General features: G+C 67.7%; 121 protein-coding genes, 3 tRNA genes, 1 other RNA gene and 1 pseudogene (2 of these 126 only partly in view). 76 read left to right on the forward strand and 50 right to left on the reverse strand.

The window, feature by feature from the left end:
• Positions 1-1,187 carry the 5' portion of an acyl-CoA carboxylase subunit beta gene (locus tag LT974_RS03365; RefSeq protein WP_232589256.1) on the reverse strand. The gene continues 589 nt to the left of window position 1, outside the view, so only the first 1,187 of its 1,776 coding nucleotides appear in the window; its start codon is at positions 1,185-1,187; its stop codon lies off the left edge, out of view.
• Positions 1,188-1,588: 401 nt separating this feature from the next.
• Here LT974_RS03365 and LT974_RS03370 point away from each other — a divergent pair, with 401 nt between their 5' ends.
• A complete protein-coding gene (locus LT974_RS03370) occupies positions 1,589-2,740 on the forward strand; it encodes a calcium-binding protein (RefSeq protein ID WP_232589257.1) in 1,152 nt (383 codons plus the stop codon).
• Entirely contained in the window at positions 2,737-5,196 is a 2,460-nt protein-coding gene (locus tag LT974_RS03375) for a right-handed parallel beta-helix repeat-containing protein (protein ID WP_232589258.1), read from the forward strand. The genes LT974_RS03370 and LT974_RS03375 overlap by 4 nt, the downstream gene beginning before the upstream one ends.
• On the opposite strand, the gene LT974_RS03380 is transcribed toward LT974_RS03375, so the two are convergent.
• Positions 5,197-5,988: a TrmB family transcriptional regulator gene (locus tag LT974_RS03380; protein ID WP_232589259.1), complete on the reverse strand. Its 792-nt coding sequence runs from the start codon at positions 5,986-5,988 to the stop codon at positions 5,197-5,199. It abuts the gene before it with no gap.
• Between the two features lie 370 nt (positions 5,989-6,358).
• On the opposite strand from LT974_RS03380, the gene LT974_RS03385 reads away from it, so the two are divergent.
• Entirely contained in the window at positions 6,359-7,171 is an 813-nt protein-coding gene (locus LT974_RS03385; RefSeq protein ID WP_232589260.1) for a TrmB family transcriptional regulator, read from the forward strand.
• A gap of 26 nt (positions 7,172-7,197) precedes the next feature.
• Here the strand turns inward: LT974_RS03385 and LT974_RS03390 are convergent, their stop codons facing one another.
• Positions 7,198-7,512: a hypothetical protein gene (locus tag LT974_RS03390; protein ID WP_232589261.1), complete on the reverse strand. Its 315-nt coding sequence runs from the start codon at positions 7,510-7,512 to the stop codon at positions 7,198-7,200.
• A gap of 339 nt (positions 7,513-7,851) precedes the next feature.
• Here LT974_RS03390 and LT974_RS03395 point away from each other — a divergent pair, with 339 nt between their 5' ends.
• On the forward strand, positions 7,852-8,286 hold the full coding sequence (locus tag LT974_RS03395; RefSeq protein ID WP_232589262.1) for a type IV pilin: 435 nt from the start codon (positions 7,852-7,854) through the stop codon (positions 8,284-8,286).
• 430 nt (positions 8,287-8,716) lie between these two features.
• Here the strand turns inward: LT974_RS03395 and LT974_RS03400 are convergent, their stop codons facing one another.
• The 3 genes from LT974_RS03400 to LT974_RS03410 form a co-directional block, all read right to left on the reverse strand.
• Complete coding sequence (locus tag LT974_RS03400; RefSeq protein WP_232589264.1) at positions 8,717-9,229, reverse strand: hypothetical protein; 513 nt, start codon at positions 9,227-9,229, stop codon at positions 8,717-8,719.
• Positions 9,230-9,532: a hypothetical protein gene (locus LT974_RS03405; RefSeq protein WP_232590299.1), complete on the reverse strand. Its 303-nt coding sequence runs from the start codon at positions 9,530-9,532 to the stop codon at positions 9,230-9,232.
• Positions 9,533-9,873: 341 nt separating this feature from the next.
• Positions 9,874-9,948 (reverse strand) — tRNA-Arg (locus tag LT974_RS03410).
• A 107-nt stretch (positions 9,949-10,055) separates the two neighbouring features.
• Between LT974_RS03410 and LT974_RS03415 the strand changes: the two genes are divergently transcribed.
• From LT974_RS03415 to LT974_RS03425, 3 genes are all read left to right on the forward strand, one after another.
• Entirely contained in the window at positions 10,056-10,895 is an 840-nt protein-coding gene (locus tag LT974_RS03415; RefSeq protein ID WP_232589265.1) for a geranylgeranylglycerol-phosphate geranylgeranyltransferase, read from the forward strand.
• Positions 10,896-11,015: 120 nt separating this feature from the next.
• Positions 11,016-11,663 (forward strand): RAD55 family ATPase, encoded by a 648-nt coding sequence (locus tag LT974_RS03420; RefSeq protein WP_232589266.1) that lies wholly within the window; start codon positions 11,016-11,018, stop codon positions 11,661-11,663.
• 31 nt (positions 11,664-11,694) lie between these two features.
• Positions 11,695-12,105: a CoA-binding protein gene (locus LT974_RS03425; protein ID WP_232589268.1), complete on the forward strand. Its 411-nt coding sequence runs from the start codon at positions 11,695-11,697 to the stop codon at positions 12,103-12,105.
• Positions 12,106-12,114: 9 nt separating this feature from the next.
• Here LT974_RS03425 and LT974_RS03430 read toward each other — a convergent pair whose 3' ends face one another.
• The 3 genes from LT974_RS03430 to LT974_RS03440 form a co-directional block, all read right to left on the reverse strand.
• Positions 12,115-12,768 (reverse strand): AIM24 family protein, encoded by a 654-nt coding sequence (locus tag LT974_RS03430; RefSeq protein WP_232589269.1) that lies wholly within the window; start codon positions 12,766-12,768, stop codon positions 12,115-12,117.
• Positions 12,769-12,863: 95 nt separating this feature from the next.
• Positions 12,864-13,844 (reverse strand): PLP-dependent cysteine synthase family protein, encoded by a 981-nt coding sequence (locus tag LT974_RS03435; RefSeq protein WP_232589270.1) that lies wholly within the window; start codon positions 13,842-13,844, stop codon positions 12,864-12,866.
• A gap of 27 nt (positions 13,845-13,871) precedes the next feature.
• On the reverse strand, positions 13,872-14,177 hold the full coding sequence (locus tag LT974_RS03440) for a DUF5798 family protein (RefSeq protein ID WP_232589271.1): 306 nt from the start codon (positions 14,175-14,177) through the stop codon (positions 13,872-13,874).
• 227 nt (positions 14,178-14,404) lie between these two features.
• On the opposite strand from LT974_RS03440, the gene ffs reads away from it, so the two are divergent.
• Positions 14,405-14,717, forward strand: an RNA gene (gene ffs / locus LT974_RS03445) — signal recognition particle sRNA.
• 226 nt (positions 14,718-14,943) lie between these two features.
• On the opposite strand, the gene LT974_RS03450 is transcribed toward ffs, so the two are convergent.
• The 3 genes from LT974_RS03450 to LT974_RS03460 are packed head-to-tail and all read right to left on the reverse strand — an operon-like array spanning position 14,944 to position 16,388.
• Complete coding sequence (locus LT974_RS03450; protein WP_232589272.1) at positions 14,944-15,813, reverse strand: mechanosensitive ion channel family protein; 870 nt, start codon at positions 15,811-15,813, stop codon at positions 14,944-14,946.
• Positions 15,813-16,055: a YhbY family RNA-binding protein gene (locus LT974_RS03455; RefSeq protein WP_230889946.1), complete on the reverse strand. Its 243-nt coding sequence runs from the start codon at positions 16,053-16,055 to the stop codon at positions 15,813-15,815. The genes LT974_RS03450 and LT974_RS03455 overlap by 1 nt, the downstream gene beginning before the upstream one ends.
• A gap of 57 nt (positions 16,056-16,112) precedes the next feature.
• Positions 16,113-16,388, reverse strand: a complete 276-nt coding sequence (locus LT974_RS03460; RefSeq protein ID WP_232589273.1) for a ribonuclease P protein component 4 — start codon at positions 16,386-16,388, stop codon at positions 16,113-16,115.
• A 73-nt stretch (positions 16,389-16,461) separates the two neighbouring features.
• Between LT974_RS03460 and LT974_RS03465 the strand changes: the two genes are divergently transcribed.
• Both LT974_RS03465 and LT974_RS03470 read left to right on the forward strand, forming a co-directional pair.
• Positions 16,462-17,550 carry a glycosyltransferase family 4 protein gene (locus LT974_RS03465; RefSeq protein WP_232589274.1) on the forward strand — a complete coding sequence of 363 codons (1,089 nt, stop codon included), beginning with the start codon at positions 16,462-16,464 and terminating at the stop codon, positions 17,548-17,550.
• 1 nt (position 17,551) lies between these two features.
• The gene (locus tag LT974_RS03470) at positions 17,552-18,664 is read left to right on the forward strand and encodes a glycosyltransferase (protein ID WP_232589275.1); all 1,113 of its coding nucleotides are present in this window, start codon (positions 17,552-17,554) and stop codon (positions 18,662-18,664) included.
• On the opposite strand, the gene LT974_RS03475 is transcribed toward LT974_RS03470, so the two are convergent.
• Both LT974_RS03475 and LT974_RS03480 read right to left on the reverse strand, forming a co-directional pair.
• On the reverse strand, positions 18,661-19,062 hold the full coding sequence (locus tag LT974_RS03475) for a hypothetical protein (RefSeq protein ID WP_232589277.1): 402 nt from the start codon (positions 19,060-19,062) through the stop codon (positions 18,661-18,663). The two genes, LT974_RS03470 and LT974_RS03475, sit on opposite strands and share 4 nt — an antisense overlap.
• Before the next feature lie 60 nt (positions 19,063-19,122).
• On the reverse strand, positions 19,123-19,878 hold the full coding sequence (locus LT974_RS03480; RefSeq protein WP_232590213.1) for a DUF2797 domain-containing protein: 756 nt from the start codon (positions 19,876-19,878) through the stop codon (positions 19,123-19,125).
• Between the two features lie 120 nt (positions 19,879-19,998).
• On the opposite strand from LT974_RS03480, the gene LT974_RS03485 reads away from it, so the two are divergent.
• The 10 genes from LT974_RS03485 (at position 19,999) to LT974_RS03530 (ending at position 29,304) form a co-directional block, all read left to right on the forward strand.
• Positions 19,999-20,613, forward strand: a complete 615-nt coding sequence (locus LT974_RS03485) for a VOC family protein (protein WP_232589278.1) — start codon at positions 19,999-20,001, stop codon at positions 20,611-20,613.
• 27 nt (positions 20,614-20,640) lie between these two features.
• A complete protein-coding gene (locus LT974_RS03490) occupies positions 20,641-21,594 on the forward strand; it encodes a VOC family protein (protein WP_232589279.1) in 954 nt (317 codons plus the stop codon).
• Positions 21,587-22,240, forward strand: a complete 654-nt coding sequence (locus tag LT974_RS03495) for an alpha/beta hydrolase (protein ID WP_232589280.1) — start codon at positions 21,587-21,589, stop codon at positions 22,238-22,240. The genes LT974_RS03490 and LT974_RS03495 overlap by 8 nt, the downstream gene beginning before the upstream one ends.
• A gap of 200 nt (positions 22,241-22,440) precedes the next feature.
• Positions 22,441-22,848 carry a DoxX family protein gene (locus tag LT974_RS03500; RefSeq protein ID WP_232589281.1) on the forward strand — a complete coding sequence of 136 codons (408 nt, stop codon included), beginning with the start codon at positions 22,441-22,443 and terminating at the stop codon, positions 22,846-22,848.
• A 395-nt stretch (positions 22,849-23,243) separates the two neighbouring features.
• Positions 23,244-24,629, forward strand: coding sequence for an ammonium transporter (locus LT974_RS03505; protein WP_232589282.1), 1,386 nt, complete (start codon positions 23,244-23,246; stop codon positions 24,627-24,629).
• On the forward strand, positions 24,622-24,975 hold the full coding sequence (locus tag LT974_RS03510; RefSeq protein ID WP_269073539.1) for a P-II family nitrogen regulator: 354 nt from the start codon (positions 24,622-24,624) through the stop codon (positions 24,973-24,975). Before LT974_RS03505 ends, LT974_RS03510 begins: the two co-directional genes overlap by 8 nt.
• A gap of 127 nt (positions 24,976-25,102) precedes the next feature.
• Positions 25,103-26,359 (forward strand): branched-chain amino acid ABC transporter permease, encoded by a 1,257-nt coding sequence (locus LT974_RS03515; protein WP_232589283.1) that lies wholly within the window; start codon positions 25,103-25,105, stop codon positions 26,357-26,359.
• Positions 26,356-27,675, forward strand: a complete 1,320-nt coding sequence (locus LT974_RS03520; RefSeq protein ID WP_232589284.1) for a branched-chain amino acid ABC transporter permease — start codon at positions 26,356-26,358, stop codon at positions 27,673-27,675. Before LT974_RS03515 ends, LT974_RS03520 begins: the two co-directional genes overlap by 4 nt.
• Positions 27,668-28,558: an ABC transporter ATP-binding protein gene (locus LT974_RS03525; RefSeq protein WP_232589285.1), complete on the forward strand. Its 891-nt coding sequence runs from the start codon at positions 27,668-27,670 to the stop codon at positions 28,556-28,558. The genes LT974_RS03520 and LT974_RS03525 overlap by 8 nt, the downstream gene beginning before the upstream one ends.
• The gene (locus LT974_RS03530; RefSeq protein WP_232589286.1) at positions 28,555-29,304 is read left to right on the forward strand and encodes an ABC transporter ATP-binding protein; all 750 of its coding nucleotides are present in this window, start codon (positions 28,555-28,557) and stop codon (positions 29,302-29,304) included. The genes LT974_RS03525 and LT974_RS03530 overlap by 4 nt, the downstream gene beginning before the upstream one ends.
• Here the strand turns inward: LT974_RS03530 and LT974_RS03535 are convergent.
• From LT974_RS03535 to LT974_RS03555, 5 genes are all read right to left on the reverse strand, one after another.
• Positions 29,301-30,314, reverse strand: coding sequence for a GldG family protein (locus LT974_RS03535; protein ID WP_232589287.1), 1,014 nt, complete (start codon positions 30,312-30,314; stop codon positions 29,301-29,303). The two genes, LT974_RS03530 and LT974_RS03535, sit on opposite strands and share 4 nt — an antisense overlap.
• Positions 30,301-31,215, reverse strand: a complete 915-nt coding sequence (locus LT974_RS03540; protein WP_232589288.1) for a S49 family peptidase — start codon at positions 31,213-31,215, stop codon at positions 30,301-30,303. The genes LT974_RS03535 and LT974_RS03540 overlap by 14 nt, the downstream gene beginning before the upstream one ends.
• On the reverse strand, positions 31,212-31,856 hold the full coding sequence (locus tag LT974_RS03545) for a hypothetical protein (protein ID WP_232589289.1): 645 nt from the start codon (positions 31,854-31,856) through the stop codon (positions 31,212-31,214). Before LT974_RS03545 ends, LT974_RS03540 begins: the two co-directional genes overlap by 4 nt.
• A gap of 132 nt (positions 31,857-31,988) precedes the next feature.
• A complete protein-coding gene (locus LT974_RS03550; protein WP_232589290.1) occupies positions 31,989-33,284 on the reverse strand; it encodes an ABC transporter substrate-binding protein in 1,296 nt (431 codons plus the stop codon).
• Positions 33,285-33,421: 137 nt separating this feature from the next.
• Positions 33,422-34,279, reverse strand: coding sequence for a hypothetical protein (locus LT974_RS03555; RefSeq protein ID WP_232589291.1), 858 nt, complete (start codon positions 34,277-34,279; stop codon positions 33,422-33,424).
• Between the two features lie 142 nt (positions 34,280-34,421).
• Between LT974_RS03555 and LT974_RS03560 the strand changes: the two genes are divergently transcribed.
• The 5 genes from LT974_RS03560 (at position 34,422) to LT974_RS03580 (ending at position 39,338) form a co-directional block, all read left to right on the forward strand.
• Positions 34,422-35,372, forward strand: a complete 951-nt coding sequence (locus LT974_RS03560; protein WP_232589292.1) for a CopD family protein — start codon at positions 34,422-34,424, stop codon at positions 35,370-35,372.
• Positions 35,372-35,653: a sulfurtransferase TusA family protein gene (locus LT974_RS03565; protein WP_232589293.1), complete on the forward strand. Its 282-nt coding sequence runs from the start codon at positions 35,372-35,374 to the stop codon at positions 35,651-35,653. The genes LT974_RS03560 and LT974_RS03565 overlap by 1 nt, the downstream gene beginning before the upstream one ends.
• Positions 35,646-36,341, forward strand: a complete 696-nt coding sequence (locus tag LT974_RS03570) for an FmdE family protein (protein ID WP_232589294.1) — start codon at positions 35,646-35,648, stop codon at positions 36,339-36,341. The genes LT974_RS03565 and LT974_RS03570 overlap by 8 nt, the downstream gene beginning before the upstream one ends.
• Positions 36,342-36,415: 74 nt before the next feature.
• Positions 36,416-37,456 (forward strand): ATP-binding protein, encoded by a 1,041-nt coding sequence (locus LT974_RS03575; protein WP_232589295.1) that lies wholly within the window; start codon positions 36,416-36,418, stop codon positions 37,454-37,456.
• Between the two features lie 64 nt (positions 37,457-37,520).
• The gene (locus LT974_RS03580) at positions 37,521-39,338 is read left to right on the forward strand and encodes a sensor histidine kinase (protein ID WP_232589296.1); all 1,818 of its coding nucleotides are present in this window, start codon (positions 37,521-37,523) and stop codon (positions 39,336-39,338) included.
• A gap of 3 nt (positions 39,339-39,341) precedes the next feature.
• Here LT974_RS03580 and LT974_RS03585 read toward each other — a convergent pair whose 3' ends face one another.
• Genes LT974_RS03585 through mvaD form a run of 3 tightly spaced genes read right to left on the reverse strand, consistent with a single transcriptional unit; the run spans position 39,342 to position 42,224 of the window.
• On the reverse strand, positions 39,342-39,992 hold the full coding sequence (locus LT974_RS03585; protein ID WP_232589297.1) for a response regulator: 651 nt from the start codon (positions 39,990-39,992) through the stop codon (positions 39,342-39,344).
• Positions 39,993-40,052: 60 nt separating this feature from the next.
• Positions 40,053-41,195 (reverse strand): NAD(P)/FAD-dependent oxidoreductase, encoded by a 1,143-nt coding sequence (locus LT974_RS03590; protein ID WP_232589298.1) that lies wholly within the window; start codon positions 41,193-41,195, stop codon positions 40,053-40,055.
• Between the two features lie 48 nt (positions 41,196-41,243).
• On the reverse strand, positions 41,244-42,224 hold the full coding sequence (gene mvaD / locus LT974_RS03595; protein WP_232589299.1) for a phosphomevalonate decarboxylase MvaD: 981 nt from the start codon (positions 42,222-42,224) through the stop codon (positions 41,244-41,246).
• Between the two features lie 247 nt (positions 42,225-42,471).
• On the opposite strand from mvaD, the gene nth reads away from it, so the two are divergent.
• The 4 genes from nth to LT974_RS03615 all read left to right on the forward strand — a co-directional run bounded on the left by nth (position 42,472) and on the right by LT974_RS03615 (position 44,823).
• On the forward strand, positions 42,472-43,155 hold the full coding sequence (gene nth / locus LT974_RS03600; RefSeq protein WP_232589300.1) for an endonuclease III: 684 nt from the start codon (positions 42,472-42,474) through the stop codon (positions 43,153-43,155).
• A gap of 99 nt (positions 43,156-43,254) precedes the next feature.
• Complete coding sequence (locus LT974_RS03605; RefSeq protein ID WP_232589301.1) at positions 43,255-43,941, forward strand: ArsR/SmtB family transcription factor; 687 nt, start codon at positions 43,255-43,257, stop codon at positions 43,939-43,941.
• 232 nt (positions 43,942-44,173) lie between these two features.
• Positions 44,174-44,476, forward strand: coding sequence for a DUF433 domain-containing protein (locus LT974_RS03610; RefSeq protein ID WP_232589302.1), 303 nt, complete (start codon positions 44,174-44,176; stop codon positions 44,474-44,476).
• A 2-nt stretch (positions 44,477-44,478) separates the two neighbouring features.
• Positions 44,479-44,823, forward strand: coding sequence for a DUF5615 family PIN-like protein (locus tag LT974_RS03615; RefSeq protein WP_232589303.1), 345 nt, complete (start codon positions 44,479-44,481; stop codon positions 44,821-44,823).
• A 282-nt stretch (positions 44,824-45,105) separates the two neighbouring features.
• Here LT974_RS03615 and LT974_RS03620 read toward each other — a convergent pair whose 3' ends face one another.
• Complete coding sequence (locus tag LT974_RS03620) at positions 45,106-45,591, reverse strand: DUF7321 family protein (protein ID WP_232589304.1); 486 nt, start codon at positions 45,589-45,591, stop codon at positions 45,106-45,108.
• 111 nt (positions 45,592-45,702) lie between these two features.
• On the opposite strand from LT974_RS03620, the gene LT974_RS03625 reads away from it, so the two are divergent.
• The 9 genes from LT974_RS03625 to LT974_RS03665 all read left to right on the forward strand — a co-directional run bounded on the left by LT974_RS03625 (position 45,703) and on the right by LT974_RS03665 (position 51,271).
• Positions 45,703-46,140: a hypothetical protein gene (locus tag LT974_RS03625; RefSeq protein ID WP_232589305.1), complete on the forward strand. Its 438-nt coding sequence runs from the start codon at positions 45,703-45,705 to the stop codon at positions 46,138-46,140.
• Positions 46,141-46,180: 40 nt separating this feature from the next.
• A complete protein-coding gene (locus LT974_RS03630; RefSeq protein ID WP_232589306.1) occupies positions 46,181-47,035 on the forward strand; it encodes a DUF7319 domain-containing protein in 855 nt (284 codons plus the stop codon).
• A gap of 85 nt (positions 47,036-47,120) precedes the next feature.
• Positions 47,121-47,795: a plastocyanin/azurin family copper-binding protein gene (locus LT974_RS03635; protein WP_232589307.1), complete on the forward strand. Its 675-nt coding sequence runs from the start codon at positions 47,121-47,123 to the stop codon at positions 47,793-47,795.
• A complete protein-coding gene (locus tag LT974_RS03640; RefSeq protein WP_232589308.1) occupies positions 47,796-48,182 on the forward strand; it encodes a DUF7318 family protein in 387 nt (128 codons plus the stop codon).
• Positions 48,179-49,018 carry a QcrA and Rieske domain-containing protein gene (locus LT974_RS03645; RefSeq protein ID WP_408611704.1) on the forward strand — a complete coding sequence of 280 codons (840 nt, stop codon included), beginning with the start codon at positions 48,179-48,181 and terminating at the stop codon, positions 49,016-49,018. The genes LT974_RS03640 and LT974_RS03645 overlap by 4 nt, the downstream gene beginning before the upstream one ends.
• On the forward strand, positions 49,019-49,831 hold the full coding sequence (locus LT974_RS03650) for a cytochrome b (RefSeq protein WP_232589310.1): 813 nt from the start codon (positions 49,019-49,021) through the stop codon (positions 49,829-49,831). It abuts the gene before it with no gap.
• Between the two features lie 4 nt (positions 49,832-49,835).
• Positions 49,836-50,600: a cytochrome b family protein gene (locus LT974_RS03655; RefSeq protein WP_232589312.1), complete on the forward strand. Its 765-nt coding sequence runs from the start codon at positions 49,836-49,838 to the stop codon at positions 50,598-50,600.
• 124 nt (positions 50,601-50,724) lie between these two features.
• Positions 50,725-51,018, forward strand: a complete 294-nt coding sequence (locus LT974_RS03660) for a DUF7315 family membrane protein (protein WP_157501088.1) — start codon at positions 50,725-50,727, stop codon at positions 51,016-51,018.
• A complete protein-coding gene (locus tag LT974_RS03665) occupies positions 51,011-51,271 on the forward strand; it encodes a DUF7314 family protein (protein WP_230891272.1) in 261 nt (86 codons plus the stop codon). The genes LT974_RS03660 and LT974_RS03665 overlap by 8 nt, the downstream gene beginning before the upstream one ends.
• 241 nt (positions 51,272-51,512) lie before the next feature.
• On the opposite strand, the gene LT974_RS03670 is transcribed toward LT974_RS03665, so the two are convergent.
• The 4 genes from LT974_RS03670 to LT974_RS03685 form a co-directional block, all read right to left on the reverse strand.
• Positions 51,513-51,953, reverse strand: a complete 441-nt coding sequence (locus LT974_RS03670) for a DUF7313 family protein (RefSeq protein ID WP_230889617.1) — start codon at positions 51,951-51,953, stop codon at positions 51,513-51,515.
• Between the two features lie 45 nt (positions 51,954-51,998).
• Positions 51,999-52,727 (reverse strand): NAD(+)/NADH kinase, encoded by a 729-nt coding sequence (locus tag LT974_RS03675; RefSeq protein ID WP_232589313.1) that lies wholly within the window; start codon positions 52,725-52,727, stop codon positions 51,999-52,001.
• Between the two features lie 81 nt (positions 52,728-52,808).
• Positions 52,809-54,110, reverse strand: a complete 1,302-nt coding sequence (locus LT974_RS03680) for a M28 family peptidase (protein WP_232589314.1) — start codon at positions 54,108-54,110, stop codon at positions 52,809-52,811.
• A gap of 83 nt (positions 54,111-54,193) precedes the next feature.
• On the reverse strand, positions 54,194-54,451 hold the full coding sequence (locus LT974_RS03685; protein ID WP_232589315.1) for an MTH865 family protein: 258 nt from the start codon (positions 54,449-54,451) through the stop codon (positions 54,194-54,196).
• Between the two features lie 172 nt (positions 54,452-54,623).
• On the opposite strand from LT974_RS03685, the gene LT974_RS03690 reads away from it, so the two are divergent.
• Entirely contained in the window at positions 54,624-55,235 is a 612-nt protein-coding gene (locus LT974_RS03690; RefSeq protein WP_232589316.1) for a GNAT family N-acetyltransferase, read from the forward strand.
• Between the two features lie 88 nt (positions 55,236-55,323).
• Complete coding sequence (locus LT974_RS03695) at positions 55,324-55,872, forward strand: plastocyanin/azurin family copper-binding protein (RefSeq protein WP_232589318.1); 549 nt, start codon at positions 55,324-55,326, stop codon at positions 55,870-55,872.
• Between the two features lie 4 nt (positions 55,873-55,876).
• Here LT974_RS03695 and LT974_RS03700 read toward each other — a convergent pair whose 3' ends face one another.
• Together LT974_RS03700 and LT974_RS03705 are read right to left on the reverse strand one after the other, a co-directional pair.
• Complete coding sequence (locus LT974_RS03700; RefSeq protein ID WP_232590215.1) at positions 55,877-56,956, reverse strand: Gfo/Idh/MocA family protein; 1,080 nt, start codon at positions 56,954-56,956, stop codon at positions 55,877-55,879.
• Between the two features lie 122 nt (positions 56,957-57,078).
• Positions 57,079-57,570 (reverse strand): type II toxin-antitoxin system RatA family toxin, encoded by a 492-nt coding sequence (locus LT974_RS03705; protein WP_232589319.1) that lies wholly within the window; start codon positions 57,568-57,570, stop codon positions 57,079-57,081.
• A gap of 88 nt (positions 57,571-57,658) precedes the next feature.
• On the opposite strand from LT974_RS03705, the gene LT974_RS03710 reads away from it, so the two are divergent.
• The 14 genes from LT974_RS03710 (at position 57,659) to LT974_RS03775 (ending at position 69,161) form a co-directional block, all read left to right on the forward strand.
• Positions 57,659-58,378: an NAD(P)/FAD-dependent oxidoreductase gene (locus LT974_RS03710; RefSeq protein ID WP_232589320.1), complete on the forward strand. Its 720-nt coding sequence runs from the start codon at positions 57,659-57,661 to the stop codon at positions 58,376-58,378.
• Between the two features lie 38 nt (positions 58,379-58,416).
• Positions 58,417-59,568, forward strand: a complete 1,152-nt coding sequence (gene coaBC / locus LT974_RS03715; protein ID WP_232589321.1) for a bifunctional phosphopantothenoylcysteine decarboxylase/phosphopantothenate--cysteine ligase CoaBC — start codon at positions 58,417-58,419, stop codon at positions 59,566-59,568.
• A gap of 143 nt (positions 59,569-59,711) precedes the next feature.
• On the forward strand, positions 59,712-60,755 hold the full coding sequence (locus tag LT974_RS03720) for a monovalent cation/H+ antiporter subunit E (protein WP_232589322.1): 1,044 nt from the start codon (positions 59,712-59,714) through the stop codon (positions 60,753-60,755).
• Positions 60,752-61,027 carry a cation:proton antiporter gene (locus LT974_RS03725; RefSeq protein WP_232589323.1) on the forward strand — a complete coding sequence of 92 codons (276 nt, stop codon included), beginning with the start codon at positions 60,752-60,754 and terminating at the stop codon, positions 61,025-61,027. Before LT974_RS03720 ends, LT974_RS03725 begins: the two co-directional genes overlap by 4 nt.
• The gene (gene mnhG / locus LT974_RS03730; protein ID WP_230891284.1) at positions 61,024-61,341 is read left to right on the forward strand and encodes a monovalent cation/H(+) antiporter subunit G; all 318 of its coding nucleotides are present in this window, start codon (positions 61,024-61,026) and stop codon (positions 61,339-61,341) included. Before LT974_RS03725 ends, mnhG begins: the two co-directional genes overlap by 4 nt.
• The gene (locus LT974_RS03735; RefSeq protein WP_232589325.1) at positions 61,338-61,868 is read left to right on the forward strand and encodes a DUF4040 domain-containing protein; all 531 of its coding nucleotides are present in this window, start codon (positions 61,338-61,340) and stop codon (positions 61,866-61,868) included. The genes mnhG and LT974_RS03735 overlap by 4 nt, the downstream gene beginning before the upstream one ends.
• A complete protein-coding gene (locus LT974_RS03740; protein ID WP_232589326.1) occupies positions 61,865-62,353 on the forward strand; it encodes an MnhB domain-containing protein in 489 nt (162 codons plus the stop codon). Before LT974_RS03735 ends, LT974_RS03740 begins: the two co-directional genes overlap by 4 nt.
• Positions 62,350-62,706 carry a cation:proton antiporter subunit C gene (locus tag LT974_RS03745; RefSeq protein WP_232589327.1) on the forward strand — a complete coding sequence of 119 codons (357 nt, stop codon included), beginning with the start codon at positions 62,350-62,352 and terminating at the stop codon, positions 62,704-62,706. Before LT974_RS03740 ends, LT974_RS03745 begins: the two co-directional genes overlap by 4 nt.
• On the forward strand, positions 62,699-64,198 hold the full coding sequence (locus LT974_RS03750; protein ID WP_232589328.1) for a monovalent cation/H+ antiporter subunit D family protein: 1,500 nt from the start codon (positions 62,699-62,701) through the stop codon (positions 64,196-64,198). The genes LT974_RS03745 and LT974_RS03750 overlap by 8 nt, the downstream gene beginning before the upstream one ends.
• Positions 64,195-65,811 (forward strand): proton-conducting transporter transmembrane domain-containing protein, encoded by a 1,617-nt coding sequence (locus LT974_RS03755; RefSeq protein ID WP_232589329.1) that lies wholly within the window; start codon positions 64,195-64,197, stop codon positions 65,809-65,811. Before LT974_RS03750 ends, LT974_RS03755 begins: the two co-directional genes overlap by 4 nt.
• The gene (locus LT974_RS03760) at positions 65,811-67,583 is read left to right on the forward strand and encodes a Na(+)/H(+) antiporter subunit D (protein ID WP_232589330.1); all 1,773 of its coding nucleotides are present in this window, start codon (positions 65,811-65,813) and stop codon (positions 67,581-67,583) included. The genes LT974_RS03755 and LT974_RS03760 overlap by 1 nt, the downstream gene beginning before the upstream one ends.
• A gap of 69 nt (positions 67,584-67,652) precedes the next feature.
• Entirely contained in the window at positions 67,653-68,219 is a 567-nt protein-coding gene (hpt, locus tag LT974_RS03765) for a hypoxanthine/guanine phosphoribosyltransferase (RefSeq protein ID WP_230890286.1), read from the forward strand.
• Positions 68,220-68,284: 65 nt separating this feature from the next.
• The gene (locus LT974_RS03770) at positions 68,285-69,016 is read left to right on the forward strand and encodes a type 1 glutamine amidotransferase domain-containing protein (protein WP_232589331.1); all 732 of its coding nucleotides are present in this window, start codon (positions 68,285-68,287) and stop codon (positions 69,014-69,016) included.
• A gap of 70 nt (positions 69,017-69,086) precedes the next feature.
• A tRNA-Met gene (locus LT974_RS03775) sits at positions 69,087-69,161 on the forward strand.
• A gap of 294 nt (positions 69,162-69,455) precedes the next feature.
• On the opposite strand, the gene LT974_RS03780 is transcribed toward LT974_RS03775, so the two are convergent.
• Positions 69,456-70,994, reverse strand: a complete 1,539-nt coding sequence (locus LT974_RS03780; RefSeq protein ID WP_232589332.1) for a lipopolysaccharide biosynthesis protein — start codon at positions 70,992-70,994, stop codon at positions 69,456-69,458.
• A gap of 112 nt (positions 70,995-71,106) precedes the next feature.
• On the opposite strand from LT974_RS03780, the gene LT974_RS03785 reads away from it, so the two are divergent.
• On the forward strand, positions 71,107-73,488 hold the full coding sequence (locus tag LT974_RS03785; protein WP_232589333.1) for a DUF2298 domain-containing protein: 2,382 nt from the start codon (positions 71,107-71,109) through the stop codon (positions 73,486-73,488).
• A 16-nt stretch (positions 73,489-73,504) separates the two neighbouring features.
• Here LT974_RS03785 and LT974_RS03790 read toward each other — a convergent pair whose 3' ends face one another.
• On the reverse strand, positions 73,505-73,771 hold the full coding sequence (locus LT974_RS03790) for an HAH_0734 family protein (protein WP_230890290.1): 267 nt from the start codon (positions 73,769-73,771) through the stop codon (positions 73,505-73,507).
• Positions 73,772-73,818: 47 nt separating this feature from the next.
• Positions 73,819-75,114: a hypothetical protein gene (locus LT974_RS03795; RefSeq protein WP_232589334.1), complete on the reverse strand. Its 1,296-nt coding sequence runs from the start codon at positions 75,112-75,114 to the stop codon at positions 73,819-73,821.
• A 121-nt stretch (positions 75,115-75,235) separates the two neighbouring features.
• Here LT974_RS03795 and LT974_RS03800 point away from each other — a divergent pair, with 121 nt between their 5' ends.
• From LT974_RS03800 to LT974_RS03825, 6 genes are all read left to right on the forward strand, one after another.
• Positions 75,236-75,517, forward strand: a complete 282-nt coding sequence (locus LT974_RS03800) for a 50S ribosomal protein L44e (protein ID WP_058981839.1) — start codon at positions 75,236-75,238, stop codon at positions 75,515-75,517.
• A 2-nt stretch (positions 75,518-75,519) separates the two neighbouring features.
• A complete protein-coding gene (locus tag LT974_RS03805) occupies positions 75,520-75,693 on the forward strand; it encodes a 30S ribosomal protein S27e (RefSeq protein WP_232589335.1) in 174 nt (57 codons plus the stop codon).
• Positions 75,690-76,490 (forward strand): translation initiation factor IF-2 subunit alpha, encoded by an 801-nt coding sequence (locus LT974_RS03810; protein WP_232589336.1) that lies wholly within the window; start codon positions 75,690-75,692, stop codon positions 76,488-76,490. The genes LT974_RS03805 and LT974_RS03810 overlap by 4 nt, the downstream gene beginning before the upstream one ends.
• Positions 76,487-76,669, forward strand: coding sequence for an RNA-protein complex protein Nop10 (locus LT974_RS03815; protein ID WP_232589337.1), 183 nt, complete (start codon positions 76,487-76,489; stop codon positions 76,667-76,669). Before LT974_RS03810 ends, LT974_RS03815 begins: the two co-directional genes overlap by 4 nt.
• Before the next feature lie 3 nt (positions 76,670-76,672).
• Positions 76,673-77,428: a proteasome assembly chaperone family protein gene (locus LT974_RS03820; RefSeq protein WP_232589338.1), complete on the forward strand. Its 756-nt coding sequence runs from the start codon at positions 76,673-76,675 to the stop codon at positions 77,426-77,428.
• 70 nt (positions 77,429-77,498) lie between these two features.
• Positions 77,499-78,194 carry a metallophosphoesterase gene (locus LT974_RS03825; protein ID WP_232589339.1) on the forward strand — a complete coding sequence of 232 codons (696 nt, stop codon included), beginning with the start codon at positions 77,499-77,501 and terminating at the stop codon, positions 78,192-78,194.
• Here LT974_RS03825 and LT974_RS03830 read toward each other — a convergent pair.
• Positions 78,186-79,505 (reverse strand): NAD(P)/FAD-dependent oxidoreductase, encoded by a 1,320-nt coding sequence (locus tag LT974_RS03830; protein ID WP_332840556.1) that lies wholly within the window; start codon positions 79,503-79,505, stop codon positions 78,186-78,188. The genes LT974_RS03825 and LT974_RS03830 overlap by 9 nt on opposite strands.
• 72 nt (positions 79,506-79,577) lie before the next feature.
• On the opposite strand from LT974_RS03830, the gene LT974_RS03835 reads away from it, so the two are divergent.
• The 8 genes from LT974_RS03835 (at position 79,578) to LT974_RS03870 (ending at position 87,797) form a co-directional block, all read left to right on the forward strand.
• Positions 79,578-80,771, forward strand: a complete 1,194-nt coding sequence (locus LT974_RS03835) for a threonine synthase (RefSeq protein WP_232589343.1) — start codon at positions 79,578-79,580, stop codon at positions 80,769-80,771.
• A gap of 149 nt (positions 80,772-80,920) precedes the next feature.
• On the forward strand, positions 80,921-81,871 hold the full coding sequence (locus LT974_RS03840) for a TAXI family TRAP transporter solute-binding subunit (protein ID WP_232589344.1): 951 nt from the start codon (positions 80,921-80,923) through the stop codon (positions 81,869-81,871).
• Between the two features lie 87 nt (positions 81,872-81,958).
• Positions 81,959-82,453 (forward strand): DUF1850 domain-containing protein, encoded by a 495-nt coding sequence (locus LT974_RS03845; RefSeq protein WP_232589345.1) that lies wholly within the window; start codon positions 81,959-81,961, stop codon positions 82,451-82,453.
• Entirely contained in the window at positions 82,446-85,175 is a 2,730-nt protein-coding gene (locus tag LT974_RS03850; protein WP_232589346.1) for a TRAP transporter permease, read from the forward strand. Before LT974_RS03845 ends, LT974_RS03850 begins: the two co-directional genes overlap by 8 nt.
• Before the next feature lie 313 nt (positions 85,176-85,488).
• Entirely contained in the window at positions 85,489-85,677 is a 189-nt protein-coding gene (locus LT974_RS03855; protein ID WP_232589347.1) for a hypothetical protein, read from the forward strand.
• Between the two features lie 68 nt (positions 85,678-85,745).
• Positions 85,746-86,420 (forward strand): metal-dependent transcriptional regulator, encoded by a 675-nt coding sequence (locus LT974_RS03860; protein WP_232589348.1) that lies wholly within the window; start codon positions 85,746-85,748, stop codon positions 86,418-86,420.
• A complete protein-coding gene (locus LT974_RS03865) occupies positions 86,417-87,127 on the forward strand; it encodes a TMEM165/GDT1 family protein (RefSeq protein WP_232589349.1) in 711 nt (236 codons plus the stop codon). The genes LT974_RS03860 and LT974_RS03865 overlap by 4 nt, the downstream gene beginning before the upstream one ends.
• A 37-nt stretch (positions 87,128-87,164) precedes the next feature.
• Positions 87,165-87,797 (forward strand): LysE family translocator, encoded by a 633-nt coding sequence (locus LT974_RS03870; protein ID WP_232589350.1) that lies wholly within the window; start codon positions 87,165-87,167, stop codon positions 87,795-87,797.
• A 6-nt stretch (positions 87,798-87,803) separates the two neighbouring features.
• Here the strand turns inward: LT974_RS03870 and LT974_RS03875 are convergent, their stop codons facing one another.
• Positions 87,804-88,478 (reverse strand): HD domain-containing protein, encoded by a 675-nt coding sequence (locus tag LT974_RS03875; RefSeq protein ID WP_232589351.1) that lies wholly within the window; start codon positions 88,476-88,478, stop codon positions 87,804-87,806.
• A 102-nt stretch (positions 88,479-88,580) separates the two neighbouring features.
• A complete protein-coding gene (locus LT974_RS03880) occupies positions 88,581-88,889 on the reverse strand; it encodes a hypothetical protein (protein WP_232589353.1) in 309 nt (102 codons plus the stop codon).
• A gap of 122 nt (positions 88,890-89,011) precedes the next feature.
• Between LT974_RS03880 and LT974_RS18010 the strand changes: the two genes are divergently transcribed.
• Positions 89,012-89,167, forward strand: a complete 156-nt coding sequence (locus LT974_RS18010) for a DUF7563 family protein (RefSeq protein ID WP_169793386.1) — start codon at positions 89,012-89,014, stop codon at positions 89,165-89,167.
• Positions 89,168-89,337: 170 nt separating this feature from the next.
• Here the strand turns inward: LT974_RS18010 and LT974_RS03885 are convergent, their stop codons facing one another.
• From LT974_RS03885 to LT974_RS03920, 8 genes are all read right to left on the reverse strand, one after another.
• Positions 89,338-89,829 carry a response regulator gene (locus LT974_RS03885; RefSeq protein WP_332840546.1) on the reverse strand — a complete coding sequence of 164 codons (492 nt, stop codon included), beginning with the start codon at positions 89,827-89,829 and terminating at the stop codon, positions 89,338-89,340.
• 176 nt (positions 89,830-90,005) lie between these two features.
• Positions 90,006-90,078: transfer RNA gene (locus LT974_RS03890), tRNA-Gln, on the reverse strand.
• A gap of 48 nt (positions 90,079-90,126) precedes the next feature.
• On the reverse strand, positions 90,127-90,774 hold the full coding sequence (locus LT974_RS03895; protein WP_232589354.1) for an HNH endonuclease: 648 nt from the start codon (positions 90,772-90,774) through the stop codon (positions 90,127-90,129).
• 51 nt (positions 90,775-90,825) lie between these two features.
• A complete protein-coding gene (locus LT974_RS03900; RefSeq protein ID WP_232589355.1) occupies positions 90,826-91,260 on the reverse strand; it encodes a metal-dependent transcriptional regulator in 435 nt (144 codons plus the stop codon).
• 37 nt (positions 91,261-91,297) lie between these two features.
• Positions 91,298-91,792 carry a ferritin-like domain-containing protein gene (locus LT974_RS03905; RefSeq protein ID WP_232589356.1) on the reverse strand — a complete coding sequence of 165 codons (495 nt, stop codon included), beginning with the start codon at positions 91,790-91,792 and terminating at the stop codon, positions 91,298-91,300.
• 116 nt (positions 91,793-91,908) lie between these two features.
• Positions 91,909-93,165 carry a Fe-S cluster assembly protein SufD gene (gene sufD, locus LT974_RS03910; protein WP_232589357.1) on the reverse strand — a complete coding sequence of 419 codons (1,257 nt, stop codon included), beginning with the start codon at positions 93,163-93,165 and terminating at the stop codon, positions 91,909-91,911.
• Between the two features lies 1 nt (position 93,166).
• Positions 93,167-94,597, reverse strand: coding sequence for a Fe-S cluster assembly protein SufB (gene sufB / locus LT974_RS03915; RefSeq protein ID WP_230891315.1), 1,431 nt, complete (start codon positions 94,595-94,597; stop codon positions 93,167-93,169).
• A 9-nt stretch (positions 94,598-94,606) separates the two neighbouring features.
• On the reverse strand, positions 94,607-95,515 hold the full coding sequence (locus tag LT974_RS03920) for an ABC transporter ATP-binding protein (protein ID WP_232589359.1): 909 nt from the start codon (positions 95,513-95,515) through the stop codon (positions 94,607-94,609).
• A gap of 115 nt (positions 95,516-95,630) precedes the next feature.
• On the opposite strand from LT974_RS03920, the pseudogene LT974_RS03925 reads away from it, so the two are divergent.
• Positions 95,631-95,877 (forward strand): annotated as a pseudogene (locus LT974_RS03925) (SDR family oxidoreductase); the annotation flags it as partial.
• 6 nt (positions 95,878-95,883) lie between these two features.
• Here the strand turns inward: LT974_RS03925 and LT974_RS03930 are convergent.
• A complete protein-coding gene (locus tag LT974_RS03930; protein WP_232589360.1) occupies positions 95,884-99,927 on the reverse strand; it encodes a DNA polymerase domain-containing protein in 4,044 nt (1,347 codons plus the stop codon).
• A gap of 104 nt (positions 99,928-100,031) precedes the next feature.
• Between LT974_RS03930 and LT974_RS03935 the strand changes: the two genes are divergently transcribed.
• From LT974_RS03935 to LT974_RS03945, 3 genes are read left to right on the forward strand one after another with little or no spacing between them, the layout of a single operon-like run.
• On the forward strand, positions 100,032-100,226 hold the full coding sequence (locus LT974_RS03935; protein ID WP_232589361.1) for a DUF7331 family protein: 195 nt from the start codon (positions 100,032-100,034) through the stop codon (positions 100,224-100,226).
• Positions 100,227-100,265: 39 nt separating this feature from the next.
• Positions 100,266-100,604, forward strand: a complete 339-nt coding sequence (locus LT974_RS03940; protein WP_232589362.1) for a DUF7322 domain-containing protein — start codon at positions 100,266-100,268, stop codon at positions 100,602-100,604.
• A 42-nt stretch (positions 100,605-100,646) separates the two neighbouring features.
• Positions 100,647-101,072: a DUF7346 family protein gene (locus tag LT974_RS03945; RefSeq protein ID WP_232589363.1), complete on the forward strand. Its 426-nt coding sequence runs from the start codon at positions 100,647-100,649 to the stop codon at positions 101,070-101,072.
• Here the strand turns inward: LT974_RS03945 and rad50 are convergent.
• From rad50 to LT974_RS03960, 3 genes are all read right to left on the reverse strand, one after another.
• Positions 101,069-103,732, reverse strand: a complete 2,664-nt coding sequence (gene rad50, locus LT974_RS03950; protein ID WP_232589364.1) for a DNA double-strand break repair ATPase Rad50 — start codon at positions 103,730-103,732, stop codon at positions 101,069-101,071. The two genes, LT974_RS03945 and rad50, sit on opposite strands and share 4 nt — an antisense overlap.
• On the reverse strand, positions 103,729-104,889 hold the full coding sequence (gene mre11, locus LT974_RS03955; RefSeq protein WP_232589365.1) for a DNA double-strand break repair protein Mre11: 1,161 nt from the start codon (positions 104,887-104,889) through the stop codon (positions 103,729-103,731). Before mre11 ends, rad50 begins: the two co-directional genes overlap by 4 nt.
• Positions 104,890-105,265: 376 nt before the next feature.
• Complete coding sequence (locus tag LT974_RS03960) at positions 105,266-105,508, reverse strand: MarR family transcriptional regulator (protein WP_232589366.1); 243 nt, start codon at positions 105,506-105,508, stop codon at positions 105,266-105,268.
• 123 nt (positions 105,509-105,631) lie between these two features.
• Here LT974_RS03960 and pan1 point away from each other — a divergent pair, with 123 nt between their 5' ends.
• Positions 105,632-106,846, forward strand: a complete 1,215-nt coding sequence (gene pan1 / locus LT974_RS03965; protein ID WP_232589367.1) for a proteasome-activating nucleotidase Pan1 — start codon at positions 105,632-105,634, stop codon at positions 106,844-106,846.
• A 91-nt stretch (positions 106,847-106,937) separates the two neighbouring features.
• Here the strand turns inward: pan1 and LT974_RS03970 are convergent, their stop codons facing one another.
• Complete coding sequence (locus LT974_RS03970; RefSeq protein WP_232589368.1) at positions 106,938-107,075, reverse strand: hypothetical protein; 138 nt, start codon at positions 107,073-107,075, stop codon at positions 106,938-106,940.
• Positions 107,076-107,113: 38 nt separating this feature from the next.
• Positions 107,114-107,308, reverse strand: a complete 195-nt coding sequence (locus LT974_RS03975) for a DUF5800 family protein (RefSeq protein WP_232589369.1) — start codon at positions 107,306-107,308, stop codon at positions 107,114-107,116.
• 96 nt (positions 107,309-107,404) lie between these two features.
• Between LT974_RS03975 and LT974_RS03980 the strand changes: the two genes are divergently transcribed.
• Positions 107,405-108,250, forward strand: coding sequence for a polymer-forming cytoskeletal protein (locus tag LT974_RS03980; RefSeq protein WP_232589370.1), 846 nt, complete (start codon positions 107,405-107,407; stop codon positions 108,248-108,250).
• Positions 108,251-108,606: 356 nt separating this feature from the next.
• Here the strand turns inward: LT974_RS03980 and LT974_RS03985 are convergent, their stop codons facing one another.
• Positions 108,607-109,071, reverse strand: partial view of a CNNM domain-containing protein gene (locus tag LT974_RS03985; protein ID WP_232589371.1) — the end only. It continues 594 nt past the right edge of the window; the window shows 465 of its 1,059 coding nt (coding positions 595-1,059); its start codon lies off the right edge, out of view — the gene reads right to left on this strand; the stop codon is at positions 108,607-108,609.

Raw genomic sequence — 109,071 nt, forward strand, 5'->3', positions numbered from 1 at the left:
CCGACCGTGCGGCCGTCGATGCGCGCGTACCCCGTGAGAATCTCCTTGCCGTATTCGGGCTTGAGTTCGAAGAAGGAGTCGGCGTCCACCACGCGCTCGACGAGGTCGTGCATGTCGTACGCACGGTTCGGCGACTCGGGGATCAGGTCGTCGATGCCCGCGGTGGGTTTTGCGGGCGGCTTCGCGGGCTGGCTCGGCGGCTGCTCGTCGCTGTTGTCCGGGAGGTACTGAATCAGGTCCGAGACGAGTTCGCGGGCGTGTTCCTCGTCGCGGGCGACGAGGTCCGCGCTGCCGGACTGGCGGGCGTGCACCTCGGGGCCACCCAACTCCTGCATCTCGATTTCCTCGCCGGTCACCATCTTCACCATCCGGGGGCTGGCGATGGCCATCGCGGACATCCCTTCGACCATCACGGTGAAATCCGCGAACACGGGCGTGTACGCGGCTCCGGCGATGCACGGCCCGTACAGCACACAGACTTGGGGGACGCGACCGGAGAGCCGGGAGTGATTGAAGTAGTACTTCCCGATGCCCTCGCGGTTTGCGAAGAACCCGGACTGCTGGTCGATGCGGCCGCCCGAGGAGTCCATCAGGTACAGCACCGGCTGACCGGTCTTGAGCGCGCGCTGCTGCATCCGGAGGAACTTCTCGACGCCGCGCTCGGCCATCGATCCCGCCTTCACGGTGAAGTCGTTGGCCATGAAGTGGACGTCCCGGCCCTCGAAGTCCGCGGCCCCGGTGATGAGGCCGTCCGCGGGGAGGCGGGTGTCGGGGTCGGCCTCGTCGACGTCCGGGCTGTTCGGGTGCCAGGAGTCGAAGTTGGCGAACTTCCCGTCCTCGAAGAGGAGGTCGCCCGCGCCGTCCCCGTCCTCGTCGCCGAACCAGAGGTCGAGGCGGTCGCGCACGAACAGTTTGTCCTGCTCGCTCAGGCGCGCCTTGTACTTCTCGGGGCCGCCTTCGAGGATGTCCGCGATTTCCTCGCGGAGCCGTTCCTCCCGCTCGGTCGGCCCGAGTTTACGCTCCTCGGGTTTGTCGCTCGCGGCGGGCTCGGGTGCGGCGTGGGTGGCTGCGGGTTCGTCGGCCTCGCCGAGGTACACTTCGACCTCGTCGGCGACGTGTTCGGCGAGCGCGGCGGCGACCGCCTGCGCTTCCTCCTCGGTCGCGCCGGCACCGATTCGTACCTTCATGGTCTTTCGTGAGGCGTAGGGCGGCAAACCGTTTTCTCTTCGCCGGCCACAAAGATTACGTCCTCTCACAGAAAACAAATCGTCTATGGGTCCCGTCGAACTGCTACTGGCGCTGCTGTTCGCCGTGGTGTTCGCCGCGTTCGCGTACCTGCTCCCGCAGGTGTACGAGACACTCCACTCGTGACGGCGGCGCTCGCGCCGCGGTCGACGCCCGCCGCGTCGCGAGGCCACCCTGCACACCTATTGTCCCGGCCGCCGCGCTCGTACGCATGGGGGACGACGCGATGCGACGGTTCCCCGTCCCGGATGCCGACGAGTAACCCGGGACGGCGGCCAGACTGCTCACCTAGTCGGGTGCACTCACCACTATCTTCAAGTGCGTTACACCAAGACAGAGGGACGTGTCTCGGTGCTCAGTTCCGCGTGCCGCCGTGGTCGCCGTGGTCGCCGTGGTCGTCGCTCTCGTGGCGGCGAGCCCGGCGACGGCGCTCGCGGCCGGCACCGTCGACGCCACCACGGTCGACTCCGGCGTCCTCTCGGTCGACGTGACCGGCGCGGGCGCTGCGACCGAGCGTGGTGGCGTCTACTACGTGTGGGCCGACGAACCCGCGACCGTGCGGGTGACCGTCGGTGATTACCTCGACGACTCCGACACCTACTACGCCGACTACGACGTCCGACTGACCGAAACCCGGCAAGCCAGCTACAGCGAGCCGTTCGACACCTCGCTGGACGTGACGACGGTGACGCTCGGCGAACTGGCGACGACCGACGCCGACCTCACGCTCGAACCCCGCGAGCAGGAGCTCGAACCCGGCCGGCACACGCTGTACGCGACGATGTACAGTTCGCAGAGCGGCGACACCTCGCGCCGCGACGACCAGGCAATCACGGTCCACGTCGTCAACAAGGGCGGCGACCTCGACGCCGACGGGCTCTCGAATGCCAACGAGCTCTCCCTGGACACCGACTTCCGGGACGCCGACACGGACGGCGACGAACTCGAAGACGGCTACGAGGTTCACCAGTTCGACTCCAACCCGACCGCCCGCGACACCGACGGTGACGGCACCCGCGACGACGAGGAGGTCCGCGCGGGCACGGACTACGGGAACGCGGACACGGACGCCGACAGCCTCGACGACCGCTCCGAACTCGCGGGGAACACGTCCGCCATCGAGGCCGACGCGGACCTCGACGGGCTCCCGGACGCGCTCGAAGTCGACCTCGGCACCGACTCCGAGGACCGTGACACGGACGGCGACGGACTCACCGACCTGACCGAGTACCGCGACACGGGCACGGACTCGCTGGACGCGGACACGGACGGCGACGGCGTCGAAGACGCCATCGAACTGCGCCGGTACGGCTCCAATCCGACCGCGACCGACTCGGACGGCGACGGGATTCCGGACGGCGAGGAAGTGGTACGCAGCACGGACCCCACGACCCCGAACGACGACGCGGAGAACTCAGCGGTCGCGGGCAGTACTGGCGCGTTCGACTGGTCGATGCACTACCCGCTGGGACGGCTCCTGCACGCACTCACATGACGTCGCGAAAACTCCTCCTCGGCGCGCTCGTGGTGCTCGGGGTGGTCGCCACCGGCGTCGCCGCGAGCGCTGCCGCGCCAGCGACGGCCGCGGAGACGACGCCGACGTACGTCGAGCGTAACGTGACCGAGAACACGACGTGGATGGCCGAGGACGGCCCGTACTACGTCGGCGGCGATTTGACGGTCGCCGGGGACGCGACGCTCACTATCGAGCCCGGCACGCGGGTCAACGTCGGCGAGGAGGTCACGATCACCGTCGAGGGCAGTCTGGTCGCGGCCGGGACCGCGGCCGACCCGATTCAGTTCACGACCGCGGACGCGTCCTCGGACGCGGGCACGTGGCAGACCATCGAGTACGCCGGCGACCGCGACTCGACGCTCCGGTTGGCGCACGCCGTCGTCGAACACGGTACGACCGCGATTACGGCGACTTCCAGCGAGGGGTCGATTCGGCTCGCCAACTCGACGGTCCGCGAGCACGTCCGCAACGGGCTGGCCGTCACGACGCGCGACGGGTCGCCGTCGATTCGAATTGCGGACTCGCGGTTCACGGATGTGGGGCGCGCGGGCGTCGCGTTCGAGGTCTCCGAGACGGATCCGTACGTGGACGCGGTCCGGAACGTGCAAATCTCCGGTAGTACCTTCGCGAACACCGGCGCGAACGGCGTTCGTGTGCGCGCTCGACGGATTTCAGACGTCAGGCTGACCGACGTCACCGTCGCCGGCGTCTCGGACGCTGGCGTGGCGTTCGAGACTGAGTCGATGGACGCGCGCCCGCAGTCCACCAACGAGCACCGCGTCGCGGACGTGACGCTCCGACGCGTCGGAGTTGAGCGCGTGGGCGGGGACGGCGTCGCGTTCCGCGGCGGCGCGCTCGACGACGTCGACGTACTGAACAGCGAGGTCCGGGGCGCGTCCGGGAGCGGCTTCCACGTGGAGGGTGCGACCGACGCCGACCGCGTGCGCTTCGCGCGCAACACGGTCGTCGACTCCCGGAACGGCCTCCGGGTCGCGCTGCGGCGGACGACTGGCGGCATCCAGCACGTCACGCTCGCCGTCGAGAACAACGAGCTCGCACGTAACGACCGGTACGGCGTCGACGCCACCGCGGAGTACGTCTTCGTGGACGACTTCGACGTGCGGAACAACACGCTCGCCGAGAACGGCGACGGCGGCGCGACGTTCGCCACCCAGCAGGTCGACAACACGGTGTTCGCGGACAACGTCGTGCGCGCGAACGGCGGCCCGGGAATTGCTGTCTCCGCGGTCCGCGTGCGCGGCGTGACTGCCCTCCGGAACCGCCTCGTCGGGAACGCCGACGACGGATTCTCCGTTCGGGCGAGCGACCTGCTCGGCGGGATAAACGTGGGATTCAACGACGCGCTCGACAACGACGAGTTCGGCGTCGATATTGCGGGCCAGCGCGCGGGCACGACCACCGAAATCCACAACAACACCATCGTAGCGAACGGGAACGGCGTGCGCGTCGCCGGACCGACGCCGGCACGGTTGGCGAACAACTCTGTGGTGTTGAACACGGCGGACCGGGAGCGCGCCGACGGCGGCCGCGACGCCGCTGCTGCGACTGGCGTGGTCGTCGAGAACGCCCCGAACGTCGAACTCGTGCACAACGACGTCTACGGCCACATCATCGGCCTGCGTAGCTCTCTCGACGGGGAGACCGTCGTCGCCGAGCACAACTACTGGGGTGCCGAGTCGGGTCCGTACCACGAGACGCTCAACCCCGGCGGCGCGGGCGACGCGGTCGTCACCGACGGCGGGAAGGCCGACCCGGTACCGTTCGCGAGCGAGCCGTTCGGCCCGCGCTACGAGCGCCCGACCGCGGTGCTCGCAGCCAACGAGACGACCGTCGAGCCCGGCGAGTCGGTCGAATTCTCGGGGCACCAGTCCACCGACGACGGTGCTATCGCGCGCTACGACTTCACCGTCGACGGCGAGCGGCGCTCCGGCGCGGCAGCGACGCACGTCACCACGTTCGACGAACCCGGGACGTACGAGGTCTCGCTCGCCGTCGAGGACGAACTGGGCGTGCGCAGCCTCAACGACGCGACTGTGAACGTCACCGTCGAGCCCGCCGCACAGACGACACAGCGGACGACGGCAGGGCCGACCGCGACAGTGACCACCGCACCTCGCTCCAGTGACGGCAGTAACGGCTCGCTGCTGGCGAGCCTGTTCTCGCTGTGGGGCGGGCTGGGGGCGCTGTTCTACGTGCTCGCGCTGATGCTCGGTGCCTACGGGACGTGGCTCTCCATCGATGGCCGCGACCCGCCGGTCGCCGGGACGACGATTCACGCGCTCGCCGCGGTCGGCGTGCTCACGTGGGCCGTCGCCGGCTTCCTCGGGGACGGCGCGCTGCTCACGTTCGCCGTCGGCGGCGCTGTCGCGTGGGGTGGATTGATTGCAGTCGTGCTCGCGCTCGCGACGAGATAGCTAGTCGGCGTCGTCGAGACGCCACGTGAAAATCGCCCGCAGCACGACGACGAGGCTGTTCGACTCTCCACTCCCCCAGATAGCCGTCTCCGACTCGGGCGTCGACGGTTGGCCGTTCTCCCCGCCGACGAGCACGCTCACGAGCGTCGTCCCGCCGTCCACCATCATGAGCCGGCCGGCCGGCGTGTCCGACCACATCCACAGCGACTCGAACAGCTCGGCGCTGGGCACCTCCTCCTGGATGCGCTCCTGGACGTCCGGCGACACGCCCGCGAGCTCGATGTCGACGCCGCGGTCCGCGGCCGCTTCGAGGGCGTCGACGACGTCCTCGGTGAGCAGCTCCTCGACGGTCATGTAGACGATGCGGTCCTCGGCGTTCTCGCAGAACTCCAGCACGCGGTCGGTCACGGTCTTCCGGCCGGAAACCGTCCAGACGCCGCGCTGTTCGTCCCGGCGCTCGATCGGCTCGATTTCGTCCAGCGCTTCCGTGAGGACGGCTGCGCGGTGCTGCCACTCGCGTTCGACCTTCCGCCCGGTCGTCTCCGCGGAGATGGCCCAGAACTCCTTGGGTGTGGACTGCTGGACGTCGACGAGGCCGTAGTCGCGGAGTTCGTCGACGGCGTCGTAGACTCGCGTCCGAGGCACGTCCGCGACCCGACTGACGTCCTTGGCGGTGCCGGTGTCGAGGCCGACGAGCGCGACGAACGTCCGCGCCGCATACGTGCTCAGGCCGAACTGTTCGAGCTGTTCGATGGCGACGGCGCGCGCGTCGTCGGATGAATTAGCAGTCATAACTGGTCTGCCCGCTCCGAGAACCCCGCCACGCGGTGTGGCGAGCCGGCACGCGGAGTTGTGGTTGGGATACAAAGGGGTCGCGTGCCACCCGTGAAGTTTCTCAGCCGACCGTATAATGATTTTATGATTAATCGGGTAAACCGAGATAACGAGCGAAGCGAGTCCGATATTACAGCTCGCAATATCTATTCTGTTGTCACTGTAGGAATCACAAATAATTCTCTGAAAACCGTCGGAAAGGCAGTTTGCAGCACTTCCGAACGAATCACTGCCAACGCTACTGATGACTACAGTAACAACGCATATCCGTCCTGCAGTGCTACTCTCCCACCAACCCCGGACTCGCCCGGGCTGCGCGTTGGGACACATGACCAGGAACGAGACCGCCGAGGAGGCCATCGACGTCCTCCAAGAACTCGGCTTGAAAGAGTACGAAGCCAAGTGCTTCGTCGGCCTGACACGGGTTCCGACGGGCACAGCGAAAAAGCTCAGCGAAATCACCGACGTGCCGCGAACACGGATTTACGACGCGATTCGCGTCCTCGAAGCACAGGGACTCGTCGAAATTCAGCACTCCAGTCCCCAGCAGTTCCGCGCCGTCCCGCTGGCGGAAGCCACCGAGACGCTGCGCGACCGGTACGAATCCCGCGTCGAACAGCTCCACGACGCGCTCGAAGCCGTCGAGAGCGTCGAGAGCGACGCGAAGTCCTCAGTCCAGGAGGTGTGGACGCTGACCGGACAGACCGCGATTGCGAACCGCGCGAACCAACTCGTCGAGGACGCCGACGACGACGTCGTGTTCGTCGTCGGCGACGACGCGCTGTTGACCGACGAACTCGTCGAACACCTCAACGGCCTCCCCGACGGCGTCGACCTGGCCATCGGCACCGTCTCGGCGTCCGCACAGACCGAGATTCAGGACGCGGTGCCGGGAGCCACGACGTTCATCTCCGGGCTGGAGTGGCTCCGGAGCGAGACTGACGCCGACCACGACGTCGCCATCGGTCGGCTCATGCTCGTCGACCAATCGTCGTTCCTCGTGAGTTCCATCATGCCCGACACGCACACCGAGCAAGCCATCTTCGGCACCGGCGTCGGGAACGGGCTCGTCGTCGTCGCGCGCCGACTCATGGCGCAGGGGCTCGTGCCGGGCCGCGACCCCGGACAGGCCGACGAGTAGCGCCCGATTCGGTCGTGTAACCCGAGTCAGAGGTCCGTCTGGATGTCGACGATGGTTTTCGCGGTCTCGAAGATGTCGTCGGCAGCCAGGAACGCCTCCACGGAGTCGAAGTCCGCGGGCTCGGTCGGAATCTGGAGTTCGAACTCGTCGTCGTCGAGCCCGCCCGTAATCCGCGCGAGCGACTGCGTCCCGCCCGCCTGTACGTGAATCACCGCCTTCACGGTGTCGTCCTCGACCTGCACGTGTTGAATCTCCAGCGGGCCATCCTGCCCGCCGTCCGCGTAGTGTAACACCGCGGGCACCGCGTCCATCTGCACCAGTTTCGTGCCGAGTGTCGCCATGCTGGAATACGCGCCGCACGGCCGGAAAAACGGCGCGACTCGCGCACCTGAATGGATTCTCGCTATCGGGAATTCGACGCCGTGCCGAGATTGGCCACAAAACTTTCACTGTGGGTGGGAGGAGTACGTTCACCCCGGTAGAATTCCGAGGTCAGTCAGCATCTCGACGTTGATTTCTTCGTGGGGCCGTGGCATCGCCACGGTCTGCCCCCTCTCACTCGTCAGACGAGCGTCTTTCACGTGTTAGATTGGCTATGACCTGCCACAGGGGTTTTATTACAAGCGATGGCAATTTGAGTGTAAGCGCTGACCATCGGTGTCATGCGTGTGACGAGAACCATGAAAATCAGCTTCGAAATCCCTGACCGCGACGAACGTGGGGTCTCGCCGGTCATCGGCGTCATCCTGATGGTAGCGATTACAGTCATCCTGGCCGCCGTCATCGCCAGCTTCGTACTCGGCTTCGGCGACCAGGTCAGCCAGAACGTGCAGGCCGGGGCAGACATTAGCGAAAATGACGACGGCACGGCTACAGTGACGTGGATTAGTGAGGGTAACGCAGACCACCTGAACGTGTCGGTTCCCAGTGGTTCCGAAGTTAATATCAGTGATAGCCTAACCGCTAATATTGATAATGTGGGGGGTACAGCTACAGTCCAACCAAATGAAACTTCCACTGACACTACCGTGACGGTAACTGTAACGGCCGTAGGTAGCGGTGATTCAAGAACGGTAGTCGCTCAAGAAGAAGTTAGCATCGAAGGCAGCGCCTAACCTTTCATCCATCTTTTTCGTTTTAGACTGGGTGGCAGCTACGCTTTATCCGACACGTAGTATAGCAGATTCAGACTCCTTCTCTCGGGAGATTTCTTAACCTGCAACATCCCGTTGAACTTCTCTAAGCTCGTTAGACTTCTGTACTGCGGATGATTTCGCACATGCAGACGAAGTACCCATCAGGTGAAGAAATAAGGAAGAGAAACAGGCTGACGTAGATTCCGTATCTTACCTCCACGAAGAATTAAACAGCTACTCGGTAGAAAGAGACGTTTCGACTTCGTACCGAAGTTGGAGTGTGTGGTACTGACACTCTCGTTTTAGCTCGGCAACGACGTTTCTAGATGCTCACGACGAACCGTTTAGGATGATCCGGAGCGTATTGACGGCCACCAGCGAGTGACGAACAGCCGCAATCAGTTCGCTTCTAGCCGTTCGTGAGGAGCGAGCGTGTGCGTTGGACGTAGCTGTTGTCGTCCCAACTGCGGGCCGTACTGATGTCGGCGAGGAGTGCAAGCGCATCCTCCGAAGACAGTTGCTTCGTTCGAACGAATACCGAGAGGAGCGTCTGCGTCGTGACGAGTCGCGTATCGGCCAGCGACGCGTGAATGAGCCCGAGTCGATTGAATTCGTCACACAGCAGGAAGGCTGCTTCGGTGTCGTTCGCGAGCGTCACGGCGGCGTTCTCGCCGTCGTCGAGTGGAAATTCCGAGTCTAGTTCGACTGTCTGGGTCATCGCGTCGTCGATTCGGTCCAGAACTTCAGTCGCGGCGCGACCGTGTTCGTCGTCGTAGGACGCGATTTCGCGGAGCTCGTCCACAACGACAGTCGGAATGCGGACGTCGTAGGCGGAGAAACATAGTGAGAGCGGGCTGAAGTCGCCATCAGCTGGGATACCAAGGCTGACGAGTGCGGAGGTGTCTGCGACGAGCGTCGTCATTTATTGCTCGGCGATGTCGTCGGCGAAGTCTTCGTTCAGTTGCTGCTTGAGGACACGGAGGTTCGCAGCTTCTTCGGCGCCGACGAGGGATTTGAGTTGGTCGTAGGAGATTTCGTCGTCGTAGTAGGCGGCGGCGATTTCCTGGGTGAGGGCGTCGTCGTGGGTGGCGTCTTGGAGGTACTCGCGGAGGGCAGTGACGAGGATGTCGGTTCGGTCCTCGCCGAGAACGGTTGCGAGTGCGTCTGTGCGGTCGATGAGGCGGTCCGGAGCGCGGAATTGCACTCGCTTCTTGTCGGCGCTTATGATGTGTACGTTGTGAGCCTGTCCACTTAGCCGTTGCCGTGTGTACAGTGTGAGCCAATTCGGTGGGCCTGCTCGAACGAGTTCGACGGAGGTCCTCACGACGGAAGATGGGACCAGCGTGAGAGGCAGGCAGTTACTCGGTAGCGAATGACGTGAGACTTCGGAGGATTCGGTAGAAACCGGTCGTGCGAAATCATCGGGGCCGGCCTTGTGAGAACCCCCGAAATGGTGCTATAGGATTTGAACCGGAAGCAGACGTGCTCGCTTCGCTGCGCGCGATTGCCAGGGTTCAAACCCTTCGGCCCAGATTTAGCTCCTCACGTGCGTTCGTCACAAAATCATGGGCGCTGCAGGATTTGAACCCGCGGCGTCTTGGTCCGAAGCCAAGTGCTCTGTCCAAGCTGAGCTAAGCGCCCGGCACGCGAACGTAGACGGAGGTCGGCTTTAAACCCGGTGATTCGGTACGGGCGGAGGTTCGGTCGTATCGCCTCCTTTATTCGGGGTGGTCCGCGTAGGCGTGGGCATGAGCGTGGCGGCGACAGTTCGAGGGCTGGTGGAGCTCACGCGGCCGGTAAACACGGTCGCGGCGGGTGCGTTGACGTTCATCGGGGCGTTCGTCGCCGGTGGGGCGTTCGCGGAGCCGGCGGCGACGGCGGCCGCGGTGGGGGCGACGTGGTTCGCGACGGCGGCGGGGATGGCGATAAACGACTACTTCGACCGGGAGATCGACCGCATCAACGATCCGGAGCGGCCGATTCCGCGGGGCGCGGTGTCGGCGCGCGGTGCGCTCGCGTTCAGTCTCGTGCTGTTCGCGGGTGCGATGGTGCTCGCGCTGCAGTTGCCGCCGCTGGCGCTGGGCATCGCGGCGGTGAACCTCCTCGGACTGGTGACGTACACGGAGTACTTCAAGGGGCTGCCGGGCGCGGGGAACGCGCTCGTGGCGTACCTCGTCGGGAGCACGTTCTTGTTCGGCGCGGCAGCCGTGGGCGACCCGCTGGCGGGCGGCGTGCTCGCGGTGCTGGCGGCGCTGTCGACGTTCACGCGCGAGGTCATCAAGGACGTCGAGGACGTGGCCGGTGACCGCGAGGAAGGGCTGCGGACGCTCCCCATCGTCGTGGGCGAGCGGCGCGCGCTCGTGCTCGGCACCGTCCTCTTGGTCGTCGCCGTGCTTGCGAGTCCGGTGCCGTACCTGGTCGGGACGTTTGGCGTCTGGTATCTCGTCGTCGTGGCACCCGCGGACGCGGTGATGTTGGCGGCGGCGTACCGGAGTTTCGACGACCCGGAGGCGGGCCAGCAACTACTGAAGGCCGGGACGTTCGTCGCCGCTGTAGCGTTCATCGCCGGTCGGCTGGCCGCCCCGTAAGGTGGCCAATCAAAAGGAATATAAGCGAATCAGCATATCTTTCGGGCAGATGAGAACGGGGGAGCACGACTCGTCGACACGCCACCCCCCGGTCGCAGTCGGGACGCGAGGGGTAGCATAATGTACGAGCTTGGCGCGGCCTTCTCGGACGTGAACGTCGACCCGGGGACCAACATCCTCGTCGAGGGACCGCCGATGAGCGGCAAGCGAGACTTCGGATTCGACATCCTCGCGACCGGCGCTCGGGAAGGCGAGGGTGCCATCGTCGTGTCGACGAAGGACAGCGCCGAGCGCATCATCGAGGACTTCGCCGAGCACGTCGGCGAGGCCGAGCCGCTGCTGGGCGTCGTCGACTGCGTCACCAAACAGCAGGGGATGGGGACGGCGACGGAGTCCGAGCTCGTGCGCTACGCGTCCTCGCCGGTGGACCTCACCGGCATCGGTATCGAGCTCTCCGAGCTGCTGCGCGCGCTCTACCAGCAGCGCGGCGTCACCCGCAACCGCATCCTCCTGCACTCGCTGTCGACGCTGTTGATGTACTCGGACCTCCAGACGGTGTTCCGCTTCCTCCACGTGTTCACGGGGCGCGTGCAGAGCGCGGACGCCCTCGGCGTGTTCGTCGTCGACTCCAGCGCCCACGACGAGCAGACGGTGAGCACGCTCAAGCAGCTGTTCGACGGCATCGTCACGATTCGCGAGCGCGAGGACGGCGGCTTCGAGGCGCGCCTCGTCGGCATCGACGACGGCACCGACTGGCGCGACCTGTAGCTTTTTCGCCGCGGCCGCCCAACGAGAGCGTATGCCCGTCGAATCAGACGCCGAACTCGGGGAGATTCTGGAGTACGACCACGTCGCCGTCGTCGGTTGTTCCTCGACGGCCGGGAAGGCCGCCCACGACGTCCCGCAGTACTTGCTCGACCACGGCTACGACGTGATTCCCGTGAACCCGTACGCCGACGAACTCTTCGAGCGGGAAGCCTACGACTCGCTGTCCGACGTCGACGAACAGGTCGACATCGTTGACGTGTTCCGGCCCAGCGAGGAGGTCGCGGGCATCGTCGACGAGGCCATCGCGCGCGACGACGTGCAGGTCGTCTGGACGCAACTCGGCATCCGCGACGACGACGCCGCCCAGCGCGCCGAAGACGCGGGGCTGCGCGTCGTCCAGGACAAGTGCATGAAAGTCGAGTACGGCCGCTTGAAGGCCTGAAACCCTACTCTACATCTGCCCGCCTTCTTCGTGGGGTTGGAGGACGACGAACCCCTCGTCGGCGGTGAACTCCATCTGGACGGACTCGCCGGAAGTCTGCCCGATTTCGAGCGCCTTGTTCACGGAGAACGACGGCGAGAGTCCGTCGCTCCACGCGACTGTCGCGTCGGGGTCGGTCTTCACGGGTGGCGTCACGACCAGCGGGTCGCCGTGCGTCGTGACGGCGACTTCGCCGGGTCCGGTCAGGTAGACGTTCGTCAGCCCGCTCGCGGCAGCTCCCGAGAGGCTGCCGACGGTGTTGATTTCGTAGTCGACGCTCGACTCGAACGCGAGCACGTCGTTGCCGTTGACGGAGAGCGACTCGCCGGCGTCGAGGTCGAGAGTCTGGACTTTCTTGCTGCGGTCGGCGACGTAGAGGTAGCCGGAGCCTTCCGCGGCCATGACTGGCGTCCCTTCGCTGGTCACGGCTTCCTTGACGAAGCCGGTGAGGCCGCCCTCGGCGGTCGACTTCCCGGTGAACGTCAGTTCGCCGGTGTAACCGACCATCGAGCCGGCACGAATCATCACGGTCCCGTCGACCGGGATGCCGAGGAGGCGGTTGTTCTCCTTGCGAAACCCGTCGGCGTCAGCTTCGGCGGCTTGTGGGATATTCGAGAGGTCCATGGGGACGTCGGCCCGGTTCTCGACAGTCCGAGTTATAGGCTTCGTCGAGTGACGCGTTGTGCGAACGCTCCCGCACCGACAGTGGTCGGGTGGCGTCAGCCCTCCCACTCCTCGTAGCTGCCGTAGACGCCCTTCGAGAGGTAGCGTTCGCTGGAGTCCGGGAAGACGGTGACCACGCAGTCGTGTGGCAAGTCGAGGTCGCCGGCCGCCGCGCGCTCGGCGACGCCCAGCGCTGCGAGACCGTTCGCGGCGGAGCTGGACGCCACGAGATGGCCCTCCTCGCGGGCGAGCCGCTGCATCTCCGCGTGCGTGTCTTCGTCGGGAATCTGGACGACGTCGTCGACGAACTCGGGGTCGAACAGCTCGTTCGTAGAGGGGTCGTGGGTGCCGATACCCTCGGTCTTGTACTCGCTCTTCTCGACGTCGGTTCCCCGTGTGGTCGCGTACAGCGACCCCTTCGGTTCGACGGCCGTGACGTGGAGGTCGGGCACTCGCTCGCGGAGGAACCGTCCCGTGCCCATGAGCGTGCCCGCGGTGCCACAGCCCGCGACGAGCGCGCCGACCTCGCCGTCGAGCGCCTCGCCGATTTCGGGGCCCGTGGTCTCGTAGTGGGCTTGCGGGTTCAACGGGTTCGAGAACTGCTGGGGGACGACGGCGTCGTCCAGTTCCTCGGCGAGCTCGTGGGCACGCTCGATGGCGCCGCCCATCCCGTCCTCGGTGGGCGTGTTGATGACGTCGGCACCGAGCGCGCGCATCAACTGCTGTTTCTCGACGCTGAAGCGCTCGGGAACGACGAAGACGGCGTCGACGTCGAGCTGGCCGGCGGCGACCGCGAACCCGATGCCGGTGTTGCCGGCGGTCGGCTCGACGACGGTGCCGCCCTCGGGGAGCTCGCCCGAGTCGAGCATCGCTTCGAGCATGTACTTCCCGATGCGGTCTTTCACGCTCGCGCCGGGGTTGAACGACTCCAGTTTCGCGTACACCGGGACGTCGTCGGGCGACGCGTGAACGCGCACGAGCGGCGTCTCCCCGATAGTCTCTAGCACCGAGTCCAGCGGCCTCCGGTGGGTGGTCATCTGCGCGGTAATTCTTGCCTGGGTTCTTTAGTCGTTGCCATCCACACGCTCGCTGCCGGCGTCGCCGACACCAGCCTCCGCGGCGGCCTCGGACTCAGTACCGGCGTCGCCGACGACGCTCTCGACATCGACGCCCTCCTTCTCGGCGAGCGCTTCGACGAGCGCGCGCTGCTCGGCGAGCTCGGCTTCGAGGTCGGCGACGCGGCCGTGGGTGTCCTCGACGGTCTCGGTCAGGTCGTTGACCTGCTCGCGGAGCTGCTCGAAGCGCTCGTAGAGCTTGTCCGCCATCTCCGTCACTTTCTGGAGCTTCTTCGCGGTCGAACCGAATCCCATGGCCGGCAGTAGACGTTCGCCCGGGATGACCGTTTCCCTCGCGCTGGCGTCACTCGGGCCACGCCGCGGCAAGGTCCGCGAGGAAGTCGGCGTACGCCTCGTGGCGGTCGAATCGGCCGATCGCGATTCGCGGTCTTCCATTCGTCCGAAGCTGGTCGAGCGCTGCACGGCACCGAGCAATAGACGAATCGTCCCGAAAGGCCCTTAAGAGGGAGTCGACTACGAAGAAGTGGACTAGGCCGGGCGGTTTGGCCCCGCCCGCTACCCGCGAGACAGTCATCAGCGGGGGCCGAAATCCGGGGGAGTCCGGTCGACCCGTCCGGGCCCCGGAAGCCAACGTGGAAGCCTCGTCCTTCGGGGACGGCGGTCCGCGGCGCGCACCTGCAAGGGTGTCGCCGTCGCGGTTCGTCGGTGCCACTCCGTCAGGCACGGAAGTGAGCAGCGGAGCACCGAACGCTCGTCGCTCGGAGGGTCGCGGGGTGGAGAAGGCGACCGGGACTACCCGGGCAGGAACGCCGGGCCACCTCGGCCCGTCCATCATTCATACGTACCTTTTCCAGCCACGAGCCGCCGGCTCACGGCTGCAAAATCTACGCTAAAACACCGCTCAGCGACGGCTCCGTGCGTCATTTCGACAGTTCGTCGGCCAGCGCGCTACGCGCGCTTGAACTTCGTCTCGACGTCGAACCGCCCTCACGAGGCTGCTCGTGGATGGCGCGAACACGCAGAAACGGAAGGCTAGCTCGCGACGCCGGCGCGAGCCGCGCTATTCGAGATGTTCGGTCGCCGGCGACCCCGAAATCTCGACCTCGCCATCGAGCGTGCGAATCGGGTACGGGATGTCGATGCCCGCCTCGTCGAAGCGTTCCTTGACCGACTGGACGTACTCGCTGCGGGTCTTCACGAAGTCCGAGCGCGAGGGGTTGGTAATCCAGAACCGCGACTTGAGCCCGACGTAGGAGTCGCCGAGTTCGGTCAGCCGCACCGTCACGCCGGGGTCGTCGAGGATGCCGTCGTGGGCCTCGGCTTCCTCGACGATGATTTCGGTGGCCTCGTCGATGTCGTCGTCGTAGCCGATGCCGAACAGGAACTGCTGGCGGAGCTTGTCCTTCGCCACCGGGTTCTTGATGACGTCGTCCGTGAGATTCGAGTTCGGCACCGTGAGCAGTTCGTTGTCGAACGTGCGCACGCGGGTGACGCGGAGGCTGATGTCCTCGACGACGCCGGCGTTGCCGTCCCACTCGATCCAGTCGTCGACGCGGAACGGCTCGTCCGTGTAGATGAACACGCCCGCGACGAAGTTCTTGATGACGTCCTGCATCGCGAACCCGACGGCGAGCGTCGCCGCGGCGGCGATGGTCGCGAGGCTCGTCAGGAAGTTTCCGTAGCCCGCGAACCCGAACGCCACCGAGATGGCGACGAAGACGACGGCGAAGTTCACGAGCTTCTGGAGGGGTTTGCGGGCGTGTGCGTCGAGGTCGCGGCGGCGGAGCACGCGGTCGAACAGCGGGCGCACGACCACCTTCCCGACGAGGTAGATGGTGACGAACGCCGCGACGAAGTAGAGGAACTGCGTGACTGCACCCGCGTACTGCGGCACGAGTTCCCGGATGAACGGCAGCGGCTCCACTGGCATTACTGGTACACCGCCGTGTTCCCGCGCGTCTCCACGACGTCCGCGCCGGCGAGGTCCGCGAGCTGGTCGGCGAGCTCCTCGGTGGAGCCCTCGCCGCGCGCCGAACGCAGGAACTTCACTTTCACGACGTCCCGGTCGTCGAGTTGGTCCGAGAGTTCGTCCGCGACCGCGTCCACGCCCGCCTTCCCCACCCAGACCGTGACGTCGGCCTCGTGGGCTTGCTTCGCTAGGTCCTCGCTCATGTTCTATCGACAATTCAGGCCGCGAGGCTTTGAAGGTTGTTGCATCGGCCGCGCCGGCTACTCGTAGGGGTACCGCGCTTGGTGGCCGCAGTCGCAGGTGACGACGACGTGGCCGTCCTGCGTGCGGACGCGGGCGTTCCGGCCTGGAATCAGGTAGGCGTCGCAGGCGTCGCAGGTGAACCGCCGGAATTCTCGGGGGAGCGTGAGCCGGTTGCGTTCCGCGAGCCGGCGCGCGAGCCGGACGTACTCGCGGGCGCGGTCGTCGTCGCCCTCGCGGGCGGCCTCCCGCGCGAGGGCGTGCAGTCGCTCGATTCGCTCCGCCGCGATGGACATATCTACGGGCAGGCGTGGGTGACCGAAGACAGTTCCGGTAGGATTATCGGCTACGGCCGGCTTGCGTCGGACGATGCGGGCGCTGAACTACCTCGAATTCGAGGACCGGCTCCGGGGGGGCATCGTGACGGCGACGCGCCAGCAGCGCGAGGCCCTCGCGACGACGGACGTCGAGGTGGTGGAGACGCCGTGGCGTGCCGGTAACCCGGTGCAGTCGCTGGGCACACTGTTCGCTGGCGAGGGCTACTTCCAGGAGTACGACCTCGCGCACTGCAACCTCGTCGGGCCGGGCAGCGTCGCGGTCGCGCAGCACGCCAGGCAAAACGACATTCCGCTCGTGCTGCACGCGCACGTCACGAAGGAGGACTTCGCGGAGTCCTTCAGGGGGTCGTCGACGGTCGCCCCCGCGCTGGAGCCCTACCTGCGGTGGTTCTACTCGCAGGCAGACCTCGTGCTCTGCCCCAGCGAGTACACGAAAGGCGTCCTCGAATCCTACCCCGTGGACGCGCCAATCGTGCAGATTTCGAACGGCGTGGACGTCGAGAGCCTCGAAGGCTACGACGAGTTCCGTGAGGACACCCGAGAGCGCTTCGACCTCGACGGCATGGTCGTGTACGCCGTCGGCGAGGTGTTCGAGCGCAAGGGCCTCACGATGTTCTGCGAACTCGCGAAGGCTACGGAGTACGACTTCGCGTGGTTCGGCCCCTACGACGAGGGACCACAGGCCGGGAAAGCCACGCGAAAGTGGGTGAACAATCCGCCCGAGAACGTGACGTTCACGGGCTACATGGAGGACAAGCGCGCGGCGTTCGGCGCGGGCGACGTCTACCTCTTCCCCGCGAAAGTCGAGAACCAGGGCATCGCCGTCCTGGAGGCGATGGCCTGCGGGAAGCCGGTCGTCCTCCGGGACATCGACGTGTTCCGGGAGTTCTTCACGGACGGCGAGGACTGCCTGATGTGCTCGACGTTCGAGGAGTTCCGAGACGCCCTCCAGCGGCTCGCCGACGACCCCGAGCTCCGGGAGCGCCTCGGCGAGAACGCCCGGGAGACCGCCGAATCGCACAGCCTCGCTCGGGTCGGCGACGAACTCGAAGCCGCCTACCAGGGCCTCGTCGACGGCGTACCACCGGAAGAGGTCGCTGCCGGCGATGCGGAGGGGTAGCGTGAGCGAGGACCTGCCGACCGTCGCGGCGTTCACGGATTCGTACCTGCCGACGGTCAACGGCGTGACTTACACGGTTTCGACGTGGCACGACCGCTGGCAGTCCCGGGGCGGCGAGATGCCGGTCGTCTACCCGCGCGCGGACTACGACGCTGGCCCCGCCGAGCACAGCGTCCCGAGCCTCCCGTTCCCGTTCTACGAGGGCTACCGGATGGCGCTCCCGCGCACGCCGAGCGCCGTCGTGGACCTCGACGTCGACGTCGTGCACGCGCACACGCCGTTCGGCCTCGGGCTCGCCGGCCTGCGGTTCGCGCGCAAGCACGACCTCCCGTTTGTTGCGTCCTACCACACGCCGACCGCTGAGTACGCCAACTACGTCGTCCCCGACGTGGCGACCGGCGTCGTCCGGCGCGCGAGCGAGGGCTGGGAGCGGTGGTTCCTCGACCACGCCGACCTCGTGTTGACGCCGAGTGAGCGCACCCGCGACCACGTCTGGGACCTCGGCGTCGACGCGCCAGTCGAACCGCTCCCGAACGGCGTCGACATTCAGACGTTCCAGCCGGTCGACACCGACGACTTCCTCGCGCGCCACGACCTCCCCGAGGACGAGGCGCTGGTCGGCTACACCGGCCGCCACGGCTACGAGAAGCGGCTCTCGGACCTGCTCGCGGCCGCCGAAGGGCTGGACGCGACGGTCGTCTTCGGCGGCGACGGCCCCGCCCGCGACGACCTCGAAGCCGAAGCCCGGGAGCGCGACGCCGACGTGCGCTTCCTGGGGTTCCTCGACCGCGAGGAACTGCCGGCGTTCTACTCCGCGCTGGACGCGTTCGCGTTCCCGAGTCCCGTCGAGACGGAGGGACTCGTCGCGCTGGAAGCCAACGCCTGCGGGACGCCCGTCGCGGGGGTGAACGCCGGCGCGCTCGCCGAGACCGTCGACGACGGCGAAACCGGCTATCACTACGAGCCCGGCGACATCGACGGCTTCCGCGAGGCCATCGAGCGCACGCTCGACGAACGCGAACGCCTCACACAGAACTGTCTCGCGCGCCGCGAGGCGATTAGCGTCGAACGCGCAATCGACGACTTAGAAGAGCTGTACGGCGAACTGCGCTAGTCTTCGAGCGCGTTCGCGATGCGGTCGAGCTTGTTGTTCGTGCGCTCGAGCTCCTTGCGGAGCTGCTCGAGCTCGCGCTCCACCTTCTCGCTGGTGCCGCCCTCGGACTCCTCGCCGCGGCCGCCACCCATGCCGGGCGGGCCGCCACCGCCGCCGCCACCCATCATGCCGCCCATCATCTGCGCGAACGGGTTGCCGCCGCCACCGCCGCCACCCATGCCGGGCGGGCCGCCACCGCCGCCCATGGCTTCCTGCATGCGCTCGCGGGGGCCGCCTTCGCCGTCCTCGCCCTCGTCCCGTTCCTGCGCGCGTTCCTCTCGGATTTCCTCGACGCGCTCTCGGAAGGACTTCTCCTCCTCGTCTCCCTCGTTCTCGGCGTCGGGTTCGTCGTCTGCCATACCATCTGGTTCACTACCCGCACGGAAAAAAGTCGCTTTCCACGGTCGCGTTCGCCGCTTCTAGAACGCGCCGAGACTCGACTGGCGGTCCCGCTCGCTCGCACCCCCGGTGATATCGTAGCCCACGAGGTCGCGCATGTCCACGGCGTACGTCGTCCCGCCGCGCTCCAGCGCGAGCACGCGCCCCTTCGTGCCGAGCACGGTCCCCGTGGCCATCGTCTCCGCGACCGGGCGCGCGTCGAAGGCCAGCCCGTAGTCGAAGTCGAAGCGCTCGATGGGGTCGTACGCCGCGACGAGGGACTCCCACGCGGCGTCGTCCACGCGCTCGGCGAACCCCCGGATTTTGGTGGGGACGCGCACGCGGTCGGGAATTTCCTCGGCGATGCCGTACTCGATTTGCCGCGCACGCTTGCCGTCCTCGACGGTCCGAATGTGGGCCGCGCGGTCCGCACCCTGCTCGCGCAGCCGCGTGTCGAGGCGCCACGAGCGCGTCACGCCTACCTTGAACGTGTCCGGCGCGAACGCCGCGAGGTAGATTGCGTGCTCCTCGTGGCACGACTCGAGGGGCATCGCGCAGTTCCCGACGCAGCGCGCGCACGGCCACATCGACGTGTGGTCGTCGCAGTACGGTGCGTCCTCGTTCCCGCAGGCCTCGTGGACGTCCTCCTCGGTCGCGCCCGCGCAGTGGCGCTCGTCGAGCGCGTACGCCAGTGACTCGCCCGCCAGCAGCGGCACGCGCTCGACGCGCCCCTCGCTGGCGACGCGGAGTGCGGCCGGCCCCTCGCCGGGCGTCGTCTCGTACCCCACAATCTGCACGCTCGCGGGTACGCCGCTCCCGAATAAATCGGTGACGTTCCCCGGCCCGATGACGTGCGTGTCACCCGGTGGCGTCGACACCCGCGAGCGCTTATCCGACCGGGCGGCCTACGGGAGGGTATGGCAGACGAATCCATTCCCGTCTCCGCGGAAGCGCCCGACAGCCCGTTCCGGACCACGGGCACCGACCACATCACCATCTGGGGGAGCAACCCCGACGACACCATCGCGTTCTACCGCGACCTGCTCGGGATGCCGCTCGTGCTCCGCCAGCCGAACCTCGACGACCCCTCGCAGACGCACCTGTTCTTCGACACCGGCGACGGCCGCATCCTCACCGTCTTCGTCAGCGACGACCGCGCCTCGAACCGCGGCCGCATCCCCACGCAGACAGGCAGCGTCCACCACCTCTCCTTTTCAATTGCGGCGGAGGACTTCGAGGACGTCATGGAAGCCCTCGACGACGCCGGCCACGGCTACAACGTCTTCGACCGCGGCATCTTCTTCTCGCTGTACACGCAGGACAACAACGGCCTCATCGTCGAACTCTCCGCGGACAAGTACGACATCCCGGACGACCGCCGCGGCGAAGTGCTGGCGACCGCCCAGCGCCTCCGCGAGGAGGACGGCGCGGACTTCGCCGAGGACCGCCACATGAAGCAGGCCCTCGAAGAGCTCGGCCTCGACGCCGAACCCGCGGACCTGCCCGACGCCTCCACCGGCGTCGGCTACTGAACGTCTCACGTCTCGGTTCTCCCAATCGTGCTCACTGACACGCCCGGCATCCACCACGTCACCGGCCTCGTCGAGTCCGCCCAGCGCAACGTCGACTTCTACGTCGGCACGCTCGGCCTGCGGCTCGTCAAGCGCACGGTCAACCAGAACGACATGCTGCGCTACCACCTCTTCTACGGGAACGAGTCCGGCGACCCCGGAACCGTGTTGACGTGCTTCCCGTACCCCAACGAGGTGCCGGGTCGCGTCGGCAAGCCCCAGATTTCGGCGGTGGCGTTCGTCGTCCCAGAGGGTTCGCTGCCCTACTGGTGCGGCCGCCTCGCCGACCACGATGTGGACGCAATCGGGACCGACAGCCGGTTCGGTGACCGCGTGCTCCGCTTCACCGACCCGGACGGCACGAACGTCGAACTCGTCGAGGGAGAGGCACCCGTCGAGCCGTGGACCGGCGGCCCCGTCCCCGAGGAATACGCGATTCGGTGCGTGCACAGCGTCACCGCGCTCCCGACGAACCCCTACACGACCGGCGCGCTGCTGGAGACGCTGGGCTTCGAACTCGCGGGCGAGGAGCGCACGCGCGACGAGACGCGCATTCGATACGAGGCCGACGGCGAGTACGCGACCGTAATCGACCTGCTCGACCGCTCGACGAGCGAGTTCGGGCGCGAGGGCACGGGCTCGATTCAGCACGTCGCCGTGCGCGCCGAGAGCGTCGAGGAACTGTACGAGTGGCACGACTTCCTCCGCGAGCGCGACTACGACATCTCGCGCGTGCACGACCGGTACTTCTTCCACTCGCTGTACGTCCGCGAACCCGGCGGCATCCTGTTCGAACTCGCCACGGAGAAGCCCGGACTCGCGTTCGACGAGGACATCGACGAACTCGGAGAGTCGCTCGCGTTGCCCGACCAGTTCGTCGAGGACCGCGACCTCATCGAGCGCCAGCTCCCGCCGCTCTCGGTCCCGTATCTGGATGACTGACGGCGACCCGCACGCCGACCAGCCGGTCGTCACCGCGGGCGCACCTGCGTCCGTGGCGGACGCCGTGGTCGTCCTGCTGCACGGGCGCGGCGCGACCGCGCAGGGCGTCGTGAACCTCGCGGAGCCGCTGTACCGCCACGGCGTGACGTTCGTCGCGCCCGACGCCGCGCGCAGCCGGTGGTATCCGTACTCGTCGTTCGCGCCAGTCGAGCGAAACGAGCCGCACGTCTCCTCGGCGCTCGCGGCCGTCGACCGCGTGCTCGCCGACGTGCGCGATTGGGGCGTATCCGTCGAGGACGTGGTCCTGTTCGGGTTCTCGCAGGGCGCATTCCTCGCCAGCGAGTACGCCGCGCGCAACCCCCGCAGGTACGGCGGCGTCGCTGCGTTGAGCGGCGGTCTGCTCGGCGAGGAAGTCGACTCGGCCGCCTACGACGGCTCGCTCGGCGGCGCGCCGGTCTTCCTCGGTGTCGGCGACAGCGACCCGAACGTGCCCGTCGAGCGCGTCCACGAGACCGCGGCCATGTTCCGCGCGTTGGCCGGCGACGTCACCGAGCGCGTCTACGAGGGCGTCGGCCACGAGGTCACCGACGACGAGTTCGCGGTTGTCGGGCCGTGGATCGACGGTATCGTCGGCGACGAGGCCTGAGACGCCACTCTGAGCGCATCGTTACAGGCGGCCGACTAGTCGGCGACACGCGTGTCACCCGGTGGCCCGCGTATCGCCAAACGTACAAGTAGGTTCCGCGACGAACCAAGTAACGTTGTGAAAGCTACTATCCAGACGTCAGCCGACGCGGCTGCATCGCTCGACGACCACGCCGACTTCGACGCGGAGGTGTCGGCCTGATGGCGGCCGCCGACGTCCTCCTGCTGGTCGCGCGCGTGCTGTACGGCGGCGTCCTCGCGTTCATGGGCCTCAACCACTTCATGCAACTCGAAGGGATGACTGGCTACGCCCAGCACAAGGGCCTCCCGGCGCCGAAGTTCTCGGTGCTCGCGTCCGGTGCGGTGCTCGTACTCGGCGGCCTCTCGGTCGCCGCGGGCGTCCTGCCGGTCGTCGGTGCCGTCGCACTCGCCGGGTTCCTCCTGGTCTCCGCGCTCACCATGCACGACTTCTGGGCGGTCCCCGAAGACCAACAGCAGGACGAGATGACCGGCTTCCTGAAGAACGTCGCCCTCGCGGGCGGCGCGCTCGCCATCGCCGCGTACGCCACGACCGGGTGGGCGTACAGCGTCGGCATCACTCTCTTGTAACTCGGCACCCCCGAGTCGCCACGCGCGTTTCGCAGTCCGGGTTCGTCGTCCAGCCTCGTTCTCACTAGCTCGACGGATGGAATTATGTTCGCTTCGCGAGTATACGCCGCGCATACGAAAGTAACAACTCCTCATGTGATGAACGTCCAGTAATAAACTGTATTTATTGAGGAATCGGTTGGATTGTCCTTATATATTCAGTATAATTCTATCGTCATGCCATTCGATTAGGCGTTTATACGTTAACGTTTAGTGTAGGAGCGTGGTGTCCAGCGATGTGACGTATTTAATGCCCGAACGTGTAGCAATCTCGGAGATTAATAGTCGTATTATGCAAGAATTACACAGTTCACTGAACGCAGTTCCGGCTGCGGCAGGTGTGGAGGGGCGCGACGATGCTTGAGGGGGCACTCCTCGCGCAGGCGGACGCCGGCACCATCGTCGACGGCGTCAACACCGTCTGGACGCTCGTGGTCTGCTTCCTCATCTTCTTCATGCAGCCTGGCTTCGCGCTGCTGGAGGCGGGGCAGGTACGCGCGAAGAACGTCGCCAACGTCCTCATGAAGAACCTCATGGACTGGGGGATGGGCGTACTCGTGTTCTTCGTGCTCGGGCTCGGTGTCTTCGGGCTCGCGGGGGCTCTCACGACGCCCGGGGCGGAAGTGAGCGTCTCCGCGGCGTTCGCGTACGTCAACGACCCGAGCGCGTGGATCGGCTCGTACCTGTTCAGCGCCGTGTTCGCGATGACCGCGGCGACCATCGTCAGCGGGGCGGTCGCCGAGCGCATCAAATTCAAGGCGTACGTCTTCTACTCCATCGGCCTCACGGCGTTCATCTACCCGGTCGTCGCCGGGTTCGCGTGGGGCGGCAACGGCCTGCTGTCGAGCGCGGGCTACGTCGGTCAGGCCATCGGTGCCGGCTTCCTCGACTTCGCGGGCGCGACCGTCGTCCACATGCTCGGCGGCATCGCCGGCCTCGTCGGCGCGTACATGGTCGGCCCGCGCCGCGGTCGCTACGACTCCGACGGCAACAGTCAGCCGATTCCCGGTCACTCCATCACGCTGGCCGTGCTCGGGACGTTCATCCTCGCGTTCGGCTGGTACGGTTTCAACGTCGGCACGCAAGCGGCAGTGCTCAGCGTCACGGACGGCGCGCTCTCGTTCAACGGTGACGCGCTCGGTCGCGTCGCGCTGAACACCACCCTCGGCATGGGCGGCGGCGCAGTCGCCGCCGCGCTCGTGACCGGCTGGTCGGACGGCAAGCCCGACCCGCTGTTCACCGCGAGCGGCCTGCTCGCCGGCCTCGTCGCAGTCACGGGCGCCGTCCCCCACGTCACGTGGGTCGGCGGCCTCGTCCTCGGTATCATCGGCGGCGCACAGGCGCCCATCGTCTACCGCTGGGTCACGGATACGCTCAAAATCGACGACGTCGCGGCCGTCTTCCCCGTCCACGGGAGCGCGGGCGCAATCGGGACGCTGCTGATTCCGGTGTTCGCGGTCGACGGCTTCTCCGCCTCGCAGTTCCTGATGCAGGCGGTCGGCATCGGCGTCATCGTCGTCTGGACCGTCGTCACGACCGCAATCGTGTTCAAAATCGCGGACGTCGCCGTCGGGCTCCGCCCCGACGAGGACGACGAAGACATCGGGCTCGACCGCAGCGAGCACGGGTACACGGCGTACCCCGAGTTCGTCGACACCGCCGGCGACGGCGGCGTCACGGTCACCAGCGGGGACAGTGGAGCTATGGCAACCGACGGCAGTGGGGTGAACGAAGATGACTGAAAGCGACATCGAACTCGTCATGGCGGTTATCCGGCCGGACAAGCTCTCGGAAGCGAAGCAGGCGCTGGCGGAAGTCGGCGCGCCCAGTCTGACGGTCACGGACGTCAGCGGGCGCGGCAGCCAGCCCGCGATGACCGAGCAGTGGCGCGGCGAGGAGTACACGGTCGACCTCCACCAGAAGGTGAAAATCGAAATCGTCGTCGCGGACATCGACGCCGAGGACGTTGCCGAAGCGCTCAGCGAGGCCGCCCACACGGGCGAACCGGGCGACGGCAAAATCTTCATCCTCCCGGTCTCGGAGGCCTACCAGATTCGGACCGACGAGACGGGCGTCGACGCGGTCTGAGGTAACGCGGCTCGGTTCGATTTTTCGCGGACGACTCGCCAACAGGGACCACGTTAGGCAAATACTGCCACATCGAACGAGCGTTATTTATCGCTCCGTGTCCGAGCGTACCACGAGAGAACTACACATGGAAGCGAACGCAACAGTAGAACGCGGACTCCGGGCCGCGCGGCGCAGTCCCGGCGCGGCCGTCGTCTGGGCGGTCGCGGCCGTCCTCCTCCTGGACCTGCTCGCGAAACTCGTGGGCGTCTCGCTGGGTCCCTTCGAGACTCCGTGGTTCGCGCTCTGGTTCGGCGGGGACGTCCCCCTCAGTGAAGCCGCGGGGCTGGCGTGGGACGGCGTCGTCATCGGCGCTGTCATCGGTCTCGCGAGCATCGGCCTGTCGCTGACGTACAGCATCCTCAACTTCGCCAACTTCGCGCACGGCGACTACCTCACCGCGGGCGCGTTCTCCGGGTGGGCGGTCACGTACGTCATCGCCGGCATCGGCGGCCTGCTCGCGCTCACCGAGACCGCCATCAACGCCGTCACGGGTCTCGGCCAGCCACGCCTCGAAGACGCGGACCTCGTCTCGCTCGTCCTGCTCCAAACGCCGCCGCTGGACGCCGGCGCGAACATCTGGCTGTCGCCGCTGGCCATCGTCGTCGGGCTCGTCGTCGCGGTCGCGATGACCGTCGCGGTCGCGCTCGTGCTCGACCGCTTCGTCTACCGGCCGATGCGCGACGCCGACGGCATCTCCCTGCTCATCGCGTCCATCGGTGTGGCGTTCATGCTCCGGTACCTGGTCGCGTTCGTGTTCGGGAACAACCGCCGCATCGTCACGTCGACCGACCAGCTCCCGTCGATGAACGTCGCGGAGGCGGTGACGGACGCGCTGCCGTTCCTCGGCCCGGCCCGCAGCGCCATCATCGTCGACCTCCACGAGGTCACGCTCGTGGTCGTCGCGGCCGTGCTCATGGTCGGCCTCCACGTCCTCCTCCAGCAGACGAAACTCGGAAAGGCGATGCGCGCGATGGCCGACAACCGCGCGCTCGCACAGATCACCGGCATCCCGACCGAGCGCGTCATCAAGTCGACGTGGCTCATCGGCGCCGGGTTGACGGGTGCTGCCGGCTATCTGCTCGTGCTCTCGCAGGGCGGGCTGGGCTTCCAGACCGGCTGGCTGCTGTTGTTGCTCATCTTCGCGGCGGTCATCATGGGCGGCATCGGCTCCATCTACGGCGCCATCGCGGGCGGGCTCGTCATCGGGCTCGCGAGCCGGATGTCGCTCATCTGGCTGCAGGGCGACCTCTCGTCGTTCGCCCGGCCGACCGCGTTCGCGCTCATGATTCTCATTCTCCTCTTCCGCCCGTCGGGCATCTTCGGGGGGGTGAAGACCGCATGAGCGAGTCCACCACGCGGAACGTCTTCGACCCGCTGCGCAAACTGTTCGCGTACGACGCCGCGAAAGTCACCGTGATGTTCCTCGGCATCTGGGCGCTGTTCTACGCGTTCGGCACCCAGCTCGGCTACGGGAACAACGGCCTGCTCGCGCTCGTGCGCCGCGTGACGTTCCTGTCGGCGGTGTACGGCATCGTCGTGCTCGCGCTGAACATCCAGTGGGGGTACGCGGGCCTGTTCAACATCGGTGTGGCGGGCTTCATGGCGGTCGGCGCGTACACCGTCGCGATGCTGTCCAGTTCGCCCGCGGGCAGTCCAGCCGGCCTCGGGCTCCCGCTGCCAATCGGTATCATCGGCGGCATGCTCGCGGCGACCATCGTCGGCCTCGTCGCGGCGCTGCCCGCGCTCCGCTTGAAAGCCGACTACCTCGCCATCGTCACGGTCGCGCTCTCCGAAATCATCCGCATCGTCTACAACACGCCCGCGTTTGCCGACATCACGGGCGGCGCCAGCGGGTTCGACAACCTCCCGACGAGCCCCGTCAACACGCTGCTGTTGAGCGACCCGTCGAGCACTATCTCGGAGCCAACCGCGGTCGGACAGGTGGTGTTCTCGTTCGCCGAGCAGTTCGGTATCCAGCGGTTCACCGCTATCAACACCGTCTACACGGTCGGCGTGCTGGTGGCGCTGCTGGTCGTCTACCTCGTCTTAGAGCGCACGGGGAAGTCCCCGTACGGCCGCGTGCTGAAGGCCATCCGCGAGGACGAGACCGCCGCCCAGTCGCTGGGCAAGGACACCCAGAACTTCAAGGTGCGCGCGTTCGCGCTGGGCTGCGGGCTGATGGGCCTGGCGGGCATCCTCTGGTTCGCGATGGGGCCGCGGGCGTCGATTACGCCGGTGACGTTCCGGCCGAACATCACGTTCTACATCTTCATCGCGCTCATCATCGGCGGCGCTGGGTCGAACATGGGGAGCGTGCTCGGCGGCGCGCTGTTCGCCAGCCTGCTGTTCGAGGCACCGCCGGTCGTCCGGAACATCGTCACGAACGCCTTCGAGGTCTCCGCGGACCCCGCGAACTTCATCGAGGCGCTCGTCCCCCTCGCCAGCGGCGAACTCATGCCGCTGGCCGGGTTCCTGTTGAACAACATCGACACGCTCCGGTTCATGGGCATGGGGCTGTTGCTCGTGGTGCTCGTCCAGCGCCGGCCGGACGGCCTGCTCGGCGCGCGCAAGGAGACCGCCGCCGGCGTCTCGCTGGCCGCGGACACGCGCCCGGGCCGCAGTCCTGCTGCCGAGAACGGGGGTGACGACGATGAGTAACGCCGGCGACGACATCGCCGACGCGGAGGTGCCCGAGGACGTCGACGTCCCCGAGGACCTCGAACCGGAAGCCGCCGACTCCGACGTCGAGGAGGGCGCAAAGGAAGTGCCCCGCGGCCTCCCGCTCAGAGTCGAGGGGTTGCGCAAGGAGTTCGGCGGCATCACGGCCGTCGACGGGGCCTCCTTCGAAGTCGAGGAAGGGTCGCTGACGGGGCTCATCGGCCCGAACGGGGCCGGGAAGTCCACGACGTTCAACTGCATCACGGGTGTCCACGAGCCGACCGCCGGCGACGTCTACTTCCGCGGCGAGGAAATTACCGGCCTCCAGCCCCACGACATCGCCCAGCGCGGGCTCGTGCGGACGTTCCAGATTGCCCGCCAGCTCGACGAGATGACCGTCCTGGAGAACGTGATGCTCGCGCCGGGCGAGCAGCAGGGCGAATCCATCACGCGCTCGGTCGTCCCCGGGCTGCGCGGCCAGGTCGTCGACCAGGAGCGCGACCGCCGCGAGGAAGCCTGGGAGACGCTGGAGTTCTTCGAACTCGACCACCTCGCGACCGAGTACGCCGGCAACCTCTCGGGCGGCCAGCGCAAACTGCTCGAACTGGCGCGCGCGCTGATGACCGACCCCGACGTGATGTTGCTGGACGAGCCGTTCGCGGGCGTCAACCCCACGCTGGAGGAGAAGCTCCTCGACCGCATCCACGACCTCCGCGAGCAGGGGCTGACGTTCCTGCTCGTCGAACACGACATGGACCTCATCATGGAGAACTGCGAGCACGTCATCGTCATGCACCAGGGGCGCGTCCTCGACGAGGGGCCGCCCGAACAGATACAGAACAACGAGGAAGTCATCGAGGCCTACCTCGGGGGGAACGTATGAGCGAGCACGCATCCCGCGAGGCCGCGCTCCCCGACGGCGAGGAGGGCATCCTCGCGGTCCGCGACCTCGACGCGGGTTACGGCGACCTCCAGGTGCTGTCCGGCGTGGACCTCGACGTCCGCGACGGCGAGTACGTCACCATCGTCGGCCCGAACGGGGCCGGCAAGTCCACCGTGATGAAGTCCATCTTCGGGCTGACGACGTACATGGGCGGCGCGATTACGTTCCAGGAGACGCCCATCCACGAACTCCCGCCCGAGGAGATCATCCACGAGGGCATCGGCTACGTCCCCCAGAACGAGAACGTCTTCGCGGGGCTGTCGGTCCGCGAAAACCTCGAAATGGGCGCGTACATCCTCGACGACGTGCCCGAGGACCAGATACAGTCGGTGTACGACCGCTTCCCGATTCTCGAAGAGCGGGCCACCCAGAAGGCGGGGTCGCTGTCGGGCGGCCAACAGCAGATGCTCGCGATGGGGCGCGCGCTCATGCTCGACCCCGACCTCCTGATGCTCGACGAGCCCTCGGCGGGCCTCGCGCCCGACCTCGTCGACGAGATGTTCGACCGCATCGACCGCATCAACGATGACGGCACCTCGGTGCTGATGGTCGAGCAGAACGCCAAGGAGGCGCTGCGCCGTTGCGACCGCGGCTACGTGCTCGTCAACGGCGAGAACAGCTACATGGACGACGGCAACGCGCTCCTCGCGGACGAGGAGGTCCGCCAGGAGTTCCTCGGCGGCTAGGCCGTCACGACCGGCGACCCGGTTCCGTTCTGCCCGCCAGCCGAACCCGACGGGCTGGCCGGCGCGCCTGCTTCTTTGTCGCCACCGACGAGGAACGCCGCGACGTTGCTCAACAGCACGTCGTTGTCGCCCTCGGTCGCGGTACTCGACGTCAGGAAGTCGATGTCCCCGACGGCGAGCACGTTCCCGTTGCGCGCGGCGACGCTGTACGACGCTTCCTCGCGCGTCGACGACAGCGACACGTCGCTGGCAGTGAGCACCGACGAGGCGTCCCCGCCAGTCGTCACGGGCGTCGCGTCGGTGAGGATTGCGTTCCCCACGCCGTCGGCGACGCCGCCGTCACCGGCCGCGTAGACGGACTGGAAGTTGTTCGCGTTCTCGGCCATGTCGTAGAGGTAGCCGTTCCCGAACGACACGCCGAACGCCGCCGCGAGGTTCGCCGGCTGGCCGGCAGCCGACACCGACCCGCTAGACGTCAGGCCGGGAATCGAGACGGTCGACGTCGTGCTCGTGGTCGTCGGCGGCTCCGCAGCGAGCAGCACGCGGCCGCCCGCGTCGGCGAACGCTTCCACGCCCGCCACCTCGTTCGACGAGTACGTCGTCGCGGGGCTGGCGACGACGAGCGCGTCCGCGCCGCGCAGCGTCTCGTTGAACGCCGCGCCCGGCTGGCTGTTGAAGCCGCTCGACGACCCGCCGCCGTACACCCGGACTTCGTGGTCCGCGGCGACGAGCGCGTCGACGAGCGGCTGGAGGGCGTCCTCGCTGACGTCGTTGCCGTGGCTCACGTCCACCACGATGGTCTTCGACTCGTCGCCCGCGGGCGCGGTGACGCTCCCGCCGTCCTCGACTGGCTCGGCGACGAGTTCGTTCGTATCGTAGGCCGGCGCGGCGGGCGCGTCGGACTGCGCGGGCGACCCCAACACCAGGCCGCCAGCGAACGCCGCCGCGACGACGACCACAGCGACGACGGCGACGACGCCGACAGCGCGCGTGAGCTCACGCGCTCGCATTTGCGGTCACCTCCGTCTGCGTATTCGCCTCGATTGTCCCGTGCAGCATCAGGTACTGGACGGTGTCCACGCCGCGGTACTCGAACACCTGCTCGGTGGTCGCGCCCGCGGGGGCGTCGTCGGTCGAGAGCCCGAGTTGGGCGAGCACCGACGGCTGGGGCGCTTCCATGCGCACCACGTCGTAGTCATCGAGGCCGGCGTTGTCGGCGGCGGCCCCGATGGCCGTGTCGACGCCGCCGATTTCGTCGGCGAGGCCGTTCTCCACGCCGCTGGCGCCCGCGTACACCTTCGCGTGCGAGACCTCCTCGCGCGTCAACTCGATGCGGTCGCCGCGCTCGGCGAAGACGGAGCCGACGAACGCGCGGCGCAGCGTCTCGACGCGCTCGCGCACTTCGTCGGGTGTCGAGCCGGCGCCCTTGTCCGGGCCAGTCACGACTTCGCCGGCGGGCACGCCGCCCGAAGGCAGGGTGGCGCGCACGCCGACGCTCCCGACGACGGAGGCGGGCGTGACGTAGATGTCGTCTGCGGGCGCGGCGGCGTAGTACGACCCGGAGGCCGCGGTGCCGGTGACGCTCGCGACGACGGGCATCTCGCCCGCGGTGCGCTTCACCGCGAGGTAGAGCTGTTCGCTCGCGGACGCGGTCCCGCCGGGGCTGTCCACGTCGAGGACGACGGCCTCGATGGAGTCGTTCTGCCGGGCTTCCCGGAGGTCGTCGACGACCGCGCTCGCGGAGTCGCCCGTGATGGTGCCGTGGAGTTCCACGACGGCGACCGTGCCGTCGGGCTCGGTGGCGTACCCCCACGCTTGCGGCGCGAACGCGACACCGACGACCACGCCGACGACGACGAGCACGATGGTCACCCCACGTACGCTGCCGCGGGCGGAGCGGTCGGCCGTCACGCCGCCACCTCCGCGTTCGCGGACTCGTTCCGGACGAGCGTCACGTCGTCGTACGTGACCGTCACCGACGCGGACTGGCCGTCGTCGGTCGTCCACGACGTGACGACCTGCAGGGGAATCTCGCGGTCGAGGTCGACCCAGACGGTCCGCGAGACGTTCGTCCCGTCGCCGGTCGCGTTCTCCTGTGGATCCAGTTCGACGACTGCGGTTCGGTGGCCATCGTAGGTGGTCACGCGCTCGACGCTGACGTCGCTCGTGCGCACGAGCGACTCCGCGAGCGCCCCGTAGCCGGCGGGCGTCGCGGGGGTGTCGGTGGCCACTCCAGTGCCCAAGACCGGGCCGCTGTCGGTCGTTCCTGCCATCGTCTCACCGGCGCGTGGGCCGGCGCTGTACGTTACCTCTCGTCGGTCGCCGCGGACGGTGACGTTCGCGCGGGCCGCCGTGGTCGAGTCGCCGACTTCGACCGTGCGGGTGACCGTCGCGTCGTAGCCGTTCAGGGCGGCGTACCGCTGTTCGACTGCGTCTCCGACTGCGTTCGCGTCGACGGAGCCGTCGGCCGACAGCCCGCCGATGCAGCCCGCAGTCAGGGAGACGACGACGAGGGCGGTCGCTGCCGCCACTCGCATTCGTGTAGCTTGCATGACTCTCCGCGCGGCAGTTTCACAGGCACCGACAAAACACGCTGGTGGCGTTCGCAAGCCCAGAGAATCCGTCTCGGCGCGCGGGACGCGTCGCTGTCGGGCGTGGCGTCGAAAAAACGGGTGGTCGTGGCGTTACGCGGAGAACTGAATCTCGTCGAGCGTCTCGATGCCGCCGCCCTCCTGGAAGCCGAAGTACTCGTAGGTCGCGGCCTTCAGGTCACCGTTCTCGTCGAAGTCGACGGCGCTGGACGCGCCCGAGTACTGGATTTCGGTGCCCTCGGCGGCCATTTCGAGGCCCTCCGCGAGCGTGCTCGGCGTGACCTCCTCGCCGCCGGGGTTGGCGACGTTCTGCATCTCCTGGGCGATGGCGGCCCCGGAGTTCTCGCCGGCGGCCGCGTTCGCGAGCAGGCAGACCGCGGTGGCGTCGAACGCCTGCGACGTGAAAACGCCGGGCTCCTCGCCGTACTCGGCCTGGTACTGCTCGTCGAAGTAGTCGCGGCCCGGACCCGCCGCCAGCGGCGCGGTGCCGGTGACGTTGTTCAGCGGGTTGCCGACGTCCGCGGGGAGGCTCGCCGACCGCATCCCGTCCGTGACGAGAATCGGGACGTCCGTGTCGAAGTCCGAGTAGAAGTCACGGAACAGCTGGATGCCGCTCTCGGGGTAGCCGATGACGACGACGACGTCCGGGTTGTCGTTGAGCGCCTGCGAAATACGGGAGGTGTACGACGACTGCCCCTTCTGGAAGGAGACCTCCTGGGCGACCTGCCCGTCCTGGTCCTGGAACGCCGAGTTGAAACTCTCGGCGAGCAGCTGGCCGTAGGAGTTGTTCACGTACATCGTCGCCGCGGTCGACGCCTGGTGTTGTTCGACGGCGACCTGCGCGAGCACCTGGCCCTGCAGGGCGTCCGTCGGCGGCGTGCGGAAGATGAGGCCGTTGTCTTCGAGGTCGGTGATGGCCGGGGACGTGCTCGCGGGGGAGCAGCCGACCATCCCCGAGGGGATGAAGACGTTCTCCGCGACGGCGATGGTGACCTCCGAGGACGCCGCGCCCGTGACCGCGGGGTAGCCGCCGTTGCGCAGCGTCTGCGCCGCGGACTGGCCGGCGTTGGGGTCGGTCTGGGTGTCCTGCACGGAGAAGTCCAGCTCGAAGTCCGTCTCGCCTTCGAGCAGCGTCTGCGGGAGGACAGCGGCGTCCCGGATGGGCACGCCGAGGTCGGCGAGATCGCCGGTCGTCGGCTGGAGGACGCCCTGCATGAGCGTCCGGCTGGCGCTGTCGCCGCCGCTGGTGGTGGTCGTGTCGCCACCGCTCCCGCCGGTCGTCGTCTCGTCACTGCCGCCGCCGTCGCCGCCGGTACAGCCGGCGAGCCCGGCGATACCTGCGGCGCCGAGACCGCGAATGACGTCGCGCCTATTGACTCTTGATGGCATACCACGCATTAACAGAGAGCTGGTATAAATGCATTCCGGATATGTCACCTTTCACCACGCCTTCGGCGGAATTACTCGGGTTCGGGCCGTGATTCCCGAGGTGACCTATCTCGGGCCGGCCGGCTGAGTAGCCGGGGTCACTCGCCCGGCCAGACCGCGAGTAGGCCGTCCGGAAACTGCGCGAGCGTCGGCGCCGTGCCGTCTCCGAACGCGATGTGAACGAACGCCTGCCAGAGCACGCCCTCGGCGTACGGCCGCGAATCGAGGTCGACGCCGAGTGCAGCGGCGACTGCGTCCTCGCCGACGTTCGGCCCCGGTTCCACGTCTAGCGTGCGCGGCGCGACGTCGAGGTCGAGCCCGAACGACGGGAACAGCCGGTAGGACGCGTCGACGGCGGGATGGTAGAACGTCCGCTCACCGGGGTATCGGACGGTCAGCACGGGCGTCACGGTCGCGCACTCGCCGTCGGGGAGTTCGACGCGCTGTTCGTCCAGTGCGTACTCGCGGCGCTCACCGGATTCGACGCGGAACGTCCCCCCGCTCGCTGCGACGACCGCTTCCGCCGCGCTCACGCGCTCGACGGTCACCTCGGGAGCGTCGCCCGCTGCGAGTTCGGCTTCCGTCGAGTCGCCGCCGGCCGTCCCCTCCACGACGACCGTCCGCCCGTCGTCGGCCGTCAGCGCCGGTGCGACCCGCTCGCCCTCGCTCGCCGGCTGGACACGGTACGGCGTTGCGCAGACGTTGTCCCACGCGCTCGCTGGGGGTGCGGCGGCGTCGAGGGCCGAACGCCAGTAGAAAACGCGGGCCTCCTCGCCGCAGGTGTAGGGGACGGCGTCGGGGAAGAACGCGCCGCCGAACCGCGTGGCCTCCAGCCCCCGGTATTCGAGGACGGCTTCGAGGTAGCGGCCCTCCCGTTGGACCGGCGCGCAGCGCTCGCTCGCGCCCGCGAAAGTCCACTCGACGCCAGCCTCGGAGTCGCACGTCGAAGAGTCCATCACCTCGACGTAGGCCGCCGGCGCGCAAAGGCCTGCGTCCGGAGATGTTCGGCTCGCCACGGCGCGGTGTGGAACCGAACATGTCCGCACACAGCCCTTAGTTTAGGTGTGCCTAATCACGGGACGAGGTGTTCCAGTCGCGATGGCAGACGTGACCCACGAGCCGGCCGGCACAGTCGCCGACGAACTCTTCGACAAGTACCTCCTCCCGAAGGCCGCGCTCGCGGTCATCCTCGCGGCGTCGCTGGTCGGCACCGCGCTGACTCTCGACCTCACCGGGCAGTGGTCGCCGGTGCTGGCGCTCGCCAAGTGGGGCTACTTCGACGCGCTCGGCGTGCTCCTCGGCGGCCTGCTCTGGAAACACGGCTTCGTCCGCCCGGGCGACGTCGACGCCGCTGCCGACTACTGCGCGGAGATGTACCGGCGCTTCGACCGCATCGCGGTCGGCGCGCTCGCCGTGCTCGCCGTGACTGGCGTCGCGCTGCTCACCGTCGTCTACGCCGACACGCCGCTCGCGCTCCGCGTGGCGCTCGCCGTCGCGCTCGGTGCCACCGTCTCCACGGGGGCCATCGACACCTTCGACGACGCCCCCGTGCCCGAACGCTTCCGGACGCTCGCCGGCGTTCTCGCGCTCGTGGGCGCCGTCCTCACTGTCGCGCTGTCTGCCGTCGCCGACGTCGCACTCGCGGGTGGCGGGGCCGTCCCCGCAGCCTCGCGTGCGGTCCACCTGCTCGCGTTCGCGGCGTGGGTCGGCGGTGCCGTCTGGAACATCTTCGTCGCCGTGCCGACCGGCCAACTCCGCCCGACGCCGCCCGTCGTCCAGGCGGCCGGCGAACAGCTCGAACGGTTCCGGTGGACGGTGCGGTTCGTCATCCCGACGCTCGTCGCGACCGGCGTCTACCAGGCCGTCGACGCACTTGGGACCAGCGCCGGCACGTACGTCGGCACGACCGTCGGCCTCGCGGTGCTCGCGAAACTCGGGTTCGTCGCCGTCCTGTTCGCCATCTTCCTCGCGTGCCCGATGTGGCGCGCGTGCTCGCCCATCGACGGCGTCTGCGACCTCGCGGAGATGGGCGAGGAGGTGGGCGACTGATGCCCGACCTCGACGTCCCCGACATCGAGCCCGACGTCGACCCCGACCGCACCGTCGACAACCGCGGTCGCGGCTGCGCCAACGGCATCGTGCGCGTACAGCGCGCGCTCGAAGACCTCCCCGAGGGAGCGGTACTAGAAATCCACAGCACCGACCGCCGCGCGAAGACCGAGTACCCGAAACTCGCCGCCGAGACCCCGCACGAACTGCTCGCCGTCGTCGAGCGCCGGCGGCGCGTCCTCCGCAAACAGTACACCACCTACCTCGAAATCCATGAGTGACCTCCTCGACCCAGCGACCGATCCGACACCGAGACGCGGCACCGAGCGAACGAACTGGCAACACCTCGCGGACGCCGACCCTATCGCGGTCCGGGACCCGCTCGCGGAACTGCTCGGCGTCGTCCCCGAGGGCGACCCGCTGGTCGTCGGCTTCCCCGAAGTCGTGCTCGCCGCGGGCCACGCTTGCCCCGCCGTCGCGGGCGCGTATCGCGCGACGCAGCTCGCGCTCGACGACCTCTACCCCGACGACCTCCCCGTCCGCAGCGACGTCGCCGTCGAAGTCGGGGGCGACCCCGACGACCACGGCCTCGGCCCGATGGCGAACGTCGTCAGCCACGTCACCGGCGCGGACCGCGAGACCGGATTCACGGGCTTCGGGGGCTACGGCGGCCGCGAGAACCTGCTATCGTTCACGGACCTCGACGGCCCCGGCCGCACGTTCGTATTCCACCGCCTCGACACCGACGACAGCGTCCGCGTCTCGTTCGCGCCGGGAGCCGTCGGCACGTCGCCGCCGGGCGCGGACGGCGACAGCGTGACGGACCTGATTCCGAAACTGGTCGCGGGCGAGGCGTCCGACGCCGAACGCCGCCGGTTCTACGACCAGTGGCACAACCGCGTCCAGCGCGTCCTGCGCGCGACTCCCGGCAAGGACAGCCCGTTCACGCTCCAGCACTCCGAGAACTGAGAACTCCTTCTTCGCGTCGTTCACCCGCCTTGTGACTACAAACAACTAAGTTAGCGTCTCCGGTCGCTTCTCCTATGGGCAGTGTGCAACGACACCTGCCGGTCGCCGGCGTTGCGGGGCTCGCAGTCGGCCTGCTCGCCGTCTCCGCGGTCCACCACGCCACCGAAATCGAGCACATCGACCACGTCGGCGGGCCGTTGTCCGCGTTCCTCGTCGACGGCATCCCAGCCGTGGCACTCCTCGCAGCCGGCTACTGGCTGCACACCGCGGACTTCGAGTCCGACAACCGCTGGCTCGTCGCGACCTGGTCGGCGGTCGGGGGCACGCTCTTCGCCACCATCACGCTCCTCACCATCGCCGTCCGCAAGTTCGAGGGCCGCAGTGTCGCCGAACCCGTGTTCCCGATGCTCGTCTACACGGGCGTCGGCGCTCTCGCCGGCTTCGTCGCGGGCGTCTTCTACGTCCGCGCGCGCCGCGACGCCGAGCGCGCGTCCCACGCCAGCGACGCGTTCGCGTTCGTCAACGACGTGCTCCGCCACGATATCCGCAACAGCCTCGGTATCGTCCGCGGGCAGGCCGAGCTGCTCGCTACCAGGACCGACGACGAATCGGTCGAATCCCGCACCGAGACGATTCGCGAACAGACCAACGAGGCGCTCGACCGCATCGAGAACGCCAACACCATCGCCAACACCATCACCGACGACGCGACCCTCGAACCCGTCGACCTCACGGCGTTCGCCGAAACCGCCGCCGACCGCGTCGCCGGCGCCTACCGCGTCACTGTCAGGACCGGCTTTCCCGAGTCCGCGCACGTGCGGGCGAACGACGCCCTCCAGACGGTCGTGGACAACCTCGTGGAGAACGCCGCCGAGCACAACGACGCCGACGACCCCTGGGTCGAAGTCGCGGTCGAACCTACGGCCGACGCGGTCCGGCTCGAAATCCGCGACAACGGCCCCGGCGTCGACCCCGACGTCCTCGCCGACGCCGACGGCGGCCTCGACCTCGTGCGCACGCTCGTCGCCCACTACGACGGCGACATCGAAATCACCGACAACGAGCCCCGTGGGACTGTATTCACCGTCGACCTGCCGCGCGCGAACACGGCGTAATTCGACGCGCTCGCGCCTGGTTCGGCGAGTACGCTTAACTGCCTGCTGACAGCACTTTCGACAAATGGCCGACTCCCCGACACCGGACAGCCGCCGGCGGCTCGCCGGGTCCGCCGTCGCCCTCCTCGGTGCCGCGCTGTTCGCTATCCCGCTGTACGACATCTGGGAGGACACCACCGAACTCGGCTGGGGCATCCTCCCCTCGCTCGTCGAGAACATCACCCTGTTCGCCCTCGCCGCGCTCCTCGTCGCGGGCGGCGTCTGGCTCGCACGCTCCGAGTGGGACAGCGACCACGTCACCACCGTCGCGTCCACGACCTTCGCCGGGTTCGTCGCGACGGCCATCCTGTTCGCGTGGATTGTTGCCGTCCAACTGTGGGTGATGCACGAACTCAAGCCGTACGTCATCGCGCTCGACGCTGTCGTCGTCGGCGCGCTCGGGTCGTTCGGCATCGGCGTCTACCGCGCGCGCTCTGACAGCCGCCGCCGCGACCTCCAGGTCGAACGAAACCGCCTCGTCGGCCTCTTCGAGAACACCAGCGACGCCGTCGCCACCGTCGAACTCGCGGACGGCTCGCCCGCCGTCTCGTCGGCGAACGAGCGCTTCCGGGAGACGTTCGACGACCCGGACGCCGCCATCGAGGCCGCTGCCCGCCTCGCGGGGACGTCGGTGTCGTCACTGTTCGACGGCGACCACGGCGGCGAACCGACGACCCAGGAAATCGCGTACAGCGAAGCGAACGGCGTCCACGAAGTCGCGTACGGCGACCGCAACGACAGCGACGGCCGCGAGTTCATCGTCCAGTTCGTCCCCTACGATACCGACCGCGGGCGCACGTACGTCTACGTCGTTGCGACCGACGTCACCGAGCAGAAGCAGCTCGCGCGCGAGCGGGAAGCTAACGAACGCCTCGACCTCCTCCACGAGTACGCGTCGAAGCTCGTGAACGCAGAGAGCCGCGACCGCGCCGCCGCGCTCGCCCGGGAAGCCGTCGAGGAACTGTACGCTCCCTCCGACGTCCGCGTCGTGCTCGACGGCGAGGTCGTCGCCGGCCTGGACGATTCCGACAGCACGTTCAACACGGTTGCCGAGGTTGGGGACCGCGGCTGCATCGAACTCATCGCCCACCTTGCCACCCGCGAACTCAACGCAGTCAACGTGCTCGCTACCCATCTCGACGACGTGCTCGGCCGCCTCGACTACGAGCGCGAACTCGCCGCCGAGCGCGAGGAACTGGACTTCATCAACCGCACGCTCCGCCACAACCTCCTCAACGACATCCAGGTCGTGCGGGCCCGCCTCCAGACGCTCGACGACGCCGACGACGAACAACTCGACGACCACCGCGACGTCCTCCTCGACCACCTCGACCGCATGGCGGAGTTCGTCCAGACGATGCGCACCTACACCAAGTCCCTCGTCGAGGACGACGAACACGTCCTCCGGCCCGTGGACCTCCAGCCCGCGCTCGAAGACGTCGCCGACGGCACGCGCAACGCCTACGAGGACGCGGTCGTCTCGCTCGGCGACATCCCGCACGTCGCCGTGAGCGCCGACGAACTCCTCGAACCAGTGCTGGAGAACGTCCTCACGAACGCCGTCGAACACAACGACAAGGAGACGCCCCGCGTCCACGTCGACGCCGAACGCCACGGCGACTGGGTGACCGTCCGGGTCGCGGACAACGGCCCCGGCATCTCCGACGACCGCAAGGAAGCAGTATTCGAGCGCGGCGAACTCGGCGAACACAGTTCCGGCAGCGGCTTCGGGCTGTTCCTCGTGCGCAAAACCGTCGAATCCTACGGTGGCGGCGTCGAAATCCGGGACAACGAACCCACGGGCACCGTCGTCCGCATCACGCTCCCCGTGGCGTCGACCTGACGACTACCGGCCGGCGTCCTCGACGACCTGCAGGAGTTCGGCCATCGTCCCGTCGTCGGTGCCGTCGAGTTGCGAGGCAGCCTGCTCGCGCACGCGCTCTAACTCCGTCTGCAGCCGCTGGAAGCGCTCGTCGTCGGCCAGCTTCGCCTCGTCGTAGCACGCCTGCAACTCCGCGATTTTCGAACTGAGCGCGTACAGTGCCCGGAGTTCTCGCGTGTAGTTCGCGCGCTCCAGCAGCTCCTGAGTGGCGTCCACGACCTCCCCGCGGTCCACGGGCTTCTCCAGATACATGTCGTAGTCCAACTCGACCACGTCGAGGTCGGGCTCCAGCGCTGTCAACATCGCGACGCGGGCACTCCCGTCGCGCTCGCGTATCCGCTGGAGGGTCTCGTCGCCGGAGAGCTTCGGCATCCGCCGGTCGAGCAACACGGCGTCGACGTGGGGGCCGTACTTTTCGAGGGCTTCCTCGCCGTCGGTCGCGACGACCGCGTTCCACCGCTGGTCTATCCAATTGCCGACAGCCCCCGCGAACTCCGCCTCGTCGTCTACGACGAGAACCGTGTGGTCGCCGTCGAGCGCGTCGCTTCCCTCTGCAGACCCGCTCCCGTCGGTCTGCACGGGCGGACCCGAAGCCGCGGAACTGTCGGCCGTCATACTCGTCTAGTCGGTTGGGGCCCGTAAAACTGGATTGGCCGTCAGGTTACACGAGCCGGGTCACTCCCCGGCGAGGTCGAACTCCTCGCGGAGCAGCCCGACCACGTCCCGGATGCTGCCGGCGGACGCGAGGTAGCTCGCACCCACGCCGGACTTCACGGCGTTCGCCGCAGCGCCGCGGAACACGCTCGGGCCGACCTGCGCGACCGCGCCGTCGCCGACGCTCACTAGCCAGCCCGGCGAGTCGAACGTGTACCGTTCGAGTCGAGGCCGGAAGCCGTCGTCGTGTTCGCGCAGGTCTGCGACCACCTCCTCGACGTTCCGCGCCGCGACCTTCGCCTCGCGGACGGCCGCCTGCGCGGACGCCGGTACTGCCGTCCCCTCGGCGTCGACGACCCGCGCGGCGTCTCCGAGCACGAGCGTGTGGTCGTCCACGGCGAAGTCCGCGCGAACGTTCACGCGCTCGCCGCCGAGCGCGTCCGGGCCGCGGATGCCGCCCGTCCACACGAACACGTCGTACGCCACGTCGCCGTCGTCGGTTTCGATTGCCTCGGCCCTCGCGCGCGAGACGGTGATGCCAGTGCGCACCTCGACGTCCTCGCGGTCGAGTTCGTCGCGGACCGCGTCCCGGAACTGCTCGGGGAACGACGGCGCGACCGTCTCGCGTTGTTCGAGCAACACGATCTCGATGTCGGCGTCCTTCTCGCGCGCGAACGCTGCGAGTTCGCCCGCCGTCTGCACGCCGGAGAGGCCAGCGCCACCGACGACGGCCGTGCCGCCGCCCGACTTGACGAGGTTCTCGAACTCGCGGCGGATGCGTGCAGCGTCCGGCAGCCGCTTCAGTGGGCTGGCGTGCGCCTCGACGCCCGGCAGGTCGTAGTACGCGGTCTCCGCGCCGAGACAGACCGCGGCCACGTCGTAGTCGAGGCTGGTTCCGTCCGCGAGTTCGACTTGCCGGGCGTCGCGGTCGACGCGTTCGACAGTCGCGACTTCGACTCGCGCCCGGTCGAAGATGTCGTCGAGCGGGACGACGACGTCGTCGGCGAACTCCGGGTGGCGTATCGCGCGGTGGAGTTCGTGCTGGACGAGGTGGTCGCCGGTGTCGTCGACCACCACGAGGTCGACGTCGGCCGGGAGGCGCTGCTCCAGTCGGTCAGTGAGGACGACGCCCGCGTAACCGCCGCCGAGTACGACGACGCGCATGCGCCTGGCTACGCGAGCCAGGGCCAAAACCGTACCCGCCCGCGCGGGTTAGAACAGCGCGTCGCTCTCGTCAAGCACGTGCGCGGGGCCGCCGACCTTCCAGACGTCGGTTTCGACGCCGCAGTCCGCGATTGTTTCCTCGACCTCGTCGGCGTGCTCGGCGCGCGTGTTGACGTAGACGGTCGCGCCGGTGTCCGTCGAGAAGTAGGCGGGAACGTCCGCCTCGCTGCGGAGTTCGCGGACGGCGTCGAACACCTCGATGGTGTCCGGCTTCCAGTACACCCACCCCGACGGGCCGGTCATCGTCGTCGCGGCCAGCGACAGCGAGTCGTGCTCGGCGGTCTCGAAGACGCGCTCGAAGTTGCCCTCGCGGAGGGCGTCGCGTGCCTCCGCCAGTTGCGCGTGGATGTGCGCGAGGCGCGCCTGGAACATGTGGCTGTCCGCGGCCTCGGCGTGTGCGTGCCCGGTCTCCTTGTAGGACGGGACTTTCGCGATGACGATGCGGAGGTCGTCGACGAACTCGTCGGGGACGTCGAGGCGCTCGCTCCGGCAGTCCTCGTCGTTCAGGCCCGTGTGGAGGTCGGAGAATCCGCCCGTGACCGCGCGCGCGGCGGACGCCGACCCGCGGCGTGCGATGGTCGAAATCTCGGGCAGGGAGAGGTCGAGACCGGCGGCCTCGGTGGCCGCGCGAGCGAGCGCCGCGAACCCGGACGCCGACGACCCGAGGCCGATGTTCGACTGGAAGTTGTTCACGCTCTCGACCTGCACGCGGTGGTCGACGCCAGCGCGCTCGCGCACCTCGTCGACGACCTTCCGGATGCGGTCGGCCCCGGAGCCGTCCACGACCTCGCCGTCGACGACGTAGCTGTCCTCGCTGCGGTCGGGTTCGAACGCCACGGTCGTCGTCGTGTTGCTCGGCGCGGTACAGACGCTGATGGAGTCGTGGTAGGGGAGCCGGAGCTGTTCGTCCCGCATCCCGTGGTACTTCACGATGCCCTGAATCGGGTGGGCTCGCGCGGTCGCTTTCATACCCCGATGGGTGTCTGTCGCGCGCATAAACGTCCCGGAAGCCGGCCGGCCGGTGACGGAATCGGGTGGCACGTAGGGCTGACAGGCGGCACGCGCGTCGGCGGGTCGGCAGAGTGGCGTGCCGCGCTCCCGCGGGCACCCTGCCGCCGTCGTCAGGTCACGCGTGAGCGTGGTCCCGTCCTCGTATTTGAACGTTCGCCGCGCCGGTTCCGTTACAGGGAAGGGCTGGACGGTCGAGTGCCGGAGTATGGGAACACCGCTGGACACGCACGAGGCGCAGGTCGGGGAGGTCGTCGACCGACTCGAAGAGGAGTACCCCGAGCCCGAGATTTCGCTGAACTTCTCGAACCGCCTCGAACTGCTGGTCGCCGTGATTCTCTCCGCGCAGTGCACCGACGAGCGCGTGAACAAGGAGACCGCCCACCTCTTCGAGAAGTACCAGTCCCCGGAGGACTACGCGAACGCCGACGAAGACGAGCTCGCCGAGGACCTCAACTCGATTACGTACTACAACAGCAAGGCAGGCTACCTCAAGAACGCCTGCCAGCAAATCGTCGAGGAACACGACGGCGAGGTGCCGGACACGATGAGCGAGCTCACGGACCTGCCCGGAGTAGGTCGGAAGACCGCGAACGTCGTGCTCCAGCACGGCCACGACATCACCGAGGGCATCGTCGTGGACACGCACGTTCAGCGCATCTCGCGGCGGCTCGGCATCACTGAAGAGGAACGCCCGGAGGCCATCGAGGTGGACCTGATGGACGTCGTCCCGCGCAAGCACTGGCAGAACTTCACGCACTGGCTCATCAGCCACGGCCGGGACACCTGTACCGCGCGCAACCCGGACTGCTCGGACTGCCTGCTCGAAGACGTCTGCCCGTCCTCGAAGCTCCAGCACGACGTCGACCTCGCGGACGGCAGCGAGTGGTAGGCGGCCGGTAAGCGCGTGTTTTCCCCTCCGCGGACAGACTCAAATCGGGGCTTTAGCTTTAGGAGATGCTTTGAGGGGGCGACGTGTAGCCTCGCGTAGATGGCTGGGAATCGCTTGCTCCCGTCGCGGTCGACCGTCGAGCGCGGCGACGGCTCGCGCGTGGTCGGCATCCGCGAGGACGCCGCCGACGAGGTGTTCGAGGCGCTGTCTTCGAGCACCGCCCGCGAGATTCTCGCCGCGCTGTACGAGGAGCCCGACACCGCGTCGAGCGTCGCGGACGACGTCGGGACGTCGCTCCAGAACGCCACGTACCACCTGGAGAAGCTCGTGGCGGCGGACCTCGTGGAGGTCGCGGACACGTGGTACTCCGAGCAGGGCCGCGAGATGAACGTCTACGCGCCCGCGTCGGAGTCGCTGGTCGTGTTCGCCACCGACGAGGCGTCGAAGCCGTCGCTGAAAGAGCGGCTGTTGCGCGTGCTCGGCGCGGTCGGCGTGCTCGGCGTCGCGAGCCTCGTCGTCCAGCGGCTGTTCGGCGGACAGGGCGCGCCGACGGACTACCAGACGACTGGTGGGGACGCGGGCGACACGGCGGCCGCGACGACCGACGGCGGCGGTATCGGCATCATGAACGAGCAGGCCACGGAGACGGCGCAGGCGACGACGACCGCCGCGACCACCGCGTCGCAGTCGGTCGCACAGGGGCTCCCGCCGGGCGTGCTGTTCTTCGCCGGTGGGCTGCTCGTGCTCGCGGTCGTCCTCGGCTACGTCTGGTACCGCGGGCGGTAGGGACCTCAGTGGAGTCCGGGGCGGATGGACGCCGCAGAACTCTTCGACGGAAGCGACGGCGAAACGGTTAGTTCCGGGAATGCAGCGGTATCTAACGGGAGTTTGGTACTCCCCGATGATACACGGATCGGAACGATGGGCTTCAGTAGTGCGAATATATCGCGTGACTAACGCGGTGAGTCCGGAGCCGGAGAAAGTTGAAGTAGTTTGCTCCGGTAGTTAGGAATAGAGTATGTCGACGCAAGTGAGACGGGTTGTTTCCGGCGACGATTCAGACATCCACGACGAACCCCACATCAAGGGGCGACGGGTGACGGTCCAACACATCCATGAGCGGGTAGAGGGTCATGGCCTCGATCCCGAGACCGTTGCCAACCGGCTGAACCTCTCGCTTTCTGAGATCTACCACGCGCTGGCGTACTACCACGACCACCCCGAGGAGATGCGGGCGGTCGAGGAAGAGCGCGAGCGCGTCCGTGAGATGGCCGAGAACGATTCGGGTATCGCCACCGGTCCCGAGGACGCCCCACAGTAGCGATGGGGGTTCGCTTCTTGCTTGACGAGGACACAGAGGCATCACTCGCGGATACGCTCTCACGCGCTGGCCACGACGTGGATCGCGTCGTTAACGTCGATACACTTGGAACTGGCGCGAAAGACCCGGAGGTCTTGCAGTACGCGGCCCGCACGAATCGCATCATCGTCACCCACGACGATGATTACGTGCAAGCTCCACGAGACGACCACGAGGACGTCTTTTACGCGCCTGAACAGCGCCTTTCCTCGCATAAACTATATCGCATCATCCAGTGCGTCCTGGAGTCCTACCCCGACCGCGACGCAATCCAGCCTGTCGTTTTCCTCACCACTGACTGGCTCTAAATGCGGCTGCGGTGGATCGGCCGGGGTGATGACACAGAATACCGTCAGCGGGCATCAAGCCAATCTCGTCGCTATCGACGATGATTCGGCTGCGGATGGGGCGGTTTGACCGCGCCACAAAGACAGCCAAGCCGATGCTGCCATCCAGCAAGAGACGCTTGGAACGTATGCGTCCTGAAACCGTAGGGCCACGCCGGGCCTGAAATCCCGTGGTGGGATTCCCGCGTCTTCAGGCGCGGGAGGGGGTCAATCGTAGTCTCCTGCCATTCTACTCGCCCTCTTTCAGAACCCCGTCTCGTACTTCGTCACGAACCGCGCGACGCCGAGCACCCACGCCACCAGCCAGCAGAGCACGTATCCGACGACGCCTGCGCGCAGGCGGAGCCGCCACGCGCTCATGTTCTCGTGAATCTCGTCTAAGTCGACGTCCTGGTCGGGGTCGTGGTAGAGGTTGTACTCGCGTTTCGCGCGCAGAATCGGGACGATGCCGGTGAGCGCGAACGCCAGCAGCGCGTACGCTTGCACGCCGAAGAACGCGTGCACGACGGCGAATCCGCCGAGCTGGTCGAACAGCGCGGGAATCATCCAGACGACGACGGGGACGGTGTTGAGCGTGAGCCCGAGGAAGATGTACGCGAGGTGGTGTCTGAGCGTCCCCCACGTGACGGTCTCGGCGTCGACGATGATCCACGCGCCGTAGAGGTAGCACGGGAAGCTCGCGGTGACCAGCATCGCGGCCACGCTCGCCACCGTCACGTCTGCGACCATAGCGGGAGGTTCGCGCGACGCGACTAAACGGGTTCGCTTCGTTCCCTCGACGCGGAAACCACGGGAGTGATTGACACAAGACGTTTACCGGTCTCGGCCGCAGGTTCGGCCATGTCCCCGACGCGAATCGCGGCAGTCGCCCTCCTCGTCGCCGTCGCGGGCTGTACGGGGCTCGCACCGACCGGTAGCGAGACGACGGTCTCGACGACTGCGCCGACGGCGACACCGACGGAGACGACCAGTGACACGACCGAACCGCACACGGGCGTCGGCACGTCACACGCCCCCGAACACCTCACAGTTCACGCTACTTCGGGCGTCGAGAACGTCTCCGTGACGCTGGCACCCGACGGCGACGCCGAGACCTACGACGTCCCCGCCGGTAACGAGGTCTCTCTCACGCGGGAGATACACGACCGCGGGCACGACGTGCGCGTGGTCGTCGAGCGCGGCAACGAGCCAGTCTTCGACAAGGCAATCCTCGCCTACGAGTCCGTCGACGTGACCGTCCACGAGAACGACACGAGCGTCGACTACGTCGTCGTGTAGGTCGGAAGCGTTTACCCGCTTCACGCGCAACTCCGAGGTGATGACTGACTCCAACGCCGGCGAGGGCGGCCAGCCTGCGCCGGACGAGGAGCCCGACGCCGAGACGCCGGCGGACCTCCGAGAACAGGTCGACTTCGAGGAGTTCGGCCCGAAGGAGATGGCCGAGCTGTCCGCCGAGGAGTGGGACGCCGCCTTCGACCCCGACACGTGGATTACGGGCGAACAGCTGCTCGACCGCGTGGAGGCCGACCTCCGGCACCGGGTCGCCACCCGCGACGTGTTCGCGGTGGTCGAACGCGACACCATCGACGGCGAACCCGTCGTGCTCGCGTACTCCGACGAGGGGTACGCGGTCGTCTACGCCGACGGCACCGTCGAAGGTAGCGGCACCGTCCTCCGGGACGTGAAACCGACGGTCGCGCTCTGCTCGATGGACGACTACGATGTCCCCGACGCACCCGAGAACGCCGGCCTCCCGGACCCGCAGGAGGTCCCCGAGGGGAGCGGCGGCCTCGGGACGACGCTGCTCCAGTACATCGGCCTCGCGCAGGTCGTCGTCGGCGTCCTCCTCGTGCTCTCGCCGCTCCTCTACGACCCGCTCGTGCGCGGGTGTCCGCCGGTCACCGGGTCGGCAGCACGCGCTTGCACAGTCGCCGGGACCACTCTGGAGCTCCACCCGCTCGGGAACTCCGCCATCATCGCCGTCATCGCGGGCGTCGGCTTCGTGTTGTTCGGCGCGCTGATGCTGGTCGTCGTCGCCAACGCCCGGCTGTCGGACCGCTTCCGCTCCGAGGAGTTCCGCAACCGGCTGCGTTCGGCGGGGCTCGGCGACGGCCAGCGGCCGTCGTTCGTCCCGGAAACGGACAGCCAGCGAGACCACTCCGACGCCCCCTGAACGCCGGTAGAACCGGCGTACGGCGCGTCTCGTCCCGCGCGGCCATCGGTGGGTTTATGCGGGAGCCATCCTGACTCACGACTGTATGAAGAGGCGGGACTTTCTGAAGATTGCGACCGGTTCGGCCGGCGGCGCTGCAGCCATCGGCGCAGCCGGCGCACGGTCGTCCTCCACGTCCGCCGCCGTCCAGGAGGGCGAAGGAAACAACACGACCTCCGGCAACGGCACGACCGGGAACGCCACGACGGACGGTAGCGGTTCCGGCGAGGGCGAAGAACTCCCGGGCGCGGGGACGACGAAGACGGTCGAGGTCGGCCCGAACGGCCAGAACGTCTTCGACCCCGAGACCGTCTACGTCCAGCGCGGCGCGACGGTCGAGTGGGTGTGGCGGTCGCCAGGCCACAACGTCCACGCGACCGACGTGCCGGAAGACGCCGACTGGGACGTCCAGACCGAAATCACCGGCCCCGAGTTCACGTACTCGTACACGTTCGACGGGCCGCTGGGCGAGTACCACTACGTCTGTGACCCCCACGAGGCGCTCGGGATGGTCGGCAACGTGGTCGTCAACGAGAGCGGACAGGCACCCGGCGGCGAAGGCGGTGAAGCCGAGCTCCACCCCGAAGAGATGGGCGTGCCGTTCCAGGCACACTTCGTGGGCATCGCGACCATCCTGATGATGATCGTGTCGCTCGTCTACGCCTTCTTCGTCCTCAAGTACGGCGAATCACAGAACGCGAGCGCACCCAACAAAGAATAAATGTCCTCGAAAGGCTCCAACTACGGCGACATCCACCGGTACGAGCCCGCCCGCGAGAGCACGGCAGCGACCATCGCTATCGTGTTGCTGACGTTCGTCGAGATCGCGTTCGTGGCCGTGTTCGCGTACGGCCTCATCACGGGCTGGGGCGTCGACCCGGTCGGGAACATGTACCTCGGGTTCCTCCTCGCGGCCATCTTCATCGACCTCTCGTTCGTCCTGCTCCTCTACCGCAAGGAGTTCCTGCCGGACGTGATGATCGTGAAGAAGCGCCGGCGCAAGTGGGAAGACCTCTACGTCCGCGAGGACCAGGTCGACGGCGAATCCGCGTTCGATGACGTCGGCGAACAGTTCAAGAAGGCAATCTACCCCTACTACGAGAAATAACTATGTCTGACAAGTACCCAGAGAGTTCGGGGCGTCGCCGCTTCGTGAAGGGCGTTGTCGGGAGCGCTGGCGTGGCCGGCATCGGTACGGCCGGCGTGGCCAGCCTCGACACCGTCACCAACCAGACGGGGACCGGCGGCGGCCAGACGACGTACTTCGGCGTCCAGAACACCGGCGGGCCGGCCCCGCGTGCGATGCCGATGGTTCCCATCGAAATCGACGACGAGGGGTACCTCCGCGGCGTCTACCCCGAGATTCAGGAAGTCGAACAGCAGGGCGAGACCGTTCAGGTCGCCCGCCAGGACCTCGGCGGCATCACGTACGAAGTCGACTGGTTCCAGTACTGCGGCATTCAGGACTACCAGGGGCTCCAGCCGAGCTACGAGGGCGACAACTACTTCCGGTACTCGGGCGGGTCGAGTGCCTACGAGTGGCAGCCCGGCTCGGGACAGGTCCACGTCGACGACTTCGAAGACTACGAGACGTGGGACAACCAGTACGGCGAAGCCGGCATCGGGAAGCCCGCGTCGGTGACGTGGCGCTCCCAGGAGACGGACAACTCGATTCCGGTGCAGGTCATCAGGAGCACGCTCCTCGAAGACGCCGTCGAGCAAGCAAGCGGCCAAGTCGGCGAGTGGCTCGACGCCGCTACCCAGGACGGCTTCATGGCGTTCCTCAACAAGTGCACGCACTACTGCTGTGTGCCCGGCTACCGGTCCTCGAACTACGAGGGTGCCGGGGACAAGATCTACTGTGCGTGCCACCAGTCCATCTACGACCCGTACAGCATCGTCAAGCGCAGTTTCACGGCGTACCCGCGCCCGGAGGACGGATAGATGAGCGTCGAACGCAAGGACGACCACGACCACGACGCCTGGCTCGAAGAGAAAGACCTCACGCCCATCGAACACACGTTCCTCGCGACGCTCGTCTGGCTCGACAAGCGGCTGCGGCTGGTCGACTACCTCGAACTGCTGGAGACGCTGTACTACCGCGTCAACCTCCAGATGCCGAAGAGCCACACCGAGCAGTACAACCTCGACAACAAGTTCTGGTACTGGTACCCCTTGTACTCGCTGGGGTTCTTCTCCACGCTGGCGTACGTCGTCGCGGCGATATCCGGCGCGTTGCTCGGGTTCTACTACTCGCCGTCCGCGGCCGCCGGCTCCGTCGACATCGAGGGCGCGACCGTCGCGTACAGCACGGTCGCCGCCATCATGACGGACCTGAACTTCGGGTTCTTCCTGCGGTCGCTGCACCGGTGGGCCGCGCAGGTGATGACCGCCGCGGTGTTCCTCCACATGCTGCGCGTCTACTTCACGGGCGCGTACAAGGAACCCCGCGAGGTCAACTGGATCATCGGCATCGTCCTGCTCAGCCTCACGATGGTCTTCGGGTACACGGGCTACCTGCTCCCGTGGGACCAGCTCGCGTTCTGGGCGGGACAGATCGGGGTCGAGATGAGCCTCTCGATTCCGCTCATCGGCGAATGGGTCGCACAGCTCGTGTTCGGCGGCTTCTCGCCGGGGCAGCCGACACTTCAGCGAATGTACATCCTCCACGTGTTCCTGCTCCCGTTCGTGGTGACGGCGGTCATCGCCATCCACCTCGGACTCGTCTGGATGCAGGGCATCGCGGAACCCCACTAAAACCATGGCAGACGACGAACACACCGACGACGCGGCTCGCACCGACGGCACGGGCATCGTTCCGCCGGACGACGAGACGCCGACGTGGCGCGAACGCAAGGAGCGCACGACCGGCCTCTCCCGGCTGACGTACGAGTACTTCGAGCGCTCCCGCCGCGAGGACCAGGACCTCCGCGAGGAGTCCGACTACGTCGAACGCGACGTGCTCGCGTTCCCGGTCTGGCCCCACGAACTCATCCGGAACCTCGCGCTCACGAGCTTCTTCGTCGGGATGATTTTCTTCCTGGCGTCGACGCTCCCGCCGCACCTCGGCGCGCCCGCGAACCCGAGCCAGACGCCGAGCATCATCCTGCCGGACTGGTACCTCTACTGGTCGTTCGGCCTGCTCAAGCTCGGTCCGCTGAACCCCGACCTCGCCATCCTCGGCGGGGAGAAGCTGATGGCCGACCGGACGTACGGCGTGCTCGCCAACCTCGTCGTCGTCGGGTTCATCGCCATCGTCCCGTTCCTCAACAAGGGGAGCGCGCGCCGGCCCGTCGAGCAGCCGTTCTGGGCGTCCGTCGGCGTGATGGGCGTCGTGTTCGCGGTGACCATCAGCGCGCTGTCGATGAAGAACCTGATTCCCATCGACTCGCACCTCCTGTTCGACCTGACGTTCCTCGTGCCGCCGATTGCGGGTGCCATCTCGTACGCCCTGCTGAAGACGATGCGCGAGGGGTACATGTACGATCTCAATCGCCGCTACTACAAGCTCCGGCCGCCGAAGTAACCGGCTTCGACCCGCGCCGACGTTCCTCACTTCTCCCGCCTCACACTCTCCTTCCCTCGTTCTCAGTGCGCCTGTTTCCCGTCGACCGCGACAGTGAAGTATCGGCCGCCCGTTCGTCCAGCTAATGGGTGACGACGAACGCGGCCGCGACGTGGTCGTGCCCGACCGGCTCTACAAGTCCGTGACAGTCTTCTCCACGCTGTTCGCCGTCGTGTCGGTCGTGCTCGGGTTCGTCGCGCTGGACACCGCGACGAACGCGGGACGGGCGGCACCCGAGGACGTGAACGTCGCGTTCGCGGCGCTCGGCGTCGGTCTCATCGCGGCGGGCGGCCTCGTGTACGCGTTCTCCTCGCGGTTCCGCGCCAGCGGAATGGCAAAGGATAAAGACAGCGGCGACGAACCTTCGGATAATGGCTGACGAGTTCGCGAAAGGGCTCGGCCTGTTGACGGGTGCGGGCCTCATCTGGATGGTGCTGGCTGGCTGGTACAAGACCCCGAGCTTCGCGGGTCCCCAGCTCACTGGCGCGCCGCCGAGCGACCTCTCGATGCTCGGCGAAGCCGCGCTGATACTACTGGAGTCGATGTTCTGGCTGGCCATCTTCGGCGCGCTCGTCTTCTGGGTGGGCGTGCCGCTCGGCCGCGAGCTGTACGCGAAGGTCAGCAGCGAGTAACCGCGCTCCTCCTCGCCGTCGTTTCTCCCGCCGCGTAGCGTCGCCGCCGCTCGTCGTCGCTCGTGTCGCTGCTGGCATCCACTACCACCTCGTGGTCGCTACCGAGATGTTCCCGGACCGCAGCGGAGCGTGCTCGTCGCTGGCGAGCGTCGACGGGTCGCGTCGCTGGAGAGAACTGGTGGGGCGACAGTGACACTGGACAGTTCGTTCGAAGCAGCGGAAAGTTCGAGCCGGGGCCGCCTCAGACGACCTGCATCCAGTACGGCTTGACGAGGAAGAAGACGCTGATGTAGGCCGCGTACATGAGCGTAATCGTCGCCGCGACGATGGCTCCTTTCGGGGCTTCCAGTTCGAGGCCTTCGCGGGCTTCGACTTTGCGGGCCTCGAATTCGAAGAAGTCGGCGAGGAGCGTGCCGACGGCGAGCGCGGACAACACGATTCCGCTGTGGTGGTGCAGCGTGAGGTAGTAGAAGCTCAACAGCACGACGCCCCACGTCGTGAAGGCGTGGAACGGGTGCCACGAGAGCGCGTCCGCGCCGTCCTCGGCCTGCCGCTCGTGGGCGGCGTGCGCGACGCGCCGGCTGACGAAGTTCAACACGACCATGAGCAACACGGCGTACTCGGCGTAGGGCGCGAGCACCGTGTCGAGTGGCCCGAAGAGCGTGACCGATGGAACTGCCATGCGCGAACGTCGGTCTGTCGCGGTATTATGTCTTTTCCAATACGCTCACTCGAAGCCGACGCCCCGCGACGCCGCGACGACCGCCACGGGGAACGGCTCCCCCCAGTCGAATTCGACGGGCGCGTGCGGGGCCGCGAACCCGTAATCGCGGCCGTCGACGAACAACGCGACGTCGGCTTCCTCCCGGACGACCGTGACGGAGGCGGGCGCGTCGAGCACCCACTCGACGCGTTCGACGCGGAACGGCGCGACGGGGACGACGGCGAGCGCGTCGGCGTCCGCGGACAGCAGTGGCCCGCTCGCGTCCGCTGCGTAACCGTGACTGCCGGCGGGCGTCGCGACGACGACGCCGTCCGCCCGCACTTCGTCGACGTCGCGGCCCTGCGTGGTGACCGCGTACTCGGAGATGCGCGCGGGCTCGTCGGTCACGAGCATCACGTCCGAGAGCGCGCGAACCGCCGTCTCGACGGCGCTAACCGCCATCGTCGGGCGGTCGTCGACCTCGTAGTCGCCGCTGGCGAGTGCGGCGAGCGCGTCCGGCAGGTCGTCGCGAGTGACGCCGCCGTACTCGCTGCCCGCGCTTACTGGGAGAACGGGCGCGCCGGACGCCGCGGCGAGTGCGTCGAGGAGCGCGTCCTCGCCGAGCGCCGCGATCACACCGGCGTCCGCGTCGCTGTCGAGCACCTCGTCGCCCACGACGGCTTCCCCGCCGGCGTCCCGCACGACGTCGGCGGCAGCCGTCGCTCCGTCGCCGAGAATGCCGACGCGCGTCACCGCGACACCCCACGCAGCATCGTCTCGCTCATCGTCGGAACGCGGGGCCGGCAGTCGCAAAAAGGCTACGGGCTTCCGGTGTTAGTACGGCCAGTCGCCGGTGATTTTCATCCCCTCCGCGAGGTCCTCGGCTTCGAGCGCGGCGGCGACGTCGGCCTCGCTGGCGTGCGCGACGGCGAACCCCTCGCTGGCGAGTTCGACCGCGAGCGCCGTGAGCAGGATGGCTTGCTCGCGGAACGTCCGCACTTCCAGTTTGTCGAGCGTGTCGGCGTGCGTGTGCCCCCAGCCGCGACCATCGCCGTCGGTCTGACTGGTGACGTGGTAGCCGGGGACGCCGTACTTCACGTACTCCCAGTGGTCGGAGTGTGGCCCCATCTCGGGCGTCAGCGAAATCGGGTGGTCGAAGCGGTCGGCGACCTCGCGGGCGGCGTCGCCGAGCGCGTCGAAGTGGTGCGTGTAGCACTCCAGCGTGCGGCCGGCGACGACGCCGTCGAGGTTCAACACGGCGCGGACGTGCTCGCGGTCCCGGTTCGCGGCGTCGTAGGCCGAGCCGACGAGCCCGACTTCTTCCGCGCCGAAGCAGACGAAGCGGACCTTCGTGTCGAGGTCGTCCTCGCGGTCGGCGAGCACGTGCGCGAGTTCGACGACCATCGCGGTTCCGGCCCCGTTGTCCATCGCGCCCTCGGCGATGTCGTGGGCGTCGACGTGGCTCGTCACGAGCAGTTCCTCGTCGGTGTCCGGGCCGAGCGTCGCGTGGACGTTCTGACTCGTCGCGTCGCCGACCTCGGCGCTCACGGAGACACCCACACGCTCGCCGTCGTGCTTCCGGGCGAGGCGCGCGCCGACCTCCTTGGAGACGCCGACCGCGGGAATCTCGCCGAGCGGCTGCTCCTCGGTGCCGACGCTCCCGGTCGGCGGCAGGCAGCCCTCCACGTGGTTCTTGTAGACAAACGCGGCGGCGCCCGCTTCGACGGCGTGGTAGTACTTCTCCCGGCGGTGGAGGTAGCGGTCGTACCAGCCGGGCACGTCGGAGGCCACCATCACGACCTTCCCGTCGAGGTCCGTCTCCTCGAAGTCGTTCGGGAGGCCGTAGCCGAGGTCGACGAACTCGCCCGCAACGTCGCCGTTCGGACTGCGCGGGAGCGCGATGCACTCCTCGTCGCCGTCGGGCGTCTCGACGGCGCTGTCGCCGCGCGTCCAGCCCTGAATCTCGAACTCGTCGAGGGAGGCATCCCCGCAGGCGGCCGCGAGCGCGTCCCGCGTCGCCTCGGCGGCTTCGCGCTCGCCCGGCGACCCCGCCATCCGGTCGCGCACGTCGACGAGCGTTTCGAGGTGCGTCCAGCCGGTCTCGCTGGTGAACACGTCGCCAATCCAGTCGTGCATGGCCGTACCGACGCCCACTACGCCGTAAGTCGTTTCGGAAGAAGAAACCCGGTAGAGCGCGCCGCCGCGCTACGGTCTCGCGTTCAGATGTCGTCCTCTTCTTTGAGCCCCTCGATGACGTCGTCGACGAGGGATTCGGCGTCGTCGTAGGGGAACTCGGCGCGGCTGGAGAGCTTCGTCGCCAGTTCCATCGCGGTGAAGGACTTGCCGCCGGCCTCGAACTTCGTCGAGGGGCCGTTCGGGAGCGCGGGCACGAGGCCCATCTGGTTCTTTACGGGGTAATCGGCACCCGAGAACGCGTCTAAGAGTTCCTTGCGGAGTTCGGTTTCGACATCTGCCATGTTCGCACGTGGACAGCGACCCGGCAAAAGGGTTCTGGAACCCTCGACTCGGCACGCGGAGTTTCTGCGCGCGTCGCGCTCGCTGCGGGTGCCGTGTCGCTTCCCACCCCGTTATCAACACCCCCACAGTTTCGGCTCCGGTTTGAAGGTAGTACCGACCCGACAAACGGGTATGCCCGTGGACGGCAGTGACCAGCGGCCCGCGTGCGACGCGTGGGACAACTCGCGCTGCGAGGGGACGGCGTACTGCCAGCCGCGGTGCCCGCGCGCGTTCGACGACGACGGCCAGCCCTACGTCGTGCGGCCGTTCACCGCCGACGACCGCACGCCACTCGTCGAGATGTACGACGCGATGAGTTTGGAGATGACGACGCTCGGCCTCCCGCCGCGTACCCGCGAGCGCATCGAACGGTGGCTGGACGGCCTCGCGGACGAGGGACTGAACCTGCTCGCGGTGGGCGACGACGGCGTTCGGGGGCACATCGCCGCGGCCCCCGCCGACGCCAGCGACCCCGAACTCGTGGTGTTCGTCCACCCCGACCACCGGGGCTGCGGCGTCGGCACGGAACTCCTCAAGCAGCTGGTCGCGTACGCCGACGCGGACGGCTGCGAGTCGCTCGTGTTGACCGTCGACGAGGACAACGAGCGCGCCGTCCACGTCTACGACAACCTCGGCTTCGACGTCACCGAGCGGCTCCGCGCGGAGGTGACGATGCAGTTGGACCTCGACGACCCGCTCGCGGCCCGAGTCAAACGACCGCCCGCGGACCGACGCGAGCACTGACGGTCGCGGCTCCGTCGGCGATTCGTCGGCCGGCCGGCAGGAGCCACAAACCAAAGTATTCAGTACCCGGTGTCACATAGCCCCGGACATGAACTCCGATGCAGACGAGCGGGTGACACGCCGCAGGTTCCTCCGGGCGGGTGCCGGTGCCGCCGCTGCGGGGGTCGCCGCAACCGGGACCGCCGCCGCACAGGAGGGCGAGGGCGGCCCGACGGTCGTCACGGTCGCACCGGGCGGGAGCCTCGCGTTCGACCCCGAAACCGCGTACGTCCAGCCGGGCGGCACCGTCCGCTGGGAGTGGGCGAGCGGCGGCCACAACGTCGTCCCGACGTCGATTCCCGAGGAAGCTTCCTGGGAGGGCCACGAACCGCTCGAAGACTCCGGATTCACCTACGAGCACACGTTCGAGGTCGAGGGCACCTACGAGTACGTCTGCACGCCCCACGCCGGTGCGGGGATGAAGGGCACCATCGAAGTCACGGAGAACCCGCCCGAACAGACCGGCTACCAGTCCATCCTCCCGGACAGCGCGAAGACCCTGGGCGTCGCCGCGACCGGGTCGATGGTCTCCGTGCTCGGCCTGACCTACCTCTTCATGCGGTACGGCGGCGACTACGAGGGCGACTTCGAGGCGTAACTTCTCAGACCGTCACCCACTCACGGCGGTCGTCACTGCGCCCGACGGCGTCCAGTAGCCGCTGCACAGCTAAGCCGTCCGCGAAGTCCGGCGCGAACTCGCCGTCGCCGGCGGCCGCGCCGAGGAACTCGCTGTTCTCGTGGACGAACGTGTGCTCCCACCCGAGCACGTGGCCGGGTGGCCACCAGTGCTCGCCGTAGGGGTCGTCCTCGTCGGTGACGAGTACCGTCTCGAAGCCGCGGCCGTCCCCGCGGCGGACCTCCAGTTCGTTGAGCCGTTCGAGGTCGAAGCGGACCGCGCCCTCGGAGCCGTCGATTTCGAACGTGTGGCCGTTCTTCCGGCCGGTCGCACACCGCGTCGCTTCGATGGACCCCATCGCGCCGTTCTCGAACTCCGCGTGCGCGGCGAACGCGTCGTCGACGGTGACGGGTCGCGCCTCGCTCTCGCCCTCGGGGACGCGCTCCTCGACGAACGTCTCGCGGTGCCCGCTGACGGCGTCGACGTCGCCGACCAGGTAGCGCGCGAGGTCGAAGCTGTGCGCGCCGAGGTCGCCGAGCGCGCCCGACCCCGCGGCGTCGGCATCCATCCGCCACGACCACGGCGCGTCGGCGTCGACCAGCCAGTCCTGAAGGTAACGGAAGCGCGCGTGGCGAATCTCGCCGAGCGCGCCGTCCTCGACGAGTCGTTTGGCGTACTGGACGGCGGGCACGAACCGATAGTTGAACCCGATGCCCGCGGTCGCGTCGCTCGCCGTGGCTGCCGCCGCCATCCGCTCGGCGTCCGCGACGGTCGGCGCGAGCGGCTTCTCGCAGAGCACGTGGACGTCGTTCTCCAGCGCCGCGATGGAGGGGTCGACGTGGACGTCGTTCGGGCCGAGGTTGTAGAAGACGTCGATGTCGTCGATTGCGTCCCGCCAGTCAGTCTCCACGCGGTCGAAGCCGAGGCGGTCGGCGGCCTCGCGGGCGGCGCTCTCGTCGCGCCCGACGAGCACGTCCAGCGAAACGTCGGGCGCGTCCGGGAAGAACTGCGGCAGCGTGCGGAGCGCGTTCGTGTGCGCGTCGCCCATGAACCCGTAGCCGAGCATGCCGACCGAGAGCGGTTCGTCGGTCACTGTGCTCCCCTCCGTGGGTCGCCGAACCCGGCGCTCGTGTCGCGTACTGTCACGTCCGCAGCGTTCACTCGATACCGGATAAGCGTTGTCGTGGGTCAGTACGCCTCGACGGCGAGTTCGACCGGCCGGCGCTCGCCTTCGAGGTCCGCGACGACGCGCTCGACGACGCGCTCGCCCTCCTCGACGACCTTGTTCACGACCTTGTCGACCACCCAGTCGAGGGACACCAGCCGCGGCAGGTCGAGCGCGCCGCGGGCGCTGTCCGTGTCGTACGTGACGACGAACGTCACCCGCGCCCCGTCCGCGGTCTCGGCGACCTCCCAGCGGCCGTGCGCGTCGATGCCGTCCACGAGCTTCCAGTCGATTTGTTCGGGTTCGGCCGTGCCGGTGACCCGCGAGCGCACCGCGTGCGTGAGTTTCCACCACGCGAACGTCAGCTCGTACTCGGTGCCCGCGCCGCCGCTCCCGTGCTGGGTGACCGACTGCAAGTGCTCGGAGTAGTCGGCGTACCGCGGGAAGTCGGCGACGAACGCGTACGCTTCCTCGACGGGGACGCGGACGTCCGTGCTCACCTCGACCGTGTTCACACGCTCCCTACGCCGTGCGGCGTCAAAGGTCTACTGCGGGTCTGCCTCGACCGCGGTGCTTGTATCCGTCCGGTGCCAACCCACGGCCATGACAGCACACGTCGCCGTGGTCGGTGGCGGGCCTGCGGGCCTGACCGCCGCCATCTACACCGCACGCGCCGGCCTCGACACGACCGTCTACGACGCCGGCGAGCCGATTCTCGCGCGCAACGCCCACCTCGAAAACGTCCCCGGGTTCCCCGCGGGCGTGAACGCGCGAACCTTCCTCGACGCCACCCGCCAGCAGGCCGAGAACGCGGGCGTGGAGTTCGTCGAGGCGCGCGTCGAGCACGTCACCGGCACCGACGACGACTTCCACGTCGAGACGGACGACGCCGGCACGGACGCCACGGACTTCGTGGTCGCGGCGTCGTGGCCCGACAGCTCCTACCTCGACGACTTCGAGCTGTCCCGCATCGACCGCGGGTCGAAGACGATGCTCGACGTCGACCAGTTCGGCCGCACCGACCTCGACGGCGTCTACGCCGCGGGCCGTGTCGCGCGCCAGTACCACCAGACCGTCGTCGCGGCCGGCCACGGCGCGACCGTCGGCCTCACCGTCATCGACGACAGCGACGTCCCCCACTACCACGACTGGGTCGCGCCCGAGGGCTACTTCACGGGCCGCGACCGCGACGTGCCGCCGGGCTGCGAGGAAATCGACGAGGCCGAACGCCGCGAGCGCGAGCAGGCGAGCCTGGACGCCCTCGCCGCGCTCTCCCCCACGGACCCGCCGACGATGCACCCGAGCGTCGAGGACGACGACTGACCAGCCTATTTATAGCCGGGAGCGCGAACCCCCTGTGAATGCTCTCCGGAGTGAACATCGCCCTCGGGGTCACGGGCAGCATCGCGGCGGTGAAGGTCGTGGAACTCGCCCACGAACTCCGCCGCCGCGGCGCGAGCGTGCGGGCCGTGATGACCGGGAGCGCACAGGGAATCATCCACCCGTGGGCCGTCGAGTTCGCCACGGACGAACCCGTCGTCACCGAGATTACGGGGAGCGTCGAGCACGTCGACCTCTGCGGGCGCGACGGCTGGGCGGACGTCTTCCTGATTGCGCCCGCGACCGCGAACACGGTCGGGAAAATCGCGGGCGCAATCGACGACACGCCCGTGACGACGTGTGCGACGACCGCGCTCGGAGCTGACGTCCCCGTCGTAATCGCGCCCGCGATGCACGAGCCGATGTACGACCACCCGGGCGTGCTGGACGCCATCGACCGCGTGGAGTCGTGGGGCGTCGACTTCGTGGACCCGCGCGTCGAGGAAGGCAAAGCCAAAATCGCGACCGAGGAAGCCATCGCCGTCGAGACGGCGCGTGCCGCCAGCGAGAACCCCCTAGCGGGTGAGCACGTCGTCGTCACCAGCGGCGCGACCAGCGAGCCAATCGACCCCGTGCGCGTGCTCACGAATCGCGCGTCTGGGCGGACGGGCCGCGCGGTCGCCGCGGGCTGTTACGTCGCCGGGGCCGACGTCACGCTCGTCCACCAGGGCGATGACGTCCCCTACGCCGACACGGTGCAGGTCGAGACCGCCGCGGAGATGCTGGCGGCGACCCGCGAGGCGTGCGCGGACGCCGACGCGCTCGTCTCCGCGGCCGCAGTCAGCGACTACACCGTCGACGCCAGCGAGGAGAAGATTCGCTCCGGCCAGGACCTCACGCTCGACCTCGAACCGACGCCGAAGCTCATCGACGAGGTCCGCGAGGCCTACCCCGATCTCACCATCGTCGGGTTCAAGGCCGAGACGTCCGGCGACGACGACGCGATGGTCGCCGCCGCGCGGAAGACGCTCGAACGCGCGGACCTTTCGTTCGTCGTCGCCAACGACGCCGGCGTGATGGGCGACGAGGACACTCGCGTGCTGTTCGTGACCCGCGAGGACGTCACCGAGTTCGTCGGCAGCAAGACCGCGCTCGGCCGCCGTGTCGCGGACGAACTCGCCGCGCGGGACTGACGGTTACCGGCCGTTCTCGCCGCCGGCTAGCGTGGGAAACCGAAGGTATCATCATACGGCGCACCCACTCGCCGAACACGACAAATGACGCTAGCTACGCGGCCGCAGTCGGCGCTGTGGCCCGAACCACGGGGGGTGACCTGATGGCTGGCGACGACCTGCTCGTCCCGGTCGACGACTCGGTGACACTCCGGAAGACGGTGGCGTACGTCGCCGAACGTGCCGCCGACGCCGACGGCCGGCCGACCCTGCACTTCGTCTACCCGGTGTCGGAACGCATCGACACCAGCGAGGAGGGCGCGGAAGCGACGGCCGCCGTGGAACTCCTCGACCGCATCGAAGTGTGGATCGAGGAGGACCTCGGCGACGCCGCCGACTCGGTCGACGTCGAGGCCGCCGTCGTCGGGCAGACGGAGTACCTCTTCAACCCCGGCGACTACGCCGACGTGCTCGCCGACTACGCGCGCCGCCACGGCGTCGGGACGGTCGTCCTCGACCCCGAGTACAACCCGCTCGGGATGGCCCCGCTGCTCCCGCCGCTGGAGGGCGAACTCGAATCCGCCGGCCTGACCGTCGAACTCGCGCCCGTCGAGCGGCCGACCCGCCGCAGCCCGCTCACGCGGACCGCCGGCCTCGGCCAGTTCGTCGTGTTGTTCTGCGCGACGTACGGGTTCTACCTGCTCGTATCGGGCACGCTGGCGACGTTCGACCTCGCGACCGGTGCCATCACCGCGGGCGTCGTCTCCGCGCTGTTGTGGCGCATCACGACGCGCGGCGAGGTCGAGGTGAGCAAGCTCGGCGGCCGGCTCGCGCGGTTCGCGCTCTACGTTCCCTTCCTGCTGTGGGAAATCGTGAAGGCGAACCTCGACATCGCGTACGTCGTCCTCCACCCGCGGCTCCCCATCGACCCGCGCGTCGTGGAGTTCGACGCCGCGGTGTGGTCGGCGCTCCCGGCGACGACGCTCGCGAACAGCATCACGCTCACGCCCGGGACGCTCACCGTCGACGTCACGCAACGCCACTTCACGGTGCACAGCCTCACGGCCGGTGCTCGCGACGACCTGCTGGACGGCGCGCTCGAACGCGCGGTTCGGTTCGTGTTCTACGGCCGGCGCGCCGCCCGCATCGCCAGCCCCGCCGAACGCGGCGCGCGCACCGACGACGAAACGGAGGATGAGAACGCGTGACGCTGCTCACCGACATCCTCTTCGGGGGCGCGGCGGCGTTCATCGTCGTCTCGCTGTCCATCCTCTACCGCGTCGTGCGCGGCCCGACGATGCAGGACCGCGTCATCGCGGTCAACGCCATCGGGACGAACATCGTCGTCATCATCGCGCTCGTCGCGGCGGCCACCGGGAACCCCTCGGCGCTGGACATCGCCATCGTCTACGCGCTGTTGAACTTCCTGATGAGCATCGCCATCTCGAAGTTCACCGTCGAACGGGGTGGTGTGCTGTGACGCCCCGCGAGATTGCGGTGCTCGCGCTCGTCGCGGGCGGCGCGTTCTTCGCGTTCGTCGCGGCCGTCGGACTGCTGCGGCTGCCCGACGTCTACACGCGCACCCACGGCGCCTCGAAGAGCGACACGCTCGGCGCTGGCCTCGCGCTCGCGGCGGTCGCCGTCACGTTCGGCTTCGACCTCTCCAGCGTGAAGGCCGCGCTGCTCGTCCTGTTCATGTTCGTTACGAACCCGACCGCGGCCCACGCTATCGCGCGCGCCGCCGAAGACCAGGGCATCGAACCGTGGACGACCGACGAGGGTGATAGCGAATGAACCTCGAACTCCCGCTCATCGCGTTCGTGCTCGCGTCCGCGCTGGCGACGGCTGTCCTACGGGACGTGCTCGCCGCAATCATCGCGTTCGCGACGTACAGCCTCGGCATCGCGGTCGTCTGGGTGGTGTTGCAGGCACCCGACGTCGGCCTCACGGAGGCCGCGGTCGGCGCTGGCGTCACCACTGTGTTGTTCCTCCTCACTATCGCGAAGACGGTGCGGCCGTCGGGCGACCGCGTGCTCGAACGCCTCGACGTGCCGGCGCTCGGCGTCGCCGTGCTGTTCGTCGCCGTGCTGGCGACCACGCTCGGCGCGCTCCCCGAAATCGGGGCCGCCGACACGACCGTCATCACGTCGGACGTCACGCAGTACTACCTCGAACACGCGTACAAGGAAGCGGGCGTGAAGAACGCCGTCACGGCCGTGCTCGCGGCCTACCGTGGGTTCGACACCCTCGGCGAGGCGGTCGTCGTCTACTCCGCGGGCGTCGGCCTGCTCGTCGTGCTCGGGAAGGAGGTGTTCGCATGAGCGAATCTCCCTCGGGAGCTGACCCCGAAGCGGCCGAGACGGCCGACGACCTGCAATCGTACGTCGAGAGCCCCATCATCATGGCGACGGTGCGCGTCGTCTCGCCGTTCGTATTCACGTACGGCCTCTACCTGATGTTCCACGGCGCGGACTCCTCCGGCGGCGGGTTCCAGGGCGGTGTCGTCGTCGCCACCGTGATGTTGATGCTCGGCATCGCGTTCGGCATCGACCCGCTCCGCGAGTGGGTCGGCGAAGCCACGCTCGTGCTCGTCGTCGCCGGCGGCGTCGCGGCGTTCGTCGCCATCGGCGTCGGCACGGTCGTCGCGGGCGGCGGCTTCCTCGACTACTCGGCGTACGGCATCCACCACGCCAGCAAGTACGGCATCGAAGTGGTGGAACTGTTCATCGGCGTCATCGTCGCGGGCACCATCACGGGCCTGTTCTTCGCCATCGACGCCGGCAAGGACGGAGGTGACAACGAATGATAGACCTACTCGTCACCCGGGACTACTACGTCGCGGCGTTCCTGCTGCTCGGCATCGGGACGTACGTGATGATAGCCGCCGGGAACTTCGTGAAGAAAGTCATCGGCATGAACATCTTCCAGACCGGCATCTTCCTGTTCTTCATCGCGTCGGCGTACCTCGACGGCGGCAGCCCGCCCGTGCTGACGGACATCGCACCGTACGTCAGCCCGCTGCCGCACGTGCTCATTCTCACCGCTATCGTCGTCGGCGTCGCGCTGACGGCGGTCGCGCTGGGGATGATCGTCCGCATCTACGCGGAGTACGGCACGCTCACCGAGGACACCCTCAAGGAGGTACGTGACAGTGAGTGACCTCGTCGCGCTCGCGGTCGCCGCACCCATCGTCGGGTCGCTCGTGGCGCTGGTCGCCGGCATCGCGCGCTCGAAGAGCGGCTGGCCGGTCGCGGTCGTCGCGTGCGCCGTCCAGCTCGTCGTCGCCGCACAGCTCGCAGCGACGGCGTTCACGGAGGGCACAATCGAGTACGTCGTCGGCGGCTTCGAAGCGCCGTACGGCATCGAACTCGTCGTCGACGGCCTGACCGCGACGATGATAGTTCTGATTGCGGTCGTCTCGCTGGGCGTGCTCGCGTACGCCCGCCGCGCGGGACCGCGGTCGAACCCGTTCTACGCGGTGTACATGCTGCTGGTCACCGGTCTGACCGGGATGAGCGTCACCGCCGACCTGTTCAACATGTACGTCTTCCTCGAAATCACGGGGCTGGCGGCGTACGCGCTCGTCGCCAGCGGCGACCGCGGCCGGTCGGCGGTCGCGGCGCTGAAGTACCTGCTCGTCGGCACCGTCGGCGCGTCGCTGTTCCTGCTCGGCGTCGGGTACGCGTACATCGACACCGGGACGTTGAACATGGCCGACCTCGCCGTGAAACTCGCCGAGAACGGCTACGACGCGACGCTCACGCAGGCGGCGTTCGCGTTCATCGTCGTCGGCCTGTTCATCAAGGTCGCGGTGTTCCCGCTGCACACGTGGCAGCCCGACGCCTACGCGGGCGCTCCCGACACCGTCAGCGCGCTCATCTCCGCGCTCGTCTCCACGATTGCGGCGTACGCGCTGCTGCGCGTCGTCTACACGGTGTTCGGCGCTGGGTTCGTCGACGCGAACCCGCTGGCGCACGCCATCCTCGTCGGCGGCGCCGTCGTCAGCATCGTCGCCGGCAGCCTGCTGGCGATCTCCCAGTCCGAAGTCAAGCGGATGCTGGCGTACTCGTCGGTCGCCCAGTTTGGCCTCGTGGTTGCCGCCATCTCCATCGGGAACGTCACTGCGCTCATGGGTGCGGCCGTCCACCTCGTCGGCCACGCCATCATGAAGGGTGGGCTGTTCCTCACCGCCGGGCTGGTCGCCACGGAGACCGGCGCGCGCCGCGTCGAGGAGTTCGACGGCCTCGTCCAACGCTCGCCGGTCGGCGCGGGCGTCTTCGGCGTGCTCGCGGTCGCGATGGTCGGCATCCCGCCGACAATCGGCTTCGCGGGCAAGTGGTACATCGCCGTCGGCGCCGCCGAAGCCGGCTCGTGGGCGCTGCTCGCCGTCATCGTCGGGAGCACGCTGCTCACGCTGGCGTACTTCGCACGGCTCGTCGAACGCATGTTCTTCCGCGAACCCAGCGTCGACCTCGAACCCGCCGTCGAGCGCGTCGACGCGCGTGCTGACGGCGGCGAGGGTGCGACCGGCGTCTCTCTCGGCATGCAGGCGACGGTCGTCGCCGCGGCCGTCCTCGCGGTCGCGCTCGGATTCGCGGTCTTCGGCTACAGTGACGCCCTTCAACCGACAATCGAGGCACTCCTCTCATGACCGAAATCACCTCCCTCCGGCCACTCGCTGCGGTGCTCGTGTCGGCGGTCGCGGTCGCGCCGATTCTGGCGTCCAACGGCCGCCCGAACGTCCGCGAAGCGTGGACGATGCTGGCGGCGCTGGCGAAGTTCGGGCTGGTGGCCAGCATGGTGCCGGCCGCGCTCGCCGGCGACGTCTACGTCACCGAACTCGGCCAGCTCGTCCCGTACGTCGAGTTCACGCTCCGGGCGGACTCGCTGGGCCTGCTGTTCGCGCTGCTGGCGAGCACCCTCTGGATCGTCACGAGCTTCTACAGCATGGGCTACATGCGGGGGCTCGACGAGGACCACCAGACGCGGTACTTCGCTGCGTTCGCCGGCAGCGTCTCCTCGGCAGTCGGCGTCGCGTTCGCGTCGAACCTCGTCGTGCTCTACGTGTTCTACGAACTGCTGACGGTCGCGACGTACCCGCTGGTCGCCCACGACGGCACCGACGAAGCGCGCGCCGCCGGCCGAAAGTACCTCGCGTACACGTTCGGCGGCGGCGTCGCCGTGCTCGCGGGCACGCTGCTGGTCTTCCACCTCACTGGAACGACGGCGTTCACGACCGGTGGCATCTCGCCGCTCGCGAACGCCGACCCGACGCTCGCTCGCGCGGCGTTCGCGCTGCTGGTCACCGGCTTCGGCGTGAAGGCCGCGCTGATGCCGCTGCACTCGTGGCTGCCGGACGCGATGGTCGCGCCGACGCCCGTCTCCGGGCTGCTGCACGCGGTCGCGGTCGTCAAATCCGGCGTCTTCGGCATCGCGCGCGTCCTCCTGGACGTTTTCGGCATCGACCTCGTCGCGGAACTCGGCGTCGGTGGCGTGCTCGCGGCGGTCGCCGCGTTCACGCTCGTCGTCGCCAGCGTCATCGCGCTCCGACAGGACCACCTCAAGCGCCGGCTCGCGTTCTCGACGATTAGCCAGCTCTCGTACATCGTCCTCGGCATCGCGGTCGCCGGGGCCGTCGGTCCCGGCGAGGCCGCGAAGTGGGCACTTATCGGTGGACTGCTGCACATCCCGGCGCACGCGTTCATGAAGCTCACGCTGTTCTTCTGCGCGGGCGCGGTCCACGTCGAGACCCACGTCGACTACATCTCGGAGATGGCCGGCATCGGCAAGCGGATGCCGCTCACGATGGGCGCGTTCGCGGTCGCCGCCGCCGGCATGGCGGGCATCCCGCTGATTGCGGGGTTCGTCAGCAAGTACTTCCTGCTGATTGGGACCGTCTCCAGCGGCAACCTCGTGTTCACCGGCGCGCTGTTGCTCTCGGGCATCCTGAACATCGCGTACTTCTGGCCGGTCGTCTACACCGCGTTCTTCGAGAGCGCGGAGGGCTCCGACGAGAAGCCGCTCGTCTCCGGGCCGCTCGGCGGTCGCTTCGGCGGCGAGGCCCGGGCTGACGGCGGGCACGACCACGGCCACGGCGCGTTCGAGCGCCGTGCGCCGAACGGCGCGGAGTCGACGTGGTTCATCCTCGGCCCGATTCTGTTCGCGGCCGCGGGCTCCGTCGTACTCGGCGTCGTCCCGGACACCGCGGTGTTCCTCCAGCTCGTCCGTGACGTCGCCGACGCCGCAGTGGGGGTGGTGGCCTGATGGACGCCATCGTGCCGCCGTTCGTCCCCGTGCTGCTGGCGGCGATACTGTTGCCGTTCCTCGGACGGCGGGTCGGTCACGCACTCGGTGCGCTCGCCAGCGCCGCCGTCGTCCCCTACGTCTGGCTCGTCTCCGACGGCGTCTACTTCCAGACGCAGCTGTTCGGGTTCGACGCCGTGCTGTTCAACGTCGACCCGTTCTCGACGCTGATGGGGCTCATCTTCGGGTTCATCGGCGCCGCGGGCGTGCTGTACTCGTACGCCAGCGACGCCGACAACCGCCAGACCGCGTTCGCGCTCGGCTACGTGGGCACGAGCCTCGGCGCCGTCTTCGGCGGCGACTGGCTCACGCTCATCTTCTTCTGGGAGCTGATGGCCGTCACCAGCACGCTGCTGGTGTGGCACTACGGCGGGAAGGCCGTCCGCGCGGGCTTCCGGTACGCGCTCGCGCACGGCATCGGCGGCACGCTCCTGCTCGGCGGCATCGTCTGGCACTTCGCCGAGACCGGGACGTTCCTGTTCGCCTCGGTCCCCGGCGGCCCCGAAACCGGCGGGCTCGCAGGGCCGGTCGCGCCCGTGCTCGGCGCAATCGGCATCGGCGTCAACGTCGGGTTCATCGGGCTGCACGCGTGGCTGCCCGACACCTACCCGCGCCCGCACGTCGCCGCCAGCGTCTTCCTCTGCGTGTTCACGACGAAGACCGGCGTCTACGGGATGTACCGCGTGTTCCCGCAGGACGGCAACGTCGCCGTCGCGTACATGGGCGGCTTCATGGCCGTCTTCGGCGCGACGATGGCGCTGTTCCAGAACGACATGCGCCGGCTGCTGTCCTACCACATCCAGTCGCAGGTCGGCTACATGGTCGCCGGCGTCGGCATCGGCTCGACGCTCGCCCAAGCCGGCGCGTTCGCGCACGTCTTCAACCACATCCTCTACAAGGGCCTGCTGTTCATGGTCGCCGGCGTCGTCGTCTACCGCACCGGCGAGGAGAGCCTGAAGAAGCTCGGCGGGCTCGCCCGCGAGATGCCGCTGACCGCCGCCGCGTTCACTATCGCGGCGCTCTCGATTGCGGGCTTCCCCGGGTTCAACGGCTTCGTCAGCAAGGGCATCGTCATCTCGGCGAGCCACTACGACTTCGTGAAGGGTCCGTTCTCGGTCGCCGGCTACACCAGCCTCGAGATTCTGCTGCTGGTCGGGGGCGTCGGGACGTTCATGTCGTTCATCAAGTTCGGCTACTACGCGTTCTTCCACGGCAGCTACGACGGCTCCGTGAAAGACGCCAACCGCGGCCAGTCGGTCGCGATGGTGACGGTGGCGGTGCTGTGTGTCGTCTACGGGCTCGCGCCGGACGCCCTGTTCGCCGTGCTGCCCTACGACGTCACCGACCACCACGTCGTCTCCCACGCCTACCACACCTACACCACGAGTCACATCCTCGAAGGCGTCGCGCTCGCTGCGGCGGGGCTGGTCGGCTTCGCGCTCGTGAAGAAGCCGCTCTCGAAGCTCGGCCGCGTCCCGGACGCCGACAACGCGTACAACCCACTGACGTTCTACGCCACCCGGTATCTCGTCGTCGGCGTCACCGAACTGTACGCCGCCGTCGACCGCGCCGCCGTCCGCACCGCCGATGCGACTGCGGCGGTCGTCACCGCGCCGGGCGCTGCCGCCGGGCGGCTCGTCGGCGAGGACCGCGTCTCGCTGCGCGCGGACATGAGCACGAGCATCCTGCTCGTCGTCGTGATGGTCGCCGTCGCGCTCGTGCTCGTGCTGTAACCCCCGCGAACCCCTCTCACGGTCGCGCTCGTTCCGTCACCTTTTATTCGCGGCACAAGTACTTCCTGCATGGATAGGCTCAAGCAGTCCCTGCTCGACGCGCCCATCATCGAGAAAGACGGCTACCACTACTTCGTCCACCCCATCAGCGACGGCGTCCCCATGCTGGAGCCGGAGCTGCTGCGGGAGATCGTCATCCGCATCATCCGGAAGGCCGAACTCGACGAGGTCGACAAGATTGTCACCCCGGCAGCGATGGGCATCCACATCTCCACGGCGGTGTCGCTGATGACCGACATCCCCATCGTCGTCATCCGCAAGCGCGAGTACGGCCTGCCCGGCGAGGTCGCGCTCAGCCAGCAGACCGGCTACTCGGAGAACGAGATGTACATCAACGACGTGGAGGCGGGCGACCGCGTGCTCGTCCTCGACGACGTGCTCTCGACGGGCGGCACCCTGCGCGCCATCACGGACGCCCTCGAACACATCGGCGCGGACGTCGCGGACGTCCTCGCGGTCATCAAGAAGGCCGGCCCGAACGAACTCGACGACACCGACACGGACGTGAAGACGCTCATCAACGTCGACGTCCAGGACGGCGACGTCGTCATCGTCGACGCCGAAGGCGACGACTGAGTCGACTGCCGGCGGAACTCGCAGCCTCGACGGAGCTTTTCCCGCTGCCGGTCCACTGTTCGCGTATGCCGTCTGCACTATTCGTCGTCAGCGAGGAAGGCTACTGGGGAGAGGAGTGCGTCGAACCGCTCACGACGCTCGACAGCGAGGGCTTCGAGATTACGGTCGCGACGCCGAGCGGGTCGCCGCCGGTGCTCGACGAGCGCTCCGCGGACCCCGAGAACGTCGGCGAGGAGACCGCCGAGTGGGTCCGCGACGTCCACGAGAACGACGAGCGCCTCAACAATCCGGTCTCGGTCGCGGAAGTCGAAGCCGCGGACTACGACGCGGTCGTCTTCCCCGGCGGCCACGGCACGGAGTGGGACGTGAATCAGGACGTCGACGCCCGCCGCCTCCTCCGAAACGCCGTGGAGGGCGACAGCGAGAAGGCGCTGGTCGTCTGCCACGCGGCGGGGATTCTCGCGTTCACCAGAGCCAGCGAGGCGCGCAGCGCCTCGGACCGAGCGAGCGGTGACCAACCGCGAGCCAGCGACAACGACTTCCTCGTCGCCGGCCGCGACGTCACCGGCTTCCCGAACGAGTGGGAGGAAGGCATCGTCGACGACCACGACCGGATGCCCGATGGCCGCAAGCTCCCCTACTGGGTCGAGGACGAAGTGAAGGCCGCCGGCGGGAACTGGGACGCCGAACTCGACGCCGACACCAGCGTCACCGTCGACGGCGACCTCCTCACCGCGCGCGGCCCCGGCTCCTCCAGCGCGGCCGCCCAGACCCTCCTCGACGAACTCGACGCGTAGCTGGGGGAGAACTCCCACACGGCGACCGAAACAGAACCCTTAACTGCGGCACCGCGCTACGAAGGAATGCAGCGGGATGGGATAGCCAGGAGATTCCGCCGGGCTCATAACCCGGAGATCGGTAGTTCAAATCTACTTCCCGCTACTTCTCTCAACGTCGCGCCGCGTAGCCCGGCGTTTCATCGCCAGGCGTGCCGCGACAACGTGCGTGTAGCGAAGTGGATTTGAACCCTGCCAGACGCAGCCGAGCGGAGTTCTCGTGAGTGAAGCGAGCGAGAGCACGCCAGAGCTTGCTCTGGCGGCGCGAGGACCGTCTGGCTCCGGTTCAAATCTACTTCCCGCTACTCCTCTAAAACTCACACTCCACAGCGTCGCCTCTCTGCGACGCGTCACGTGAGATTGTACGAAGTCGTGACGCCGTTTCTCCGCCCCCAGCAGTTCAACGCGCCAGTTTCTCGCCGAGCGCGTCGCGGTAGCGGGCGGCGAGTTCGCGGACGACGAAGCGGTCGCGCGGGTCGACGCCGAGCACGTGGAGGGTGGCGACGTAGACCGGGAGGCCGACGAGTACGCCGAGCGGGACAACGACGATGCCGTCGACGACTGTTCGAACTCCAGCGAGCACGGCGGTCATGACGACGCCGGCGGCGAGCGGCCGGAGGAATGTGGCGTCGAACGGCCACAGGCCCTCGAAGCGCCGGAGGAGTATTACTTGGATGCCGTTCTGGACGGCGATGGCCAGCGAGGTGCCGATTGCCGCGCCGACGAGCCCGAACTCCCGGACGAACAGGTAGGTGAGTGCGACGTTCAGCACGGCGAGCAGCCAGTCGAGGGCCATGCGGGCGTACTGGTGGTCGGTCATCATCAGCAGCCAGCCGGTCGCGCCGACGGCGCTCCCGACGAAGACGCCGCCGAGGTAGACCGAGAGCGGGACGTACCCGCGGACGTACGTCTCGCCGAACAGCGCGAGCAGCTCCCGCCCGAACACGAGTTGGACGGCGAGAATCGGGACGACCGTAGTCACGATGAGCCGTGTGACCGACGAGTAGACGGCGTTCAGGGTCACAGTGTCGTCCTCAGCGTAGAGCCGGGAGGCGACCGGCGGCAGTAGCTGGTTGAACGACAGTAGCGGAATCCACGCAATCGAGATGAGCACGAGCACGACGTTGTAGACGCCGGCCGCGACCGCGGTCAGCAGCGCGCCGACGAGGAGGACGTCGACGCGGTTCTGGAACACTTTCCCGAAGCTGCTCATCGCCACCGGGAGCGCGTGGTCGTAGAACCGGCGGGCTTCGCTGCGAGCGCCGCGTAGCGACGGTCGGATGCCGGTGACACGCGCGGTGACCGGGTAGCCGGCGACGACCACGACGAGCAGGCAGGCGACGAACGCGCCCGCGACGCCGACGACGGAGTAGCCGAGCGCGAGCGCCGCGAGCGCGCCGACGAGCCGCGTGGCTGGCCGCAGGAGCTTGTTGAACAAGACTTCGCCGCGCGCCGACCCGCCCGCGCGGAAGGTCGCGGCGTACACCATCACGAGGCCGAGGAGCACGACGAAGACGCCGAACAGCCGCATCGTCGCCGGGAACGCGGGGTGGTCGACGGTCGTCGCGTTAATCCACGGCGCGAGCACCCACACGCCCGCCGCGATGAGCGCACCGACACCGATGGTGGTGGCGTACGCGAGCCCAGTCACTCTGGACTGCTTCGCGGAGTCGTCCTCGGAGGCCGGGAGGTAGCGCTGGAGCGTGGGCACGCTGCCGAACGTGACGAGCCGGGAGAGCAGTTGGGCGATGCGCCACGCGAGCGCGTACACGCCGTACGCGACGGGGCCGAGGCCGCGCGCGAGCACGAACTCCGAAGCGGTAATCAGCGCGCGCTGCGCGGAGACGCCGCTGGAGGTCACGACCGCGCCGTGCACAATCGTCAGCAGCGCGTCGCGTTCGGCTTCCGGGACCTCCTCGTCGTCGTGCGCGCGGCTCATCGGTTACTCTCGGGGGGTGTCGTGTGTGAGCATTAAGCCGTTCGGTCGGCGAGAGGGGAGCGCAGAGAACGAACCCGAAAGCGTTTAGCGGCGGCTGCGTACGGTTTCACCGATGGAGTACGGCGTCGTCGTTCGCTGGTGGCTGCTCTACCAGGCGTTGCTGGTCGTCGGGCTGCCGTTCGCGGCGCGACTGCTGCCGGACGCCCCGGACCGCGGCGCGTCGCTGGCCGTGCCGACGGCCGTCGTGTTGGTGACGGTTCCGTCGCTGTGGGTCGGCCAACTGGCGTTCGGGCTGTGGGTGGTCGTCGGCGTCGCGGCGGCGGTGGTAGCCGCGTCGGCGTGGCTGGCGCGCGGCGGCGTCGACGTCCCGAAGCGCCCGCTCGCGGAAGTCGTGGCAGTGTTCACCGCAGCGTTCCTGTTCCTCATCGTAATTCGGGCGGCTGCGGACGGCGTCCACCCCTACGGGGGCGAGAAGTTCCTCGACTTCGGGCTGCTGCAGAGCCTGCTGCGCGCCGACCGGCTGCCGCCCCAGGACTTCTGGTTCGCGGGCGAGCGCGTCGTCTACTACTACGGCGGCCACCTGATGGCGTCGATGCTCGCGCTCTTGTCCGGAACGACCGGGCGGTTCGCCTACGACCCGGCGCTGGCGGGGTTCTACGCGATGGCAGTCACCGCCGCGTACGGGCTCGCGAGTACGATTACCGCGGGCCGGTTCGAGGGCAGTGAGCCCGTCGAGCGTTCGATAGCGCTCGGCGTCGCGGCGGTCGTCTTCGTCGTGTTGCTCGTGACGCTGGGCGTGCCGTGGTACTACCTCGCCGTGCCGGCGGCGTTCGCGGCCGCCGTGCTCGCGGGGTCGACGCGGGTCCGCGCGGGGATTCTGTCGGCGTTCGTCTACGGGTTCGCGAGCAACCTCGTGACGCCGGTGCGCCTGCTCGCGGGCACCTACGACGTGGTCCGGGAGGCGGTCGTCGCCGCGGGCATCAAGTCGAATCGTGCACCCGCGATTTCGCCCGCGGAGTTCGACATGTGGCACGCGAGCCGCGTCGTGGAGACGGGCATCAACGAGTTCCCGCTGTTCGCGTACCTGAACGGCGACCTGCACGCGCACATGATGAGCGTCGCCGTGCTATTCCTCGCGGTCGGCGTCGGGCTGGCGTACGCACGGACCCCCGAGTCGGAGCGCCGCCGACGACTCACGTTGCTGCTCGGCGCGTTCCCGGTCGCGGCGGCGACGATTCTCACGGTGAACACGTGGAGCTTCCCAGCCGTCGCCGGCGTTGCGATGCTGAGCGTCGCGCTCGCGGACGCCGACCCACGAACACTGCTGCCCGAGTCGGTCGCATGGCGGTTCGAGCGGTCGAGCGCGGCAGCGCGCGAGGTGCAGCGAGTCCTCCTCGGCGTCGCGGTCGCGATCACGGTCGCAGTGCTGGGGCTCGTCGTGGCGTGGCCGTTCGTTTCGAACGTCCTGCTCGCGGGTGCGAGCAACCAACACCCCGCGGCGTTCCCCGTGCCGACGCAGCTCGGCGCGTTCCTGCTCGTGCACGGCCTGTTCCTCGTCTCGTTCGGCGCGTACCTCGTCTCCCGGGTCGCGAGGGATGGCTCGGATTGGGCGGCCGCGGGCCTCGCCGCCCTCGCCGCGGTGCTGCTCGCCGCGACCGTCGACCCCGTGATTGCCGGCGTGCGCGTCGGCGTCGCCGCAGTCCTGCTCGCCGGCCCGATACTCGCGGGCGCGTGGCTGCTGCGGCGGCGCGATGCCGTCGGCTTCGAGGGCGTGCTCGTCGTCGCGGGCGCGGGCCTCGTGGTCCTCGTCGAGTACGTCTACGTCGCGGACGCCGCCTCCTACGAGCGCTTCAACACGATTTTCAAGGTGTACGCGCAGGTGTGGGCGCTCTGGTCGGTGCCGGCCGGCGTCGCGCTCGCCGCCCTCGCCGCGCGCACGCCCGACGCGTCGCGCCTGTGGTCGGTCGGCGGCACCGCGCTCGCCGTCCTGCTAGTCGTGTCGGCGGCCATCTACGGCGGGTTCGCGGTCGCCAGCCACGTCGACAGTTCGGACGACGCGACCCTCGACGCCTTCGAGTACGTCAACGACGAGCGCCCCGACGAGGGCGCCGCAATCGAGTGGCTGAACGAGAAGTCGGGTCAGCCGCACATCGTCTCCGCGCCGGGAACGTCGCCGTACTCGTGGCAGAACCCGGCGTCGAGTCTCACTGGAATCCCGACGGTCGCGGGCTGGTCGCACGCCGGCAACTACCACAGCGACTCCGCGTACCGGACGCGCGTCAGCGACGTCGGTGTGGTCTACGAGACCAGCGAAGCCGTCTCGCGGGCCATCGTTCTGCGGAAACACGACGTGCAGTACGTCTGGGTCGGGCCGGTCGAGCGCGAGCGCTATGACGTGCGCGTGACCGACGACGAACCGGGCATCAGCGTCGCGTTCACGAACGAGAACGTGACCGTCTACGAAGTCACGCAGTCCGAACTCGTCGAACAGTAGGCGTCGAAGTCGAGAATCAGACCGCGAGGTCGCCGGCGCGCTTGTGGACGGTGACGTCGTCGGCGTCGACGGTGTCGACGTCCAGCCAGTGCGGGATGAAGTTGCGCTTCTCGTAGTCCTCGAACTCGTCCTCGTCGCCGACGACACACCACAGCTGGACTTCGTCCGGGCCGTGCCAGTCGCCGTTGCGCGTCACCTGGAAGAGGACCTTCTCCTCGCCGTCGTACTCGATGACGCCGTCACGGCGCACGCCGGGGTCGCCGTGGATGATGAGTCGCTTCATGGCTGCGGCTTCGGAGGGTGGCGGATTAAACGCTTCGAAGCCGGCCGTCACGCGTCCGCGGCGAGCGCGGCCCCCAGCCAGTACGCGGGCAGCCCGAAGACGGCGAGCAGGACGACCCACGCGACGAGCAGGAACCAGAACAGCGCGCCCGGCCCGAGCAGCGCCACGACCCCAGCGAGCGGGGCGACGACGGCGACGAGCGGGACGACGGCCGTCCTGATTCTCCCCCACTCGCTCGCGCGCTCGGTTCTGGTCGCGCCGACGACGGCGAACGTCCAGACGTGCGCGGCGAGCAGGCCCGCCGAGAGCGCGCGGCCGACGGTCCACGACGCGACTTCGGGGTGGGTGTACGCGCCGACGACGGCACCGAGCACACCGAGCGCGAGCGCCGTCCCGACTGCGGCGGCTGTGAGCACGCGCGTATCGTCGAGCCGGCCGCTCGCAGTGAGCGCGCCGACGGCGACTGCCGTGAGCGCGGTGCACAGCGCGGTCGTCCCGACGAGCGGGAAGTACGCGTTCACGGTGCCGCCGACGAACGCGACGAGAGCGACCAGCGTGCCGGCTGCTGCGAACGCCACGCCGACGCGCTCGGTGTCGTCGGGCGTACCGACGCGGTCGACGAGTGCGCCGAACCCGCGGAGGAGGCCCGCGAGTACGACGACCGGGACGGCGAGCACGAGCGCGGCATTCGCGAGCAAGCCGGGGAGCACCTCGACGCCGATTGCGACTTCAGTTGCGACCGTCGAGACGACGCCACCGTCCGGCGCGAACGCGACGAAGTCGTCGTCGACGGAGTCGCCGGCCCGCCACGTCGCGACCGCGTCGCCGCTCGCGCCCGCGGTGATTGTGTAGCCGTCGGGCGCGTGCAGGCGGACGGTGTCGGTGTCTACTTCCCAGCCGGTCGGCGTGTCGCGGAGTGCGTCCGCGAGCACGACGCCGCCGACGGACGTGTGCCCGAAGTCGGGGTCGGTGTACGTGATGCTGACGCGGGAGCCGTCGACAGAGAGGGTAGCGGCCTCGGGGACGGGCGCGAGTCCGTCGGCCTCGCTGGCGAGCGCAGTCACGACCGCGTCGGAGTGGTTCGCGACGCGCGCCGCGCCGTCGCCAGCCAGCTCGTTCTCGACGACGACGCGTGCGCTCCCGTTCGCACGAACGTGGACGTCCAGCGAGGATTCGACGACGGTGACCGGTTCGCCGGCCGCGTCGGCGGCGGACTCGAACGATTCGCCGCACGCGCCACAGACGTCCTCGGGCGGCGGTGTGGCCGCGGTGCCACCAGCGACGAGCGCGAGCACGACGACGAGCGCGACTACGGGGAGGGCGACCGTGCGACGCGGGGCCATAGTCGAGCCGTGGCGAGCGGCGAGCAAAAACCTGTGTGTGCGCTGGGGGGTTCCGTCCCCGAAACCAAACGGATTTTAAGCGGCCACGTGTAACCGAGAGACAACAGAGCTGATTTAGCCTATGGAGATGCCACGCCGATTCAACAGCTACTGCCCGCACTGTGACGAACACAACCAAATCGAGGTCGAGAAGGTCCGAACCGGCCGCTCGTCCGGCATGAAGTGGGACGCTCGCCGCACCAAGCGCGCGAACGCCTCTATCGGGAACCACGGTCGGTTCTCGAAGGTGCCGGTCGGCAACAAGCCGACGAAGAAGACGGACCTCAAGTACCGCTGCAACGAGTGCGGGAACGCTCACCTCCGCGAGGGATGGCGCACCGGCCGTCTCGTCTTCCAGGACTAACGATGGCGGGAGGATTCTTCAAAGTCGAATGTCCGGATTGCGAGAACGAACAAATCGTCTTCGGTAAGGCCTCCTCGGAGGTCGCCTGCGCCGTCTGCGGAACGACGCTCGCGCGTCCGACCGGCGGCGAGGCGGAGTTCGCCGGTGAGGTCGTCGAAACCGTCGAGGCCAGATGAAGTACGTCGGCTGGCCCGAGGAGGGCGAACTCGTCGTCGGCAAGGTCGACGACATCGAGGACTTCGGCGTGTTCGTCGACCTCGAAGAGTACGAGGACAAGCGCGGCCTCGTACACGTCAGCGAAGTGGCCAGCGGCTGGATTAAGAACGTTCGCGACCACGTCAACGAGGACCAGACAGTCGTCGCGAAGGTGCTGGACGTCGACGAGTCCGCCCAGCAGATCGACCTCTCGCTGAAGGACGTCAACGACCACCAGCGCTCGGACAAGATTCAGGAGTGGAAGAACGAGCAGAAGGCCGACAAGTGGCTGACGCTGGCGTTCGGCGAGGACATGGACGACGACCAGTTCCGCCGCATCGCCAACGAACTCCTCTCGGAGTTCGGCAGCCTCTACGAGGGGTTCGAGCAGGCCGCGATTCACGGCTACGAGGCCCTCGAAAAGACGGACCTCGACGACGACGAGCAGGACGCCATCGTCGAGACCGCACGCGAGAACGTCTCCGTGCCCTACGTCACGGTCACGGGCTACGTGACGTTGACGTCGCCCGACCCTGATGGCGTCGACGACGTGAAGGAAGCCCTGCAGGCCGCCGAGGGGAACGGCAAAGTCCCCGACGAGGCCGACCTCGAAGTGACGTACGTCGGCGCGCCCGAGTACCGCGTTCGGGTGCAAGCGCCGAACTACAAGACCGCCGAGGACCAGTTGGAAGCCGCCGGCGCTCGCGCCGTCGAGGAAATCGACGCGCAGGGTGGCGACGGGAACTTCCACCGCGAGCGCCAGCTCGAAGAGGAATGAAGTCAGACATCCGGGTGTGTTCGGCGTGGCGTGACCGCCACAGCCGCCCGGTGTACACGCTTTCTGCGGAGTGTCCCGACTGTGGGGCCGACGCCGTCAACAGCGCGCCAGCGCCGTTCGACCCGGAGGACCCCCACGGGCGCTACCGACGCGCTCTTAAGGAACGCAGCCGCCCCTAGGGTATGGACGAAATCGACATCGCGTGGGAATCCGAGCCGGAGCTGGACGACCCCGTGTTCGTCGAAGGACTGCCCGGCGTCGGGCACGTCGGGAAGCTGGTCGCCGAGCACGTCGTCGAGGAGGCGGACAGCGAACTCGTCGCGCGCGTGCACAGCGAGCACTTCCCGCCGCAGGTCACGGTCGGAGACGACAGCGTCGCGGCGCTCGCGCACGCCGAGATTCACGCCGTCGACACGGAGGGCCGGGACCTCCTCGTGCTCACGGGCAACCACCAGGCTCAGGACAACGTCGGCCACTACCGCGTCACCGAGGCGTTCCTCGACGTCGCCGAGAAGTTCGGCACGAGCGCGGTGTACGCGCTCGGCGGCGTCCCGACGGGTGAACTCGTCGAGGAGCACGACGTCATCGGGGCCGTCTCCGCAGACGACCTCAAGCAGCGCCTCGAAGAAGCGGGCGTGGAGTTCCGCAGCGAGGAGCCCGCGGGCGGCATCGTCGGCTCCAGCGGCCTGCTGCTCGGCCTGGGCGGCCGCCGCGGCTTCGGCGCCGCCTGCTTGATGGGCGAGACGTCGGGCTATCTCGTAGACCCGAAGGCGGCGAAGGCCGTGCTCGCGGTGCTGGAAGATCTGCTCGGCTTCGACCTCGACGAGGAAGCCCTCGACGACCGCGCCGAGGAGATGGAGGAAGTCGTCGGTCGCCTCCGCGAGATGGAAGAGGGCCCGAGCCCCGGCGGCGAGGAAGACCTCCGGTACATCGGCTAACGGCGACCCGACTGTTCCTGTTTGCTCGCGGACCGCTGGACCTAACCCCGCGTAGTGCCGACTGGGGGTCGTGAGCGACACTCCGTCGTGGCTGGTGTTCGGCGAGCGCGCCGCGTACCTGCCGGAGGCGGACGCGCTCGTGCTCGCAGACGTTCACGTCGGCCGTGACGCTACGTCCGATGTCTCCCTGCCGCTGGGCGAGCGCACGGACCTCGTCAAGCGCCTCGACGCCTTACTGGGCGAGTTCGAGCCGGCGACCGTCGTGGTCGCGGGCGACCTCCTGCACGTCCACGGGACCGTCCCCGACGGCGTCCGCGGCACCGTCGACGCCATCGAGACGGCCGTCCGTGGAGCAGACGCCACCTTCCGCGTCGTCCGCGGGAACCACGACGCGATGCTGGACTCCGTCGGCATCGACGCCGAAGAGTCGGTCGTGCTCGCAGACGGTACCGCGGTCTGGCACGGCCACGACGACCCGCCCGTGGACGCCGGGCGCTACGTCGTCGGCCACGAACACCCGGCGGTCGAAATCGAGGGGACGCGCCACCCGTGTTTCCTCTACGGCCCGCGCCAGCACGGGGGCAGCGACGTCGTCGTGCTTCCCGCGTTCACGCGACTCGCCCCGGGGACGCTCGTGAACGGACTCCGGCGCGACGACTCGCTGTCCTCGATGCTCTCGGACCCGGACGGCTTCCGGCCCGTCGTCGTCAGCGAGGGGGAGACGCTGGCGTTCCCCGCGCTCGGCGACCTGCGCGGCCTACTGTAAGTCCGCGCTGACCGCGTCGGCTGCCGCTTTTCCGCCCTCCAGCGCGCCGTTGATGGAGGAGTCGTGCGTGTAGTCGCCCGCGAGGTAGACCGCGCCGTCGGGCGCGCGGACGTCCGGGAGGTCCTCGTGGATGCCGGGCGGCTGCGCGAACTGCGCGAACGGGAGGCGGTCGGTGCGCAGCAACTCGAAGTCGCCCAGCGACGCCGCCGGGTACCACGCGGAGACCGTCTCGCGCGTCCGGGTTTCGAGGTCGCCGTCGGATTCGATGCGGACGTCGTCGCCGGCATCCTCGTGGCCGACCGTCGTCGCGGCGACGAGCGCCCGGTCGTCGGGTGCGTACTCGGAGGCGACGCCGGACAGCGGCGCGACCGTCGTCGGCACCTCGCCGCCCGCGTTCAGGTGGATGCGGTCGCTGTCCGCGAGCGGGTGGCCAGACTGCACCGCGAAGTACTGGGTGACGCAGCCGCGGCCGTCGGTTGGAATTGCGTCGACGCCCGTGAGGTCGCGGCTGGACTTCGGATCCGCGGCGACCACGACCGCGTCGGCTTCGACGGTCTCGCCGGGAATCTGGACGTCGACCGTGGCGTTCCCCGGGGCGATTTCCTCGACTGGCGTCTCCGTGACGATTCGCGCGTCCTGCGTGATTGCGCGATCCGCGAGCTGGTCCGAAAGTTCGCCCATCCCACCTGCTGGCACGACTGTCTTCCCCTCCGAGAGCATCTTGAACGTGAACTCGAAGACGCGCTTGGACGTGTCGAGGTCGCGGTCGAGCGTGATGCCGCCGTAGAACGGCCGCACGAACCGCTCGACGTACCGCTCGGAAAAACCGTACGTGTAGAGGTGCTGCTCGATGGTGGCGTCCGGCTCGGCGAAGATTTCGTCGACGGACTTCGCTCTGAGGTCCGCGCGCAGCCGGAGCGTGCGGAGTTTGTCCATCGTCGAAATCTCGGCGTTGAACAGCGTCTGCGTGAGCGTACTTGGCTCCCGCAGCGGGTCCGCCAGCACGGAGCGCTGGTCGTCGCGACAGATGGTCGCGCCCGCGGAGAACGCGCGCAGGTCCAGCGCGCCGAAGTCCAGTTCCCGCCGCGCCGCGGGGTACGCGGTGAACAACACCTGGAAGCCGCGGTCGAAAATGTAGCCGTCGCCGCGCCGCGAGCGCACGCGCCCGCCGACGTCCTCGTTGCGCTCGAACAGCGTCACGTCGAAGCCGTCCGCGGCGAGGCGGCGCGCCGCCGTGAGCCCGGCGAGCCCGCCACCGACGACCACGACCCGAGAGTCAGACATACCTGACTGTTCGCCCGCGGGCGACAAGAACGTGCGGGCTTCAGGGGGCAGCCGCGCCAGAAGGACAGGGCTTTTCGCGCCCGCTACGAAGGCCCGCACATGGAGACGACGCCGGCGTTCGAGGGGCTTCGGTGCGTAGACTGCGAGGAGACGTTCGACCCGGAGACGGCGACCCACCGCTGTCCGGACTGCGGGGGCATCCTCGACCCGACCTACGACTACGACAGCCTCGACGTGACCCGGGAGACCTTCGAGTCGCGGCGCTTCGACTCGATGTGGCGCTACGAGGAACTGCTGCCGTTCTCGCGGAATTCGGCGATTTCGATGGACGAGGGCGCGACGGCGCTCGTGTCGTGCCCGACGCTCGCCGACGAGATGGGCGTCGGCGAGGTGTACGTCAAAGACGAGGGGCGCAACCCGACGGGGACGTTCAAGGACCGCGGACAGACGGTCGCCGTGACCGCCGCCGACCAGCACGGCGCTAGCGACGTGGCGCTCGTGTCCGCCGGGAACGCCGGCCAGTCGGCGGCCGCGTACGCGGGCCGCGCGGGCATCGACTCGCACGTCTTCCTGCCGTCGCGGTCCGGCTTCGCGAACAAGGCGATGGTGAACGTCCACGGCGGCGACATGACCATCGTGGAGGGCCGCATCGGGGACGCGGGCGCGGCCTTCGACGACGCGATGGACGAGTACGACGACTGGTATTCAGTGCGGACGTTCGAGACGCCGTACCGCCACGAGGGCAAGAAGACGATGTACTACGAGACCGCCGAACAGCTCGACTGGGAAACCCCCGACCACGTCGTCTATCCGACCGGCGGCGGCGTCGGCCTCGTCGGCATGCACAAAGCGGCGAAGGAGCTCCGCGACCTCGGGCTCACCGACGCCCTGCCGAAGCTGTACGCCGCGCAGGCGGAGGGCTGCGCGCCCATCGTGCGCGCGTTCCAGGAGGGCCGCGACGTCCACGAGCCGTGGGACACGCCGGACACCATCTGTGGCGGCATCGAGATTCCGGACCCGGGTGCCAGCCCGCTCGTACTGGAGGCGCTCCGCGAGAGCGACGGCGGCGCGGTCGCGACCAGCGACGAGGAGATTCTGGACGCCGCGACGCTCGTCGCCAAACACGAGGGCGTCGAGATGGGCGCGACGTGTGCGGCCGCGGCGTCCGGCGCGTCCGCGCTCGCCGACGACGGCGCGTTCGGCGAGGACGACACGGTCGTCGTCCTGAACACGGGCAGCGCCAACAAGGACGCCGACGTGCTCCGCTCGCACCTGATGAGCAAGGGCATCTGAGGACACGACCATCGATTGACACGTCTGCGAATGCAGCTACATCAACGCCCGAACTGGACGGTTCTATACCGCTGTCGGCGGCTCGTTGACGGGAAGCGCGGCTATTAGAGCGAAATTTTAATAGGTATTGGGGAAGTTCACCGGTACGTATGTCAAATCAGCAATCACGCAGGCGGTTCCTCCAGGCGACCGGTCTCACCGGCATCGCCGCACTCGCTGGCTGTCTCGGCGGTGGCGGCGACGACGGCACGCGCCTCTCGTGGCACGCCGGCGGCCAGGGCGGGACGTACTTCCCGCTCTCGAACGAGTTCAAGACGGTCGTCGAGGACAACAGCGACTACACGCTGAACGTCCAGTCCACGGGCGCCAGCGTCGAGAACGTCGGCAGCCTCGCGGACACGGACGCCGACTTCGCGCTCATCCAGAACGACATCGCGTACTTCGCGAAGAACGGCACCGGCATCGACGCCTTCCAGGACGACCCCGTCGAGAACCTGATGGGCGTCGCGACGCTGTACCCCGAGACCATCACGCTCGTCACGCTCCAGAGCACGGGCATCGAGACCGTCGACGACCTCTCGGGTGCGACCGTCAACACCGGCGACCTCGGCTCCGGCACGCAGGTCAACGCGCTCCAGATTCTGGACGCCGTCGGCGTCACGGATTTCGAGGAGCAGAACGCCTCGTTCTCGCAGGCCGCCGACCAGCTCCGGAACGGCGACATCGACGCCGCGTTCGTCGTCGGCGGCTGGCCGGTCGGCGCCATCGAGGACCTCGCGAACACGAACGAACTCAACATCGTCCCCATCGCCGGCGACAACCGCGAAGCCGTGAAGGACGCGGCGTCGTGGTTCGCCGACGACACCATCCCCGGCGGCACGTACTCCGGCGTCAGCGAGGACGTCGAGACGGTCTCCGTGCAGGCGATGATTGCGACCAACGACAGCGTCGACGACAGCACCGTCGAGGCGGTCACCGCGGCCATCTTCGACAACGTCGACGACCTCACCATCAAGACGGACTTCATCAGCGCGGACAGCGCCCAGGACGGGATGTCCATCGAACTCCATCCCGGCGCGGCCGCGTACTTCGAGGAGTAACACTCAACACGCGGCGGCCGACCGCCGCCGCTTCGAACCGCGTTCCACTCGTCACACACCCAAACAGATGACACTACAGACGCCCCCATGAGGGGGGCTCGCGTCGCCGTCCTCGTCGTCGCCGTCCTCGCCGTCACCTCGGTTTCGGCAGCCGCAGCCACGCCCGGCGAGACCGCGCTCGTCGTCGAGGACACCGAGACCGGCGAACAGTACCTCGACGTGCCCGTCGAGGAGGGCACCACGGTCGCGCTCGAATACACGCACAGCGTCGAGAAGACCCGCGTGTACGACGGCTACACGGTCCGCGGCGACCGCCTGGAGATGACTCGCATGGAGTTCGAGTCCTACGGCTGGGGGTTGCCCAGCGGCGCGAACGTCACCCGGGAGAACGGCACCTTCGTCTACGACCCACCCGGGAGTACCACGCGGCTGACGGTCGCTCCGGGCCGCGTGGCGAAGCACAAGCTTCACGTCGGCGCTGAAACCTACGACCTCGTAGCGCGGACGAACGCCGAATCGGTCGACATCCACGTCGTCCACCGTTCGGTGTTGGCGGACGTACTCGACAGCATCCATGTCTGAACAACCAACCGACTCCCCGGCAGAGGACGCCGAATCAGTACTTCAGGAGATAGAGCGAAAACGCAGCCTACAGGGGCCGGCAGTGGTCGCGGTCGCCATCATCGGCATCTCCTTTTCCATCTTCCAGATGTGGCTCGCGGCGCGCGGGTCAGAGCTCTCGATTACGCTCCCCGTAATCGGCGAGTTCGTGCTCGCCCAGCTCCAACTCCTCCAGATTAACGCAGTCCACGTGGCGTTCGCGCTCGTGCTCACGTTCCTGTTGTACCCCGTGAGCACGGGCGACGGCCCGGTCGCGCGACGGTGTGTCGCGCTCGCCGCGGCCCTCGACGACCGGCTCGGCGAATCCCACCCGGTGACGCGGGCCGTTCGCCGCGTCGGCGCGTTCCTGAAGTGGGCGGGCGTCGACCCCGACCTCGACCGCGTGGCACCCATCGACGTCGTCTTCGCGGCGGTTTCGGCGCTCACCGCGACGTACTTCATCACCGACTTCGCCGAGATTCAGGAGATGCGGCGGTTCGGGCTCGAAGCCGGCCGGCCCGCCCCCGACGTGTGGCTGGGCTACCTCGACGTGCTCAGCTTCGTGGTGGATCCGCTGGCCTCCGTGCTCGAACCGCTGGCGTTCCTGCTCGGCCCGCTCGCCGACACGTCCTACGCGTTCGTGCTGGGCGTCGTCGGCGTCCTGCTCGTGCTGGAGGCGACCCGGCGCGCCATCAGCCTCTGGCTGATGGTCATCGTCGCGCTGTTCGTCGTCTACGCGCGCTTCGGGTTCTACATCCCGCAGGACGCCGCGTACATCGGCGTGCTCTCGATTCCGTCGTTCTCGTGGCCGGACATCGTCCAGAACCTCTGGTACAACACCGAGAACGGCGTGTTCGGGATTCCGGTCACGGTCTCCGTGCAGTTCATCTACATCTTCATCCTCTTTGGCGCGTTTCTGGAGATGTCCGGTGCCGGCCAGTGGTTCATCGACCTCGCGTACGGTGCCACCGGCACGCGGAAGGGCGGCCCGGCGAAGGCGTCCATCCTCGCCTCCGGCTTCATGGGAACCATCTCCGGCTCCTCCATCGCGAACACGGTGACCACGGGCGCGTTCACGATTCCGCTGATGAAGCGCTCGGGCTACCGCCCCGAGTTTGCGGGCGGCGTCGAAGCCTCCGCGTCCTCGGGCGGCCAGATTCTCCCGCCCGTGATGGGGGCTGCGGCGTTCCTCATCGTCCAGTACACGGGTACGCCGTTCGCCGACGTCATCGTCGCGGCCGCCATCCCCGCCGTCGTGTTCTTCTTCGGCGTCTGGGTGATGGTCCACTTCGAGGCGGTCAAACAGGGCATCGGCGGGCTCGACAAGTCCGAACTCGTGGACATCCGCTCGCACCTCTGGTCCGGGTGGTTCTACCTCCTGCCGCTGGGCCTGCTGCTGTACTACCTCATCATCGAGCGGCTGTCGGTCGCGCGGTCGGCGTGGTTCACGGTCGTCGCCATCGGCGCGCTGCTCGCGCTCGTGGCTGCGTACGGCGACGAGACGCGCGGCCTGCTCGCCGGCGTCTTCACGCTGCTGGTCGGCGGGACGTTCCTCTCGGAACTGCTCGTCGGTGGCAGCATCGTCGCGGCGCTGACCGGCGGCGGCACCGGCGCGCAGTCTGCCGCCGTGGCGTTCTCCGCGGTGCTCGGCGACGTCGGCTGGCTCGCAATCGCGGCCGGGACAATCACGATGCTGGTACGGCCTGGCCTCGACGCGACCGTGCTGAACTACGACGAAGCCGTCGACGACGCCGCGGAGATGACCGCGAGCGCCATCAACCTCCCCGGACTCGCGTCGAACGCGCTCTACCGCTACGGCGTCTTCGTCGGGAAGTCCATGGAGGACGGCGCGCGCACGGCCGTCCCCGTCGTCGTCGCCGTCGCGGCCGCCGGCATCATCCCCGGCGTCATCAGTATCTCCGGGCTCGGCCCGAACCTCGTCGCGCTCATCCGGTCGGTCGCCGGCGGGTCGCTGGTGCTCGTGTTGTTCATCACTGCCGTCTCCTCGATCATCCTCGGCATGGGGATGCCGACGACGGTGACGTACATCATCCTCTCCGTGCTGCTGGCACCCGTGCTGACGCCGTTCGGCGTGCCGGAGCTGGCCGCACACCTCTACATCCTCTACTTCGGAGTGATAGCGGACATCACGCCTCCCGTCGCGGTTGCCGCGTACGCCGCGTCCGGGGTGGCGAAGTCCGACGCCTTCCAGACGGGTATCGAGGCGTTCAAGCTCTCCTTGAACAAGGCCATCGTCCCGTTCGCGTTCGTCGTCACGCCCGGCATCGTGATGCTGCGCCGCAACCCCGGTGAGCTCCCGGTCGGCGACCAGTACAGCGTCGTCGGTACCGCGGACCTGCTCGACCTGAGCTACTCCGTGCCCGAAATTCTGCTCCCCGTTATCGGGGTGTTCCTCGGGGTCATCGCGCTCGCCGCGACCGTCATCGGCTTCGTCTACACGGACGTCGACGGCGTCGACCGCACCGCGTTCGCGGTCAGCGCGCTGCTGCTGATGGCACCGTCGCTGGCGGTCACCGGCGTCTACGACTTGCTCGGGCTGTTCGGCGTCACGACTGGCGGCGTGTCGCTGGTGGTCGACCTCGCGCTGCGCGGCGTCGGCCTCGCCATGTTCGCCGCGCTACTCGCGCGCAACCGCCGCGGGAGCGCCGCCACGCAGCAGGCCGACGCCAGCGGCTCGGCCTGACGCGTCTCCCCCTTCGAACCCTTCTCAGCCGAGTACGTGTAGTCCGGTCTCGTCGTTCGCGCCGACGAACACGCGGCCGTTCCGAACCGCGAAGCGTTCGACTGACCTGGGGACGCCGAACTGTCACTGCACGTCGCCGCTGTCGGCGTCGTACGCGACGACCGTCGAGCGGGGCATATGCGTCATGTCAGCCGCCGCCCACAGGTATCTTGTCCTTCGCTACGTCGCGCTGCGAATCCGGGTGCGCCGCGTTCACTGGCGCTGGGACCGCTCGTGAGGGTTTATCCCTCCCGGGCGTCACGCTCGACTGTTGATGAATGTCCAGTCACGTAACCCGACGGTCTTCGCCGTAGTCGCTGCGTCTGTCTCGGCGGTACTCTACGTCGCGCTCGCCGTCCTCGTTTCCGGCAACGCCTTCGCGGACGCGGCGCTACCAGCCGCCGCGACGGCCCTTGGCGTCGGGTTTGCGACATTCTACGTTCGTCGGGCTGGCGCTCAGTGAGTCGTGACTCGGCGTCAATTCGCCTACCGCCAACTATTTGTTTAGACACGTCTAAAAACGAGTAACGAATGCTCTCAGATGTCATGGAGGACTACCTGAAGGCCGTCTACGCGCTCCAGCGCGAGCACGGCCCGCCGGTCAAGACCTCCGCCATCGCCGACTACCTCGACGTCACGCCCCCGACGGTCACCAGCATGGTCGGGAAACTCGAAGACCGCGGGCTCGTCGCCCGCGAGAAGTACAAGGGCGTCGAACTCACGCCCGAGGGCGAGACGGTCGCGCTGGAAGTGTTGCGCCACCACCGCCTCCTGGAGTCGTTCCTCGCGGACCACCTCGACTACGAGTACGACGAGGTCCACGACGAGGCCGACGCGCTCGAACACCACATCAGCGAGGAGTTCGAGCGCCGCCTCGCCCGGAAACTCGACGACCCCACCGTCGACCCGCACGGCGACCCGATTCCGAGCGCGGACCTCGAACCGCCCGAACACCCCGACACCACCGCGCTCGCCGACCACGACACCGGCGACCGCGTCGTCGTCGCGCGCGTCGACGACCGCAACTCCGAGGAACTGCGCTACCTCACGGACGCCGGCATCGAACCCGGAACCGAACTCGCCGTCCGCGAGCACGCCCCCATCGGGCTGTTCGTCGTCGACGTCGACGGCGAGGCCGTCCACCTCCCGGACCGCGTCGCGGCCGTGATTCGCGTGCGCTCGCTCGACGAGGTGGCCGAAGCGTGACCGGCTTCGCGGAACTCGCTGGCATCGCGTTCGCCGCCCAGTTGGCCGTCTTGCCGGGCGAGAAAGTCCAATTCATCATCGCGGGGCTGTCAACCCAGTACGACCCGAAAGTCGTCGTCGCCGCCGCCACCACCGCGTTCGCCATCTGGACGGCCGGCGAAATCGTCGTCGGGGACGCGCTCCGGAGCGTGCTTCCCGGCGTCTATCTGGACGTCGTCACGGGCGCGCTGTTCTTCGTGTTCGGCGTGCTCCTGTTGCGCTCGATGCCCACCGACGGCAACCCCGGGCCGATGCACAGCGACGGCGGCATCGTCGCGCTCGGCGGTCGCTTCGAGCAAGCCACCATCTTCGGGCGCGCCATCCCGACGTACTTCGGCGGGTTCCTCCCCATCTTCGCGATGATGTTCGTCGGCGAGTTCGGGGACAAGACCCAGCTCGTCACCATCGGGCTGGCCGCCCAGTACGGCGCGGCACCCGCCATCTGGGTCGGCGAGATGGCCGCCATTATCCCCGTCAGCCTACTGAACGCGATGTTCTTCGCACGGTTCTCCCAGAGCTTCGACGCGCGCCGCGCGCACCTCGCGGCCGCCGCGCTGTTCTTCTTCTTCGCGGGGGACGTCGCGCTCCAACTCCTCTTCGACGTCTCCGTCTGGGAGGGCATCGTCGCGTCGGTCGCTCGCGCGCTCCCCGTGTCGCTGGCGGCGTAATCGGCGGCTTTTTCGCGGCCTGCGACTATCTGTAGTCGTGTTCGACGCTGCTGTCTCCGTGATCGCTGGGCTCGCCCTCGGACTGTCGCTCGCCGCGCCGCCGGGCCCGATGAACGCCGTCATCGCCGAGGAGTCCGTGACTCGGGGCTGGCGCGCCGGCTTCTTCGCCGGCCTGGGCGCGATGACCGCCGACGCGTGCTTCTTCTTGCTCGCGCTCGTCGGCGTCGTCGCCCTCATCCAGGACGCCCCGACCGTAGAGACAGTAATGGTCGGTGTCGGCGGCGTGCTCATGCTCTACTACGCGTACGGTGCCTTCCAGGACGCCGGCTCGTTCTCCGCCGCCGAACCCGCCGAGGGCCGCGGCTTCCGGAAGGCGTTCGTGCTCGCGCTCGCGAACCCCTACCAGATGACGTGGTGGCTGACCGCCGGCGTCGCTCTCCTGAACCCCACCGAGATTTCGGCGTTCGGCCTCCAGTTGTCCGCTGGCAACGGCGCGCTCACCATCGCCGGCTTCTTCTCCGGGATTCTCCTCTGGGCCGCGGGGTTCCCGGCGTCGCTGCGCGCGGCCGGCGAGCGCGTCGACGCGTTCGGAAAAGCAGTCGCGTACGTCAGCGCGGGCGCGCTGGCAATCTTCGGCGTCCTCTTCCTGAAAACAGCGGTCGGGCTATGAGCCCGGTTACTCGCGCATTCCCGGTACTTCGGCTTCCAGCCACTCCCGGAACCACCGCACGCGCTTGATGCGTTGGTGGGCGATGGAGTCGGCGGTGTCGCTCTCCACCCGCTCGGCGGCGTTCTCGCCGCGTTCGAGCACGCGGTCGACCATCTCCGCGGCGTCGACGTGCGTGCGCGCCTCGTAGCCCATCCGCAGCAGCATCAGCGCCGCGCCGTTCGCGCCCGCCTTGTCGAGGACGTCGGCCTCGATGAGACACCGCGTCTCCAGCGGGAGTTCCGAGAGGTCGCCCTGGTGGGAGTGGTCGGCGATGGCCGCACACACCTGGTCGACGAACGACGGCGCGAAGTCGCCGTGGGTCTCCAGGTACTTCCGCGCGATGCGCGCGCCCTCGTCGGCGTGCTCCTCCTGCTCGGCTTCGAGTTTGGCGATGTCGTGGAACAGCGCGGCGACGCGGACGACGTCGACGTCCGCGCCCTCCTCGCACGCGATGCGCTCGCCGAGTTCGACGACGTTCCGGATGTGGGTGAAGCGGTACTCCGCGGAGTGCCACGGGTACCACCGCATCCGCCCGCCGTCGTCCTCGTTCTCCACGCTCGCTTCGAGGTAGTCGCGGACGAACGCCGCCATCTCGTCGAACTGCGGCTCGGAGACCGGCGACTCCTTTATCTCGACGCCCACGGTCTCACCTCCGTTGGCCGGCGTACACGTACTGTCATTACTACAACGAAGGCTTGTTTCTCTCTTTAGCCTTTTGCAGGTCTCCCGAGACCGGCCGAACGGTCAGTCGAGGTCGTAGTCGGCGACCGCGGCCTCGCAGTCCCGCATCGCCTCGAAGCGCTCCTCGTCGGGGTCGTCGATGGCGACCGATTCGACCGCCAGCCAGCCGCCGTCGTACACCAACCCCGTCACCCAGTCGTCGGTGCCGAGGATGACGCGCTCGGTGATGACGACGGGCTCGCGGGTGTCGGCCTCGACGGCCTCCTCGCGGTCGACGGGCACCACCAGCGAGAACGCGTCGGCGTGGTTGAGCGCGGTGACTTCCTGCTGTCGCAGCGGGCGGTCCGGCAGCGACTTCAACGTATCGCTCATACGCGCTGGAGGCGGCCGCGACGCTTAGGCCGTTCGCTCTGCGGGCTCCCGAGACCTATTTATTCACGACGTTACAATACACACAAAACATATATACTGGCACTCCATCGCCTGCGAGTGAGATGCCGCTCTGCCAGAACTGCGAGTCGTTCGTCACCAAGGACTACGTTCGCGTGTTCACCCCGCCCGGCGTCGAACAACCCCGCGTCTGTCCGGACTGCCCCGACATGGTGCGGGACGGCGCGGACGTCCGCGAAGCTCGCGCCACCCGGTCGTAGCATCGCCCCGCGACTGCGAGCGCTTCCCTTCTCGCCCTCTTCGACGCCGAACTCGTGCGCCGCCCTCGTCGCCGTGTTCGACGGCGTCCTCAGAACGCTTCGCGTTCTGGGGGTCTGTGGAACCATGTTCCACAGCGTCCTCGTGAGCGTGCGAACGAGGGTTCGTGGAGCTATGCTCCACGGCATTTCGGAAGAGGTTCTCGAACACCTGCTGGAGGCGGTCGCGGTCGCCGCGGACGGCGAATTCGTCGATCACGTCCAGCGTGGCCGACTCGTCGGCGACACGCTCCCAGCACTGCCGCACGACGTCTGCGACGTCGACGTGCTCGCGGTCCGAGACTGCCTGTCCCTCCCGGGCGAGCGTCAGCGTCCCCTCGATGAGCGTCTCCATGCGGTCCAGCGACGCCGCGACCGCTTCGAGGTGTTCGCATGTCGTGCTCCTCGCGGACGGCTTCGAGGAATTCGATGCCGTTCTGCCCCGGCATGTCGAAGTCCGAAACGACGCAGTCGATGTCTTCGTCGGCGAGAATCGAGTGCGCGTCGCTGGCATTCGAGGCGGTCACGACCTCGATGCGGTCGTCCTCGCGTTCGATGAACTCGCCCGCCATCTCCGCGAACCCGGGCCCGTCGTCGACGTGGAGCACGCGGATGGAGTCAGTCATTACCCTGCGTAGGGGCCCGAGATAACGGGTTTGCTGGTCCGCTCGCTTCGAAGCAGGACACCCCTTTAGTTCCTCACGTCGCCGCGAAAATCGCAGTAGCGGGTTCGGTTCGTCGCTCTGCTACTCGGTTCGAAGTAGTGGAGAACGACACCCAAGAAGTGTAAGAAATTTGATAGTAGCCCTGGGCAGATTCGAACTGCCGTCATGGGCTCCAAAGGCCCATATGATTGGCCGCTACACCACAGGGCTGCATCGGGAATTCAGGGTTCCGATTTAATATGTATTGCGAGACGCGGATTACGATGGCGGGAGGAATTCCATGTTTCCGTGTTCGGCGTAGATGTGACAGCTCCTGCAGAGCGCGATGAGGTTATCGACGGTGTGTGCCTCCTGTGGGTCGTCGAACGTCCGCACGGGTTTGACGTGATGGACGTCCGGGTTCTGGCCGAGTTCGTGTGCCGTGGCTCCGCACTTCTGGCAGCGGTAGTCGTCCCGTTCGAGTGCTTTCCGTCGGACTTCTCGCCACCGGCCGTGTCCTTGACGTCTGTTGCATTCGAGGACTATCATCGGTTCGTCGCAGTAGTCACACGTCCGTTCGATTCGTTCGACGTCGACGGTTTCGGCGTATGGAGTCCCGAGGAACTCGTCCGCCTCCTCGACGCACTCCGAACAGTAGACGCCGTCCTTGTTGGAGGGATAGTAGTCGAAGGTGTCGCCGCACTGCTCGCAGTCGGTCGTTTCTTTGGCACCGGTGTAGTTCCCGTTCTTCTCGCCGGTCTCGGCGTAACAGTCGTCGCAGTACGTGCGCCGCGACTTCGGGTCGTAGAACTCGGTCCCACAGTCCGCACAGGTCCGGTTCGGGAGTGGTTCGTCGTGGACTTTCGTGTGGTGCTGGCGCATCCCCCGCTCCGTCGAGAGCGTCTTCCCGCAGGTCGGGCAGTCCATACCGACGCCACGCGCGGACCCGACTAGAAATTTAGCCCACTTAAAGAACAGTCAGTCGTCGGCTTCGATACCTTCCTCGACGAGCAGGCCGCAGGCGTCGGCTTCCGCGTCGAAGCACTCCGGACACTGCGGCTCGCGGTCGATAATCATGTCGAGGCGGTCCGCGACCGTCTCGTCGATGACTGGCTCCAGTTGCCGGGCTTCCGCGCGGAAGTCGTCGACGTCGAGGACGTTCGCGAGGAAGCGTTCGAGGATGCAGTACGTCTGCAGCGCCTCGCGGGCGCGGGCTTCGCCGTCGTCGGTGACGGTCGCGCCCTTGTACTTCTCGTGGGCGACGAGCCCGCGGTCTTCGAGTTTCCCCACCATCTCGTTGACGCTCGCCGGGCTGACGCCGAGGCGGTCGGCGAGCGCGCCGGTCGCCGCCGGGCCGTCTTCGAGCTGCTCGACGAGGAAAATCGTCTTCAGGTACTGGTCGGCAGTGTTCACGCGACACACCTCCGCTGTGGGGTCGGTTGTTCCGTGCTCATGCGCGGGCCTCCATCAGTTTCGCGACCTCTTCGACGCCCTCGGCTTCCGCGTGGCGAATGTCCCGGAGCGTCTCCAGGACGTCCTCGCGGTCGACGCCGAACTCGGCGTCGCTGGCTTCGACGGCGTCGATGAGGTCGTCGTAGAACTTGTACGCGGTCTCCTCGCCGTGGAGCTGGTCGTAGAGTACGCCGTCGAAGTCCTCCGGGCCGGTCTGCCCGTAGCTCCCCGCGACGAGCTCTTTGACGTCCTCGAAGGGGATGCTGTCGGCGTCGAGCGCCTCGACGAGCGATTCGAGCCGGCGGCGGTGTTCGGCGGACTCCGCGCTGGCCTCCGAGAGCAGCTCCTCGATGGCTTCGTCGCGCTCCTCGCCGGGCAGCGACTGGTAGTGCCGGTGCGCGCGGGCCTCCACGACCTCTTCGAGCACGATGCCGATCTGGAGGAGACGCGCGAGCTGGTCGTCGGAGTCGACGCGGGCCGCAACCGAGCTCACGGCGCACACCTCGACGGCGGTACTCCGGTCATACTACTCGTAACTGAGAGAGAAGCGGACTTAAACCGTTCCCTCCGACGACGGCGCGCCAGTGGCCGTCCTCGGAGCGCGAACGCCTACTGCAGGCGCTCGTGGATGCGCGTCTGGAGGTCCTCGCGGAGCTCCTCGACTTCGACTTCTTCGAGCACCGGCACGAAGAAACCCTCCACGAGCATGTCCGTGGCGAGCTGCTCGGGGACGCCGCGATTCTCCATGTAGAACAGCGTCTCCTCGTCGACCTGACCGACGGTCGCGGAGTGGCTGGCTTCGGTGTCGTGGTTGTTGATGATGAGCTTCGGGGAGGCGTCGGCCTCGCTCTCGTCGCTCAGCATCAGCGTGTTCTCGCGCTGGTAGCTGGAGGTGTCCCAGGCGTCTTCGCCGACGTCCTGGACGCCCTCGTACACCGAGCGCGCGTCGTCGTCGATGACGCCGCGCGTGACGAGGTCGGCGGTCGTGTGTTCGCCGCGGTGCCAGACCTTCGAGTCGAGGTCGAAGTGCTGGCCGTCGTGGCCGAAGAACGCGCCGACGATCTTCGTCTCGCTTCCGTCGCCGTTGAGCTCCGTGGAGACGCTCGTCTTCGTCAGGCGGCTGCCGAGGTTCCCCTCGATCCAGTCGACCGTGCTGTAGGTGGTCGCGTCGCCGCGCTTGACGGTGTAGTTGTACGTGTCCTCGTCGAAGTCCTGCAGGCTCCCGTACTGGACGTACGAGTTCTCGCCCGCGTCGACTTCGACGACGCCGGAGTAGTACCGACCGTCGCTTGCGGCTTCGCCGCTCGCGGATTCCGAGGCGCTGCGCGCCTCGCTGTCCTCGCTGGTGTCCTGGCGCTCCAGAATCGTCACCGAGGAGTTGCTCTCGGTGACGACGAGCGTGTAGTTGAACAGCGACCGGGAGGTCATCGACGTCCGAATCGTCACGTCCTCGGCGTCGACGCCGGCGGGCACGTAGACGACCGTTCCGGTCGTGAACAGCGTCGTCGACAGCGCGGTCAGACGGTTCTGCTGCGGGTCGACGATGCTGCCGAAGTGCTCCTCGACGAGTTCGGCGAGGTCGTCGTCCTGCAGGGCCTCGTGGAACGACGCGACTTCGACGTCCTCGGGGCCGACCTGGTCTTTCTGCTCGGTCTGGGTGAGCGGGTCGACTAGCGCCTCGAAGTCGAGGTCTTCGAGGTTCGTCCACTTGCGGCCGGGCGTCTCGATGACGCTCGGGTAGTCGAGGGCTTCGAGCGCGTCGAGGGCGTCCAGTCGCGTCTGGAGCAGCCACTCGGGCTCGTCGTGCTCGTCGGCGAGCTGCCGTACGGTCTCTTCGCTGATGTCCTGGTGCAGTTGGGTGCTCATGTTATCCGAGGCTCCCCTCCATCTCCAGTTCGATGAGGCGGTTGAGCTCGACCGCGTACTCGATTGGCAGTTCCTCCGTGATGGGCTCGATGAAGCCCGCGACAATCATCTGCTTGGCGTCGTCGTCGTCGAGGCCGCGAGACTGGAGGTAGAAGACGTCCTCGTCGCCGATTTTGCCGACGGTCGCCTCGTGGGCGACGTCCACCTTCGACTCGTTGATTTCCATGTACGGCATGGTGTCGCTGGTGGACTCGTTGTCGAACATCAGCGCGTCACACTCGACGGACGTCGAGGAGTTCTCGGCGCCGTCGGCGATGTGGACGAGGCCGCGGTAGTTCGTGCGGCCGCCGTCTTTCGCGATGGACTTGGACTCGATGGTGGACTTCGTGTCGGGCGCGTTGTGGTAGACCTTCGCGCCGGTGTCGATGTCCTGGCCCTCGCCCGCGAACGCGATGGTGATGTGGTTGTCAGTCGCGCCGCGCCCCTTCAGAATCGACGAGGGGTACAGCATCGTCGCCTTCGACCCCATGGAACCGGAGACCCACTCCATGGTGGCGTTCTCCTCGACGATGGCGCGCTTCGTGTTGAGGTTGAACGTGTTCTTCGACCAGTTCTGCACGGTCGAGTACTGCACGTGAGCGTCCTCTTTCACGAAGACTTCGACGCCACCGGAGTGGAGGTTGTGGCTGCCGTACTTCGGCGCCGAACAACCCTCGATGTAGTGGACTTCCGAGCCCTCCTCGGCGATGATGAGCGTGTGCTCGAACTGGCCCATGCCCTCGGAGTTCATCCGGAAGTACGCCTGCACGGGCATGTTCACGGTCACGTCCTCGGGGATGTGCACGAAGCTCCCGCCGGACCAGACCGCGCCGTGGAGCGCCGCGAATTTGTTGTCGCTGGCCGGGACGCACTTCGTCATGAAGTGCTCTTTGACCAGTTCGGGGTACTCCTGCACGGCCTCGTCCATGTTGCAGAAGACGACGCCCTTCTCCTCCCAGCGCTCCTGCATGTTCTGGTAGACGACTTCGGACTCGTACTGGGCGCCGACGCCGGAGAGCGCCTCGCGCTCGGCCTCGGGGATGCCCAGCTGTTCGAACGTGTCCTGAATCTCGTCCGGGAGGTCCTCCCACTCGTCCGCGCCCGAGCGCTTGTCCACGTCGGGGCGGATGTAGGGGACGATCTCTTCGACGTCGAGTTCGGAGAGGTCCGGCTGGCCCGGCCAGTCCGTCGGCATCGGCATCTTCTTGTACTGCTCGAGGGCGCGCAGGCGCCGGTCGAGCATCCACTCGGGCTCGTCTTTGTCGTCGGAGATGAGCCGAATGGTCTCCTCAGTGAGGCCTTTCTCGGACTTGAAGGCGGACTTCTCCTCCTTCTTGAATTCGAATCGGGCCTCGGTGTCGGTTTCTTCGAGGTGGTCTTGGTCTGAGCTCATGATTGTGGTTTACGCGGTCTCGTAGACCTGCTCGCGCACCCAGTCGTACCCCTTGTCTTCGAGCTTCTCGGCGAGCTCGGCGTCCCCTTCCATGACGACTTCGCCGTCGAGCATGATGTGGACGCGGTCGGGTTCGACGTAGTCGAGGATGCGCTGGTAGTGGGTGATCTGGAGGATACCCGTGTCCTGTTCGTCGCGCAGCGCGTTGATGCCCTTCGCGACGTCCTGCAGGCGGTCGATGTCGAGGCCGGAGTCGATCTCGTCGAGCACGGCGATCGACGGTTCGAGGATGGCGGCCTGGAGGACCTCGTTCTGCTTCTTCTCGCCGCCGGAGAAGCCGGCGTTGAGGTAGCGCGTCGCGAACGACTCGTCCATGTCCAGGGCCTCCATCTTCTCGGAGAGGAGTTCCTGGAACTCCGCGACGCCGACTTCGCCTTCGTCGGCGGGGCCCTCCATCGGGGAGGTCTCGTAGCCCTCGTCGTCTTCCTCGGCTTCCTCGTCCTCGCCGAAGAGGAGTTCGTCGCGCTCTTCGAGCTTCGCGTTGAGCGCGGTACGGAGGAAGTTCACGAGCGTGACGCCCTCGATTTCGGCGGGGTACTGGAAGCCGAGGTAGATGCCGAGCGCGGCGCGCTCGTTCGGCTCCAGTTCGAGGAGGTCCCACGTCCGTGCGCCTTCCGGAACCTCGTCGACGTCGTCGAAGTCGTCCTCGTCGAGGTGGAGGAGGACTTCACCCTCGGTGACGTCGTAGGCCGGGTGACCGGCGATGATCTTCGAGGTGGTCGACTTCCCCGAGCCGTTCGGGCCCATCAGGGCGTGGATTTCGCCGGACGGGATTTCGATGTCGACGCCTTTGAGAATCTGCTCTCCGCCCTCTTCTGCGACTTTCGCGTGTACGTTTTTGAGTTCGAGCGTAGCCATTGCCTCAGTCGTCTGTAGGGAGGGGCGTGGGACGCATAACGGTTACGGAATTCACGGGTTCCGGTTCGCGTTTGCGAAAAAACTGTTTTCGTTTGGGAAAACCTAAACCCCGAATGCGGACCAGTACCCGCAGCCGGCGAACCCCGTCTACGCCGCGACGAAGTGGTGGCTACGGGAGTTTGCGCACAGTCGCGTACGGCGACGACGGCGTCGCCGTCACCGCCGTCAACCCCACGGAGGTTCGCACGGAGTTCGGCAGCGAAGATGGCGACGCCTTCGAGGGGGTGTTCGAGCCCGGCGAAGTCACGGAACCGGTCGAAATCGCGGAAACCATCGCGTTCGCGGCGCGCCAGGACGCGCCCCACTGCTCACATGAAATTTCCGAGCCCAGTCTGGGTCTGCCCGCTCTTGACCTCGTCCCAGGAGATGTCCAGCGCTTCGAGGATGCGCTCGATGGGACCCTTGAGGGTCTTGTCGAGCATCACGTCGTAGTCGATTTCGAACGACTCGGGAATCTGGTCGGCGTACTCGTAGCAGATGACGTCGTGGTCGGTCTTGAACTCCACGTACAGCGGGTCGTCGCGGATGTCCGGGTTCTCGCCCTCCAACTCGCGGAAGAACTCCGGATGCACCTTCTGCAGGTAGACGCGCTTGGGTTTGGAGCCGCGCTGAAAGTTCGTGCCGAGCAGGAGGTTCGCGTACTTCGCGCCCCGGACCTGCGCGGTGTCCGTGTCGTAGTTGTTCAGGCGCTTGCCGATGCCACCCGGGATGCCGATGTCGTCAAGGTCGACGTCCCCATCCTGGTACTCCTCGATGACGTCGTGGACGTACTCCTCGACGGCGTCGACGTCGCCCTCCTTGACGATGAGTTCGATGACGCGCTTCTGCACGCGCTTCGTGATGGGCGCGATGTCCGAGCGCTGGTACTCGAAGCCCGTGATGTCGATGTCGTCGACGTCCTTGCCCTCCTTCCAGACGATGTGGCCGGCGTAGCGCTTCTTCTTGCCCGCCTGGAAGAACCGCCGGTAGAGCTTCTCGAACTCGATCTGGAAGCGGTGCTCGTCGGCGTTCAGTTCCCCGCTGGCGAACTCGTCGTAGGCCCCGTTGATGTGGTCCTCGATGTCGAAGGACTCCTCGATGGCCTCCTCCGTGGTGACGTCGCCACCGAGTTCCAGCATCACGGAGTCGGTGTTGTGCAGGACGATTCCGCCGACTGCGTCGACGAAGTTGTCGTTCTCCGCGACGCTGAGGTCGTACACGTAGCCGTCGTGTTCGGCTTCGCTGACGACCGGGTCGCGGCCTGACCGGTAGTAGTCGCAGGTCCGAATCGTGTACGAGTCCTTCTCGTCCCTGTATTTGAGTGAGTGCTTCTCTCCGCGTTGTGTGAGCAGCATCGACAGTCCGGCAGCCAGTTCCCGGCTCGTCGTCTCGAAGTCGAAGTTCCGCTCGCAGTACTCGTCGCTGTAGCGTGGGAACTTCCTCGACCCGTCTCCCTCCACGAGAACGTCGAGGAACAACTCCTGGAGGTCGTCGTCGAGGTGGTAGATGAACGACGGGATGCGCTTCTCGCGTGACGTCTGTCCGGCGAACTCCCGGAAGAACACTGCCGAGAGTTCGTTCATCATCTGGAGTTTCTGCGTCGTGTCGTCGTACGACACCTCACTCTCGCCGTCCGCGATGCTGTATCCAACTGTTCGTTCGTTGCTCGAATCGCTCTCGATCACGCTAACTGTCGCGTTCTCGAACAGCCTGTCGTAGTCTTCCTGCAGCCCTTCGAGCCAGGGACGCCGGGATTCGGCGATGCTCGCTCCGAACTTCGATTCGGCGGTCTCCGTTGTCGTGGCGCTTCCCTCGGTGACGTACGCAGCGAGGAGCCGGACCAGTGCCCGACCGTCCTCGCTGTGCAGGTCGACGTGGCGCTTGACCTTGATCGTGGAGTCAAGGCTGCCGTGGTGCTCGTGGCCAAACCAGACGTACTCGTCGTCGGCGTGGACGCGTTTCACTTTCTGCTCGGCGTCGGCCGACCCGACGCTACGGCCGTCCTCGTAGGTCCGCGTGTACCCCGACAGCACCTCGTACACGTCGAGCTCGGATACTTCCGCAACGTCCGCAAATCCGGGGATACGGAGCGGCTCCGAGACGTCTTCCGGCGACGCCTCCACGTATTCGTTCCCGTCCTCGACGACGTACGAATGGTCGCGCGTGGTCGTGGACTCACCGAACTTGTGCTGGAGGTTCACGACCGGCTTGTCCGTTTCGTGGCGAATCGCCTGCTGAATCGGCTGCCACTCCGGTTCGCCGTCGTCGCTCAGTGACAGGGCGTCCCAACCGTCGAGTGACCGCCTCGTCTTTCCAGGTGTTGCACTCGCGACGACACCCCCGTCCGCCGCGATGAGGACTTCGGTCTCCGTCTCGCCGCGCTCGAAGAGGTCTTCGATAGGGAGAATGCGGATGCGTCCGTTCGGGTCCCGCGAGACGACCGGCCGGTCGCCGGTGACGCTATCCCCGTACGCGACCTCGTGGCCGACCTCGTTGGCGGCTTCCTCCGTGAACGAGATGACTTCCCGGCCCGTCGCGGTGACCGCCGCGCCCATCTCCTTGTCGTAGAGGCGGAAGCGCTCCCAGCCCAGCACGCCGTAGAGGCTGTTCATGATGACTTTGACTGCGGCCTGCTGGCGGTCGTAGCGGTCGTAGTCCTCGCTCTCCGGGTCGTGCTCGTTGCGGGCGGCCTTCTTCTGCTCGCGCTCAGCGAGCGTCTCGTCGATGATTTCGCGGATGATGCCGTCCGGCTCCTTCCGGAAGTGCGTCCCGTTGGGCGCGCGGTACGTCTCCCCGCTGTAGCTGTCGGGGTCGACTTTCGTCTCCGGTGACGCGTTCGTCGTCACCATGCACATCGGGTAGAGGCTCTTCAGGTCGAGCACGGTGACGTTCTCGCGGACGCCCGTAATCGGGTCGAACACCGCGCCGCCCTCGTAGTCCTCGGACTCCTGCTGGCCCTTCGACGGCAGCACGAACCGGCCGTACGCCTTGTGCAGGATGTACACGTCCACCGCGTCCCCGGGCGTGGTGGCGTCTTCGAGCTTGCAGCCGACGAACTCCGCGACTTCCTTCCAGAACGGGACGATGTTCTGCTTGCGGTCGATTTCCACGCAGAGCTCCACGTCCCTGACGTTGTACTCCAGCAGGCGCTCGGGGTCGTTCTCCCAGAGGTCGCCGATGTCGCCCGTGTAGCGCTCCTTGCCGGCGTCCAACTCCTTCTCGCCGACCGCGTCCAGCCGGTAGGAGTCCAACTCGGAGCGCTGCATCCGCTGGTAGCCGTACAGCAGGTCGAAGACGACCCGCCCCTTCACGTTCGGACCGCCCCAGCCCGACGTCCAGACCTCGTCCACGCGCGAGAGCCTGTCCGAATCGAGGTCGTGGTCCGTGTACGGGTCGAGTTCGTCCAGCCGGTCGATGTAGTAGGGGGCGTCGAAGTCGTCGAAATTCCACCCCGTCGTGACGTCCGGGTCCGTCTCCTCGATGTAGTCGACGAACGCCTCGTGCATCGCCTCCTCCGTGTCGAACGCCCGGACTTCGAGGTCCGCGTTCTCGTCCATCAGATCGTGATCGACGAGTTCGTCGGGTGAGGGCGCGGTCGCGTCCGGTGCCTCGTAGAGCCACGCGATGTACTCGTCGTCGTAGGAGTCATGGCTCGTCAGGCACAGTATCGGTTCCTCGCCCTCCTCGGGGAAGCCGGAGCGGTCGTCGACCTCGATGTCGAAGGTGTTGACGCGGACGTCGGCGTCGACCTCGCAAGTCTCGATTTCGTCGTGGTGGACGTAGACCGCGCCGTCGTCGGCGCGGCGCTCGGGTACGCGCATGCCGCTGGTGACGTCCTTGTCGATGAGCAGGCGGTTCGGGAACAGGATGTCCGCCTCGTAGTGCTCGAAGCGGTCCCGGACGTTCCCGACGTCGCGGGGCGTGCGCCCGAAAATCTTCGTGAGTTTCTCGCCACGGATGGACTCGTAGGGGTCGCCGTTCTCGTCGGTCTCCTCGGAGCCCGTGATGGCGTCCTGCGCGAGGTCGTCCTCGTCGATGCTGTCCGTTGGCGCGTAGAAGTACGGCCGGAACCCGTGGACGCGGACGTGCTCGGCGGTGTTGTCGGCGGTGCGGCCGAACACGTGGACGACGGGGCGCTCGCGGTCGCCGTCGCCCTCGACGGTGTAGTCGACCTGCGTGACCATCAGTTCGGCGTCGCCGTCGGCGTCCGGGAGCGCGTCGGCTTCTGCGGAGACGATTTCGTTCACGACGGGGTCGCCGTCCCCCGCGACGACTTCCGCTTCCGCGCGGACCGTGTCGTCGGGGACGTCCGCCGCATCGCCGTCGGCATCGCTCCCCTCGTGTATGAACTCGGAGAGGTCCGTGTCTTCCATTACGTCATCGTTCGGTCCTGTCGCCTAAAAACTCGCCCTTCCGCGCGGCGAAATCGGCCACCGGGAGAAGGCTTATACTGTGCTACTTCTTACCACGGGACGAGGTGACAGACGTGACTGACCACGCAGCGGGCGACACGCACCGCCACAACGACGTCCCACAGCTGCCCGAGGGCGAGGAGGTCCGAGACTCCGTGGAGTCCTACGACACAGAGGACGGCGTCGTGTTCTACGACGCCGACAATCCGCTCGCGTGGCTCAAAGCGACGAACGCCGTGTCGCTGGGCGACGTGCTCTGATAGGCAACGCTTTTCCACCGACGCCGCCCTTCTCCGAGCGTGTTCGACGAAGAGGACGCGGACGGCGACCACGACTTCCTCGACGACGAACCCAGCGACGCCGAGCAGGAGCTCGCGCCCGAGGTCGACGTTCCGTCCGTCGACGCGCCCGAGATTCCGGACGGCTCGGACGCGCCCGCGGGCCTCCGCCGGCGGTTCTGGACGCTCGTCGCCACGTTCAACGTCGCGCTGCTCGCCGTCAGCCTCGGCCTGATGTTCGTCGCGTTCCGCGGCCGCTGGCAGTACGGCGGCCTCGCGGTCGTTCTCGGACTCGTGCTGTTCGCGTTCGGCTACTGGCGCTACCAGCGCTACACCGGTGACGAAACAAACGACGAGTGATGCCCCGGAAGGCCTAACGCCACGCGCCCGCTCGTTTCTCACATGCGTACGGTTCGCGACGACGACGGCCACCACTACCTCCTCCTCAAGCAGAGCAGCGACAGCAGCCTCGTCCGCGACCCCGAGACCGGCGACGAGCGCCACGTCCCGAACGACGACCTCGAACCCGCGGACGGCGACGCGCCACTCGACGCACTCGCGACCGCTGTCCCCGAGCCCGCGCGCCGCGTCGCCACCGCCTGCCACGACGACTGGCTGCTCGGCCTGCTCGTCGACTTGGCGGACCGCGGCCCGCTGGCCGCCCGCGAGATGCTCGGCGCGTACGACACCTGCGAGAGCGACCTGCTCGGCGGCGTCACCGAACTCCGCGCCGCCGGCCTCGTCGACGAAGCGACGGTGAACGGCGAGCGCGGCTACCGGCTCACCGAGACGGGGAGTGACGGTATCGCCGCGCTCCGTCAGAACTAGTCCGCCAGCACTTCCTCGGGGTCGCGCACCACGCGCGACCGGTTCGTTGTCGCGTCCTTCTCCACGCGCACCACGTCGTCGGCGGCGTCCACGAGTTCGTCGTCGTGGCTCACCACGACGATCTGCTCGACGCCCATGCGGCGCATCTGCTCGACCAGTTCGACGAGCTGCGAGACGTGCCCCGAATCGAGGAACACCGTGGGTTCGTCGAGGATGAGCGGCGGGAGCGGCGCTTCGCCGTCGATGCCCTCCGCGAGCAGCCGGTAGATGGCGCAGCGCAGGCTGAGATTGAACAGCGCGCGCTCCCCGCCCGACAGCTGCTCGGGTTCGAGGGGTTCGCCGTCCTTCTGGTAGACGGTGAGTTCGTAGTCCCCCGAGAGTTCGATGCGGGCGTACGAGTCGTTCTGATACACCAGCTCGAACGTCTCGTTCAGCAAGCGCTCCAGTTTCGCGACGTTCTGCTGGCGCAGTTCCGCGCGCAGGTCGCCGTACGTCGACTCCAGTTCGGAGACCTCGTCGTGAATCTCCTGGAGTTCGTCGAGGCGCGCGGCGACCGTCTCGCGCTGGTCGCGCAGCGCTTCCAGTTCCTCGATGGCGTTCTCCGCCGCGCCAATCTGGCCCTGTAGCTCGTCGCGGCGCTCGTGGAGGTCGTCCAGCTTGGGTTCGACCTGTTCGAGGTAGTCCTCGGCGCGCTCCTTGTCCGCCTTCGCCGCCTTGATGCGGTCCTCGTCGAAGTCGGCTTCGAGGCGCTGCTTGCGCTCCCGGAGGTCGCTCAGGCGGTCGCGGCGCTCGCCGTTTCGGTCGTCGAGGCTCGCGCGCTTCTCCGCGAGTTGGTCGGCGGCATCGCGGTGGTCGGCGGCCTCCTCCAGCACGTCCGCGAGGTCGGCCAACCGCTCGATGCGCTCCTTGAGCGTGGACTGTTCGGCGTTCAACTCCGCGAGTTCCTCGCGCTTGGCTTCGGCCTGCTCGCGCTTGCTTTCGGCTTCCTCACGAGCGTCCTCGGCCTCGGCTTCGAGGTCGTCGGCCTGCTCGCGCTTGGCTTCGGCTTCCTCGTGCGCTTCGCTCGCGGCGTCCTCACGGTCCTCGCGGCGCTCGACGGCCAACTCGCGGTTGCGTTCGAGGTCCGCGACCTCGCGCTCGCGCTCCACGAGGCCCTCGGTGCGGTCGATGCGCTCGGTGACGTCCTCGACGTCTGCCTCGATGGTTTCCAGTTCGGCTTCGAGGTCCGCGACGCGCTCGCGGTACTCCTCGACGCTCTCGACGTGCGGCGACCCCTCGATTGGCTGGCCGCACTCCGGGCACTTCCCGGCGTCCAGTAGCTCCTCAGCTTCTTCGACGCGGTCCTCGGCGGACCGGAGGTCCGCGCGCACGCCTTCGCGGCGCTCCCGGAGGTCGTCGAGGTCCGCGTTCAGCGAGTCGAGGTATGCTTCGGCGTTCCCGAATTCGACTGGCGCGTCCTCGAACGCCGCCTTCGCCTCGGCGATTTCCTCGTCCAACTCCTCGATGCGCTCGATGGCTTCCTCGCGCTCTGCGTCGAGTTCCTCGACCTCGCTTTCGAGTTCGTCGGCCGCCTCCCGGAGGTCCGCGGCGCGCGCTTCGAGGTCGTCCGAACGCTCGGCAGCGTTGTCGGCCTGCTGCTTCACGCCGCTCATTTCTTGGCCTGCTTCCTGTGCCTGCTCACTCACGCGGTCCCGCCGTGCGGCGAGTTCCTCGCGCTTCGCTTCCGCGGCCCCTGCGTCCGCCTCGTCCAGTTCGGTCTCCGCGACCAAATCGTCGGCCTCGGCTTCGAGGTCGTCGGCCTGCTCGCGGTGCTCGCCGATTTCGTCGGCGAGTTCCTCCCGTTCGCGCTCGGTCTCCGCGATGGCCTCCCGGACGTCGCTAATCGTCTCCGCGACGTCGTCCAGTTCCGCGCGCTTCTCCTCGTAGGCGTCGAGGACGCTCTCGGCGTCCTCGAGCGTCTCGCGGGCGGTCTCGCGCTGGTCCTCGTAGTTCTCGATGTCCTCGGTGACGTCCGCGAGTTCGGACTGCAGACTCGCGAGCATGTCGTGGGGATTTTCGGCTTCCTTGGCCTCGATTTGCTCGTCGAGCTGGTCGAGCTTCCCCGCGACGTTGCTCTTGACGTCCTCCACGCCGAGTCGCGCGTCGCCGGCGCGCTGGCGGTAGTCCTCCAACTTTCCGAGCTGGAGCAGGTCGTCGAGCATGTCCTGGCGCGTGCTCGGCGACGCGTTGATGAGCTTGTTCACCTCGCCCTGCCGGACGTACGCGCAGTTCACGAACGCCTCCGCGTCCATCCGCAGCAGGTCGCCGACGTACTCCTCGACGTCGGTGACGCCGTCGATGCTCCCCGAGGGCGTTTCGAGCGTGCAGTCCGGCGTCGAGGCGCGTTCGCCCGTGTTCCGGACGCGGCGGTGGACGTGGTAGTCGTTGCCCGCGTGCGTGAACCAGAGGTCGATTTCGGCTTCCTCCGCGCCGATGGTGACGATTTCGTCGAGCGTCTTGTCGAGGGCGCTCGCGCCGTACAGCGCGAAGAAGCAGGCCTCTAGGAGGCTGGACTTCCCGCTGCCGTTCAGCCCGTGGATGACCGTGACCCCGCGGTCGAGGCGCACGTCCGCGTCCTCGTAGCACTTGAAGTTCCGTAGGGAGACGCGCGTGAATCTCACGAGAAGTCCTCCATGGTCGTCGCCTGCGCTTGCTCGGCCGGTTCGTCGTCGCTTGCGGTACTCGCCTCGCCGTCCAGTACGTCCTCGACGCGCTGTTTCACGCGCTCGCGGACGTTCGAATCCGCGAGGTCCCCGTCGCGGACCGTGTCGTCGATGTCGAGGCTCGCCTCCCGAAGCCCGAGGTCGCGGACGCGCTCGCGGACGGCCTCGTCGGGGTCCGCGAACGACACCTCGACCTCCTCGTCGGTCTCGACCTCGCGGCGGTCGTTCACGCGCGTGAGCAGCGCGCCGCGCTCGTCGCCGAAGCGCTCGACGTCGGCGGGCGTCACGGTGTCGCCGTCGCCCTCCACGGTGACCACGACGACGGCATCCTCTACGTCGCGCTCGCGGAGGCGCTCGCGGACGTACTCGGTGCCGTCCTCTGACCCGAGGTCGACGTCTACGAACACGAAGTCCCGGGTCTCGATGCCCTTCCGGGAGATGGCGACGTCGCCGTCGTCGAACTCCACGACGTTGTAGCCGCGTGGGTCGCGCTCGCTGGCGCTCGCGCGCTCCGTCGAGCCGCAGTACGTGACCCACGTGTCGCCGACCTGCGCGGTGTCGGCGGCGTGGTTGTCGCCGAGGAGCACCGCGTCGAAGTCGACGTTCGACTCGCCGAGCACGGAGTCGAGGTTCCAGTTGGCGTGCGCGAACGGCGTGAACAGGCCGTGGGAGACGAGCGCGGTGTGTTCGGCCTCGGATTCGACGAATTCGTAGTCGAGGTCGGGGCGCTTCGACTCGGGGACGTAGTCGAGGCCGTAGAACGTGGTGTCGTCGACGCGGCGACCGGTCTCGTCGAGGCGCTCGGCGAGCCCCAGCGTCTCGAAGAGGTCGAGCCACTGGGCGTCCCGCGTGCCCTCGTGGTTGCCGACGATGGCGAGGAACGGGATGTCGGCCTCGCGCAGCGGCCGCAGCACGTCGATGGTGCCGAGGATGTCGCGGAGACCGGGACGCCGGTCGTGGTAGAGGTCGCCGGCGTGGACGACGGCGTCCACGTCCGCCGCGACGGCGTCCTCGACGACCGATTCGAAGGCGTCGAGGAAGTCCTGCCGGCGCTCGGGGGAGTGGTACTGGCGGTAGCCGAGGTGGGTGTCCCCCGTGTGGATGACGCGAACCATTACTGTGGGGATGTAGCGCTACGCCGGATAAAGGTTCGGCGCTTCTGCGGGGTGGGTAGGTGATTACCGGACTGAAGACGGTGACGATGTCATTTGCGAAAGCCCCCTCCCGCTCGCGGGCTGTGCCTCGCTGTGCTCCTCGGTCTTCGGCCTGCGGTGCTTGTGTCGGCTCGCTCCGTGAGCGGTCGGCCTAACGAGACGCATGGCGTCTCGTTGGCTATCGGACGACCTGTGGTCGTCCGAGAACCCCTTTCGATTTCCTAGTGCGAGAGCGGTTGAGCGTCCGGCTTTCGCGTGACTAGACAGGACTTTTGCGGACAAAACACAGGGTCCACCGCGGGTGGCTGGCGCAGCAGGATGGACGGACGAGCCCGAATCAGGCGAGCGTGTAGATGCGCTTGCGGGCGTCCGAGAACGAGAACCGGGACTCGACGACGTCCTGTTCTTCGAGGCGGGTGAGCGCGTACCGGACGGTACGGGCGGGTAGCAGCGTCTCGTCGGCGAGTTCGCTCTGCGTGAGGGAGTCGTTGTATTCGAGGACTTTCGCGACGAGCTTCGCGCTCGGCGGGAGGTCTTCGAGTGCTTCGACGGTCTCCGTGTCTTTGGCGGTGGCGCTCATACCCACCCATTCCGGATGCAGTTAGATAATGGTTTCGCTATCGAAAATGCACATCGGTTATCCTGGACGCGAGGTGTTGGGCCACCCGAAGCCTCTTATGAACTAACACCCTACCCAGTGGTGATGACTGAGACCGCAGAGGACGCCGAGCTGCCCTACGACGACGGCGCTTCTCTCCAGGAGAAAATCGAGGCCCTCGAGGAGCAGCTCTCCGCCCTCGAGGACGAGAACGAGGAGATGCGGGACCGCCTGCTCGACGCCAACGCCGAGAACAACAAGTACCAGCAGAAGCTCGAACGGCTCTCCCACGAGAACAAGAAGCTCAAGCAGTCGCCGCTGTTCGTGGCCACCGTCCAGGAACTCAACGACGACGGTGCCATCATCAAACAGCACGGCAACAACCAGGAGGCGCTCACCGAGGTCACCGACGATCTCCGCGACGACCTCGAACCCGGCGCCCGGGTCGCTGTCAACAACTCCCTCTCCATCGTCGAACGCCTCGACGACGAGGCCGACGTCCGCGCCCGCGTCATGGAAGTCGACGAGTCCCCCGAGGTCGGCTACGAGGACATCGGCGGGCTCGACGAGCAGCTCCGCGAGGTCCGCGAAACCGTCGAACTCCCGATGAAGGAGCCCGAGATGTTCGACACCGTCGGCATCGACCCGCCCAGCGGCGTGCTCCTCCACGGGCCGCCGGGCACCGGGAAGACGCTGATGGCGAAGGCCGTCGCGAACCAGACGGACGCGACGTTCATCAAGATGGCCGGCAGCGAACTCGTCCACAAGTTCATCGGCGAGGGCGCGAAGCTCGTCCGCGACCTCTTCCAGGTCGCCCGCGACCACGAGCCCGCCGTCGTCTTCATCGACGAAATCGACGCCATCGCCTCGAAGCGCACGGACTCGAAGACCAGCGGGGACGCCGAGGTGCAGCGGACGATGATGCAGCTCCTGAGCGAGATGGACGGCTTCGACGAGCGCGGCGATATCCGCATCATCGCCGCGACCAACCGCTTCGACATGCTCGACCGCGCCATCCTCCGCCCGGGCCGGTTCGACCGCCTCATCGAGGTACCGAACCCCGACGAGACCGGCCGCGAGAAAATCTTCCGCATCCACACGCGGAGCATGAACCTCGCCGAGGACGTGGACTTCACGCGCCTCGCCGCCGAGACCGACGCCAAGTCCGGCGCGGACGTCGCCGCCATCTGCACGGAAGCCGGGATGTTCGCTATCCGCGACGACCGCGAGGAGATCACGATGCAGGACTTCGAGAACGCGCTGGAGAAGCTCGAACAGGACACCGACGCCAGCGCCGAACCCACGCGCACCTTCGCGTAACGCCTCTACTCCCGTCCTCTCCGGTTCGACGCTACGTAGCCGCCGCTTCCCTGATTTTTGCACGACGAGAATAGCGTGCGCTAGCTCCCGCTCACAGCGCCATGAAGACGGCGTACGGCACGAGGAACAACAAAATAGTCATCGCGAGCAGGACGAGCCCGTAGCTCGCGAACGTGGACAACGCCGTCACCCAGGACGGATGGTCGAAGTCGGAGAGCACTGCGGTCATACCCGTCGATTGCCGCGCTCCAACCTAAACGTTCGCGTCTAGACGATGTCGCCGATGCGCCGGGGCTCCCCGGAGAGCGCAGGGTCGCGCTCCACGAGCTTGAGCACTTCGTGGTCGGTGACCTCGTGGTAGTCCTTGTCGGTGGCTTCCTCGATGAGTTCGCGCTCCATGCGGAATTCGGTGCCTTCGTAGACGACGTCGACGCCGTCGTCTTCGAACGAGAGCGTAGTCATACCGCCGAGTAGGTGACGACCCGACAAAAGCCCGCCGTCCGACGGTTGGCGTGCGTTCTCGCGGGGTTTATTGGCGTGCGGGGTGATTGGACGGGTGTGCTCGGCCCGAACCCGATAGACGAACTCGTCGTGCCCGACGACACCACCGTCCAAGAACACGACGTCGTGGTGGACGGCGACGTGCTGGTCGGCGGCCAATCCACGGTCGAACTCGGGGTTCGTGGCCACAGCGTGATTGCGGGCGAACGCGTCTCATTCGCCGGCGACATCGAGGCCGACGGCGACTGCCGGCTGGACATGTGGTGCGACGTGGACGGGAACGTGCTCGCCAGCGAGGACGCCTACCTCGGCGAGCGCGTCCACATCACGGGCCGGCTGGTCGTCGGCGGCGACCTCGACATCGGCGACGACGTCGACATCGAGGAGGGCTTCGAGGCCTCCGGCTGGATCGTCATCCGGAACCCGATGCCCACCATCACGTTCTTCGTCGTCTACCTCACCCACCTCCTCCAAATCGGCGAGGAGGAGGAAGCCGAGGAGCTCGTCGACCAGTTCGCCGCCAGCGGCGACGCCCAGCCGTTGACGATTCCGCGGTCCGGGAGCGTCTCCGACGACGCGTGGCGCGTCTCCACGCCCGCGACCATCGGCGACGACTGCCGACTACACGGCAACATCCGCGCGACCAGCATCGACGTCGGCGAGGACAACAACATCTTCGGCAGCCTGCGCGCCCAAGACGACGTGAGCGTGGGTTCGGGCACGAAGATTCACGGCGACGTCACCACGCGAAACGGCGACGTTCGCGTCGAATCGGGCGCGGTCGTGCTCGGCGATGTCTCCGGCCACGACGTCCACGTCCACCCCGACGCCGACGTCGACGGCGTCATCCGCGCCCGCGGCGAGATGCACCTCGGCAGCCGCGCGGACCGCGACCCGGAGTAGCTCAATATCACGGTCAACAAAGTTAAATCGCATTCTGGGCGATGTACGGGTGAGATGAACGAAAAAGCGCTCCAACTCTCACGGAAGTTCCAGCAAGAGTACCACGGAGAGTACGTCGCCATGGGGCGCGCGGAATCTGTCGACTCGAACTGAGTTTCTACGTCATTCGACCGTCGTCCGTGTCTTCTCCGAGCTCTCGGGCATAGTGTAGCGTCTGTCGAAGTTGGTCGTCCGAGGGTGAAATGCCGAATGCTGGGCATCGATGTGGTCCCGATACGAGTGCGGTGGCACGGTGGGGATAGCCCGCTGTTCTCATACTATTCTTTCGGTCAGCGCGGTCCCGAATTAGCCGCATCTCACCGGTCGTACTCGCGGTCGAGCGGGTCCTCGATTTCGCCCATCACGGCCTCGAAGGCGTCGGTCGCGGTGAGTAGCCCGACGACCTCGCCGTCGTCGAGCACGAGCGCGAGTTCCTGATTCTCGGCCTGGAACTGGTCGATGGTGTCGCTGACGGTGGTGTCCGCGGCGAGCGTCATCGGCGGCGCGGCGACGTCCACGAACCCGAGGTTGCCGTCCCGAATCTCGTCGAGATGGTCGACGACCGCGGGGACGTAGACGATGCCGTGGAACTCCGCGGGGTCCTCGCCGACGAGCGGGTAGCGCGTGTGCGGCGACGACGTCAGCCGGTGGATGTTCTCTTCGGTCGAGACCGCCGTCGAGAGGAAGACGATGTCGCTGACGTCGACCATCACGTCCGCGACTTCGGTGGTGCCGACGTCGAGCGCGGCGACGACCTCCGAGAGGCGTTCCTCCGAGAGTTC

This window comes from Halobacterium noricense, assembly GCF_021233435.1.
Classification (GTDB): domain Archaea; phylum Halobacteriota; class Halobacteria; order Halobacteriales; family Halobacteriaceae; genus Halobacterium; species Halobacterium noricense.

Excerpts from the sequence above, each read along its gene's own strand:
- LT974_RS03530 (WP_232589286.1), top strand. The coding sequence starts at position 28,555 with ATGAGCGAGCACGCATCCCGCGAGGCCGCGCTCCCCGACGGCGAGGAG.
- LT974_RS03425 (WP_232589268.1), top strand. The coding sequence starts at position 11,695 with ATGCCCGTCGAATCAGACGCCGAACTCGGGGAGATTCTGGAGTACGAC.
- LT974_RS03550 (WP_232589290.1), bottom strand. The coding sequence starts at position 33,284 with ATGCCATCAAGAGTCAATAGGCGCGACGTCATTCGCGGTCTCGGCGCC.
- pan1 (WP_232589367.1), top strand. The coding sequence starts at position 105,632 with ATGACTGAGACCGCAGAGGACGCCGAGCTGCCCTACGACGACGGCGCT.
- hpt (WP_230890286.1), top strand. The coding sequence starts at position 67,653 with ATGGATAGGCTCAAGCAGTCCCTGCTCGACGCGCCCATCATCGAGAAA.
- LT974_RS03685 (WP_232589315.1), bottom strand. The coding sequence starts at position 54,451 with ATGGCAGATGTCGAAACCGAACTCCGCAAGGAACTCTTAGACGCGTTC.
- LT974_RS03610 (WP_232589302.1), top strand. The coding sequence starts at position 44,174 with ATGTCGACGCAAGTGAGACGGGTTGTTTCCGGCGACGATTCAGACATC.
- LT974_RS03465 (WP_232589274.1), top strand. The coding sequence starts at position 16,462 with ATGCGGGCGCTGAACTACCTCGAATTCGAGGACCGGCTCCGGGGGGGC.
- LT974_RS03555 (WP_232589291.1), bottom strand. The coding sequence starts at position 34,279 with ATGGACTCTTCGACGTGCGACTCCGAGGCTGGCGTCGAGTGGACTTTC.
- LT974_RS03520 (WP_232589284.1), top strand. The coding sequence starts at position 26,356 with ATGAGCGAGTCCACCACGCGGAACGTCTTCGACCCGCTGCGCAAACTG.
- LT974_RS03895 (WP_232589354.1), bottom strand. The coding sequence starts at position 90,774 with ATGGACTGCCCGACCTGCGGGAAGACGCTCTCGACGGAGCGGGGGATG.
- LT974_RS03960 (WP_232589366.1), bottom strand. The coding sequence starts at position 105,508 with ATGAGCGCCACCGCCAAAGACACGGAGACCGTCGAAGCACTCGAAGAC.
- LT974_RS03590 (WP_232589298.1), bottom strand. The coding sequence starts at position 41,195 with ATGCGCGTCGTCGTACTCGGCGGCGGTTACGCGGGCGTCGTCCTCACT.
- LT974_RS03850 (WP_232589346.1), top strand. The coding sequence starts at position 82,446 with ATGTCTGAACAACCAACCGACTCCCCGGCAGAGGACGCCGAATCAGTA.
- LT974_RS03975 (WP_232589369.1), bottom strand. The coding sequence starts at position 107,308 with ATGACTACGCTCTCGTTCGAAGACGACGGCGTCGACGTCGTCTACGAA.
- LT974_RS03500 (WP_232589281.1), top strand. The coding sequence starts at position 22,441 with ATGGCGGCCGCCGACGTCCTCCTGCTGGTCGCGCGCGTGCTGTACGGC.
- LT974_RS03560 (WP_232589292.1), top strand. The coding sequence starts at position 34,422 with ATGGCAGACGTGACCCACGAGCCGGCCGGCACAGTCGCCGACGAACTC.
- LT974_RS03515 (WP_232589283.1), top strand. The coding sequence starts at position 25,103 with ATGGAAGCGAACGCAACAGTAGAACGCGGACTCCGGGCCGCGCGGCGC.
- LT974_RS03630 (WP_232589306.1), top strand. The coding sequence starts at position 46,181 with ATGACTGACTCCAACGCCGGCGAGGGCGGCCAGCCTGCGCCGGACGAG.
- LT974_RS03525 (WP_232589285.1), top strand. The coding sequence starts at position 27,668 with ATGAGTAACGCCGGCGACGACATCGCCGACGCGGAGGTGCCCGAGGAC.
- LT974_RS03390 (WP_232589261.1), bottom strand. The coding sequence starts at position 7,512 with ATGGCGACACTCGGCACGAAACTGGTGCAGATGGACGCGGTGCCCGCG.
- LT974_RS03415 (WP_232589265.1), top strand. The coding sequence starts at position 10,056 with ATGAGCGTGGCGGCGACAGTTCGAGGGCTGGTGGAGCTCACGCGGCCG.
- LT974_RS03650 (WP_232589310.1), top strand. The coding sequence starts at position 49,019 with ATGAGCGTCGAACGCAAGGACGACCACGACCACGACGCCTGGCTCGAA.
- LT974_RS03565 (WP_232589293.1), top strand. The coding sequence starts at position 35,372 with ATGCCCGACCTCGACGTCCCCGACATCGAGCCCGACGTCGACCCCGAC.
- LT974_RS03920 (WP_232589359.1), bottom strand. The coding sequence starts at position 95,515 with ATGGCTACGCTCGAACTCAAAAACGTACACGCGAAAGTCGCAGAAGAG.
- LT974_RS03835 (WP_232589343.1), top strand. The coding sequence starts at position 79,578 with ATGGAGACGACGCCGGCGTTCGAGGGGCTTCGGTGCGTAGACTGCGAG.
- LT974_RS03400 (WP_232589264.1), bottom strand. The coding sequence starts at position 9,229 with ATGACGACGCTCGTCGCAGACACCTCCGCACTCGTCAGCCTTGGTATC.
- LT974_RS03805 (WP_232589335.1), top strand. The coding sequence starts at position 75,520 with ATGGCGGGAGGATTCTTCAAAGTCGAATGTCCGGATTGCGAGAACGAA.
- LT974_RS03375 (WP_232589258.1), top strand. The coding sequence starts at position 2,737 with ATGACGTCGCGAAAACTCCTCCTCGGCGCGCTCGTGGTGCTCGGGGTG.
- LT974_RS03385 (WP_232589260.1), top strand. The coding sequence starts at position 6,359 with ATGACCAGGAACGAGACCGCCGAGGAGGCCATCGACGTCCTCCAAGAA.
- LT974_RS03585 (WP_232589297.1), bottom strand. The coding sequence starts at position 39,992 with ATGACGGCCGACAGTTCCGCGGCTTCGGGTCCGCCCGTGCAGACCGAC.
- LT974_RS03760 (WP_232589330.1), top strand. The coding sequence starts at position 65,811 with ATGGACGCCATCGTGCCGCCGTTCGTCCCCGTGCTGCTGGCGGCGATA.
- LT974_RS03795 (WP_232589334.1), bottom strand. The coding sequence starts at position 75,114 with ATGGCCCCGCGTCGCACGGTCGCCCTCCCCGTAGTCGCGCTCGTCGTC.
- LT974_RS03635 (WP_232589307.1), top strand. The coding sequence starts at position 47,121 with ATGAAGAGGCGGGACTTTCTGAAGATTGCGACCGGTTCGGCCGGCGGC.
- LT974_RS03710 (WP_232589320.1), top strand. The coding sequence starts at position 57,659 with ATGACAGCACACGTCGCCGTGGTCGGTGGCGGGCCTGCGGGCCTGACC.
- LT974_RS03800 (WP_058981839.1), top strand. The coding sequence starts at position 75,236 with ATGGAGATGCCACGCCGATTCAACAGCTACTGCCCGCACTGTGACGAA.
- LT974_RS03615 (WP_232589303.1), top strand. The coding sequence starts at position 44,479 with ATGGGGGTTCGCTTCTTGCTTGACGAGGACACAGAGGCATCACTCGCG.
- LT974_RS03755 (WP_232589329.1), top strand. The coding sequence starts at position 64,195 with ATGACCGAAATCACCTCCCTCCGGCCACTCGCTGCGGTGCTCGTGTCG.
- LT974_RS03625 (WP_232589305.1), top strand. The coding sequence starts at position 45,703 with ATGTCCCCGACGCGAATCGCGGCAGTCGCCCTCCTCGTCGCCGTCGCG.
- sufB (WP_230891315.1), bottom strand. The coding sequence starts at position 94,597 with ATGAGCTCAGACCAAGACCACCTCGAAGAAACCGACACCGAGGCCCGA.
- LT974_RS03485 (WP_232589278.1), top strand. The coding sequence starts at position 19,999 with ATGGCAGACGAATCCATTCCCGTCTCCGCGGAAGCGCCCGACAGCCCG.
- LT974_RS03455 (WP_230889946.1), bottom strand. The coding sequence starts at position 16,055 with ATGAGCGAGGACCTAGCGAAGCAAGCCCACGAGGCCGACGTCACGGTC.
- LT974_RS03655 (WP_232589312.1), top strand. The coding sequence starts at position 49,836 with ATGGCAGACGACGAACACACCGACGACGCGGCTCGCACCGACGGCACG.
- LT974_RS03820 (WP_232589338.1), top strand. The coding sequence starts at position 76,673 with ATGGACGAAATCGACATCGCGTGGGAATCCGAGCCGGAGCTGGACGAC.
- LT974_RS03695 (WP_232589318.1), top strand. The coding sequence starts at position 55,324 with ATGAACTCCGATGCAGACGAGCGGGTGACACGCCGCAGGTTCCTCCGG.
- LT974_RS03435 (WP_232589270.1), bottom strand. The coding sequence starts at position 13,844 with ATGACCACCCACCGGAGGCCGCTGGACTCGGTGCTAGAGACTATCGGG.
- LT974_RS03420 (WP_232589266.1), top strand. The coding sequence starts at position 11,016 with ATGTACGAGCTTGGCGCGGCCTTCTCGGACGTGAACGTCGACCCGGGG.
- sufD (WP_232589357.1), bottom strand. The coding sequence starts at position 93,165 with ATGAGCACCCAACTGCACCAGGACATCAGCGAAGAGACCGTACGGCAG.
- LT974_RS03815 (WP_232589337.1), top strand. The coding sequence starts at position 76,487 with ATGAAGTCAGACATCCGGGTGTGTTCGGCGTGGCGTGACCGCCACAGC.
- LT974_RS03665 (WP_230891272.1), top strand. The coding sequence starts at position 51,011 with ATGGCTGACGAGTTCGCGAAAGGGCTCGGCCTGTTGACGGGTGCGGGC.
- coaBC (WP_232589321.1), top strand. The coding sequence starts at position 58,417 with ATGCTCTCCGGAGTGAACATCGCCCTCGGGGTCACGGGCAGCATCGCG.
- LT974_RS03700 (WP_232590215.1), bottom strand. The coding sequence starts at position 56,956 with ATGCTCGGCTACGGGTTCATGGGCGACGCGCACACGAACGCGCTCCGC.
- LT974_RS03930 (WP_232589360.1), bottom strand. The coding sequence starts at position 99,927 with ATGGAAGACACGGACCTCTCCGAGTTCATACACGAGGGGAGCGATGCC.
- LT974_RS03880 (WP_232589353.1), bottom strand. The coding sequence starts at position 88,889 with ATGAGCGATACGTTGAAGTCGCTGCCGGACCGCCCGCTGCGACAGCAG.
- LT974_RS03660 (WP_157501088.1), top strand. The coding sequence starts at position 50,725 with ATGGGTGACGACGAACGCGGCCGCGACGTGGTCGTGCCCGACCGGCTC.
- LT974_RS03495 (WP_232589280.1), top strand. The coding sequence starts at position 21,587 with ATGACTGACGGCGACCCGCACGCCGACCAGCCGGTCGTCACCGCGGGC.
- LT974_RS03510 (WP_269073539.1), top strand. The coding sequence starts at position 24,622 with ATGACTGAAAGCGACATCGAACTCGTCATGGCGGTTATCCGGCCGGAC.
- LT974_RS03810 (WP_232589336.1), top strand. The coding sequence starts at position 75,690 with ATGAAGTACGTCGGCTGGCCCGAGGAGGGCGAACTCGTCGTCGGCAAG.
- LT974_RS18010 (WP_169793386.1), top strand. The coding sequence starts at position 89,012 with ATGCCGCTCTGCCAGAACTGCGAGTCGTTCGTCACCAAGGACTACGTT.
- LT974_RS03570 (WP_232589294.1), top strand. The coding sequence starts at position 35,646 with ATGAGTGACCTCCTCGACCCAGCGACCGATCCGACACCGAGACGCGGC.
- LT974_RS03475 (WP_232589277.1), bottom strand. The coding sequence starts at position 19,062 with ATGGCAGACGACGAACCCGACGCCGAGAACGAGGGAGACGAGGAGGAG.
- LT974_RS03620 (WP_232589304.1), bottom strand. The coding sequence starts at position 45,591 with ATGGTCGCAGACGTGACGGTGGCGAGCGTGGCCGCGATGCTGGTCACC.
- LT974_RS03885 (WP_332840546.1), bottom strand. The coding sequence starts at position 89,829 with ATGACTGACTCCATCCGCGTGCTCCACGTCGACGACGGGCCCGGGTTC.
- mre11 (WP_232589365.1), bottom strand. The coding sequence starts at position 104,889 with ATGGTTCGCGTCATCCACACGGGGGACACCCACCTCGGCTACCGCCAG.
- mvaD (WP_232589299.1), bottom strand. The coding sequence starts at position 42,224 with ATGAAAGCGACCGCGCGAGCCCACCCGATTCAGGGCATCGTGAAGTAC.
- LT974_RS03450 (WP_232589272.1), bottom strand. The coding sequence starts at position 15,813 with ATGCCAGTGGAGCCGCTGCCGTTCATCCGGGAACTCGTGCCGCAGTAC.
- LT974_RS03970 (WP_232589368.1), bottom strand. The coding sequence starts at position 107,075 with ATGACCGCAGTGCTCTCCGACTTCGACCATCCGTCCTGGGTGACGGCG.
- LT974_RS03840 (WP_232589344.1), top strand. The coding sequence starts at position 80,921 with ATGTCAAATCAGCAATCACGCAGGCGGTTCCTCCAGGCGACCGGTCTC.
- LT974_RS03430 (WP_232589269.1), bottom strand. The coding sequence starts at position 12,768 with ATGGACCTCTCGAATATCCCACAAGCCGCCGAAGCTGACGCCGACGGG.
- LT974_RS03670 (WP_230889617.1), bottom strand. The coding sequence starts at position 51,953 with ATGGCAGTTCCATCGGTCACGCTCTTCGGGCCACTCGACACGGTGCTC.
- LT974_RS03855 (WP_232589347.1), top strand. The coding sequence starts at position 85,489 with ATGAATGTCCAGTCACGTAACCCGACGGTCTTCGCCGTAGTCGCTGCG.
- LT974_RS03780 (WP_232589332.1), bottom strand. The coding sequence starts at position 70,994 with ATGAGCCGCGCGCACGACGACGAGGAGGTCCCGGAAGCCGAACGCGAC.
- LT974_RS03680 (WP_232589314.1), bottom strand. The coding sequence starts at position 54,110 with ATGCACGACTGGATTGGCGACGTGTTCACCAGCGAGACCGGCTGGACG.
- LT974_RS03545 (WP_232589289.1), bottom strand. The coding sequence starts at position 31,856 with ATGCAAGCTACACGAATGCGAGTGGCGGCAGCGACCGCCCTCGTCGTC.
- LT974_RS03460 (WP_232589273.1), bottom strand. The coding sequence starts at position 16,388 with ATGTCCATCGCGGCGGAGCGAATCGAGCGACTGCACGCCCTCGCGCGG.
- LT974_RS03690 (WP_232589316.1), top strand. The coding sequence starts at position 54,624 with ATGCCCGTGGACGGCAGTGACCAGCGGCCCGCGTGCGACGCGTGGGAC.
- LT974_RS03785 (WP_232589333.1), top strand. The coding sequence starts at position 71,107 with ATGGAGTACGGCGTCGTCGTTCGCTGGTGGCTGCTCTACCAGGCGTTG.
- LT974_RS03575 (WP_232589295.1), top strand. The coding sequence starts at position 36,416 with ATGGGCAGTGTGCAACGACACCTGCCGGTCGCCGGCGTTGCGGGGCTC.
- LT974_RS03395 (WP_232589262.1), top strand. The coding sequence starts at position 7,852 with ATGAAAATCAGCTTCGAAATCCCTGACCGCGACGAACGTGGGGTCTCG.
- LT974_RS03790 (WP_230890290.1), bottom strand. The coding sequence starts at position 73,771 with ATGAAGCGACTCATCATCCACGGCGACCCCGGCGTGCGCCGTGACGGC.
- LT974_RS03845 (WP_232589345.1), top strand. The coding sequence starts at position 81,959 with ATGAGGGGGGCTCGCGTCGCCGTCCTCGTCGTCGCCGTCCTCGCCGTC.
- nth (WP_232589300.1), top strand. The coding sequence starts at position 42,472 with ATGGGAACACCGCTGGACACGCACGAGGCGCAGGTCGGGGAGGTCGTC.
- LT974_RS03535 (WP_232589287.1), bottom strand. The coding sequence starts at position 30,314 with ATGCGAGCGCGTGAGCTCACGCGCGCTGTCGGCGTCGTCGCCGTCGTC.
- LT974_RS03945 (WP_232589363.1), top strand. The coding sequence starts at position 100,647 with ATGCGTACGGTTCGCGACGACGACGGCCACCACTACCTCCTCCTCAAG.
- LT974_RS03860 (WP_232589348.1), top strand. The coding sequence starts at position 85,746 with ATGCTCTCAGATGTCATGGAGGACTACCTGAAGGCCGTCTACGCGCTC.
- LT974_RS03745 (WP_232589327.1), top strand. The coding sequence starts at position 62,350 with ATGATAGACCTACTCGTCACCCGGGACTACTACGTCGCGGCGTTCCTG.
- LT974_RS03735 (WP_232589325.1), top strand. The coding sequence starts at position 61,338 with ATGAACCTCGAACTCCCGCTCATCGCGTTCGTGCTCGCGTCCGCGCTG.
- LT974_RS03740 (WP_232589326.1), top strand. The coding sequence starts at position 61,865 with ATGAGCGAATCTCCCTCGGGAGCTGACCCCGAAGCGGCCGAGACGGCC.
- LT974_RS03640 (WP_232589308.1), top strand. The coding sequence starts at position 47,796 with ATGTCCTCGAAAGGCTCCAACTACGGCGACATCCACCGGTACGAGCCC.
- LT974_RS03580 (WP_232589296.1), top strand. The coding sequence starts at position 37,521 with ATGGCCGACTCCCCGACACCGGACAGCCGCCGGCGGCTCGCCGGGTCC.
- LT974_RS03720 (WP_232589322.1), top strand. The coding sequence starts at position 59,712 with ATGGCTGGCGACGACCTGCTCGTCCCGGTCGACGACTCGGTGACACTC.
- LT974_RS03505 (WP_232589282.1), top strand. The coding sequence starts at position 23,244 with ATGCTTGAGGGGGCACTCCTCGCGCAGGCGGACGCCGGCACCATCGTC.
- LT974_RS03440 (WP_232589271.1), bottom strand. The coding sequence starts at position 14,177 with ATGGGATTCGGTTCGACCGCGAAGAAGCTCCAGAAAGTGACGGAGATG.
- LT974_RS03770 (WP_232589331.1), top strand. The coding sequence starts at position 68,285 with ATGCCGTCTGCACTATTCGTCGTCAGCGAGGAAGGCTACTGGGGAGAG.
- LT974_RS03605 (WP_232589301.1), top strand. The coding sequence starts at position 43,255 with ATGGCTGGGAATCGCTTGCTCCCGTCGCGGTCGACCGTCGAGCGCGGC.
- LT974_RS03380 (WP_232589259.1), bottom strand. The coding sequence starts at position 5,988 with ATGACTGCTAATTCATCCGACGACGCGCGCGCCGTCGCCATCGAACAG.